Source organism: Paraburkholderia sp. EB58, from assembly GCF_050436665.1.
Taxonomy (GTDB): Bacteria; Pseudomonadota; Gammaproteobacteria; order Burkholderiales; family Burkholderiaceae; genus Paraburkholderia.
In genome coordinates, this window is the sequence record NZ_JBNDMQ010000022.1 from 1 (window position 1) to 115,343 (window position 115,343).

A 115,343-nucleotide genomic window follows, 5' to 3' on the forward strand; every position below is an offset into this window, starting at 1 on the left:
TGAAAACTGAAAACTGAAAACCGATCCCGATTGACACCGGGAGTCATATCAGCTTCGCCCCTGTGCGGGGCGGCACCTACTTTCTTTGCCGCCGCAAAGAAAGTAGGCAAAGAAAGCGGGCTTGCAACCGCCAGCCCTTAGTGAGCCATCTCGGTCTTCGGCCGGAAACGGCCCAAGACGAGACCTGCCCTCGCACCACACGCGCTAGTGACAAAGCACTCATCCGTTCCGGCGTCGCGCTGCGCGCCCCGCCGTCGGGCACAACCCCTCCTCTGCAAATTCAACTGGATTCCTAATTTTCTTTGGTTTTTAGAAGCTGACGTGGCTGCTGCTCCCCATGTAAATTTCCGGGTGGGCTATTTTCGCTCATGGCGTCTGGAAGTGCTGGCCTCCCCCCGCAAGCCCGCATTCCGAAACAAATGCCACCACGTTAGCGGGCCTTGATGTCCCAGAGCGTTGCTTTCCCTGGCAGACCCATCCGCGACGCACGGAGTGCGGAGTGGGCTGGATGATTGCCTTGTCACGAACTTGGGTGGTGCGAGAGACGATCTCGTCTCGGACCACTCCGAGTTCACACAAGTGATGGACACCTAAGCGCTAGCGGTGTGAGCCCGCTTTCTTTGCCTACTTTCTTTGCGGCGGCGCGGCGGCAAAGAAAGTAGGTGCCGCCCCGCACAGGGGCGAAGCTAATAGACCGATAAGAATGCAAGGAGAGGCCAACGCCGTAGGCAAACAACCGAAGACCACCTGACTAGACCAACAAGAAATCAAGTAAAGCCCAACGCCGTGGGCAAGCCACCAACAGCCGTCGGCCAGACAAAAAAACCTCAAACCATTCCCTTAGGCCCTGGCCCGTCCCCTAGGCCGCCGGCTGCGCGCTTCCCACCAAACCCTCATCCGATCCATATAAAGATAAACAACCGGCGTGGTATAGAGCGTAAGCATTTGACTAACAATAAGCCCACCGACAATAGCAATGCCGAGAGGCGCCCTCAACTCAGCCCCATCCCCATTCCCAAACGCCAACGGCAGCGCCCCAAGCAGAGCAGCACAGGTGGTCATCATGATCGGCCGAAACCTTAACAAACAAGCCTGATGAATCGCATCATAAGACGACAACCCCTGCCGCGAAGCCTCAATAGCAAAATCAATCATCATGATCGCGTTCTTCTTGACGATGCCAATCAAAAGAATCACCGCAATCAACGCAATGATGCTGAACTCAGTCTGAAACAGCAGCAACGCCAGCAAAGCCCCCACCCCCGCCGAAGGCAGCGTCGACAAAATCGTCAACGGATGGATATAGCTCTCATACAGTATCCCCAGCACGATATACACCGCCGCCAGTGCCGCCAGAATCAATAGAGGCATATCTGACAGCGACTGCTGGAACGCCTGCGCCGTCCCCTGGAAGCTGCCGTGAATCGTCCCCGGCATGCCAATCTCCGCCATCGTGTCGTAGATCGCCTTGGTGGCATCCGACAACGACTTGCCCGGCGGCAGATTGAACGAGATCGTCGACGCCACGAACTGGCTCTGGTGATTCACCGACAACGGCGTACTGCCCGGACCGAAGCTCGCAATCGCCGACAAGGGAATCATCGTCTCCTTCGATGTCGACACCGCCGCCCCCGACGATGCGCTCGATTTGCCGCTCGCCGCAAGCGAATTGATCGCCAGGTTGCGCGCCGAATCCGACGCGATCGCCGCCGCGCTCGATGTCGTCGTGCCGGCCGTGCCGCCGCTCGAGGCGCTCGTGCTGTTGCTATTGGCCACCGGCGCCGTCACCGTGCCGGCCGTCGCATTCGTGGTCTGCGCGCCGCTCGCGCTGCCCCCCGACGTGCTGACGTATATCTGCTTCAGCATGTCCGGGCTTTGCCAGTATTTCGGCGCAACTTCCATCACCACGTGGTACTGGTTGAGCGGGTTGTAAATCGTCGACACCTGGCGCTGGCCGAACGCGTCGTACAGCGTGTTGTCGATCTGCGCCGGTTCGATGTTCAGGCGCGCCGCGCTCGCGCGGTCAATCGTCACCATCGATTCGAGGCCACCTTGCTGCTGGTCGGAATTCACGTCGGCCAGTTCGGGCCGCGCCTGCAAGGCCTCCGTGAGTTTCGGGCCCCACGTGTACAGGTCGGCTGTCGAATCGGCCAGCAGCGTGAACTGATACTGCGCGTTCGATTGCCGGCCGCCGACACGGATGTCCTGCACGGCTTGCAGGAAGGTGCGCACGCCCGCGACGTCGGAGAGCGGTCCGCGCAATTGCTGGATCACCTGATCCGCCGATACATGTCGCCCCGGCTTCGGCTTTAACTGCACGAACATGAAGCCCGAGTTGGTCTGCCGTCCACCCGTGAAACCGACCACACCGTCCACCGCTGGGTTCTCGCCGACAATCTTCATCATCTCGGCAAACTTGCCTTTCATCGCCTGGAAGGAGGTGGACTGGTCGGCCTGGATGCCGCCGACCATGCGCCCGGTGTCCTGTTGCGGAAAGAAGCCCTTCGGGATAATCACGTACAGCCAGACATTCAGTCCGATGGTGGCGATCAGCACCAGCATGATCAGTCGCGGATGCCGCAGCGACCAGCCGAGCGTGCGTTCGTAGCCGCGCTGCATCGACTGGAAGCCCCGTTCGAGCCAGCGCGCGATGCGGCCTTCTTCTTTGCGCTCGTGCGGCTCATTGAGCAAACGCGAGCACATCATCGGCGTGAGCGTCAGCGACACCAGCAGCGACACGGCAATTGCAAGCGACAGCGTCAGCGCGAATTCGCGGAACAGGCGCCCGACAATGCCACCCATCAGCAGAATAGGCAGGAACACGGCGACCAGCGAGATGCTGATCGACACCACCGTGAAGCCAACTTCGCGTGCGCCGAGGAAGGCGGCCTTCATGCGCGGCACGCCGTCTTCGATATGCCGCGAAATGTTTTCCAGCACCACAATCGCATCGTCGACCACGAAGCCGGTGGCAATCGTCAACGCCATCAGCGACAGGTTGTCGATCGAAAAACCCATCAGATACATCGCGCCGAACGTGCCGATGATCGAGATCGGCACCGCGACGCTCGGAATCAGCGTCGCGCGCCAGTTGCGCAGGAACAGGAACACCACCATCACGACCAGCGCCACGGCAATGATCAAGGTGTGCTCGGTGTCTTTCAGTGAGGCGCGGATGGTGGTGGAGCGGTCGACCGTCGGGATCACGTCCACGTCCGCCGGCAGCGACGCCTTCAGTTGCGGCAGCATCCCCTTGACGCGGTCGACCGTGTCGATGATGTTCGCGCCCGGTTGACGGTACAGGATCACCAGCACCGAGCGCTTGCCGTTATAGAGACCGAGGTTGCGCAGGTCTTCAACCGAGTCGACCACCTCTGACACATCCGACAGGTGCACGGCCGAGCCATTGCGGTAGGCGATGATCAGGTCCTTGTACTGCGAGGCCTTGCTCGCCTGATCGTTGGTGTAGAGCTGCACATGGTTCGGTCCGAATTCGATCGAGCCTTTCGGGCTGTTCGCGTTCGCCGCGGCGAGCGCCGCGCGGACGTCTTCGAGTCCGATGCCGTAGTGGAACAGCATCTGCGGTTCCAGTTCCACGCGCACCGCAGGGTTGGCCGAACCGCTGACGTCGACCTCACCGATGCCGTCCACCTGCGAGAGCGATTGCTGCAACACGGTGGCGGCGGAGTCGTACAACTGCCCGGCCGTCAGCGTATTGGATGTCAAGGCGAGAATCAGGATCGGCGCGTCGGCCGGGTTGACCTTGTGATACGTCGGGTTGCTGCGCAGACTCGCCGGCAGGTCGGCACGGGCCGCGTTGATGGCGGCCTGCACGTCGCGCGCGGCACCGTCGATATCGCGGTTCAGGCCGAACTGCAACGTGATGCGTGTCGAGCCTACCGAGCTCTGCGAGGTCATCTCGCTGACGTCGGCGATCGAGCCCAGATGCCGTTCGAGCGGGCTCGCCACGCTGGTTGCCACCGTCTCCGGGCTCGCGCCCGGCAGCGTGGCCTGCACCGAGATGGTCGGGAAGTCGACCTGCGGCAGCGGCGCGACCGGCAGCTTCGTGAAGGCGAACACGCCGGACAGCGCAATGCCGACGGCCAGCAGGGTCGTGGCGACGGGCCGGGCAATAAACGGACGCGACAGATTCATCGGTCAGTTCCCCGCGTCGGTGGCGGGCGGCGGGGCGTTGTGGCCCCCCTCATCATGATGAAACCGAGCCCTCACGCGCCGCGCCAGCGAGTCGAACGCGAGGTAGATCACCGGCGTGGTGAACAGCGTCAGCAACTGGCTCACGACGAGGCCACCCGCAATTGCAATGCCGAGCGGCCGGCGCAGTTCCGAACCGGCGCCAGTGCCGAGCATCAGCGGCAGGGCGCCGAGCAGGGCCGCCATGGTGGTCATCAGGATTGGCCGGAAGCGCAGCAGACACGCCTGATAAATCGCCTCGCGCGGCGGCTTGCCCTGTTCGCGTTCGGCTTCGAGCGCGAAGTCGATCATCATAATGGCGTTCTTCTTCACGATACCGATCAGGAGCACGATGCCGATGATGCCGATGATATCGAGGTCATGCCCGGTGATCAGCAGCGCGAGCAATGCGCCGACGCCGGCCGAGGGCAGCGTCGAGAGAATCGTGATCGGGTGGATAAAGCTCTCATACAGTACGCCGAGCACGATATACATCGTGACGATCGCGGCGAGGATCAGGAACAGTTCGTTCGCCAGCGACGCCTGGAAGGCGAGCGCGGCGCCCTGGAAGCGCGTCTGGAACGAGGCCGGCAGGCCGATGTCCTTTTCTGCCTGATTGATCGCCTTGACTGCCGCGCCGAGCGACGAACCGGGTGCCAGGTTGAACGACACCGTAGTGGCCGGGAACTGGCTCAGGTGCGTCACCAGCAACGGCGCAGGCTGCTCGACGAACTTCGCAATCGACGACAGCGGCACCTGGCCGCCCGTCGACGTGGAGGAGGGCAGGTAGATCCCATTCAACGACTCGGTGTAGTGCTGGACTTGCGGCTGCGCTTCGAGAATCACGCGGTACTGATTCGACTGCGTGAAGATGGTCGAGACGATGCGCTGGCCGAAGGCGTCATATAGCGCGTTGTCGACGGTAGCCGGCGTGATGCCGTAGCGCGACGCGCTGGCGCGGTCGATTTCCACATAGACCGACTGGCCATTCTCCTGCAGGTCGGTGGCCACGTCGGCCAGTTCCGGCGCCTGCTTGAGCCGCTCGACCAGCTTCGGCACCCAGGTCGCGAACTCGGTGATGTTCGGATCGGTCAGCATGAACTGATACTGCGTCGGGCTGACCGTCGCGTCGATCGTCAGATCCTGCACCGGTTGCATATACAGCGACGCGCCCGGAATGTGCGCCACGTCCTTTTGCAACTGGCGGATCACGTCGCTTGCGGTATTGCTGCGGTCGTCGCGCGGCTTCAGGTTGATCAGCATCCGGCCGCTGTTCAGCGTGATGTTGTTGCCGTCCACGCCGATGAACGACGTCAGGCTTTCCACATCCGGATTCTTCAGGATCTGCGCGGCCAGTTCCTGTTGGCGCTCGGCCATCGATTCGTACGAAACCGACTGCGGCGCCTGCGTGATCGCCTGGATCACGCCGGTATCCTGCACTGGGAAGAAGCCCTTCGGAATGAACACGTACAGCACGCCGGTCAGTACCAGTGTGAGCACGGCGACAAACAGCGTCGAGCGTTGGCGGTCCAGCACCCATGTCAGCGCGACGGCGTAGCGGGCGATGATGTAATCGATGAACGCGTGCGCTTTCGTTTCGAAGCGGTGCGCTTCCTTCGGCGGCGTGTGGCGCAGCAGTTTCGCGCACATCATCGGCACGAGCGTGAGCGACACGACTGCCGAAATCACGATGGTGACGGCCAGCGTGATCGCGAATTCGTGGAACAGGCGTCCTACCACGTCGCCCATGAACAGCAGCGGAATCAGCACCGCGATCAACGATACCGTCAACGAGATGATCGTAAAGCCGATCTGTTTCGAGCCCTTGAGCGCCGCTTCGAGCGCCGTCTCGCCCTCTTCGACATAGCGCGCGATGTTCTCGATCATCACGATGGCATCGTCGACCACGAAGCCGGTGGCGATGGTGAGCGCCATCAGCGAAAGATTATCGAGCGAGAAGCCGCACAGATACATGACGGCCAACGTGCCGATCAGCGAGAGCGGCACCGACAGGCTTGGGATGATGGTGGCGTAGACGTTGGCTAGGAACAGGTACATCACCAGCACCACCAGCACCACCGACATCAGCAGTTCGAACTGCACGTCGCGCACGGAGGCGCGGATCGTGGTGGTCCGGTCGGTGACGATCTGGACGTTCAGCGCGGCGGGCAGCGAGGCCTGCAGTTGCGGCAGCAGCGCCTTGATGCTGTCGACCACCTGGATCACGTTCGCGCCCGGCTGGCGCTGCACGTTCAGGATGATGGCCGGTGTCGAATCGACCCACGCGCCGAGCTTGGTGTTCTCCGCGCCCTGCACGATCGTGGCGACGTCTGTCAGCATCACTGGCCGGCCGCTTTTATAGGCGATAACCGCGCTCTTATAGGCGTTGGCATCGGTCAACTGATCGTTCGCGTTGATCGTGTAGGCGCGTGTCGGCCCGTCGAAATTGCCCTTCGGCGTATTGACGTTGAGGTTCGAAATGGTGGTGCGCAGGTCGTCCAGATTCAGACCATACGCTGCCAGCGCGCGCGGATTGGCCTGAATCCGCACGGCAGGGCGCTGACCACCCGACAGGCTCACCAGACCCACACCGGCCACCTGCGAAATCTTCTGCGCGAGACGCGTATCGGCCAGATCCTGCACCTGCGTCAACGGCATGGTCTGCGAGGTGAGGGCGAGCGTGATGATCGGCGCGTCGGCCGGGTTGACCTTGGCGTAGATCGGCGGCGCCGGCAGGTCCGACGGCAGCAGGTTGCCCGCGGCGTTGATGGCGGCCTGGACTTCCTGCTCGGCAATGTCGAGAGGCAGGTCGAGGCTGAACTGCAGCGTGATGATCGACGAGCCCGCCGAGCTTTGCGACGACATCTGGTTCAACGACGGCATTTGCCCGAACTGACGCTCGAGCGGCGCGGTGACGGACGAGGTCATCACGTCCGGGCTCGCGCCCGGATAGAAGGTCTGGACCTGGATGGTCGGGTAGTCGACTTCCGGCAACGCCGAGAGCGGCAGGAAGCGTAGCGCGACGAGCCCGACCAGCATGATCGCCGCCATTAGAAGGGCGGTGCCGACCGGGCGCAGAATAAAGGCGCGGGATGGATTCATGCGGGTTCAGTCAGCCTTTATTCCGAAGCTTGCGCCGCGTGTTTGTGATGATGTCCATGCGCGCCCGACGCGCCCCACGCACCCGATGTGCCGTGCGCGCCGGAAGCACCGCGTACCCCCGATGCGCCGCGCGGACGGTCAGCCGGAATGGTGATCTTCGCGCCTTCCTTCAGGCGGTCGGAGCCGTCGATCACGACCCGCTCGCCCGGCTGCAGTCCCGAGGCGATGCTGGTGCGTTCGCCGTCCACGGGGCCGATCTTGACCGGCCGCACGGTGACCGTGCGGTCGTCCTTGACGACATATACGAACTGGCCCATCGAGCCGTTCAGCACAGCGGACGTCGGTACGATCACGGCGTCGTGAATCGTGTCCACGAGCAGCCGCGCATTGACGAACTGATTGGGGAACAGCAGGTTGTCTTCGTTATTGAACATGGCGCGCAGCTTGAGCGTGCCGGTGGTGGTATCGATCTGGTTGTCCAGCGTCTCGAGCGTGCCGCCTGCGAGCGAGGTGGTGTTGCTGCGGTCGTAGGCCGTCACCGACAGCTTCGCGCCCGTTTGCACCTGCTTCATGATCTGCGGCAGGCTGTCTTCGGAGACGGTGAAGATCACGCTGATCGGCTGCAATTGCGTGATCACGACAATCCCGTTGGTCAGGCTGGGCGTGACGTAGTTGCCAGGATCGACCTGGCGCAGGCCCACGCGGCCCGACACGGGCGCCGTGATGCGCGCGTAGATCAGATCGAGTTTGTAGGTGTCGATGTTGGCCTGATCCGACTTCACGGTGCCAATGTATTGCTGGACCAGCGACGCCTGCGTGTCGACCTGCTGGCTCGCGATCGAATCCTGCGCGAGCAGCGTCTGATAGCGCTTCAGGTCGAGACGTGCGGTTTGCAGCAGCGCCTGGTCGCGCGCCAGCGCGCCCTCGGCGTTTTCAAGCGAGATCTGATACGGGCGCGGGTCGATCTGCGCGAGCAGGTCGCCCTTCTTCACCATCTGGCCCTCCTGGAACGCCACCGTCTGCAGCGTGCCGCTCAACTGCGTCTGCACGGTGACGGTGGCGAGCGGCGTGACCGTACCGAGCGCGGTCAGCACGACCGGCATATCACCTTGCGTTGCGGTGGCGACGTGCACCGGCTGAGGCTGGTTGCCGAACGCGGAGGGACCGCCGCGGCCGTGCCGGCCGCCGCCCTCGCTCTGTGCGCTCGAGCCGCCTGACGGGCCGCCCCACGGATGCCAGCGCCACACCACGATGCCCGCCACGACGAGCGCGGCGACGAGCAGTCCGATGGTACGTCCCCGATGCCGTTTGCCACCGCTCCTCATCTGGCTGGTCCCGGCAGCGGACGGCCGGTGCGCCGGGGCTTGTGTGCGTGAAGTTTCCGAATGCTGTTGTTGTTCGTCCATCGGTTCGATCAGGTGGCTGGCTTGAAGTTACGCAGACGTGCGGGATGCAACGCAGATGTTCAGGGCGTGGCGACGCGAGACACGGGAAAAAGTCTTAATGCAAAGCGGTTGCGTGACAGTCATGCGGACTGTGACGCTCGCCGTATCCGATCTACCTGGCATTGTCTTGCGATGCAGGTCGGATATAGCAAGCTAGACGAAAGCATGATCCTACGTCCCTGGCTTCGTTACCGTCCAGTGGCGTATTTTTCGGTTGGTTACGCGCGTTACACCACCGCGTGGACCGTTGCATGCGGCGCATCGCCGCAACGATCCATCTGTTCGCGTTGAATGCGTGATCGAGCCGGTCAGGTGTCCAGCCGCCGGCCCGGCGTGCCGCCGATTTCGAGGGCGATCCTGGAGATGCATTCGAGCAGCAGGGGCGCCGCGCGCGTCATCAGCCAGTCGCGCGGACACTGGTGCGCCGAGCCACCGCAATTGACCGCGTAGCGCTCGCCGGAGGGTCCGATAAAACCAGCCGCGATCGCATTCAGCCCGTCGTGCCATTCGCCGGTTGCGATCGCGAAACCATGGGCGGCGGTTTCCCGCAGCGCCTGCTCGAGGCGGTCGCCGACAAGCCCCCACTCGTCGCCTTCGGCAGCCTGTAACCCAAGCAGAAGTTTCTGGCGCTCAGGTTCTGCCAATACAGCCAGATAGGCACGGCCCACGGCGGTGCGGCTCAGATTCATCCGCGAACCCACATCGAGCCGCGACACGAGGACGGCGGAGCGCGGCTTGATCGCGTCGATGACTACCATGTCAAGCCGATCGCGCACGGCCAGATGCACAGACAGCGACGTGTGTTCGGCAAGTTCGATCAGGAAAGGCCGTGAGCGGGCGCGAATATCGAAGTTGCGCAGAAAGCCGTTACTCAACTCCAGAACCGACGAGGTGAGCACGAAACGTTCGCTATCCGGCAGGCGAAACAGGAATCCGGCGCTGACGAGCGTGGCGGTGATCCGCGAAACGGTCGGCTTGGGAATGCCGGTGAGCTCAGTTAGTTCGCGATTGCTGAGTGGCGAGTCCGCTGCCGCGATACAGCGCAGCACGGTCAGACCGCGCGCGAGTGCCGTGACTTCGTCTCCCGAGCCATCTTTTTCCTTAACGGGGTCGGTACCGCGAGGGAGCATGGTTTCGTGCGTCATCTCATTATTGTGAAACTTCGTTTCAATTTCCATATTTGTACTGTTGCGCCGAACCGAAGACGGCAGGGCCGAACTTGCACCATAATGACGCACGCCGACCCTATTTCATAAGACAATTCATTGTAATAGAAGGACATGGCCAGGAAACCCGGCCTCATTAGATTTTGCTTGACTTAGTCAGCATAACCGTAAAAAATGGAATCACATTTCGAAAGGAAGGCTTGCGTATGAATGGCGCGCGTAGCCTTAGCCTCGCCCGACATGCTGCACAGCCCGGGCCAGCAAGGCGCCACCGGCAATTAACGCACGGCGCCATCAGGCGACACTTTCGAATCCCCTCTCTCAGGTTCTAGCACGGCCCTCGGAATGGCTAGAACTTTTTAAGGCGTCACGGTCACGTGGCGCCTTTTTTTTCGTCCACGAACTAGATAATGGCGTAGGGGAATAGGGGAGGCGCGGCGGGGTTTCTACTGCAGTATCTCTTTATTTAATGCGTAATGAATCGAATCGAATCGCGTTGCACGATCTCGAGCAAAAAAAAACCGCTCCGACAAGACAAGTGTGAGAAGGGGAATCGGAGCGGCCCTGACAAAACGAAAGGTTTTTACACCTGCGTGCTAGAACTTATACGTCGCTCCCACCTGCACGAAGCGTCCGATGTACGAGTACAGCGACTGGTCATAACCGGTCTGATCGAGTTCGCTGTCGGCAAAGAGCGGATCGAACGGAGGCGTGCGGTTGAAGATGTTGTCGATGCCGCCGTAGATCGTCCAGTGCTTGAAGCCTGTGTACGTCATCATGAGGTTGAACTCGCTATACGACCCGACTTTGTCCGACGGCGTGGAATTCAGAGCTTGATCAGCGGAAGCCAGTGCCTGCGCGTACGGGCCGACGAATTGCCAGCTCAGCGCGGCATTGAACTGGTGATAAGCCCAGTTCAGCGTGGTATTGCCTTTCCAGCGCGGGAAGCTGCCGCCGAACGGCTGTGAGAGCGTGAAATTATTGCCCGCGGCGTTGATCTTGCCGTTCGGCGTATCGAGGTTGTAGTCATTGACGTAAGCCCAGTCCGCAGACAACGTGAATGTGCCGAGCTTCGTTGGCAACGACTGGCGGAAGGTGGCTTCGAAACCGTTCGTATCCAGCGAACCGAGGTTCTCGTACGGGAAATCCTCGAAGAGGATCTGGCCGTTAGCCGGGTTCGTGACCACCTGGCTTGGATTCAGCGCCTCGCCGATGACGTTGTCGATATGGATTTTGTACCAGTCGAGGCCGACATCGGTTGTACGGGTTGGCGACAACTGGAAACCGATATCGTAGTTCTTGGTCCGTTCGGGCTGCAGGTTCGGATTGCCCTGCGTGATCGTCGTGACCGTGCCGTTCGGCAGATCCTGAATCCCCAACGTTTGCGAAGTGCTGTCCTCCACGAAGGTCGGCGCACGGAAGCCGCGCGTGTACGACGTGAACATCGTCAGCGCCTGCACCGGCTGATAGCGCAGCGCGAAGCGCGGCGAGAACGCGCCGCCGAAATCGCTGTAGTGATCGTAGCGTCCCGACTGGCTGAACGTGAGGTTGCGAATGATCGGCACGTCGACCTGATAGTAGACGGCGGCCACATTGCGCTGGCCGTTGACGGCCTCCAGATTCGGGTTGACCACCTGGCCGGTCAGGAACTCGCTGCCCTGGTTGAGGAACTCGCTCTCATGCAGGAACTGTGCGCCAAAGCCGAGGCCCACATCACCCGTGGGCAGATGGAACAGGTTCGGCGTCGAGAGTGTTGCATCGACGGTATCGAGCTTCGAGATGCCCTCGTTGGTCGCGTTCTGGTACAGCCCGTTCAATCCGTTCGGCGTCGAGGCAGGGTTGGCGAAGTTGAAGACCCCGTTCTGGAAGATGTTGTTCAGTGCGTTGACGTTCAACTGGTTCGAGTACGTGTTGTCGACCGTGCTTTGCGAATGACTGACCGACGTCGCCCAGTCCCAGTCGCCGTAGGGCAGCGTGAACGATCCTTTGACGCCGGTGGACGCGCGCCAGTAGTTGGCGTCGGTCCTTTCGGCCACGGTGTTGGGGAATGCATAGGTTAGCGGTGTCGCGGCGCCCGTCGTGTTGAACTGGTTGCTCACCGGGACGACGTTATTGAACGGAGTGAATATCCCTCCCGGGCCTAATACCAGCGTCGGCGTTTGCGGGCTGCCCACGATGTTGCCATCGAGGCCAAGGTTGTACGTGGTCTCGTTGTGGCTTTCCCACAGGTCGGCGAAAGCGGTGGTCGTATCGTCGATCTTGAAGTCCGCATGGACCTTCGCGCTCAGGCGTTGTGTTTGCGGCTCGATCGAAGTGCTATTTGCGGTGTTGAACGCGCACACCGTGCCGGGGCCTCCCGAGAAGGCGCCGAGAAAATTGCTTGCCGCGGGGTGCACCGAGCCGCCGAACGGACAATTGCTCAATGCCTGCGGACCATTAGGCGTATTCCAGAACGACGGTGCGAGCAGCGACAGACCGCCCGGCATGCCGGTGAAATCCTGCGCTGAGGTTGAATCGCGATCGGCGAGCGTGGAGCCGGCGTCCTGATAGACGCTGGCCGCCGCCGTGATGTTGAAGCGGTCGGAGTTCAGATCGCCGAAACCGCCGAGCACGCTGAACTTGGTTGTGCCGTTACCCGCACCGTTGCTGACCGAACTGCCGTAACTGCCGTCGAGCTGCAGGCCCTGATAATCGTGCTTCGTGATGATATTGACCACGCCCGCAACAGCGTCGGAGCCGTATTGCGACACAGCACCGGTCTTCACAATCTCGACCCGGTCGATGACGTTGAGCGGCAGCGTGTTCAGGTCGAAGAAGTTGTCCACGCTATTCGAGAAGAACGCGAACGGCGCGACGCGCTGTCCGTCGATCAGCACCAGCGTATATTTCTCGCTCAGACCTCGCAGCGCGAGACCCGCAGCGCCCGGCGCAAAGTTGCCGGTTTGTCCTTCGCTCCAGCTATTCGCCGAATTGGCGGTGGTAGAGCGCAGGTAGTCGGCGACGCTGTTCGCGCCGCTGTCCTGGATGTCCTTCTGGCTGACGGTCTGCACCTGGTTGTAGCCGACCTTGTCCGAGCTGCGGATTAGCGAGCCAGTCACCTGGAACGTCTGCAGTTGCTTGACCGTGGTCGCTGTGGCGGTTTTGCCAGTTGTGGCCGCTTTGCCCGTTGTGCCTGCTGTGCCACTTTGGGCCGCGCCTGTAGCCGGGGCGGGAGACTCCGCGCCACCCGTGGCTTCGGCAGGGGGCGTCGTCCCCGTTGTAGCCGGCTGGCTTTGTGCGAGCGCCGGTACGGCGAGCGCGGCTGACAATGCAAGTTCGGCCCAGATTATTCTCTTGATCGCAACCGCCAAAACTCTTTGCTTCATCTTTCCCCCATACTTATTAGTAAGGCCACACCTGTTGTGCGTAGAGCAGTCTTATGAACCGCTCCAGCTCGATTTACGACAACCCGCGTTAAGACCAGGCAATCCACCTTTCCCGATTGCGTTGCGCGGCGGTTCTTATCCCGTTGGGCACTATCTGTATTGCGCCTCGTTCCATTCACGACGTCGAACTCATCCGTGCTCCTCATGACCTCATAATTCTTAGGTATCCTTAACAAAATAATTACGTTTACTTTTCGATTTGCATGTCGTTGCTTATTGCGCCACGTCGTCGCCTTTACTTGCTGACAAGATCTTGCAAGACGCTTGCCATCCGAGTCTTAAGAAACGATGACCGCACAATGCCGTATTCAAAAAAATTTGACAGGATTAAATTTTTTTAGACGAATGGAATAACCCGACACCATGATTCGTTACTCAATCATGTCGAATTGCGGGTGCAACAAGTCGTTAGCACAACGGGTAAAGCGCGAAGGAAATTATTACTATTTCCGCGGCTTGGAGCGGGACGGGAAGGTTGCGCGACTTGCGGTGAAGTTGGAGCCGGTCGACTCTCAAAAGGGTGCGGGCGCGGTTAAGTGCCCAGCCGCCAGGAAGCCCAGATCCTAACGAAACGTAAGAAATAGCTTCCTATGGATTAGCGCGACACGAGCGATACGGTTGCAATTCCAAGCACCGTCATGATCAGCGAAGTCGATACGTGGATGGCAATTTCACCTGCGGCCCAGCCGAGACGGCCTTCCTGCAAGCGCTGCACGACTTCGGCAGAGAAGGTGGAAAACGTGGACAGGCCACCCATCAGACCGGTAATGACGAACAGTCGCCATTCAGGCGCGAGCTCCGGCAAGCGGGCAAAAAACGCCACGGCGACCCCGATCACGTAACCAGCGATTATGTTGGCGGCAAGGGTGCCAAGCGGCAGGGCGGGGAACACCCCGTTCAGACGGATACCGAGAAACCAGCGGAACAGTGAACCCAATGCACCGCCAATACCCACTGCAAGAATAGATAAATACATGGAAGGACGCCTGGCCAGGTCGCAAGGTCGACAAACCGGGGTGAGCGCAGATACGTTGTGTCCGCAATCATCCGGGCATGCAGGCATCATCAGCCCTACACGGGCGGTTAAAGGAGAATGCCATCTCCAACGGGCGATTTTATCATCGACGCAGCATGCGGGGACAGGTGGGGTGGCGCCGAGGGTGCGGGGCCGGCCAATGCGGCACGCATGGGGCGTGTCGACGCACCGGGCGCGGAGTGAGCGATACCATGCCGCCGGGCAGCTCGCCACGCTGACAGCCTTTGTCATCGAGGGCAAACGCCGACATAATGTACTGTCCCCTGCGCGGCCTGCCGGGCTCCTGAACTCCTTCGCGTACGCATGAGACTGACAACCAAAGGGCTGTTGCTGATCGCGATTCCTGCCGTGTTTGAGCTCGCTCTCCTTTCGGGGCTGGTCAAGGCACAGGTGGATGCCGCGCAGGCTGAGCGCTGGGCGACCCACAGCGAGGATGTGCTGCGCCAGACCACGGCGATTCTGGAGCCGGTGCTGCTCGACTCGGTGCGTCTGCGCGGCGCAGTGCTCAGCAACGACGCCGACGTCACGACGCCCGTGGCGCTGTGGATGGACATCGACCGGCGCATCGACCAGTTGGCCGATCTGGTGGCCGACAACCCTGTGCAGGTGGAACGCGCGGTGCAGATCCGCCAATCCGTGCAGGCGTACCGGCAATGGTCGGACCGCGTGCAGGACCTGTTGCATTCCGGGCGCCGGCGCGACGTCATCGAACGGTTCAGCGAGCTGGCGAGTACCGACGTGCTCGACCGTTTCCGTGCCCAGATCGCGGCATTCCAGAACGAGGAGCGACTCCTCGACACGCAACGTTCCACCGAGGCCGAGGCTGCGCGCGAGCGGCAGCAGATTCTGGTGGTGGCCGCCGTGCTGGGTTCGCTACTGTTTGTCGCGCTGGCCGTGTGGCTTTTTACGCGCGGCGTGCGTGGGCGGCTGGCGCTGCTCTCCGACAACGCCGTACGGCTCGCCAGCAATGAACCGCTCGCGCCGATCGACCGCGGCTCCGATGAAATCGCCCGGCTCGATCAGACGCTGCACGAGACGAGCCGCCGCCTGCTCGAGGCGGAGCGCATCCAGGCTCGTTTCCAGTCCGATCTCGCGCGCCGCGCGAATGAATTGGCGGCCATCAACGAGACGCTGCGTCAGCAGACCCAGGAAAACGAGATGTTCATCTACAGCGTGTCGCACGATCTGCGCGCGCCGCTCGTCAACCTGCAGGGATTCTCGAAGGAACTGATTCATGCTTGCGACGACCTGCGCGCAGCGGTCCGGCAGTCGTCGCTCACGGCGGCACGGCGGCAACATATCGAGCAACTGGTCGACGAGGATATCGGCGAGGCGTTGCATTATCTGCAAACCGCGGTGCTGCGCGCGTCGCACATCATCGACGCGCTGTTGCGGCTCTCGCGCGTCGGCCGCGTCGAGTACCGCCGCCAGCAGGTGCATGTGCGCGACATCGTCCAGCGTGTGATCGATGCGATGCAGGTGTCGATCCGGGCGCGCCGGGCACGCGTGGTCGTCCACGATCTGCCGTCGGTGTGGGGCGATCCGACTGCGCTCGAGCAGGTGTTCGCGAATCTGGTGGGCAATGCGATCAACTATCTCGATGCGTCGCGCGACGGGCGTGTCGAAATCGGTACGACGCCGGCGCCGCCCGGCGTTCAATCGTTACGCATCTTCTATGTGAAAGACAACGGGCTCGGCGTTCCGGCTATCGCCATTCCGCGTCTCTTCAGCGCGTTTCAGCGCTTACACGGCAACGTCGCAACGGGCGAGGGGATCGGGTTGGCGCTGGTGCGCCGCGTGGTGGAGCGGCATGGTGGCCGCGTCTGGGCGGAGTCGACCGAAGGGGTCGGCACGACGTTCTATTTCTCGCTGCCGGAAGCGGAGCTTCGTGCGTCGCACGAAGAGCCCGAGATGCTGGCGCTGGGTGCGCCAGGCCTTAGTACGCGGTGAAGAGCCGGCGCGGCTTCAGCAGTTTGCTGGCGCGAATCGACCAGTAGCAGCCGAATGCGACCAGGATGGCCGCACCCACAATAACCGTGTGCGGCGCGGGCCGCATACCAAGCAGGCCGTCCAGCGCGAACAGGCCGCGTACCAGAATCAGCAATGCAGCCCACAGTGAGAAGGCAGCCTGCACGAGCAGGCGGGTGCCGGTGAAGCGGCGCGCGCGGTTTTCAAGTGACCAGCGGGCCGGTGCGCGGCTGCAAAAGAAAGCGATCGCCATGAGTGTGATCGCGAGAATGACGATCCAGTCTGTCAGTTCCATCGAAAGGTGCTCCAAAGTCAACCGTCGACTATAGGAAAGCCGTTCTCTAAGAACTATCGGACTAGTCTCAAATGCAGTAGGGCATGAGATGGGACAGGAAAATGCGCGCAAACGCGCCTGCGTTGACGCGTTTTCTGGTGCGTGGATGCTGGAAGAAAGACGATGCGTCGGGCGCCTGCGCGGCGACCCGACGTGTGAGGCAAGCTCAGAGCTCGATACGCGTGCCGAGCACCACGAGGAATTGCCGCAGCCATTCAGGATGCGCCGGCCAGGCGGGCGCGGTGACGAAGTTGGCATCGGTAATGGCCGCGTCCACCGGAATGTCGGCATACTCGCCGCCCGCGAGCTTCACTTCCGGCGCGCAGGCAGGATACGCGGAAATTCGCTTGCCGCGGATCACGTCGGCAGCGGCCAGCAGTTGGGCCGCATGGCAGATTGCGGCGATCGGCTTACGCTGTTCCGCGAACTGGCGCACGATATCGATCACCTTCTGGTTCAGGCGCAGATATTCGGGCGCGCGGCCGCCGGCAATCGCCAGCGCGTCGTATTGGCCGGGGTCGACGTCGTCGAAGGTCGCGTTCAGGGTGAACTGGTGGCCGGGCTTTTCCGTGTAGGTCTGGTCACCTTCGAAATCGTGAATGGCCGTCTTGATGCGCTCGCCGGCTGACTTGCCGGGGCACACCGCGTCGACCACATGGCCGACGGCCTGCAGTGCCTGAAAGGGCACCATTGTTTCGTAATCCTCGGCGAAATCGCCGGTCAGGAACAGAATCTTCTTTGCTGCCATCGTATGCCTCCTGTTGAACTGCGGAACACGTCGAACGTTCAGCGAGTCTACTCCAACGCGTTTGACAGTAGAGCGACGAACGACTCGTCAAGCGCCGGCGTCTGTATCTGCGCGCGTTTGCGCTGCATGCGGTGTCGCCTGCCGAGGTGTCTGCGTGCCTGAAGTGCAGGCTGGGCAGCGCCAGGGCGTATCATGGCCTTGTTTACGTATGCGGAAGCCGCTTGCCGCGGCTCAGATTCCATAATGACTTCATTCAACCACCGTCCTCTCGTCCGCCGCCTTGTCTTCGCCGGGATCCTGCTTGGCGCGCTGGCCGCGTGCCAGAAAAATGACGCCTCGGCAGGCCAGCTTGCCGGCAAGATGGATGATGCCGCGCAACAAGCGGGGCAGTCGCTCAACCAGGCTGCGAGCTACGTCGGCCAGCAGGTCGACACAGCGAAGCAGAACATCGAATCGGCGTCTTCTACGCCGACCATCACCGTCGATCCGTCTGCGCTCGCATCGGGCGCGCAAGCCAATCTGCAGAGCGCTGCCAGCGCGACCAGCGCGGAGCTCGACAAGGCGGCGTCGCTGACCGGCGCCGGCCTGCAAACAGCGGGGCGCAAGCTGCAGCAATGGTCGGATACGACGGCGGCTTCGTCCGCATCCGCTGCGTCGAGCCAGAGCGATAGCGACAGCAGCGACGCACAAAAGCAGATGGACAAATGACGCCGAGGGTTCGTGCGGCAGCTGTGCAACTGGGGTGCGTCAAACCGCGTGCAATGACGCAGGTTTGACAGCGCGATTAAATGTAATTACTATGGTTACACATTGTTGTCGCCGGGCAGGTGCGTTTTGAATACGAGTAGCCGGTTTGCCTTTGCGGTTCATGTTCTGGCGTTGTTGTCGCTGCAAGAAGGCGTGCCGCTTTCGTCGGACATGATCGCAGGCAGCGTGAATACCAATCCCGCACTGATCCGCCGTCTCCTGACGATGCTGGCGGACGCAGGCCTTACCACGTCGCAACTCGGCGCGGGCGGTGGCGCGCTGCTAGCGCGGCCGGCTGAGCAGATCACGCTACTGGAGGTGTACCGCGCCGTCGACGATGCGCAGCTATTCGCGCTGCATCGCGAGGAGCCGAATCCGGCGTGCATGGTGGGGCGCAATATTCAGGTTGTGCTGCGCGGCATCATTAGTGAGGCGCAGCAGGCCATGGAGGCGTCGCTCGCAGGCCGCACGCTTGCAGATGCCACCGGTGAGCTGGTCAAGGCCGAACGCCAGCGCGAACGCAAGCGTCGCCAGGCAGGATAGGGTGGCGATGATCATGCAGCCGGTGTACGCTGCTTCAATCGGAGAGCCGCTGGGGATGAAGAAACAGAAGCCGTGAGAGCAGGTATAAACAGAACAGGTAAGCAGACAAGCAGGTATCAAGAGGTACAAACAGTTGCAAAGAGGTACGAAGAGGACGAGCGGGGGCTGAGCCCCTCTTTTTTCGACGTTATATGTAATCAACATAGTTACATATAAGCTAATCACAGGAGCATTCGGAAATGAGCAAGGTATTGAAGATCGCGCTATTTGGTGCAACGGGCATGATAGGTTCGCGGATTGCAGTGGAGGCGGCGCGTCGCGGCCATCAGGTAACGGCGCTGGCGCGCAATCCCGAGCGCGTGCCGACGGACGTCGCCAATCTGAAGGCAGCGCAGGCCGATCTGCTCGACGCCACCAGCGTCGCCGCAGCCGTGCGCGGACATGACGTGGTGGCGAGCGCCTACGCGCCGCCGCGCGAAGACGCAGGTATTGTCGTGACGGCGACCCGCACGCTGGTGGAAGGTGTGCGTGCGGCGGGCCTGAAGCGCCTGGTGGTGGTGGGTGGTGCGGGCTCGCTGGAAGTGGCACCGGGCACGCAACTGGTCGACTCAGAAGGCTTTCCGGACGCTTATAAGGCGGTGGCGCTGGCACACCGCGACGCTTTCACGTTTTACCGCACGCTGAGCGATCTCGACTGGACCGTCTTTGCACCCGCTGCAGTGATCGCCCCGGGCGAGCGCACGGGCGTGTTTCGTACGGGCGCCGATACGCTGCTGGCCGACGTCAGCGGCAACAGCCACATTTCCGTGGAAGACTATGCTGTCGCGTTTGTCGACGAACTGGAGCAGGGCCGTTTCATCCGTGAGATCGCGACGGCCGCGTACTGATCGGGGCGGATCGACGTGGATTGGCCCGCTGCAGGGCGCAGCGGGTCGTCACATCCCACCAGGACGCGCAAGTGTCCTAACATTCCGTTACGCATGTACACGCGCCGAGGCGGCAAGTGCGGCTACACTTGGCGTCTCCCGTTTTTGCTACGGATTGCCATGAAGTCACGCCAAAAGCGGTGTGAGTCTGGGGCTGCGCCGTCTACCGGCGGGCCACCGGCGTTTCGTACTGCCTTACATTTTCCCCGTCATCTGGATTCTGACCCCCGTCATAGCCATGCTGTGCGCGCGCGGCCGTGGGGGCTTGCCTGGCCGCTGTGCGTATGGCTGATCGTGCTGGCGTGCTTCGCATCGGTACCGAGGCTCGCCCATGCGGCCGGCCCGGTGGTGGCCGGCCCGGCGACACCGGTGATCCCGGCGTTGCAGAGTCTGATCAACAGCGCGACGGTAACGCCCGCGTCCGATGCCGCATCGGCCGCCGAAGCGGCATCCGCGCCGTCGCCGGCGAGCCAGGCGGAACTCGCCCACTCGCTCGACAGCGTGATCTCGACGCTCGATAACGATCGCCAGCGTACGGCGCTCGTCGCCCAGCTCAAGAAACTGCGCGACGTGAGCCGCACTGTCGCGCCGGCGCCGCCTGCGCAGCCGAGCCCCGGTTTGCTGGGCGCAATCGCGTCGGGGATCGCTTCGTTCGAGTCCGGCATGCATCAGGGCCGCACGCCGCTGCGTTATTGGGCCGGGCGCTTCAATGCAGCCGGCAACGAGCTCTTCACGATTGTCACGAGTCAGGGGCCTGAGAGTCTCGGCAAGATCCTGCTCGACATGGCAGCGATGCTGGCCGGCTGGGGCCTATGCGCGTGGGCCTTGATCTACGTGCAACGCCGGCTGCACGCACGTTACCGCGTGGTGTTCGAACTCAAACCGAATCCGTCCAGCGGTGAACTGCTGATCTTCACGCTGCGGCGGGCCGGCCCGTGGATCATCGCGTTTCTGGCTGCGCTGGTGTTCGCGCGGGCCATGCCCGACTCGCTCGGCCGCACGCTCGGGATGGTGGTGGCCTATGCGATCGTCGCCGGTGCGGTGTTTTCCGCGATCTGTCTCATCATGTTTTCGCTGTTCGGCTCGGGCCACCGGCGCGTGGCGGTGCGCGTGCTGCTCGAGCATGCGCGCCGACTGCTGTTTGCGATTGGCGTGTGCGCCGCGCTGGGCGATGCCGCGGTGAACTACGATGTCGAGCATCAACTCGGTCCAAATCTGGCCGAGCTAATATCGACGGTAGCGAACATGGTGGCCGCCGTCCTGACTGCCTATTTCGCGCTGGCGTTTCGCCGGCCCATCGCGCACCTGATCCGCAATCGGGCCTACGAGCCGCGGCACCAGCATAAGGCCGCAACCGATGCCTTCGAGGTGCTCGCCTCGCTCTGGCATGTGCCGGTGCTTCTGCTGGCAAGCGCTTCGGTGATTGCCACGATCGGCGGTTCGGGTTCGAACGAGAACGTGCTGCAGATCTCAGTGGTGACCGCGCTCTTCCTGGTGCTGGCATTCTTCCTGTCGGCCATCGTGCTGCGCGTGACGCGGCCGCGCGATATCCGCAGGCACCGCCGCTCGCCTTATCTGAGGAGACTGCTGCAATTCGTGGGAACGCTGGTGACGCTGTTCATCTGGCTCGGCTTTTTCGAGCTGGCGGCGCGACTGTGGGGCGTGTCGCTCGCGAGCGTGATCGAGGAAAACGTCGCGGCGCGTGGCATCGCGCATGCGATCATGGCGATTCTCACCACCTGGTTCATCGCCTGGCTGCTGTGGATTCTGGTCGATACGGCGATCAAAGAGGCGCTCACCCCTAGTGGTGCACGCAGCAAATCGCGCAACGCAAGCACGCGCGCCCGCACCATGTTGCCGCTCGTGCGCAATGCGCTGTTCGTGACGCTTGTGACGATTGCGGGCATCGTGACCGCGGCGAACCTCGGCATCAATGTGACGCCGCTGCTCGCCGGTGCGGGGGTGATCGGTCTTGCAATCGGCTTCGGTGCACAGTCGCTCGTCACCGACCTGATCACGGGCCTGTTCATCATCATCGAGGACACCATCTCGGTGGGCGACTGGATCGACGTCGACGGTGGCCATGCGGGCACGGTCGAGCATCTGTCGATCCGTACCGTGCGGCTGCGTGACGGGCAGGGCGCGATCCACGCCATTCCGTTTTCGCAGATCAAGATCGTGAAGAACCTGTCGCGCGATTTTGCTTACGCAGTATTCGAAGTGCGCATGGGCTTTTCCGCGGACGTCGATCAGGTGACCCAACTGATTCGCGAGGTGGGTGCCGATCTGATGGCCGATTTCCGCTACCGGCGTGAAATGCTGGGCCCGATCGAGGTGTGGGGACTCGACCGCTTCGATCCGAACTGGATGGTCGTGAAAGGGCAGATCAAGACGCGGCCGCTGCAGCAGTGGAGCGTGGCGCGAGCCTTTAACCTGCGATTGAAGCGCAAGATGGACGAAGCCGGTATTGAGATTCCGGTGCCGCAAATGCGGATATTCACGTCGTCAAAGGATAACGAGGGGCAACCGCTGCCGGATGATGAAGTGCCGGTGCATGCGCATGCCCCTGAGCAAGGTCACGTGCCGCATGGCGGGGCGGGAGGCGCACGTCCGGCCGGTTTGTCCGTGGCCCGCGACGTTTCTCACGAGCCGCGTCCGGCGCCGCCATCAACTGGACCCGCGCCGGTTGCGCCGCAGATTCCCACTGCCGGCGAAGCAGGCAAAAGCTAGGCGCGCGTCTGCCGTCTCAGGCGACGGCCGCTTCCGCGACAGATTGTGCGTGATCGGCGACCTTAAGCAGATCGTTCACGTGGGTGGCGATCTGTGTACCTTCGACACCGTAGATATGGAGCGAGACGGCCGGCGCGTCGCTCGCGTTGCCAAGCTGATGGATGCCGCTGCGGCCGGCGCGCACGAACGACACGGCGCCGCTTGCGCGCGGATGGGACCGCGTCTCGATCGCAAGTTGCTGCGCCTCGTTCCAGTCATACACCGTTTCCGACAAGGTGCCGTCCAGCACCGCATAGCCGCACCATGTCCGATGAGCATGCACGGGGCTCGCCTGGCCCGGCATCCAGACCAGCGCGGCGATGGCATAGCGGCCGTGTGGATCGGCGGCGAGCAGATGGCGCCGGTACGACTCGGTCGACCCCTCACGTTGCGCCGGCGCGAGCAGCGCCGGATCAGCGGCCGCTTCGGCAAGCGCCGTCCTGACGCCGAGTGCGAAGGCCGCGCGTTGCGACGGGGCGATGGCACCGGCGGATTGCTCGAAGGCGGCATCCAGCGCGTCGCACAGGCGCGCGAGCGACTGGCTGGTGCGCTTCGGTGTGGCGGCTGTGGCTGGCGCTGACGTACCCGAGGCCCGTGGGGCCTCATTCGGCATCGAAAAATGCGGGTGCGGGGTCGTGGAGCGGTCGACGGCAGACAGGGAAATATCGTGGCTCATGATGGCGGCGCAGGCGCTTGGATTCGGTTATTGGACAGGAATATTTATACCGGTTTGCGCGGAGAAAGAGTTTTCATATAATTCCCCTCAGTCACGTAAAAGTAGAATAATTTTCTATCTGGGGGTGCTCATGGGAATGGATATCATCGATCGGAAGCTGCTGGAGCTGCTTCAGGAAGACGCGACCATGCCGATCGCAGAGTTGGCGCAGCGTGTGAACCTCTCACAGACGCCGTGCTGGAAGCGGCTGCAGCGGCTCAAGGAAACGGGTGTGATCCGCGCCCAGGTGGCGCTGTGCGACCCGCGCAAGCTCGGCGTGGGCACGACCGTGTTCGTCGCGGTGCGGACCAATCAGCACACGGAAACGTGGGCGGCCACGTTCACGCGTGCCGTGCAGGACATTCCCGAGGTGGTGGAGGTTTATCGGATGAGCGGCGAGACCGATTATCTGCTGCGCGTAGTCGTCTCGGATATCGACGACTACGATCGGGTCTACAAACTATTGATCGCTGCTGTGCCGCTTTATGACGTGAGCTCGAGCTTTGCGATGGAGCAGATTAAATATTCGACGGCGTTGCCGGTGCGGGCGTCGGCGGTGGCGGAAGGGCGGTGAGTTGCCGACGAAATTGCGGAGCGGTGCCGCCCTAAAGCGCGCACACTAGCGTCAATGATTAATTCGGAGGTTTGGATGAGTACTTTCGACAAACTTGACGCGGTGCTGGATGCGTATGACCAACATCTGGCGGCTATTGCCAGAGCGGCACAAACCAGGGAGTCAGAAGATAACCAGTTTCTCGCGGATTTTTCAAAATTTTGCAGCGGAACAGCTCAGCCGGTGCTTGAGCGTATCGGAAAACATCTGAAAGATCGTGGTCACGATTTTCAGGTCAAGACCGATGACAAGCCGGGGATCATCTTGAATATTTACCTGTCCGGCGCGAGCCGCTTCGATTCGCGTGGCGCAGGCATCTCGAATCCGCAGTTCTCGATTCGCTGCAATGTCGCGGGACGCAAAGTGGAATTTTCCGGGGTCGTGGTGACAGGTAATCTGGTCGGGAATAACAGTCGCGGCACGTATGGACTCGGTGATGCGACGGCCGACCTGGTGCATGAGAAAGCAACCGAATGTATTGCGGAGTCTTTTAAGCGCTAATGACCCGTTGCTCTGCCGTGTGCATCACCAGCGGGACGTGGGGCCGCGTGCTCGCCGTCTGAAGTTCGGACACCGGATACGCCTGAACAGGGCCGGCTGCTCGCACCTGGTCCCCGGGTTGCCACGCCAGGCGGGGACCAAGCACGGTCCGCGGATCAATGGCACTATTGTCGCCACCCTGCTAGATTTCTACTCAGCCGAATCGTTGATCGGGAGAGATCGATGGCCGACAGACCGACTTCCAGCACGTCCACATTCCGTTCGCTGGTCCTGATTGCAGTCGTCGTGGTCGCGCTGGTCGCGGCCTTTGCCTTTACGGCCGGCTGGCTCTCGCCGGGCCGTCTGACGCCGGCAAAGATCGTCAACGCTCTGGCGCCGCCGGGCGGCCCGGCTCTCGGCTTCCGGCGCAATCACGCCAAGGGCATCTGCTTTACCGGCAGCTTCGAATCGAATGGCGCGGCTGCGGCCCTGTCCAAGGCGCCGATGTTCGCGGCGGGCTCCTATCCCGTCACGGGACGTTTCAATCTCGCTACAGCGGACCCCAAAGCGCCGGACGCCACGGTTCGGGTCCGAGGTCTCGGCCTGCGCATCGTCGCGCCGGATGGGAGCGAATGGCGCTCGGCGATGATCGACGCTCCCATCTTCGCGGTCTCCACGCCGCAGGCCTTCTACGCTCTGCTTAAGGCCGCGGCCGACAAGAGCGATCCGGACGCCATGAAGAATTTTATTGCCGCGCATCCAGAATTCGGGGCGTTTGCGGCGTGGGCCGGCAGTGCGCCGTGGACGGCCTCGTTCGCGCAGGAGCAGTACAACAGCCTCAACAGCTTCATCTTCACCAATGCCGAGGGACAGGATCAGGCCGTGCGCTGGTCCTTCGTGCCCGCCGCGCAGCCCGAGGCCGTCACCCCCGACCAGTTGAAGGCGCGTGGCGACGACTTCCTCGACGCGGATATCACGCAGCGCGTGCAAAGCGGGCCGCAAAAATGGACGCTGGTCGTCACGGTTGCCAATCCCGGTGACCCGACCGCCGACCCCACCAAAGCGTGGCCGGCGGATCGACGCAAAGTGGAGGCGGGCACGCTGGTGGTCAACGCCATCGAACCCGAGGTTGACGGGCCGTGTCGCGATCTCAACTTCGATCCCACTGTCTTGCCGCCCGGCATGCAAGTCTCGGACGATCCGTTTCCCGCCGCGCGCTCAGCCGCCTATTCCGTCTCGTTCAACCGACGGACCGCTGAGGATAAGGACTATCCGCACCATCCGGCGGGAGGAGCTACGCAATGACCCCGACCCACGATCGCTTTACACCGCTGCAGCGCGCGCTTCACTGGCTGATGGCGATTTGCATTCTGGCGATGCTGTTCATCGGTGTCGGGATGGTGTCCACCGTGCGCCCGGATTATCTTTCGCTGGTGTCCATCCACAAGCCGCTGGGTATCGTGATACTCGTGCTGGCGCTGATTCGCCTCGTGGTCAGGCTGACGCGCGGCGCGCCGCCGCTGCCGGCGTCGATGCCGGAGCCGATGAAACTCGCCGCTCACCTGTCGCATCTGGCGTTCTATCTACTGATGATTGGGCTTCCGCTGATCGGATGGGGCATGCTGTCGGCTGCGGACTATCCGGTTGTGGTGTTCGGGATAAATTTGCCGCACATCCTGCCGCATAGCAACGGTTTGCACACGCTGCTGTGGAACGCGCATAGGGCGCTCGCGCTGTGTTTCTTTGCGCTGATCGTGGTCCATCTGGCGGCGGCACTTTTGCACGCGCTAGTCAGGCGTGACGGTGTCTTCCAGGCGATGGCGCCCTGGCGGTGAAGGGGTAAGACGGACGCGTCTCACGCGGTCAAACGAATCGCACCGAGCAGCCGCCGATGTCGTCAATGGAAACATTGAGGCTGTCGCCGGCTGCGACGGGAACCATTGCCGCCAGCGATCCAGACAGCACCACTTCACCTGCCTTCAATGGCTCGTTCAGTTCGCCTAACGTAAGAATCGGACCACTCCAGCAATTGCTGGCTTGTCGTGCCTACGCCACCGCAGGCAATCACTACGATACGCTGTGCGTCCGGGAAATACTCGGGAACCCGCGCGAGCGCCGCCACCGATGCACCGCATGCCGGCTCGGTCAGAAGGCGATGCTCTTCGAGCAGGGTCACGCTGCCTTGAATCGCTTCAGCGTCGGTCACGAGGCAGTTCCGGATCGGATGTTCCTTAGCGAGCGTCACGATGCGTGCGGCTACCTTGTTGGCGCCAAGCGATGTGGCCACGGACTGGATTTTTGCCAGAGCGACCGGCTCGCCAGCCTTGAGCGCCTCATTGTAGGAGGCGGCGCCGTCGGTCTCGACTGCCAACACCGGGATATCGCTCCAGCCGACCCGTCGCAGTCCTTCAACGACGCCTGCAAGCAGGCCGCCACCGCCGACTGAGCAAACTAGCAGGTCAGGGCGCGCGGTTTGGCGGGCGATCTCGTCAACCATCGTCGCGTGGCCTTCCCACAACAGGGGATCGTCGAACGCGGGGAGGTACGCGTCGCCATCCCTCAGAATCGAAAGCGCATAGCCGTTGGATTCAGCGAACGACGCCCCGTGAACCACGACCTCCGCTTCTTCGCCATGAATGAGGGCACGGGCTCGCTCAGATGTCGTCTGCGGCACGACGACCGTCACCGGAGTGCCGAGCTCCCGGCCCGCGTAGGCCACCGCGTACCCCGCGTTACCGCCTGATGCGGTGACGAAGCGCCGCGCACCGCGACGCTTATGTTCTTCGCAGGCGAAGCCAACGCCTCGCAGCTTGAATGAACCACTCGGTTGCAGCCCTTCGAGCTTCAGAAGAACGGTTCTGCCCGTCTTGAGTGAGAGCGCGCGGGATTTGATTAACGGTGTTTCGATATGCAGTGTCATAAGAAGAGTTCATCTGTAACGTTGTTAGCCAAGCTGGATAACGGTAGGCGAATTGTGTCATTTCGTATTCCTCAATGCATATTTCTCGTCGTAGTCCAGCTTCATCAAAGTCCAGTTGACGTGGGTCGCCGTGCGTTGGAAATGGACGACTCGTCCAGCGTGACAATCGGGGAAAGACAACTCACTTCCGACATGACGCCACGTTAAAGGACGTACGCCCGTCCCGCTTGTAAAAAATTGAGGTTTTGCGCGGGTGGGATTCAAGCGTCGGCGGGCGCCCGGCGCGGATGCGATGCCGCGCATGTACTAGCTGCTGCCTGCGATCTGGAATGTCAATACTTCGACGGGGATACACCAAAGGCTTGCCGGAACGCCCGATTGAAGTGGCTCTGATCGTAGAAGCCGACTTCCTGAGCCACCTGTGTCAGAGAGCGGCCGGTGTGACTGAGCAAGGAGCAGGCTCGCTCCAGCCTCAGCCGTACGATCCAGGCGTGTGGAGTCATGCCGACCGTTTGCTTGAAAAGCTTGAGGAAATGGAAGCGTTCAAGGTTGCAAAGGGCGGCAAGCTCCTCGAGGGTGATTTTTTCGGCCAGATGGACATCGCAATACTCTTTGACTCGTTGCCACTGTACGGGTGTAAGTGTGCCTTTGACAAACTGCGGCTTGACCATGCGCGCCTGTGCAAACAGGCGGCCAAGTAATGTCAGCCATCCGGACTGTATTTCCATGGACTCGGATCCCGGCGGAGTGGTCCGCAGTGCATCGTGCAACCGGGACAGATGACCGGAAAGCGACGAGTCCTGGAGTACCGCCCCACCGAGTGCGGGGAAACGATCCTGCCCCGAGATTTCCTCCTCGAGTCCGTTCAGTAGTTGAGGTGAGAGGCGAAACGTTTTGAGTGTGTAAGACTCATTCCCGGCGCTATTGCCGTCATGCACCTCACCGGGCGGCATCAACTGGATGCTGCCCGGCGTGAGTAGCAGCGTTTCGCCATGGAATCCCTGTCGCTGAACACCCTCGGTCACCAGCGCGATATGGTAGTCCAGATGGTAGTGACGTTCGAAACGGAACTCAGAAAAGCGCGCCTCGCTCAGCACGAGACCGGGGATCTCCTTGCTGCGTTTGTACTCGACGCGATCCTTCATCAGGGCCTCCTGCAGGGCTTTGCCTGCGCCTTGGAGCGAACTGCCGCCCCGAGGCGCAACTCGACGCGTTCGCGGGCCACTAGTGTGATCCATCGCATCGAAATGCGCTTGTAAAAAATTGAGCATAGAAACACCAGCCGCCCCTTGGCTCCGCTTCTATCTAGTCCCACCAGACGAAGACACGGCATCAATTGGGCATAACAGGCATTACCGCGCCGAATCGGTACGGGGTACATGAGGTATCTTTGCTTCGTCGTACAGCCGGTAGACAAGCTCAAGCATCTCGTGAATGTCCCGCGACTCGTCGAGCGCGCGCATGCTCATGATGATCGGTGATACCAGAGTGGGGTCGTCCAGCTCCTTGTAGCTCACATCGTCTCGCTTCATGCCGTACACACTGCTCGGAACGACAGAAATTCCTTCCCCCGCTGCTACGAGACCGAGTGCAATCTGCAGTTCGCGTACCTCATATATCCGGCGTGGCTTGAGAGCGCGGTCCTGGAAAGCCGCAAGCACCTGGTCCGCATAACTGGGTCTCGGCGCCTTCGGGAAAATTATCAGCGTCTCGTTAACCAGGTCGGCAAGAGCGAGGACCGGCTTGACGAGGGAAAGTGGATGGCCCTCTGGGAGTGCAACGATCATCTTCTCCTCGCGAAGAATCACCCGGCGGATGCTCGCGTCCTCGAGTCGTATACGGCCAAACCCGATATCAATCCGACCATCTTTCAACGCCCTGATCTGGTCCATTGTCGACATCTCGTGGAGGCTGAGTTCGACTGTGGTGTTCTCATCGCGGAAGCGCCGGATGATTTTGGGCAGCATGCCGTACAACGTCGAACCCACAAAACCGACAGAGAGGCTGCGCTCGATGTTGCCCACGCGCCTCGTCATGGATTCGAGTTCGGCCGTCTGAGCCAGCAACTGCACGGCATGGGAATAGAAGAACTTGCCCGTCTCCGTCAGCTTCAACGGGCGCGAGTTGCGCTCGAATAGCTGTACGCCGAGCGTCTCTTCCAGTTGTTGTATCTGGCGACTCAGAGGCGGCTGGGCCATATGCAGTCGCTGCGCCGCGCGCGTGAAATTGCGTTCCTCGGCTACCGCTACGAAATAGCGAAGATGCCGCAGTTCCATTTCGATACCTCCAGGATATAGCCCAATACCAAATCAGTGTTGGACGGGGCTTTCCAGCGTCCATTATTCTGCTTTCACACACTGTTTCAGCACTCGATTATACCTTTCAGGCATATCCGGGCTGGCGTTAGATCGAGGGTTAACCCCCACGGAAAACAGAGAGACTAGGAGCAGACATGAGCATCAAGGTGTTCGACAAAGCCCAGCAGCTGGATGAATTGCTGCATACCGCTGTTCAGGACGACAAAGAGAGCGGTGTATTCCGTTGCCGCCGCGACATCTTCACCAACGCCGATCTGTTCGAGCTCGAGATGAAACACATCTTCGAGAGCAATTGGGTGTACCTGGCGCACGAAAGCCAGATTCCCAACAACAACGACTACTACACCACGTGGATTGGCCGCCAGCCCGTGGTTGTCACCCGCGACAAGAGCGGTGAATTGCACGCGGTCATCAACGCCTGCGCGCACAAGGGTGCGATGCTGTGCAGACGAAAGCACGGTAATAAAGGCAGCTTCACCTGTCCGTTCCACGGCTGGAGTTTTTCCAATACCGGCAAGCTGCTGAAAGTGAAGGATGCGAAGACCACTGAATATCCGGTGCAATTCAATACCAGCGGGTCGCATGATCTGAAAAAAGTCGCGCGTTTTCAGAGCTATCGCGGCTTCCTGTTCGGCAGCCTCAACGCAGACGTGCTGCCTCTCGAGGATTACCTCGGCGAGACCCGCGTCATCATCGACCAGATCGTCGACCAGGCCCCAGACGGACTGGAAGTGTTGCGCGGCAGCTCCTCATACATCTACGACGGCAACTGGAAGATGCAGATGGAGAACGGCTGCGACGGCTACCACGTCAGCACCGTGCACTGGAACTACGCCGCGACGATGGATCGGCGCAAGGTCGATGGCACCAAGGCGTTGGATGCGAATGGCTGGAGCAAGTCGGTAGCCGGCGTTTACGGGTTCGAACACGGTCACATCCTGCTGTGGACCAACACGATGAACCCGGAAGTGCGACCGGTCTATCAGTACCGCGAAGAACTAGAAGCACGCGTCGGCGAAGCAAAGGCGAAATTCATCGTCAACCAGACTCGAAACCTGTGCCTGTATCCGAACGTGTTCCTGATGGATCAGTTCAGTACCCAGATTCGCGTGGTACGGCCGCTCGCCGTAGACAAGACCGAAGTCACCATCTTCTGCTTTGCTCCAAAGGGCGAGAGCGCAGCCGAACGCGCCACGCGTATTCGCCAGTACGAGGATTTCTTCAACGTTACGGGAATGGGCACCGCAGATGACCTTGAAGAGTTCCGCGCGTGCCAGGCTGGCTATGCGGGTACCACGGCGTTGTGGAACGACCTGTCGCGCGGGGCGCCGTTGTGGGTCGATGGGCCGGACGAGAATGCGAAGAGCATGGGTCTCAAGCCGCTGATTTCGGGCGAGCGTAGCGAAGACGAGGGCCTCTTTGTGTGTCAGCACGAATACTGGGTGCAAGTCATGCGCGACGCGCTGAAGAAGGAACAAGAGGAGGCGCTGGCATGAGCTTTGACTACCCGAAAATCTGCGCCACGCTGTACCGCGAAGCGCGTCTGCTCGACGACCGTCAATGGGACGAATGGTTGGCCTGCTATGCGGAGGACGTCACCTACTGGATGCCGGCGTGGGATGACGACGACCAACTGACCGATGACCACGAGAGCCAGATCTCGCTAATGTATTACCCGGACCGTGGTGGCCTGGAAGACCGTGTGTTCCGCATCAAGACCGAGCGCAGTGGTGCTTCGATGCCTGAACCGCGTACTAGCCACAACGTGACGAATGTGGAAGTGCTGGCCGAACGCGGCAATGAAGTCGACGTGCGCTACAACTTCAACACGCTCAATCACCGCTACAAAACCACCGACTATTTCTTCGGCACGATGTTCGTCACCTTGCGAAAGGTCAATGATGACCTGCTGATTTCCAGCAAGAGAATCGTGCTGAAAAACGACTATATCCGCCAGGTGCTCGACGTTTATCACGTTTGATTGGCGTGTCAGGAAGAGATTGGAAGTGAAGGAGACAACATGTCCGGCTACAACATTGCACTGAATTTTGAGGACGGCGTGACCCGTTTCGTCGAATGCAAGGCAGGCGAAAAGGTGCTCGATGCTGCCTTTCGCGCCAGGATTAACCTGCCTATGGATTGCTCCGATGGCGTGTGCGGCACCTGCAAGTGTCGCGCCGAAAGTGGCAGCTACGATCTGGGCGACGACTATATCGAAGACGCTCTGAGCGACGACGAGAAGAAGAGCGGTCTCGTCCTTACCTGCCAGATGGTGCCGCAAGGTGACTGTGTGATTGCCGTGCCGGCATCTTCCAGTGCGTGCAAGACCGAGCAGAGCAGGTTTGCGGCGACGGTATCGAAGGTCGAACAGCACAACGATGCAGCCGTCGTGCTCGAACTCGACGTGGATGCAACGGCACCGGTATTCCTGCCGGGTCAGTACGTCAACATTGACGTTCCCGGCAGCGCGCAGCATCGTTCGTATTCCTTTTCGTCGGCGCCGCGTAATTCAAGAATCAGTTTTCTGATCAAGAAGATTCCTGGTGGGGTGATGAGCACGTGGCTCGAGTCTGCACAGCCTGGCAACAAGGTGGAACTGACCGGGCCACTGGGTAGTTTCTATCTGCGTGCCGTGGAGCGGCCGTTGCTGTTCCTCGCTGGCGGTACGGGTCTCGCGCCGTTTCTGTCGATGCTGGAGGTGCTGGCGCTTGCTCATCCGCAGCAGAAGGTCCACCTGATTTATGGCGTGACCCGGGACCTGGACCTCGTGCAGGTCGAGGCAATCGATGTGTACACGGCGAAGTTGCCGAGTTTCAGCTACGACACAGTCGTAGCCGATGCGGATTCGACGCATCCCCGCAAGGGTTGGGTGACGCAGCACATCGCGGCCGAGGCGTTGAACGATGGCGATGTAGACGTGTACCTGTGCGGGCCGCCACCGATGGTCGATGCAGTGCGTAAGTACTTCGACGACAACGGCGTGAAACCCAACAGCTTCCACTACGAGAAGTTCACCCCTAACGCAGCACCGAGGACCACATGAGCACGCAACGATTTGCTGGCAAGGTCATGGTCGTCACCGGGGCAGCGCAGGGCATTGGTCGCGCGGTAGCGCTTCGTGCGGCCGTCGAAGGCGCCAAGGTGCTGTTCGTGGACCGCGCCGATTTCGTCTCCGAAGTTGCTACCGAAGCGAAAGGCACGGAAGCAGTTGGCTTTGTTGCCGACCTCGAAACGTATGAAGGCGCGGCGTCGGCGATGGCTTTTGCAGTGCGACAGTTTGGCGGCATCGATATTCTGGTCAACGGTGTCGGTGGCGCGATTCGCATGCGTCCGTTCGCCGAGTTCGAACCTGCACAGATCGACGCGGAAATTCGCCGGTCGCTCATGCCCACGCTGTACGCGTGCCATTCGGTGCTACCGCACCTGCTTAAGCGCGGCAGCGGAACCATTGTCAATATTTCATCGAATGCCACGCGCGGTATCCGCCGGGTACCGTATTCCGCAGCCAAGGGCGGTGTCAACGCGATGACGCAGTCACTGGCGATGGAATACGCAGAGCACAATATCCGCGTGGTCGCCACCGCACCCGGCGGGACCGACGCACCTCCCAGACGCGTCCCTCGTAATACGGCCGGCGACAGCGAGCAGGAAAAAGTCTGGATGGGCGATGCGGTGAAGCAGGTCACCGAATCAACCTTTTTCAAGCGCTACGGCAGCATCGACGAACAGGTCGCTCCCATTCTGTTCCTCGCATCGGACGAGGCCAGCTATATCACCGGCACGGTGCTGCCAGTTGCCGGTGGCGACACAGGCTGAAGGTGTGCATGCGGTTATCTGTCGGGCAGGCGGGTGTTAACTGGCGAGGAACGCGCTATACCGCTCCATATCGACATTCCCACCACTAACGATCACGCCGACCCGCTTACCCTTCAACTGATCCTTCATCTCACGCGCAGCAGCAAAGCCAAGACAACCTGTAGGCTCGACAACTATTTTCATCCGCTCTGCGAAGAACCGCATGCAGGCCACCAATTGCTCATCAGTGGCGGTGAGAATATCGGTAACGTCCCGTTTAATAATCGGAAACGTATATTGCCCCAAATGCTGAGTCTGGGCGCCATCCGCAATCGTCTTCGGTGTCTCGATGTGCACGATTGAGCCGGATCGGAACGATTGCTGTCCGTCGTTGCCGGCTTCCGGCTCCGCGCCATAGATCTTGCAGTCCGGTGCAAGTTCGCGCGCCGCGAGCGCCGATCCGGACAGCAATCCACCACCGCCGAGACAAACGAACAATGCGTCCAGTGCCCCGACTTCTTCGATCAGTTCCTTGGCGGCGGTGCCCTGGCCTGCGATGACATCCGGATGGTCGTATGGCGGAATCAGCGTCATGCCGTGTTTATCGGCTAGGTTACGGCCGATCTCTTCGCGATCTTCCGTATAACGGTCGTAGGTGACCACGTTTCCACCATAGCCTTTGGTTGCTGCGACTTTCGCGGCCGGCGCATCCAGCGGCATGATAATAGTCGCCGGAATGCCAAGCAGTTTCGCCGATAGCGCGATCGCCTGAGCGTGATTGCCCGAGGAAAACGCAACCACGCCGGCAGCGCGCTGGCGCGCGTCGAATTTCGACAACGCGTTCATCGCACCACGAAACTTGAATGCACCCATTCGCTGGAAGTTTTCGCACTTGAAGAAAACTTCCGCGCCCATCGCTTCGTTGGCTGTGCGCGAAGTCAGAACGGGAGTGCGGTTCGCCTTGCCCGCGATTCGCTCTGCGGCGGCGGCAACGTCCACGTAGGTCGGAAGATTCAGCATGATTTGTCCATCTATAGTTCGGTGCGTCGGAAGACGCGTTGATCCGGGCCTATCACCAAGGCCATGAAAGGGCGGTGCCAAGATTTGCCTGGCAGGCGCGATCAAACAGCATGCGGGCCACCGTCAGATCCTGCAGAGCGAGACCTGTCATGTCGAAAACGGTGATGTCATCGCGCCCGCGCTTGAATTGCACATGGTCTGTCAGCAGATCGCCGAGTTCCATGCACGGTGTATCCGGTGCCCACTGCATCTCGCCGATCTGACTCGCTTGCGTGCGATCGTCGACGAAAAGGCGAACGCGTTGCAGCAGACCGTCGGGAAGCTCACGTTTTCCTTTGGTATCGGCACCCACGCAATTCAGGTGCGTGCCTGGTTGCACCGCCTCCAGATCGAATAACGCTGCGGCCCCTGGCGTGGCGGTGATCACCACGTCGCTTTCCGCAACTGAAGCGTTGCGATCACGCGCCAGCGCGGTGTCACAACGGGCGGAGAAGAGCGCCTCAAAAGCCGGATCCGGCTGACTGGTCGCGGTCACATAGCGTACTTTCTCCAGCGTTGGCATGAGCCGGAGAGCGAAACTCAACTGCACTCTGGCTTGCACGCCCGTACCGAACACACAAACGTTCGAACTATCAGGACGCGCAAGCTGCTGCAGCCCCAAACCGCCTGCAGCGCCTGTGCGCATGGTTGTGACTGCATTGCCGTCGACGATGCAGACGGGGCGGCCGGTCGCGGGGTCGATCAAAACGATGGTGGCCTGGTGAGGCTCGCCGCCGAGTCCTCGATTTCCAGGCCAGAACCCGGCGGCCTTAAAGCCAAGCAGGTTTTGAGTCGGCACGTCGCCCGACTTGATGCCGAATATGCCACCCGTGGCGAGCGACTCCCGAACCACCGGGAAAACACGTCCTTCCCGGTGGCTGTGTAGAACGAATGCTTCGCGTACCGCCTCGAGCACATCGTCAGGAAGCAGGAGAGACTCGACGACGTCTTTGTCGAGCAGTACTAAACGCGCATCATTTGGCATCGTTGTACACCGTGGCTCGTGATACGCCCAAATGAAGCGCGACGATTTCCATCGCACGCCGCACTTCCATGCTGCCTGACTCCCGCAGCTCGCTCATCAGCGCGCGCCGCTCGGCCGCCTTCAACGCTCGCGGCGTGGTCGCCAGCCGAGCGGCGAACTGGTCGATCCGCTGCCTGATGCCATCCGCTCCCGGTGGGTCGAGAGACTCTTTCACGCCAGCGGTTTCATCGGTACTGACGAACTGGCCGATCATGTTTTGCAAGCCGCCGAAAAGCGTGAGATCGACGTTGATGCAGAGGGCTGCCACATAGCGTCCTTCCGAGTCCTTGATGCCGATGGACGTGCTTTTTACCTGCCGTCCGTCAGCGAACTGATTTGCGTAGTTTGCGATGACTTGCGGATACGTCTCGTCCGCCATTCGTGCGAGACCCAGTTCGGTGGCGGGGTCGCCTTCTTCCCGGCCGGACAGGTTGTTGTGGATCGCGACGATCGCCTGGTCAGCCTGCAGCAAGTCGTGAACGACTACCTCGCAGAATGGCGCAAAGGTTTCTCCCAACCCTTTTGCCACCTGCTTCAGTTGTTCGACCAGGAGTTGCTGCTCTTTGGATGGATTGCGCATCTGGACAGAATATATATTGTTGGACGGTTTGTCAAATAGCCCGCCTCGCGCCAGGGGCGTTACGTGAATGGCTTGACCAGCTCCTCAGATGAGCCTGCAGATCTCTGCGCTGCCGTCCTTCGTTGGTTTGTGCGGGAAAGGGGGACGCGCCGCGGTCCGCATTCCGTTACGGCCCGTGCGACATCAACTCCAAGGTCGCTACAATTGACGAACCTACGCAGTTAGACAGTTCGTCTTGTACCGAATGGGAGCACTTGATGTTCAAACCTGTAAGGCTTTTGGTTGCGGCAGTCGCGGTTGCGTTGTCTGGTTTTGCTACGGCGGCGCAGCAGCCGGCGCCGAATTACCTGCCTGCGTCGGCCGCCGCGACGTTCGAGAACGCACCGTCGATCGTCGAGGGTGCTTCGGGCAAAAGCGTCAAATCGACAATCTACGTTTTTATGGACCCGAACTGCATCTTCTGTCATTACGCGTGGAAAGCATTGCAACCGTACGAGGCTGCAGGGCTGCAGGTGCATTGGATTCCAATGGGCTTCCTGAAACCGGATTCGCCGGGCAAGGCCGCCGCGTTGCTAGAGGCGCAGGATGGCCCGGCATTGATGCGTGAACTCGAAACGAAATTCTCCGAGAAGGACGAATCGGGTGGCATTAAGCCGTTGGCAAGTGTGCCGTCTGCGACGCAAACGAAGCTGAACGGCAATATCAAGGTGTTTCAGGATCTCGGTTTCGATGGCACGCCGACGATCATTTACATGACGAGCGGCGGCCGGTGGGCCGATGTCAGCGGCTTGCCGCCTTTGAGTTCATTGCCTGGCATGCTGAATCTGCCGGCACAGCCGATTACGGATCCGTCCTTGCAGCGGTTCCGCTAAATGCCCTCTACGGCGTAGCCGATAGTTTGCCCAGGTTCCCGGCTGCCGTTTGGGCAAGCCGCGGACCTAGACCGGCTCCAACTGCCCGGATTCCCGGCTGGCCATCATCGTGATCCATTGCTCAAATGCCTGGACGGCGTCATCGCCGGCGCGATCGGCGTTGATCACCAGCGTATAGTCTGCGGCGCGCCAGCTTGGTGCTGCAATCGGGCACACCAGGCGGCCTGCGGCGAGCTCGCGCCCGATCATCGGCAACGATGCGAGCGTCACACCCAGGCCCTCCACGGCGGCGGCAAGCTGGAGATACGCGTGATCGAACTCAAGGTGACGCGCAGGCCGCAAATGGGGTGCGCGGGCCTCGCGCAGCCAGTGCGACCAGGCTGTGCGCGTACTGGTGGAATGCAACAGGGTGTGATGGCGCAGATCGGCCACGTCCTGTATCGGGTGTGTCCGCAGCAGCGCGGGGCTACAAGCGGGCAGGCGCACGTCGGCCATCAGCGCGCGCGACACGAGGGCGGTGCCTTGTTCGTGCCCCGAGCGCACTCCAATGTCGAAGGCGTCGCCGATGTAGCGCAATTTGCGCGATGTGGTCGATATCCGCACGTCGATGTCGGGGTAACGCGCGTGAAAGTCGGCCAGACGCGGCAGCAGCCAGCACAACGCGAAACTGGCCAGCACGTTCACGCGCACGATGCCTGATACGCGGCGCGTGACTTCATCGTGACGCAACCGTGCCGCCGCGGAGGTGAGGCGCTCGAAGGCGCTGTTCACATCGTTGAGCAAGGCTGCGCCTTCATCAGTGAGCGCGACGCTGCGCGCTCGGCGCTCGAACAGCGGCACGCCAAACCAGTCTTCCAGCAGCCTGATCTGTTTGCCGACGGCCCAATGGGTGACGTGCAAATCGGCCGCGGCGGCGGCAAAACTGCCATGCCTTGCGACCGCTTCAAAATTGCGCAGCGCGTTCAGTGGCGGCAGCTTCTCCCGGTCCTTTTCGGTGCTTCTGTCTTCATCCATGGCGTGACTTTTTTTCTCGGATGACCCGATATTACGTCAATTGAAGCGCGCTGTATCCGGTCATAGAATTGCCATCAAAGGATGTTCGAAAGCGCCACGGCGCCACGCCATTCCGGCCCGCGCCTCGTCCATAGCAAGAGGAGATTTATGCGCCTCACTCCATTTTCCTTGCCGCCCGCGCAGCAAGCCGATCAGGCTAGCCAGCCGGCTTCGCCGTCACGTTCCCGCGTGCTGTGGCTCTCCTGCGTCGCGCATGCGCTGCACGATGGCTACACGGACATGATCTACGTGATGCTGCCGGTGTGGCAGACGGACTTCGGTCTGGGCTATGGCGCTCTCGCCATCCTGCGCGGCATCTATGCGGGCACGATGGCCACGCTGCAAATGCCCGCCGGGCGCCTCGCAAATCGATTGGGCAGCCGCGCCACGCTGGCGCTGGGTACATTGCTGGCCGCGTTGGGTTATGCGGTGGCGGGGATATCAGGCAGTCTGCTGGGCCTGTGTGTGGCATTGGCAATCTCGGGCAGCGGTTCGAGCACGCAACATCCGCTTGCCTCGGGCGCGGTGACGCGTGTCTACGGTCGCAATTCCAGGGGGCCATTGAGCATCTACAATTTTTCCGGCGACCTGGGCAAATCCGCGCTCCCGGCTGCCATTTCGATTCTGGTGACGTTGATGCCGTGGCGTCACACCTTGTGGATGGTGTCCGCCTTGGGTTGCGTGGTGGCCGCAGCGATTGCACTATTTCTCCCGTCTGTGCCGCGCAACGTACCCATGACAGAAGAGCCGTCCGGCCAGCGTCGCGGCACTGCGGGTAAGGGATTTTCGGTGTTGTTCATGATAGGTGTGCTCGATACCGGCGTACGCGTAGGGCTACTGACTTTCCTGCCGTTCCTGCTCAAGGCAAAAGGCGTTTCGCCATCGATGCTTGGAACGGCGCTGGCACTGGTCTTTATGGGTGGCGCCGCCGGCAAGTTCGCCTGCGGATGGCTGGGCGCACGCATGGGGGTTATAGGTACGGTGCTGGTCACCGAGGGTGGCACGGCAGCCGGCATCATCGCTGTGATGTTTTGCCCGCTGGCGTTCACCATGGTGCTGCTGCCGCTGCTCGGCGTGATGCTCAACGGCACATCGTCCGTGCTGTATGGGACTGTGCCGGAACTGGCGCCCATCGACGGTACCGAGCGGGCATTCGCGCTGTTTTATACCGGCACGATCGCATCGGGCGCGATCGCGCCGGTCATCTATGGCTTTCTCGGCGACCGGATCGGGATACACGGCGCGACGTTCGCCGCGGCTCTGACCGCCTTGGCCATTTTTCCGTTGGCAATGGCACTGCGCTCGCGGCTGACGACAGACGCGTGAAACGTTGCAACAGGCCTGCGCAGTGCTTGAAACCACCTCCACGCGTGGCTGCATCGCGCCAGGCAGCGCGGTTTGTTAATCGGGCGGAGTCCGGCCCATCGACTGCATCGGCCGCCAACGCCTGACTATCATCATACGATCTAAATTTTCGGCGTAAAATGCCGCTGCCGCCGCGCTGTGCCGGCGCAAAGCCCTCACGTCAGCAATGCACGTCGATCTTATTACCCTTTATTTCCTTGCAATCGGAACCCTTCTCGCCAGCGCCGGGATGACGCTATGGGAGCGTCGAGCCCATCCGAAGCGCAGCAAGGAATTGAGGATACTGGCAGCCGGATACGCCACGCTTGCAATCGGCTGTGCGGCCGCGCCGTTCCGTCACGACCTGCCCGGTGCGACAGGTTCTGCCTTAAGCAATCTCATCATCGTCACCGGCTATCTGGTAGTTCTGCACGGTGTCGCATCGCTGAGCGGCCGGCAATACCGTGCAGCCTCGATCGGCATCCTCCTCGTCCTGGCGCTGACGTGGGCGGTTGGGGGTGGACGGTGGCAGGAAGCCTTGTGGGCCTATGTGAGTGCGATTCCAATCGCGGTGGTTTGCGGCATGACGTCTCGCGAGCTATTGCGAAGCGACAGGCTGAAATCGTTGCGATCGCGGCACATCGTTGTGATGGTGTCGGGCGCCCATGCGCTGCTTTACGCCGCCAGAGCATTCATCTTGCCTTGGCTGGCGGCATTGTTTGGGCAAGACGTGCTGTCGGTCGCCGGAAAAATCACGATTTACGAGGGCGTCCTGTATTCGGTCGTTTTGCCAATGACCTTGCTGATGCTCATCCGCGAGGAGGCGCATCGGCAGCTTTTACAGGAATCGCAAACGGATTATCTGACCGGTCTTGGCAACCGCAGATGGTTCTTCGAAGAAGGCACACGCGTCATCCACGACGGCGGAGTTTCTCAGCCAGTTTCACTTCTTGCCTTAGACCTCGATCACTTCAAGGCGATCAACGATCGATACGGTCACGAGACGGGGGACAAGGTCCTGAAGGCATTTGCGGAAATTGCGCGGAGTGTGGTGGGACCCGAGGCGATGCTCGCCCGCATTGGCGGAGAAGAGTTTGCTGCCCTGTTGCCTGGCCATGACAGCGTCCGTGCCAAAGAGGTGGGCGAGCTCGTTGTTAGACGTTTCGCCGAGACGATCTCCCACAGGGTGAACGGCGTCGAGATACGGGCCACGGTCAGCATTGGCCTCGCGCAGTCTAAAAGCGAAACGCCCACGCTTGCCGACCTGTTGGCAGCCGCCGACCAGGCTTTATACAGCGCGAAGTCGCTTGGCGGTAATCGGCTCGAATTGGCGCGGACCGGTGCACACCAGCGGGCAGCCAATGATGCAGTTGCCAATCGCCGCGGAAGCGCTGTTTGAGTCGACTACGAAAATCCCGCGTTCCCGAACGCGGCGCGTAACGCTGCCGCGATCAGGTTTTCGAGGAGCGCTCTGCCACGGCAGGGCGATTGCTGATCTCAGTCGGCTCGCGCCAGTTCGGCTCGAGCCCCATGAACTTGTCGAAGAACGCAATTGCAAGCCCGGGCTCCTCGATCATGTTTTCACGAAACGATTGCCATACGGCCGGTTGTGAGAGTGCGTCGGAAGGTTGAATTTCAACGGCGCACTGTTCGTGCACCGTCGCTTTAAGCGTGCCGATGCAAAAGTAGGTCAGCACGTAACCAGTGGGCCACCAGTCGGCGATATTGCCGGGTGACGGACGCAACTGTGTCGACGCGTCTTTCTTCACGTGAATGGCTTTCTCACGCAGTAGGTCACGCAACAGCACGCCGAAAACAAACTGAAAGTAATCGGGTGCATTCTGGTGCCGGTAATCCGCGTTGCGCTCGACGACTTCGATCCAGGCGAAAAACGCGGTAGTGAATTGACGGTCGTCGATTTCGATCTGCAGCGCGTGGCGTTCACCGTATTCGTCGCAGCACTGTTGCAGCAACTGCCGGCATAGCGTGAGCTTGCGTACACGCTTCCATGTCGGCAGTTGCTGGACTTCGAGGCTACAGATCGGTTGGCCCATCGCACTACTCCTCGCAGGCATGCAGCGGCGGTATCAGCAAAGATGCGTGATGACGTATTCGAGTTCCTGGCTCAACGCATGCTGCGGCTCCGGGCCCTTGAGTGCCTGTCTGAACGCCGCCTCGCGGGCGCCCACCACGTCCGAGAAAAACCGCACGGCCGCGTCGGGGTCGCCAGGAATGCCGGAAGGGCAGGTGTCTTTCGCGAGCGATGTGAGCGACAGCACGAGGAACACGTACGCGTTGGGTTCGGTGACGAGCCACCACGGCGCGTTGGCATCGGGCAGGGTCTCGAAGCGGGTGCTGCGGATCGGCTGCATGTCGATCAGCGACAACGCGAGTTGCGCGCAGGCAAGGCATAGCGCGCTGCGTGAGGCCGTCGCGCTAGCGGCTTGCGGCGCCGACGACGCGGCGCCCATCTGCTCGAGCGTCGCGCAGATGCGGTGCTCGAAAATCAGCACATCGGCCGCGCCGCTTTGCATGATCATCCGCTTGGCCGCTGCGTAGTACGCCATCGAAAATTTGCGCAGAGTCTTCGCGGGACCGCGAGAAAGTTCGAGGTAAGCGGTGAGCGGCTGCAGCGGGACCGGCGACTTCCAGTGATCTTGCAAGGTCGGTACAGCATGACCCGCAAATGACTCGGCAGTTTCGATCAGGTCGTCAGCGAGATGAGCGACCGATTCCAGTGACAGGTAGGAGGGGAGCTTGAGCGGTGTTGCGGAAGTCGAGCGAGGCGCGAGGGGGCGGTCGCTGCGGATCGGTCCTGGCACATTGCGCGCCGCGTAACGCAGTTGACGCGCGCAATCTCGCAGCGCCAGCCCGAGCTGACTAATGTCGCGGCTTAGATGCTGCGGCAAGTGCGATTTTGACTCCATGAGCGTCTCAATGTTGCAACATTTGAAGTTAAGATAGCACAAGTGTTCAGCGGTCTGATCGACTTTTTTTGATGATAGGAGCCGGGGTTGCAGAAAGCGAGTGTTGTCACGGAAAGCGTCGAAAGCGACGAACAGAATCCCGCGCGGCGCCTGCGTTTGCGGGCCGCGTGGATGTATTTCGTCGAGGAAATGACCCAGAACGAAATCGCCCTGAAACTGGGGGTCGGACGCGTGACTGTCGTACGTCTGCTGGCGGCTGCCCGTGAACGCAACGAGGTGAAAATCACCATCGGCGATCGTCTGGCTGAGTGCGTCGAGGCTGAACGTCTGCTCGAAAACCGCTTCGGTGTCGAGGAGGCGATCGTCGTGCCGCTGTCGGCGCGCGGCGCTGACGCCACCGGGCCGGTCGCCGCGGCGACCGGCGCCTATGTGTCGTCGCTGGTGCGCGCCAACATGCGGATTGGCGTGGGCTGGGGACGCACCCTCGTCAGCTCGCTCGCCTTCATGAGCGAGCGCAACGTCGAGAATCTGTCGGTGGTGTCGCTGCTCGGCGGCATCATGAAAGCGCGCAAGTTCAATCCAGCCGAGTTCGCCTGGCGTTTTGCCTCGCTGTTCCAGGCGGATTGCTATCTTATGACCGCGCCGCTGGTGGTGGATAGCGCGGCCACGCGTCAGACGTTGATCGAGCGCTGTGGCCTCGGGGATATTTTCGAGCTCGCGAAGTCGCTCGATGCGGTAGTACTCGGCGCCGCCGGCATGGGGGCGGATGCGACGGCGCACCTGTCGAAATTCATTTCGAACGCCGACCGCGCGTCTCTGGTGAAGGCTGGCGCGGTGGGCGACGTGCTGTTCAATTTCTTCGACGCCGGCGGCAAGCTCGTCGATCACCCGATCAATGAACGCGTGATGTCAGTGCCGCTCGATATCATCAAGAAAGTGCCGGTGCGCGTGATGGCCGCTGGCGGAGCCAACAAGGTGCAGGCGCTGGCCGGCGCGTTGGAGATGGTGAAGCCGACCGTCCTCATTACGGATGAGTACACCGCAAAAGATGTACTCAAACTCGCGGGTCCGGGCTGAGCGGTGCATTGCCGAAAGCCTTGCAACGGGGCGTAACGCGAACACGCTGCGCGCACAGTTTGAGCAGTGCCTGACACTGCCTGAAGGCCCCCGTACAGGCGTTTGAGCTTTTCTCCTTTCCTTGGCGCTCGCCGCCGCGACATGCCGCCCGGCCGACATCGCGCCGTCGGCGAGCGATACGCCTTCCTGACCTGATTTGTCCGCCGCCCGCCCCGCGAGCGAGCGCGCTCCCCGCGTGCTGATTCGTTGTCCTGTGAATCCTTCCGGCCAGATAAACCCTTTCAGGTGCGCCTTGGCTCGCCCGCCGCGCGCTTTGCATAGGGGTAAATCCCAAGCCCAAAACGCGCTTTGGGCAAAACTCGACCTTGTACCTGGAGTGAACAAAGTGCTATTGTGAAATACAAAAGTGCTATTCGATGTCGGAGCGGACGAGCGCCCGCCGCACGCCTGCCAATACCTCTTCGCGCGCTTTCGCGCAGCATTTCAGGAGCTATGCCCATGCATAACATCACTCCCAGCGGCCTCGCGGCCGACCTCGAAAAGCGTGCCGCATCCGGCCGTCCGATTCGCATTGGTCTGATTGGCAGCGGCGAGATGGGCACGGATATCGTGACGCAGGTGCGGCAGATGCACGGTCTGGAAATCGGCGCGATTGCCGATCTGCGCCCCGAGGCTGCGCGCGCCGCGGTGCGGGTCGCGAACGGCGCCGACACCGGTTACCGGATGGCCGACACGCGCAGTGCCGTCGAACAGGCAATCGAAGCCGGCGAAATCGCGATTACGCAGGATGTCGACGCGGTCTGCACGAGCGACCTGATCGACGTGGTGATCGACGCGACCGGCAAGCCCGCGGTCGGCGCTCAGATTGGCTTACTCGCCATGGAGCACGGCAAGCACCTCGTTATGATGAACGTGGAGGCGGACGTGACGATCGGCGCTTATCTGCGGCGCGAAGCAGAGCGCCTGGGCGTGGTGTATTCGCTAGGCGCCGGCGACGAGCCGAGCTCGACTATCGAGCTGATCCAGTTCGTCAGCGCACTCGGCTATCCGATCGTCGCAGCGGGAAAAGGCAAAAACAATCCGCTCAATATCGACGCGACGCCCGATCTCTATCAGGACGAAGCGCATCAACGAAACATGAACCCGCGCATGCTGGTGGAGTTCGTCGACGGTTCGAAGACCGCCGTCGAGATGGCGGCAATTGGCAATGCAACCGGCCTCACGCCGGACGTGCCCGGCATGCACGGCCCATCGGCGACCCTCGACGAATTGCACAAGGTGCTGTGCCCGGTGGCCGACGGCGGCATCCTGTCGCGCAAGGGCGTGGTCGATTACACGATCGGCAAGGGCGTCGCGCCCGGGGTGTTCGTCGTTGCGGAACTGGCGCATCCGCGTTTGCGCGAACGCATGGAGGACCTGAAGCTCGGCAAGGGTCCGTACTACACGTTCTATCGTCCGTATCACCTCACCAGCCTCGAAGTGCCGCTCACGTGCGCGCGTTCAGTGCTTTATCGCCGTGCCGATATGGAGCCGTTGCCAGTGCCGGTGGTCGAGGTGTGCGCCGTCGCCAAGAAAAACCTGCAGCCAGGCGAGCGGCTCGACGCGATTGGCGAATACACCTATCGGGCGTGGGCCATGACCGTAGGCGACGCGCGCGCGCAGCATGCCGTGCCGTGCGGGTTGATCGAAAACGGCCGCGTCACCCAGCCGATTCGCCGCGGCGAACTGCTGACCTACCGCAACTGCGCCGTGGACAGCGACTCGCCGATCGTCGCCTTGCGCCGTTTGCAGGACGAGATGGTGTACGGCAAGCCGCTTGCCGTCGCGTAATGAACGGGTGGACGGGCTCATCAAGGAGGATGGACATGCAGGAGATCATGGAAGCATTGCCCACGAGGCCGGCCACGGTACTGCGCGGGGTATTGTTCCGGCACGATCCAGCGACGCTGCGCGAAGCCTTGCGCAAGATGATTCTCGTGCGGCGTTTCGAGGAGAGCGCCGAGCAGGCGTACATGCGTGGGCTGATCCACGGCACCATGCACCTTTCCATCGGCCAGGAGGCGAGTGCGATCGGCGCAACGCTGCCGCTCACTGATGACGACTACATCACCTCCACGCATCGCGGCCACGGCCATTGCATCGGCAAAGGCGCGGACCCCAAGCGCATGTTCGCGGAGTTTTTCGGCAAGGAGACAGGCTATTGCCGCGGACGCGGCGGCTCGATGCACATTGCCGACGTGAGCCGCGGCAACCTGGGCGCGAACGGCATCGTGGGCGGAGGCATGCCGATTGCGGTCGGCGCGGCGCTCTCGGTGAAGCGGCAGCATAAGGACAGCGTGGTGATGTGCTTCTTCGGCGACGGCGCCAACAATGAGGGCGCTTTCCACGAGTCGCTGAACTTCGCTTCAATCTGGAAACTGCCGGTGATCTTCGTGTGCGAGAACAACCGCTACGGGATGTCGATGTCGGTGGAGCGCTCCACCGCGGTATCGCACATCGCGCAGCGCGCCCTCGCGTATGACATGCCGGGCGTGACCGTCGACGGCAACAGCTTCACCGAGGTGCTGAACGCCGCCGAAGAGGCTGTTGCCCATGCGCGCAAGGGCGACGGGCCCACGCTGCTCGAGTGCGAGACGTACCGCCTGCGCGGCCACTCGAAGAGCGACCGCAACCGATACCGCACGCGCGAGGAAATCGACGGGTGGACTGCGCGCGACCCGATCGTGCGTTTCGAGAACGAATTGCTGCAGTGCGGCTTGCTCGATGCCGCAAGTATCGCCACGCTGCGGGAAGAAGTCGAAGCGGAGATCGAGGCCGGTCTCGAGTTTGCGCAGAACAGTCCGTCGCCGCAGCGCGCCGAACTGACCCGGTACGTGTACGCATCGACCAGCGGGAGCGAGCAATGACGGCGGACGTGCTTGAAAACGTGCAGGCGGCGCAGCAGGATCAAACGCAAGCCCAGACGCACGATGAAGTGCGCGAACTGACTTACGCGCAGGCGATTCAGGAAGCGATGGCCATTGCGATGGAGCGCGATGAACGCGTATTCCTGATGGGCGAGGATATCGGCGTCTACGGCGGCGCATTTCAGGTCACGGGCGACCTGTACCAGCGCTTTGGAGCTGAACGGGTGATGGACACGCCTATTTCGGAACTCGGCGGCGCGGGCGTGGCAGTGGGCGCGGCGATGACCGGCTCGCGGCCGATCTACGAATTCCAGTTCTCCGACTTCGCCACGCTGGCGATGGAGCAGATCGTCAACCAGGCCGCCAAGATGCGCTTCATGCTCGGCGGCGAAGCGTCGGTGCCGGTCGTGATGCGCTTTCCGGCAGGCTCGGGAACAGGCGCGGCCGCGCAGCACAGCCAGAGTCTCGAAGCGTGGTTTGCCCATGTGCCGGGGCTGAAGGTGGTTCAGCCGAGCACGCCGCATGACGCGAAGGGCCTGTTGCTGGCCGCGCTGGAAGACCCGGACCCGGTGCTGATCTTCGAGCACAAGCTGCTGTACAAGAGCAAGGGGCCCGTGCCGGAGGGTTACTACACCGTGCCGATCGGCAAGGCGGCTGTGCGCCGCGCGGGCCGCGACGTCACGATCGTGGCCACCTCGATCATGGCGATCCGCTCGCTGGAAGCCGCAACCCTGCTCGAACAGGAAGGTGTGGATGCCGAAGTGATCGACCTGCGCAGCATCCGGCCGATCGACCGCGAGGCGATCATCGCCAGCATTCGCAAGACCTCGCGGCTGATCTGCGTCTACGAGGGCGTGCAGCAACTCGGCATTGGCGCGGAGATCGCCGCCATCGCATGCGAAAGCGAGGCCTTCGATTATCTCGACGCGCCGGTGATTCGCCTGGGCGGCGCTGACTGTCCGTTGCCGTACAACCCCGAGCTGGAAAAAGCGGCGGTCCCGCAGGTCGACGACATCGTCGCGGCGGCGCGGCGCATCGTCGGCGGGAGGGGCTGATATGCCGACCGAGGTCATTCTGCCGCGCGTCGACATGGACATGACCGAAGGCATGATCGCTACCTGGCATGTCAACGAAGGCGACGAGGTACGCGAAGGAATGCTGATCTTCGAAATCGAGACCAGCAAGGCGACGATGGAAATCGACGCGCCGGCAAGCGGCATCATCCGACAGATCAGCGCGCCGGTAGGAAAGACGGTACCGGTTGGCAGGGCGGTCGCATGGATCTACGCAGCGGGTGAAGCGCTTTGCGATCGTGGCGAAGCTGGCTTGACCTTGCCAGAGGGCGCGGCGACGGCGGAGGCGGAGGCGACGCAGGAGGAGGCGACACAAGCGCGCGCCATGGAGGCGTATCAGCTTGAATCGCTGTCCGACCCGCACGCGAATGCGACTGCGGACGCTCCAGCGAACGGGCAGCAACCGTTACGGGCAACCCCGGCTGCCCGGCGCCTTGCCCGTGAACGCGGGCTACGGCTAGTGGACATACCCGGCTCCGGACCGCATGGACGCGTTGCTGCGCAGGACGTACTGCGGGCGGTTTTGCCGGCGGATGGTCCCGGCGAGGCGCGCCGCGATGCGCCGCTCGCGCGCCTCTACAGCATCACGTTACGCAAGGGCAGCGGCGACCCGCTGGTGCTGTTGCACGGGTTCGCGGCGGAATCCAATAGCTGGCGGCCGTTCTCACAGGCCGTGGCACGCATGAGCGGTCCCGAAGCGGGTATGCTGGCCGTGGACTTGCCCGCGCATGGCAAATCGCCGGCAGAGGCGGCGGGCTCGCTGGAACAGATGGTCGCGGCGCTCGAGGACACGTTGCTCGAGGCGGGCATCACACGGTGTCATCTGGTGGGGCATTCGTTTGGTGGCGCGTTGGCACTGGCGACCACGGCAAAGGCGTCGCGCCTGGAAGTGCGCTCGCTGGCGCTGCTTGCCCCAGCGGGTCTCGGTCCTGAGATCAACGGCCCATTCCTGCGTGGCGTCACCGAGGCGACCTGTCGCACGAGTCTCGCCCCATGGCTCAAGCAGTTGTTTGCCGATCCGGCGCGGATGGACGAAAGTTTCGTCGCCACTGCCGCGCAGCAGTTGGAGCGCCCAGAAGTTCGCGAGCGCCTCGCGGCGGTGGCGGACACTTTCTTTCCGGACGGCACGCAAGTGCTGGATCTAAGGCATCTATTCGATGATCTGAGGTTGCCTGTGCGCGTGCTTTGGGGGCAGCAGGACCGGATACTTCCGGTTAGGCATACAGACGGGCTGCCCGGTCATGTCGCTGTGCATCGGTTCGCTGGCGTGGGGCATTTGCCGCATGTCGAAGCGCAGGCGGAGGTGGCTTGGTTGGTGGTGCAAAATATCGCGGCTGCGACGGCAGGGGACACGCGCGCGCTTGCCGCGTTACGATGATGCTGCAAGCGGCCTTTCCAACATTGTCATCAAGCGCTTGATGAGAGAGTGGCGGGGCAATGACTGGCGTTTTCCCCGATGAATTTAAAAATGAACAATTGTATTATGCGAAGTGCAAGATGTTCATGCGCGTACATTAAAGAGGTTAGATTCAGATAGCCCAATCCAGATGTAGCTTTGCATGGGACCGGAGTAAGCGCTGAAGCGCTAACTCCGGTCGACAGGAGACGATGATGGACTTTGTGCGCGGTGCCTTACTCGCCCTGGCGGTATTCTGGGCGTTGCAACTGGTCGGCTCATGGTTTCAGATGCGCCGCTATACGTACGCGGTCCGCGATGCCGCAAAACGTTGGCAAAGCGGCTTTCTCGGCGTCGGCTCCTGCAAGGTCAAGCTTGGACGAGGCGCGGTTGCCATCGTCGTTCTGTCTTCTGATCTGCGTGTCTGCCAGTTCCTCAGCATGTCCGGCCTCACGGTCTTCACGCGGTTTCATCCACACGAAAGTTTTACGGGCCTCTCGGCCAGCGAGTTTAGCGCGCGCCTGAAGGCCTCGAAGTTGCGCCGCAGCATTGCGCAGGCTGCCACCGACGCACTCGAGCGCGCCCAACGCGCCGCCGAAGTGCCCACCTGATTCCCTTCTACGCATTTGAGCAAGCAAGCTGTTCTTTCCGGTTCCGCCGGGTCACGCTGAGTCACGCCTTGCGGAGCTTTTCGCGATCGTTTCGGTTCATCTGGGAGATTCGCCATGTTCATCCTTGATTCGCTCACGCATGTCGCTGAAGGGTTCATCGGCATCTTCAATGCCGGCGGTAAAACGTTTGTGGGCTTCGTCGTGGGTATCCTGCCCACGCTGATCGTGCTGTTGACCGCGGTGTACACACTCATCGCATTGATCGGCGAGCAGCGGGTGCAAGGTCTCGCGCGCTTTTTCTCGAAGAACGTCATCACACGCTACACGCTATTGCCGCTGCTTGCGATGTTCTTCCTGACCAATCCGATGGCCTACACGTTTGGTGTGTTTCTCGAAGAGAAGCACAAGCCCGCGTTTTACGATTCCGCTGTTTCGCTGTGCCACCCGATTACCGGTCTCTTTCCACATTGCAACCCAGGTGAGTTGTTTGTCTGGCTCGGGGTCGCGGCCGGTCTCACCAAGCTGGCGGAAACCCACGCTCTGTCGTTTTCCATTCCGAAGCTCGCGCTGTTCTACCTGATCGTCGGTCTCTTCGTGAATCTGCTGAAAGGCATTCTCACCGAGGCGTTGACCCGGATTCTGGCTCGCCGGGAAAACATCGAACTGTGATGCACTGCCGTCGCTGGCAATCCAACATCGAGACTGAGGAGACATGACATGGATACGAGAGCATACAGAACGGTGAAGGTCGAGCGCGGACCCAATGGATGGGGTGGCCCGCTCCTGATTCATCCCACACCGGAGCGCAACAAGATCGTTGCCGTGACGGGCGGCAACATACCTGAACTGGCCAGGCTTCTCGCCGAAATGACGGGCGGCGTGCTGGTCGACGGGTTCCGCACTCCGCCACCGGAGTCCGAGATGGCGGCAGTGGTGATCGACTGTGGCGGCACGGCGCGCTGCGGTGTGTATCCGCGCAAGAAGATTCCGACCATCAATCTGACTTCGGTCGGTCAATCGGGTCCGCTGGCCCAATTCATTACCGAGGATACCTATGTATCCGGCGTGACTCCGGAGAACCTGACTGCGGTCGAAGATGATGCGGTGGGCGCCGTGGGTGCACGTGCTGCGGCTTCGCCCGCCGCCACGTCGCCGTTTGCCGCGCCGGCTGGCATCGTCGGAGCCGCAACGCGCGAAGCCGAGCACTCGCGCGGCCTGATCGGCTTCATCACCTCGATCGGACGCGGCATGGGTGGTGTCGTCAATGTGCTGTTCAACAGCGGCCGCAAGGCGATCGATACCGTGATCCGCAATGTGCTGCCGTTCATGGCCTTCGTGACCATGCTGATCGGTATCATCAACTCGACCGGCATCGGCACGGGTCTCGCGCATCTGCTCTCACCGCTCGCCGGCAACATCGTTGGCCTGATCGTGTTGTCCGCGATCTGCGGCTTGCCGTTCCTGTCGCCGGTGCTTGGCCCGGGTGCGGTGATTGCCCAGGTGATCGGTGCGGCGATCATCGGACCGGCCATCGGCAACGGTACGATCCCGCCGCAGATGGCGCTGCCGGCGCTGTTCGCGTATGACACCCAGGTGGGCTGCGACTTCGTGCCGGTCGGGATGGCGCTCGGCGAAGCCAAGCCGGAGACGATCCGGATCGGCGTGCCCGCGGTCCTGATCAGCCGGCAGATCATGGGGCCCATTTCGGTCCTGATCGCCTGGGCGGCAAGCTTTGCACTCTAATTGGTGAGACGGAATGGCTATGCACTACTACAAGACGGTGATTTCGGAGGTCGGTCCCGAAGTGCGGGACCTGCTGGAAGGCGGCGTGCTGATTCTTTATGCCGATGGTGCGCCGCCTGAACTGGCCGAGGTGTCCGTGCTGCATCGCGCCGAACAGGCGCATGCCGAGGCGCCTCGTGCGGGTTCGCAGTTGCGCATCGGCGAAGTCAGTGCGTTGGTCACCGCGGTCGGGCCGACGGCGTGGAACAAGGTTCACGAGATGGGCCACGTCGTGATCAATTTCAACGGTTCGAACACGGCTGAGCGGCCCGGCGAGATCTGCACGCAACCCGTCGATACGGACGCGTTGCTCGCCTGTATCCGCAGCGGCACGGTGATCGAAATCGTGGAGCTTTGATCAGGTGGGCCGTCACGTACCGACCCGGTCAGTCAGGTTGCAGTGGTGAGGTCTGTTGATGGTGCAGTTTGTTGAACGCTTTACATGAGAAGGTCCTGCGATGTTAGAAACTGCAATCGTCGTGAAGGTGAACGAAGGACTGCATGCGCGGCCCGCCACGCAGTTCGCCAAGCTCGCGAAAGAGTTTTCCTGTTCGCTGCAGATCGTTCGCGGTGCGACGTGCGCCGACGCCAAAAGTGCCGTAAAGCTCATGCTGTTAGGCGTCAAGCAGGACGATCAGATCGTGCTGCGAGCCGACGGCTCGGACGAAAGCGATGCGGTGCGTCGGCTGCTGCAATTTCTGTCGGAGCCTGGCGCCGGCGTGTCGCTTGCGGGGCATGACGCAAACGACCGGCTGGTTGAAAAAGCTCAGGCAGTTGAGGCGGTGGACAACGCCGGCTTGGCTCAACCGCAGGACCTGGATGCGAATGGAACCGCCGTAACCGTGGCGTCCGTGCGAGGGGTGGCGGCGAGCGAAGGTCTGGCATACGGCGAGGCGTTCGTGTATTTGCCCGAGGAATTGCGTGCCACGCGGCAGTTTATCGAGCCGGACGAAGTGGAAGCGGAGTTGGCCCGTTTCGGCGTGGCGTTCCGCGAAGCGATCGCTGCGCTCGATGCGCAGTTCGAGACCATGGGCCAGCACGACGATATCGTCGAGGCATTGACGGACGTCGCGCAAAGCGACGAGTTTTCCGGCGCCGTCAAGGACCGCATCACATCGGGTTGGGATGCGGTCGCGGCGACGCTGCAGGTGGGCGAAGATCTCTCCGCTGCTTTCCTCGCAATGGAAGACGAATATTTGCGCAGCCGGGCCGACGATATTCGCGGCATCGCGCGCCAGGTGGCGCTAAAGCTGCTCGGGCGCGACGACGTGAGCCTTGCGTCACTGAGCCAGCCTTGCATCGTGCTGGCCGCGGATCTGAGCGCCCTCGATTTCGCGCGCGCGTGCGTGGCCAACATCGTGGGTCTGGTCTGCATCAAGGGTAGCGCGACCTCGCATCTCGCGATCATGGCGCGCGCGCACGGCATCCCCGCGGTGCTGGGCTTGCCGGTGACGGAAGATCGTTTGCGCGAAGCCACGACCGTCGCGCTCGATGGTGCACAAGGGCAGGTATGGTTCGATCCCTCGTCCGAATTGAAGGCGGACTTTGCGACGCGAATCGCGCAGGACCGGCGTCGGCACGCCGCACTGAGCGTGTATCGCGACGTGGCCCCCGTCACGCGCGACGGCCGGCACATTGAGATCGCCGCGAACCTCGGTTCACTGACGGAGATCGACGCGGCACTCGAAGCCGGTGCGATGGGCGTGGGCCTGTTCCGCACGGAACTGCTGTTCATGGACCGCCGCACTTTGCCCGACGAGGATGAGCAGTACAACGTCTACAGCCGGCTCGCGCAGGCGTTTCATCCGCGCACGGTGGTGATCCGCACGCTCGATGTGGGGGGCGACAAACCGGTGCCCGGCATTGTTTTTCCGCAGGAGGACAATCCGTTCCTCGGCTGGCGCGGTGTGCGCATGTGCCTCGACCGTCCCGACGTGTTCAAGCCGCAATTGCGCGCGTTGCTGCGTGCGGCGGCGGTGGGCAATGTGCACGTGATGTTGCCTATGGTGGATGATCTCGACGAGATTCGCCGGGTGAAGGCGCTGCTTGCAACCTGCGCGCAGGAGCTGAATCAGGAAGGCGCCGCTTACGCGATGCCGAAACTGGGCATCATGGTCGAGACGCCTGCCGCAGCGCTCACCGCTGATCTGCTGGCGCCCGAAGTGGACTTCTTTTCGATTGGCACGAACGATCTGACGCAGTATGTGATGGCCGTCGACCGCGTCAATCCGAATCTGGCGGCGCTCTACAGAACGGATCATCCGGCGGTGCTGCGCGCCATCGGCATGGTCTGCGAGGCGGCGAAGAAGGCGAATATCAGCGTGGCGGTATGTGGTGAAGCGGCGGCGCGGCCGGCGATGATTCCAGTGCTGATCGGCTTGGGTGTCAATGAGTTGAGTATGAGTCCGTCGTCCGTGTTGAGGGCAAAGAAGATTGTGAGCGAGTTGTAGGGCGCGAGCGTCCTTCTGCCCATTGAACAGTCTGACAGCGGCGCGGTGACCACCGGATTGCGCCGTATTCTGGGTATGCAAGCCACGTGCAAGCCGGGTGGGCGTAGAATGCCAGCCTTCCTGGACATAACCCGAGAGTCGATCCGTCTCATGAACGAACCGCGCAAGAAGAACCCGACGTTTGGCGTTGCCGTGTTTATTGTGATCGCGGTGTTGCTGGTGATTGCTACGCTCCTCTATAACGCGATCACCGAGAAGCGCGAGTTCGACCGCGACAATGCTGCGCCGCCGAATGTTGCTTCGGCAGCTGCCGCAACCGCGGGCGCCGCCGCGGGTGCGAGCGGCAGCGCGCACTGATCCTCTGAGCGCAGCGTAGCGCAGGGCGCCCCTCAGCGCCTGCGTGCCACGCCGTTCTAAGGCTGTTCCACTTTGTGTCGCCGCCTTATTCGTCGGGCAGGCGAATAACGCTGGCGTCCTTGCGGATCTGATTGGCGGCAGCGAGCATCTGTTTGCATTGATGCGCGAGCAGCTTCAGTTCATGCACGGCGTCCGCCGAATAGTCGGCCGATTTCTCGGCTTCGACCACCATCGCATCGAGTTCGCGCGAGAGCTGTTTCGTCAGTTCGGCCTGATCGGCCGGCACTGCGGTACCGGCCTCCGCCTCGGTAAGATTGTCCCGAACCACACTAAGCACGCGTTGCAACGGTTGCAGCGAAACGCTTTCCTGCTGTTGTGCCGAAGTGCGCAACAGGGGTGCGGCTGCCGTGATCTGCGAGGCCAGTACGTGACTGCGTACCAGCAGGTCGTTGAGCTCGGGGACAAACTTCTGCGCGGCCTTGGGCTCCAGCATCATGCGCTGGAATGCCTGGCCCAGGTTGGCGAACGCCACATGCACGTTCTTGCGGGCGAGCCGGTAGCGATAGTCTCGCTCGAGCGCGACGGCTGCGGCCGTTGCGGCTGGAGTGGTGGCTGCTCCGACCGTGGTGGTTCCAACTGCGGCAGCCCCAACTGCGGCGCCCGAAGCGGTCGCGGTGGTTTTGGCGCCTGCGTCGCCCGCTGACTCGGCGGACTTAGTGTTGGCATTAGCGTTGACATTGGCGTTCGCGCTAGCACCCGCACCCGCCGTCGCGAGCGCAGCCGCACCGAAGTTCGCGCCACCAAAACCCGCCGCACCGAAACTTCCCGCGGGATTGGCCATCGCGGCAGCCGGCGCGCGCGCACCCGCCTCGGTCACGACGGCAGTGGCAACCTCGACCGGCCTGCCGCTCCACCACCAGCTTGCTTCCAGATACTGCCGGGTAGCGGCAATCATGCTGTTGACGAGCTTGCCCATCAACCGGTATTCCCAGTACGGGAACAAATGGCTGGCGGCAATGGCGATCGCGCAGCCGACCACCGTATCGATAGCGCGCTCGCCGATGATGCGCATGCTGCCCGGTGCGAGCAGGTGAAACATCAGCAGCACATACGCCGAGGTAAACACCACGCTCGCCGTGTAGTTGAACAGTAGCAGGCTGTAACTCATGACCATCGAGGCGAACATCACGACGAGCAGGATGTGGGGTTCCTTGACGAACACCATCAGCGCGATGCTGGCCGTGCAGCCGATCAGCGTGCCGATAATCCGCTGCCCGTTGCGTTGCTTGGTCAGCGAATAGCCCGGCTTCAGGATGATGACGGTGGTCATCACGATCCAGTACGCGTTGGTGAGCGGCAACAGCCGCCCGAGCCAGAAGCCGACGGCAACCGCAATCGTCACGCGCAACGCATGCCGGAAGCTCGGCGAGGCCATCGTCAGGTTCGAGAAAATCTGCCCGAACGGCACGCGCCGGCTCGACACGAAGCGCGATAGCGCCTGATCCAGACGCAGTTCGGTTTCCGTGGTGCGCGCCTCGCTGGAGAGGCTCTTGCGCATCTTGTCGATCAGCCGGGTCGCGCTCCAGATGCGCCTGAACGTAGCCGACACTGCCGAATACGCTTCCGGGTTCTTCGCCGGCATATCGTGCTTGCGCATCAGCTCGATTTCGAATTCGATGGCGCGCAGTTCGGCTTTCACATTGACGCGGCTGCGGGGCGGCTGGTTCTGCAGTACGGCGAGGCCGATCTCTTCGAGGTCCGCTGCGGCCTTGCGGATCAGGTCGCGATAGAAGGTGAGCATGTCCGAGCCGCCGAAGGTGTTGCGCACCATCGGGTAATCGGTATGCGCGCCGACGAACAGCTCATGCAGGTCGACCGTGTTGATGAACAGGTTAAATAGCATCGCGCGGCGCGGTTCGAGCTTGCCGCTCTTGAGCTTGGGCAGGTTGCGCAGCACGATGTCGCGCGCCGCCTCCTGACGCTCGACCGCGGCGATCTGCTTGGCGACCAGGTTGCGGTAGCACTCGTCGAGGTCGTTATCGAGATCGTAAAAGTCGGACCGCGCGAGCAGATAGTCTGCGCAGGCAAACACGCTTTCGGCGAGCGCCTGCTGTTCGATGCGGTGCATCTGCCAGCGGCTCACCAAAGTCGACCAGTACGTGTACCAGAGCCCGCCTGCGAGTATCCATGCCGCATTGACGAGCGCCTGCATGGGCGTGAAGTGCTCTTCAAGCGTCACGATCATCATGAAGAGCGTCGCGAAGCTGATCTGCGGCCAACGGTTGCCGTACACCACGATCAACGACAGCACGAAGGTCAGCGGTACCACAGTGCACCAGAGCGCCACCGGATTGACGGTGGCGATGCCAGTTGCAAGCGCTGACAGGAAGCCGATCACGCTGCACGCCAGCATTTCGTTGTGCTTGTACTTGAGGGGGCCCGGCATGTCGACCACACACGCGCCGAGCGCGCCGGTCGCGATGGTGAAGCCCAGCTCCTGCTGGTGGAACAGGAGCAGGCAAATGACGGCCGGTAGCGATACGCCGACTGCGATCCGCAGGCCGCCATAAAAGTACTGGCTATATAAGAATTTTTTGATTTCGACCGAATAACGCATCGACTGCCTGGAGGTTTCGTACCACGACAATAATGAGACTGCAGGGAAGCCCCAAACCGAGGATGAGTCTAACTGATTTTAGGGCCCATCTGACCTCGTCCGTTCGGCCAGGTTATGTCGTGTCGATGCCCTTGTTATGCTGTCGCTCGATGGGGATGGTGGCCGGGAGTGGCGCGCAACGCCCGGTGGCTCAGCCGAGTATGCCGTCTGTCTGCGTGTGGCTGCCGGAGCGGTTGCGCAAGGTTTTGCGATACCACAACGTCCATACCAGCAGCCCGCCATAGATGCCGTAGCCGATGAACGGCGAGACCACCAGGAACCGCTCAATCGGCCAGGTCCACGCCATCCAGGAGCGCAGGGCGGTTTCGCTGGTGAGGCCCACGCCCCAGACCGCGGTCATCATGCGCATCGAGGTGGCAAAAGCCGGGCGTTCGTCCCAGAGTGCGTTGACGCGTTCGGCGCCGCCCGCCATTTCGCGCGCGACCGTGGCGCGGGCCAGATAGAAGATGAGCGGACGGCGCATCGGCAGCGACAGCAGGAACGCCACGCCAACCGCGCCTGACACCAGCGACTCGCGCAGCAATAACATGCGCGGGCTGCCGCCCAGCGCCATTGCGCCGATCGACAGGACAATGCCGAGCAGCACGATCAGGCTGAGCGCGTCAACGCGCCGGAACCGCGCGAGCTCGACGAGACTCCAGACCACCGGCGGCACGGCCGAGGCGATCAGGCCGCCGGTCTCGCCCCAGTGCGGCATGGCGAGCCGGTATGCCAGCCACGGCAGCAACAGGTTGACCGCCAGTTCGAGCAGGAAAGCGGGGCGCAGTTTCATGCTAATTTACGTTGTAAGCGATACGTGCGAGTATCGATGAGGCATCGGCAGGCGGCAACCGTTGTTGTGCATCGGGCGCAGCTTGCCGATAGCGGAGTATTTGCCTGACCCGGCCGATGCGCTGGTGCTGTGTACACTTGCGGTTCGTCGTTCCATACCATGCCATGACATCCCGTTACCCGATCCCGCCCAATGAAATCGAACTGACCGCAGTACGCGCACAAGGGGCGGGCGGCCAGAACGTCAACAAGGTCTCGAGCGCGATTCATCTGCGTTTCGATGTGCGTGCGTCGTCGCTGCCCGACGTTCTGAAAATGAGGCTGCTCGCGCTGTCAGACCGGCGGCTAAGCCGTGACGGTGTGGTCATCATCAAGGCGCAGGAGCATCGCACCCAGGAAATGAATCGCGCGTCGGCGCTGGCCCGCCTGGACGAACTGATTCAGAGCGTCAGCGTGACGCGCACGCCGCGTGTCACCACGCGGCCAACGCGGGCGTCGAACCGGCGCCGGCTTGACACCAAGGCGAGGCGCGGTGAGATCAAGTCGGGACGCTCGCGCGTGGACGATTGACGCGGCTGCGGCTCAACGCTTGCTTGCGCCGGGCGTCGCCGGCGCGCCCGGGATGAAGTCGACGCAAAGTATTGTGGTCTTGCCGCCGTGCTCGAGCGTGACAGCAGCGGTGTAACAGTCCTGGCCGTCGATCAGAGAGTAGTGCGGCCCCATCATCGCGACCCGGCCCGGTGCTGCCAGGGCGTGCTTGAAGTAGGCCCGGCGCGACCAGTTGCTGCGGGTGGTCGCGAGCAACGGCGCGAGCCGCTGTGGAGGCGGCGGCACGGCTGGGGCGCTGATGGAAGGCAGTGTTTGCTCGCCCTGCGCATCCGTGACGAACACGCGGCGCGCTTCGGGAATGTGAAAGACGTGGCGCGCAGCCTCGGTAAGATCGCCGCTCGTGGAGAAACTGCCGGCAGCGGCCAGCACCGCTTCGGCGAATCCCTCGAAGCCGAGTTGTTTGTGGCGGGCGTGCTTGCGTTCGAATTCGGCGAACTTGCGCCACATCGAGTCGATCAACGCCGGCACGCGCGCGCACGCCGCCTGCACGGATCCCTTCGGCTGGCCCAGCCAGAAACCCTGCACGAAGTCCACGTCGGCCTGCATCAGGATCATCAGTTCGTCGTCGGTCTCCACCCCTTCGGCCAGCACCAGCGTTCCCGACTGATGCAGCATGGCAATCAGATGGCCGATCAGCGACTCGTCGCCCTGGCGTTTGCCTGCGCGTGCCACCAGCGAACGGTCGAGTTTGACGATGTCAGGGCGGAAGCGCCACACCCGGTCGAAGTTCGAGAAGCCGGTGCCGAAGTCGTCGATGGCAATCAGGAAGTCGCGCGGTTGCGAGGCGGCCAGCATGCTGGCGACGGCCGACTCATCGTCCGCCGGTTGCTCGAGCACCTCGATCACGATGCGTTCCTGGGCCAGTCCGAAATGGGCAGACAGTTCGTCGATAAAGGCGCGTTGTGGCCAGCCGGTTTCGAACACCTGCGGCCGCGTATTGAGGAACAGCCAGCCGACCTCGACGTTCTGTTCCATGAAGTTGGCCACATGCAGGCAACGTGCGATCCGGTCCAGCTCGCGCGCTTCGCTGGCTGAGCGTGTGCCGGAAAACAGGACGTCGGGCGTCACGGGCAGACCGACTGGATCGAACGCGCGCAACAGCGCTTCATAACCGACGATGCGTTGATGCGTAATCGACAGCACCGGCTGAAATACGCTGTGCAGCGTGAGCGCTCGCCATGTTGCGGTCCAGCCGGCTTCTTCGCGCACCAGATGGGGCAGAAGACCGCTAAGCGTCAGTTCTTCGACTGTGGGCATGATGGCGTGGCCTCAGGCGTGCGGTGCGCAATGATGTCCCGCACCGCACACGCACGTGGCCGTGGCCGTGGCGCTGGAGGGGCGAGGACGCTGCCCGAAGAGACGGAGATGAATACCAGCACGCTGGCCCCCCGACTGATTGGTCGAAAAACAGTCTAGCAGTTCGAACCTGGTGTGAATGTACGGGTTATCACACACGCGCAAAGCCCGTCGGTACATAGGATTGGAGCTAGCACGCGGGACCGGAGAATGGCCGCCGAAGTCCAGCCGGACGCCAATTGCGGAGGAAGTTTGTTGCCTCCCGGAGCCGGGCGTTTCTGCAGACGTTTACCGTAACCGCTGGCCGAGGCAGGCCGCGAGCAGATTTGCTGCGCTGCGGATTGGGTCGAACATTCGGAAATTCGCGTCGTGTCGAAGATCGCGTGAGCTTGCCTCACGTGTGACGGGTCATGCTGGCACACGGACAGCGGCTTGACGGCCGCGTGCCCGTTGCCGGATCTGTGACGCTTAGTGCGTCGACTGCGGGACGTCGAGGATGAGGATGATGGTCCAGTCCGCATCGCCGTCGTGGTGATACTGGCGTTCCGCGACAATAAACGGCTGTTGCTTGCCGTCCGGGCCGAGAAACAGCACGTCGCCCTCCATCGGCAGACATTCAACCGGCGGCAGCGCAAGGTATGCTTCCTGACCGCCGCGCGGCATCAGTTTTTCGATTTTGCGGGATGCTGCTTCGGTCCATTCGATGTCAAGCTGGATGTTGCTCATTCTGTCCTCCGCACCAAGGTGCGCACGGGTTGGGGGTGGTTCTTCGGTGCGCGACTTTAGCATACCGTCAGTGCGCCCCGGACGACAAAAAGCCGAAGCCCGTAATGCCGGCTTCGGCTTTTTTACTTTCGCGATGCGGCCGCGAATGGTGCCGCTAATCGAACAACGCGCGTCCAATGCGCGCGTCCAAGCGCGATTACTCGCTGGCCGCTTCAGGCTTGGCCGCTTTCATGTGGTGCGGCGCCTTCTTGTGGTGCTTGGCCGGCATGGCCGGCTGGCTTTCCATTGCTTGCTGCTTGGCTTGCAAGTCTTGCGCACGCTGCTCGACGTCGGCGGCCTTGGCCGGATCGGTGCTCATCATGACGCCGTTGTCGGTCTGTGCATATGCTGCGCCCGTCAGGGCCGAGAGGGAAACCAGGATCGCCAGGGACACTTTCTTCATCGTTACCTCCGTAGAGTGGTTGTGGCCGAGTAATGCTGTCCGATCTAAGGGACCAGACCATTCTAGCGAGCAATATCCGCTCCAACAGAAGCTTTGCAACATTTTTGACAGATAGTTACATTTAGTTACGTTTGTGCTGTTGCATTAGGCGGCTCATGGCCGCCGTAACGGGTGTTATTGCCGCGTGGCGAATGGAAACCCGGTCGTATCGGAAGAAGCTGCGATGTGGGAAGCGATGTGCTTGCCGTCGCAAGTGAGTTATCCATCGGTAACCGGGTAAAAAATAAATCTGCATAACTGATTAATTGCCCGGGGGCGGCGGCCTTCCTTTTGAAAGCGGACCCACCGGGAAGCGACAGATTTGATGGCACTCAAAACCATCCAAGCAAGCGGTACACATGAAACTGCGCGATGCCGATCAGTTCATGCAGCGCGGTGTCCGCATCCACGAGATTGTCATAGCGCGGAAGCACTCCAACGCGCACCTGCCGCGTGTTCGAGATAACCGGGTGGGGCGTGAGCCCAAAACGGTGGAAGTCGAGCAGGGCGCGTGGCATCTGATACGCGGACGTGACGAGGATCAGCGAGTCGTACCGCTCGCCTTGCAAAAGCGCAGCCACGTTGCGGGCATTTTCGTAAGTCGTGCGGCTGCGGTTTTCCAGCACGATATCCGAACGCGGCACCTGCCTTTGCAGCAGATACGGCAGGTAGTTATCCGCTTCAGAGGTTGCGTGGTGCTGCGGATTGCCGCCACTGACGACGACGTCGCAGCGTGCGCCGGTTCGTTTGCATGCCGAATAGATATCGGCACTCGTGGCGATTCGTACCATGGCGTCGTGCCTGGGCACCAGCTTGTGGCTGTCGTCGTATTCGGTGCCGCCGCCCAGCATGACGATCACGGTGCGCGTGGCGTACGTCGGCGGTGCAACGGATTGCATGCCCCACTGAGCCCAGGCGAGTAGCGGCTCGCTCAGCCAGCCTGCCGCGAGCAGCCAGAACAGGGTCACGCCGGCGAGCGCGAGCGGGACGCGTGCTCGCCGCCTTAGCACGATTGCTGCAAAAAAAAGCGCCAATAAAGTGAATAGAATCAATTTAAATGGGGTAACGTATGGTTTCTGGGGACATTCACGCCTGCCGCAATCGCGCCACCTCGGTCGCATCGCGGGTACGTGAAGAGAACGCTACCACGCGGTTCGAACGGGGACCCCGGAAACACGAAATTACAGGTGGCGCCTGGCGGTAGACAGTAGCATCGCCCTTGCGATGAGTCTGGCCGCCATGGGTGGGTGCTACGCGCGTCACTGGTGGCGCGGTGATGTGCTGCGCAAAGATGTGTCATGGCTGCACTTTAAGAAAGAAGTGAGATGACCACGTATTCCAACGAAGCAGTTCTTGAGGCGCTGCGGCGGGCGCAATACCGCCAGGTGCCCTGGGCCCGGCGTCCGGGAGTATTCGAATATCTTCGCGCGCTCGGCTTGATGGAGACGGTTCGGCAACGGACCGTGGCGCCCGCGCCGGGTTTTCATGCGCCGGTTGATATAGCCGTGCTGACCGATCGGGGCCGGGCCGAGTTTGCCCGCCTCGAACGCTACGAGCGTTCGCTCGACTGGACCGCGCGCAAGATGCACGACTACGTCGCCGCGGAACACCGAACGGCCGATCTGGAAGTCCGTCCGTAGCGGGCAAATCCGGCAGAAGATCGAGGCGCCGGCATGCCGGCGGGCCATGCCCGCGGTCCGCCGTCGTCGCCGGTAATCGCCGAAAACCGCACGCAGTCTGCCGCCAAAAAAAAGCCCGTATCGCAAGGATACGGGCGTACCGGAATTACTACTGCCACGCTGTGCTGATGGCATTGGTGAGACTGGTTGGAGCCTCGGTGGTTCCCGTGGCTTTGGGCAAGCTTCACATGGCTATTCATTTCCTCGCCACGCCGTGGTATCCCACACGCCTTGAACTCTCCGCTCACCCTTAGCGACGGCGTGGCGCGTCCTCGCGCGGCTGGTCCGGCCGTGCGCGTACATTGCTTGCGATGTCGCCGCGCAAATCGCCGCGTGGCGCGGGCGGCGTGAACTCACGAGGGTGTTCGCCCTGTTGCAATGTCTCCACCCTGGCGGGCCGGTCGGGCCGCCAGTTCCAGCCCGTGGGCCTTTGCTGTGCGAAAGTAGGTGCGGCGATCAGTGAAACGACAATGCCGCACAGAAGCAGGGACATTGGTTTCATGCTGGGCTCCGTTCAAACCTGATTCATCAGATTTGTGTGCATACTCGTACGGTATGCCCAAGAGCGAAAGCGCGCTGTAAGTAATCGTAAATGGATGTTTCACTCGGTGTCGGCGAGCCGGCGGCCGGACGTCCGGCGCGGCGCTGGCGGGCAGCGTACCGTGCACGTGGGTGGACCCTGGCAGGCGCGCTTTCGATAGCGCGGCCCAAGCCGTGTTCGGTCTGCCGGATCGCTGGCCGCTGGATACGCACCGGGCGCCCAGAGGCGCCCGGTGGCAGCACAGCAGTATCAGGCCATCTTGACCGGCGCGCGCCACGATTCCGGATTGGTCCAGAATGCGCCGCGCAGGCGGTCGCGGCTCGGCGGTGCAGGCGGCTTGGCAGCCGTTGCGCCAATCCGGCCGCGCAGCGAGATTTCCCGGCCGCTCGTGCCGAGTCGCTTAACTATTTCGGCGAGCGTACCATCGGCTTGCCACTCGTCGAAACGGCGGCGGCAAGTCGGCGGCGAGGGGTAGCGGCCGGGAAGCTTGGACCAGCCTTCTCCCGTCGATAGTACCCAAAGAACCGCATTGACAACCGCGCGCGCTTCCACGCGTGGCCGACCGCGGCGTTCGCTCCGTGCAGGCTCCGCACAGAACAACGCCTCGACCAGCGCCCACTCGTTGTCTCTCAAATCGTCGAACAGCATCATGTCTCACCTCAGCGAAGCTAACTCCGGTGCGCTGCCCCGCGCCGCGCACTCTCCATGCACTCAATCGCGAGTGCCAGGCGGGGTCGGGCTTGCCACGGTTCTGGTTGTGCAGTCAGGTCCATGGCGCCGACCCAGTGCGCATCCAAATGCACGAAGCGTGCCACCTCTTTAAAAATTTCCTCGAAGTCCCGTAACGTCGGGCCAGCGCGGGCGTTAGTCAGGGGCGTATAAGAATCCAAAAAAGCCGTCCCGCAAATCGGGACAATCACCAATCTTGTGCAATCAGGCCCGCGCAACGTGCGTTTGCGCCTTATTGCTGCATCGCAGCGAAACGATCGCGGCGGTGTGTGGCGCTTAAAGAAACAATACAATGCTCATGAAAGGCCACCATTGATGAGACACCGAGATGAATGTCACACTGCGTCAGCTAAGGGTTTTCATTGAGGTCGCGCGCTTGCAGAGCTTTAGCCGCGCCGGCGACGAGATCGGACTGACGCAGTCCGCGGTAAGCCGGTGCGTGCGGGAACTGGAGGGGGAAATCGGCCTGAAGCTTATCGACCGGACCACCCGCGAGGTGCAGTTGACCGATGTGGGCGGCAATCTGGTTTCGAGCGTGTCGCGTCTCCTGACCGATCTCGACGATGCGTTGCGCGAGATCCGCGAGATCGGCGAGCAGCGGCGCGGGCGGGTGGTGGTGGCGGCGAGCCCGACGATCGCCTGCCGGCTGATGCCCAAAGTGGTTGCGGCGTGCGGCCAGCAGTTTCCGTTTATCACAATGGGATTGCGCGACGACGTGCAAAGCGATGTGGTCCGCAAGGTCAAATCGGGCGAGGTCGATTTCGGCGTCATCATCGGCCCGTTTTCCGCCGACGATCTGCTGAGCGAGCCATTGATGACGGACTCGTTCTGCGTGGTGTCGCGCAGTGATCATCCGCTGGCGGGCAAGACGCGGGTGGCGTGGACGGATCTCGAGGGGCAGCGGCTCGTGATGCTCGATTACGCGTCGGGCAGCCGGCCCATCATCGACGCGGTCATGAACGAGCACGGCGTGAGCGCCACTGTGGTGCAGGAGTTGGGGCATTCGGCGACGGTGTTCGGGCTGGTGGAGGCGGGCGTGGGCGTGAGCGTGCTGCCATGGCTCGCCTTGCCGTTGCCGGCGGATACCTCGCTGGTGGCGCGGCCGCTGGTACCGCGCGCGGAGCGCACGGTCGAACTGGTGCGACGGCGCGACCGGTCGCTCTCGCCGGCAGCGGAGGCGGTGTGGGGCTTGATCCGGCAACTCCCAGCGCGGGCGGAGGATCTGCGCTAGAGACCGCGCAAGCGTGCGAGCCAGGAGGCGAGGCAGCGACCGGGGTTGCCGGTTACGCGTCCTGAAAATGCACGGCACGCTAAACTGTCGCTCTGCCTGAGATTCCGTCCCTACAACCTCACGACCTGAACCGACTCCCCTGGATGCCTTGATGAGCGAATCCGATCTGCCCACGCCTCTCTTACCGAACGCACGCGATGCCGTTCGTGCGCTGCGACCATCCCAGATTCGCGAAGTGGCGAACGCCGGTTTCGGTGTCGAGGACGTGCTGCCGTTCTGGTTCGGCGAGTCGGACCGCGTGACCCCGGAATTCATCCGTACCGCCGCAAGCGAGGCGCTGGCACAGGGCGCCACCTTCTATACGCACAATCTCGGCATTGCCCCGCTGCGTGCGGCACTCGCCGGCTACGTGACGAGCCTGCACGGCGCGACCTCGGCCGACCACATCGCGGTCACGAGCGCCGGGGTGAACGCGTTGATGCTGGCCGCGCAACTGGTCGTAGGCGCCGGCGATCGCGTGGTTGCCGTCACGCCGCTCTGGCCGAATCTGGTCGAAATCCCGAAGATTCTCGGCGCGCACGTCGAAACCGTCGCGCTCAGTTACGGTGCACAAGGCTGGACGCTGGACCTCGAGCGTCTGTTGAGCGCGCTCACGCCGGACACCAGGCTGCTGATGATCAACTCGCCGAACAACCCGACCGGTTGGGTGATGAGCGCCGATCAGCAGCGCGTCGTGCTCGAGCATTGCCGCCGTCACGGCATCTGGATCGTCGCCGACGAGGTCTACGAGCGCCTTTACTATGCCGACGGTGCTGCTCGGACCGCGCCGTCCTTTCTCGATCTGGCCGGGCGCGACGAGCGGGTGATCTGCGTCAATTCGTTCTCGAAGGCGTGGCTGATGACCGGCTGGCGGCTCGGCTGGATCGTTGCCCCGGCGGGATTGATGGACGATCTGGGTAAGCTGGTCGAATACAACACCTCGTGTGCGCCGGCGTTCGTGCAGCAGGCGGGCATCGTCGCCGTGCAGCAGGGCGAATCGTTTACCCAGCAACTGGTGGCCGACCTGAAGACCTCGCGCGATCACCTGGTGCGGGCGTTGTCCGCGCTGCGGGGTGTCGACGTGAAGGCGCCGCCCGGTTCGATGTACCTGTTCTTTTCGCTGCCCGGTGCGGCGCACAGTCTCGCCTTGTGCAAGGCGCTGGTGCGCGAGGTCGGGCTCGGCGTCGCGCCGGGCAGCGCGTTTGGTCCGGAAGGCGAGGGGTTTGTGCGCTGGTGCTATGCCTGCGACACGGCCCGGCTCGATGCGGGCGTCGCGCGGCTTCAGACGTTCCTTGGCCGGCATGCCGCAGGCTGAATCCGCTGGGTGCGCCCTCTGGCAGACCGGCCAGCCGGCCTTTGTTTTGTGCGGGTTTTGGACCCGTCGGCCTTTAAAGAGCGAAAAGGGATGAAAAGCGGGAATCGTCGGGATTTCGTCTTTACGCACTGAATGTTTTTGCGTAATATGGCGTTCAGTCACGCGATTCCTTTCAGGAATATCGCTGCTCCGTCCGGCTGGGTATGGCTCGATTGCCTGTTTCGCCTCCCCCCGGTGCGTGCTCCCATCAATATGACCGATCAGAATCGGGCGAGCGCGTCTTCAGTTCCAAATCGTCTGTTTGATCCGGTTCTTTGACCACAGGGTCTGACCTAGCTGCATGAATACCCAAGAGGCGAAGATCGTCCTCGAGACTGCCTTGATCTGTGCGCAGGAGCCTTTAAAGCTCGGTGATCTGCGCAAGCTCTTTGCCGACGGTGTGTCGGCAGATACGGTTCGCACGTTGCTCGAAGACCTGAAGCGGGATTGGTCTGGACGGGGTGTGGAATTGGTCGGGCTGGCGTCGGGCTGGCGTTTTCAAAGTAAGCCTGCGATGCGTTCGTATCTGGATCGTCTGCATCCCGAGAAACCGCCGAAATATTCGCGCGCCGTTCTCGAGACGCTGGCGATTATTGCGTATCGGCAGCCTGTCACGCGCGGCGATATCGAAGAGATTCGCGGTGTGACCGTGAACACGCAGGTTGTGAAGCAACTCGAGGATAGGGGCTGGATCGAAGTGATCGGCCATCGCGATGTGCCGGGCCGTCCCGCACTGTATGCGACCACCCGGCAGTTTCTCGACGACCTCGGCCTGAAGGCGCTCGACGAATTGCCGCCGTTGGACGATCCGTCGGCGCAGTTGAACGCCGATCTGCTCGGCCAGCATGCGATCGAGTTTCCGGACGCTGTTGCGCAGGGCGATGGCGATGAGGCGGACGCCGCGATTGATGCCGTAGCGAGCCATGCAGATACCGGGGTAGCTGAAGAAACGGTGGGAGAAGTGGCAGCCGAAGCCTCTGGCGACGTCGCGGCAGCAGACCGTGCAGATGCACCAGTGGCAGTCGAGCAGCCCGTTGCAGCGGCTTTGAACAGTGCCCACGACGCCGATGAGCCAACGTTCGTCGAGCCTGTTGACGTCCCCGCAGGTCATGCGGAAGAAACAGAGGCACCGGCGGGAACGGAAATAGCTGGCGTGGCAGATGAGGCCAATGACACCGCCGGCGAAGCCCACGCCGAACCGCAAGCTGATGTAGAGCCGCAAGCCGACGCCGCTGCAAGCACGGCAAGCACCACCGGCGCCGCTCATGCTGCACAAGATCAGGACCCGGTCTCCCAGGCCGGTCCCGCAATACCCGCGCACGATTCGGGCGTACTCCGCAGTACGGAGTACGCCGTCGAGTCGAACCCGACACGTGTGGCGCACAGCGATCCTGAAGATCGCCGCGATGCCGCACAGGACGCGGGCGTACTGACCGACGACGAAAACGAGTCGCGCAGCGCCTGACGTAACGAACTTTGCCGCGCCCGCAATGGGCGCGCGCGACCTGACATTTTGAGGTTGTTTTGACTGATACCCACGATACCGATTCGTCCGAATCCGAGCACGCCGTGCAATCCGCGCGTGCCGGCGAAACGCGTACTTCGCAAGCGCCGGCTGGCGAGACTGATCGCCCGGCGCACGCTGAAGGCGCGGAGGGCGAAGAACGTCCGCGCCGCGGACTGCGCCGCGGGCCGCGTAGCCTGATCGCACGTCGTCGCGCGGGGGCGAAGAACAAGGGCGCCGAAGGTTCGCCCGAGCCGGTCGTGACGGAAGCGCCGCCGGACGGCGAAGTGGTGGCGCAGGTGCGCATGCCGCGCAAGGAACCGGGCTCGAAGGGCCAAGGTCCGCGTCGCAATGCAGGCGCTAAGCGCGAAGGCGCGGCGCACCGGGAGGGCGGCCCGCGTGAAGGCGCTCCCCGCGAAGGCGGTCAGCCGCGTGAAGGTGGCCGGCCGCGTCAGAACCGCCGCGGCGATGCGCCGGTCGTGGCAGCACCGGCAACGGATGCCAGCCAGGACGATCTGTTCTCGTACGTGACCTCGCCAGCGTTCGACGCGGACAACAGCACCACCGGTGGCGTGCGCGCCCCGATGCTGCGTCGTGGCAAGCCGGCTGCACCCAAGCGCGTGCTGTCGCCGGATGACGACGCACCCAAGCTGCACAAGGTGCTCGCCGAAGCGGGCATGGGCTCGCGCCGCGACATGGAAGAGCTGATCATCGCGGGCCGCGTCTCGGTCAACGGCGAGCCGGCCCATATCGGCCAGCGCATCATGCCGACCGACCAGGTCCGCATCAATGGCAAGCCGGTCAAACGCAAGCTGCAGAACAAGCCGCCGCGCGTGCTGCTGTATCACAAACCGACCGGCGAAATCGTCAGCCACGCGGATCCGGAAGGCCGTCCGTCGGTCTTCGACAAGCTGCCGCCGATGAAAACCGCCAAGTGGCTCGCGGTCGGCCGTCTTGACTTCAACACCGAAGGCCTGCTTATGCTGACCACCTCGGGCGACCTTGCGAACCGCTTCATGCACCCGCGTTACAGCGTCGAGCGCGAGTACGCGGTGCGTGTGGTCGGTGAGCTGGCCGAAGGGATGCGTCAGAAGCTGTTGCACGGCGTCGAGCTCGAAGACGGTCCGGCGAATTTCCTGCGCATCCGCGATGGCGGCGGCGAGGGCACGAACCACTGGTATCACGTTGCACTGGCCGAAGGCCGCAACCGCGAAGTGCGCCGCATGTTCGAGGCAGCCGGCCTGATGGTGAGCCGCCTGATCCGTACCCGTCATGGTCCGATCTCCCTGCCTAAGGGCTTGAAGCGTGGTCGTTGGGAAGAGCTTGAGGACAATCAGGTGCGCAGCCTGATGGCGTCGGTCGGCCTGAAGGCCACCAGCGAAGAGAAGGGCGGTCGCAGCGCGGCCCCCGAGCGCAAGCAGCCGGATCCGATGCAGACGTCGATGGGCTTCATCAATCGCGAACCGGTGCTGATGTCGCACGGCCGTTTCGACCAGCAACCGCCGCGTGGCGGCGGCGGTCAGCGGCGCGGCGCGGCGGGCGGCGGTTTTGGCGGCGGCACGGGGGGGGCAGGCTTTGGCGGCGGCTACGGCCGTGGCGCCGGTCGCGGCGCCAGCACGGGTTTTACCGGCCCGATGAGCAGCGGCAGCGGTGCGAACACGCCGCGCGGCGGCGGCGGACGTGATGTCGACGGCAATCGTGCGCCGTCGGGCAGCGGCAATCGCGCACCGGGCGGCGCTGGCAAGCGCGCCGGCGCGGCGGGTGGCAATCCCGGCAACGGTGGTGGCCGCGGGCCGGGCGCCGGTAATCGCGGCGGTGGTCCGAACCGTTCGGGCGGCGGCAATCCGAACGCCGGTGCGAATCGCGGCGGCGCTCCACGTGGTCGCTCGCGCGGCCGCTAGGCGGTGACTGGCGAGCGCGCACGGCGCCGCCAGCTTCAGACTCAACCGGCATGGATGAACGCGTGCCATGCACGCGAAGAAAAAAGTGCCGGATAAGGGGGTGGTCCTACCGCGATCGAACCCCCTGAGTCGGACCGGACAGCTTGCAGAAGACGCGTCGCGCCTCCATTTCCACAAAAGATTGCAGTGAAATCAAGCGGAAATGCGGGTTTCACGCGCGCTGCCGGTTTGCGTTTGTCCCGAAAAATGGCTACAATCGCAGAGTCGCTGGGCGTGCGGCTTTTCATGTGCGGCTCAGATGCGACCACCGGCAATAAGATGATGGGCGTTTCGCCCATTTTTTTTTGCCGCTTCGTTTGTGGTTCGGCATCTCGGGTAGCAGGAACGTGCGCCGGCTTGGCGCGCGGCCCGCAGGTTGTTTGCAGGTAAAACCGGCAGGCTTGCCGCGCGAACATCTTAGAGGGCACTGTGCAACTGACGGAACTGATTGAAACCACGGTCGTGGGTCTCGGCTACGAGCTCGTCGACCTTGAGCGCACCGGGCGCGGCATGCTGTGTATCTACATCGACCAGCCGGCCGGCATCGCAATCGAAGATTGCGAGAAGGTCACGCGTCAGCTCCAGCACGTTCTGACGGTCGAAAATATCGATTACGAGCGGCTTGAAGTGTCGTCGCCGGGTCTCGACCGTCCGCTGAAAAAACTGGCGGATTTCGAACGCTTCGCAGGCAGCGAAGTGGCAATTACATTGAAAAAGCCATTGGACGGACGGAAATCGTACCGGGGCATCCTGCATGCTCCGCAAGGCGAAACGATCGGTCTGGAATTTGAAGGGAAGGAAGGCGCCGCGATGCTCGATTTCACGCTCGCGGACATCGATAAAGCACGCCTCGTTCCGAAAGTTGACTTTAGGAGCCGCAAACAATGAGTCGCGAAGTGTTGATGCTGGTGGATGCGCTGGCACGCGAGAAGAACGTCGACAAAGACGTGGTATTTGCCGCGCTTGAAGCGGCTCTCGCTTCGGCCTCCAAGAAACTCTTCGAAGAAGATGCGGACATCCGCGTCCATATCGACCGTGAAAGCGGCGAACACGAAACGTTCCGCCGCTGGCGTGTGGTGCCGGACGAAGCCGGTCTGCAAGAGCCGGATCAGGAAATCCTGCTGTTCGAAGCACGTGAGCAAAAGGCTGACGCGCAGCTCGACGACTACATCGAAGAACCGGTGCCGTCGATCGAATTCGGCCGTATCGGCGCGCAGGCCGCCAAGCAAGTGATCCTGCAGAAGGTGCGCGACGCCGAACGCGAGCAGATCCTGAACGACTTCCTGGAGCGCGGCGAGAACATCATGACCGGCACGGTCAAGCGCCTCGACAAGGGGAATTTCATCGTCGAGTCGGGCCGTGTCGAAGCGCTCTTGCGCCGTGACCAGCTGATTCCGAAGGAAAACCTGCGCGTGGGCGACCGCGTGCGCGCTTACATCGCCAAGGTCGATCGCACCGCTCGCGGTCCGCAGATCGAACTTTCGCGTACGGCGCCTGAATTCCTGATGAAGCTGTTCGAGATGGAAGTGCCTGAAATTGAGCAAGGTCTGCTCGAAATCAAGGCAGCGGCGCGTGATCCGGGCGTGCGCGCCAAGATCGGCGTGATCGCATACGACAAGCGCATCGATCCGATCGGCACCTGCGTCGGCATTCGCGGTTCCCGCGTGCAGGCGGTGCGCAACGAGCTCGGTGGCGAAAACGTCGACATCGTGCTATGGTCAGAGGATCCCGCCCAGTTTGTGATCGGCGCGCTCGCGCCGGCAGCCGTGCAGTCGATCGTCGTCGATGAAGAAAAGCATTCGATGGACGTCGTCGTCGACGAAAACGAACTGGCGGTCGCAATCGGCCGCAGCGGCCAGAACGTGCGTCTTGCCAGCGAACTCACCGGCTGGCAGATCAATATCATGACGCCGGACGAATCTGCGCAAAAGCAGAATCAGGAACGCGGTGTTCTGCGTGACCTGTTCATGGCTCGTCTCGATGTCGACGAAGAAGTGGCTGACATCCTGATCGACGAAGGCTTTACGAGTCTCGAAGAGATCGCTTATGTGCCGCTCAACGAGATGCTCGAGATCGAAGCGTTCGACGAAGACACCGTTCACGAACTGCGTAATCGCTCACGCGATGCGTTGTTGACGATGGCGATCGCGAACGAAGAAAAGGTCGAGAATGTCGCACTCGACCTGAAGAGCCTGGACGGCATCGACGCCGACCTGCTCGCCAGGCTGGCCGAACACCAGATTCATACGCGTGACGATCTGGCCGAGCTGGCTGTAGATGAATTGGTCGAGATGACCGCGATGGAAGAGGATGCCGCTAAGGCGTTGATCATGAAAGCACGTGAACATTGGTTCCAGTGAGAAATGACCATGGCGCACTAAATTGAAGCGGCCATCAGGCCGCATGACACGATGCTAACCGCAAGGAATCGGTCCTTGCATTAAGAGGAATGAATGGCGAGTAACAACGTAGCCCAATTTGCCGCGGAACTGAAAATGCCTGCAGGCGTGCTGCTTGAGCAGCTGCAGGCAGCAGGCGTTACCAAAGCGAGCGAAGACGACACCCTGTCCGAGACGGACAAGGCGCGTCTGCTCGACCACTTGCGCAAGTCTCACGGCTCGACTGATGCGGACAAGCGCAAGATCACGCTGACGAAACGGCATACGTCGGAGATCAAGCAATCCGACGCGACGGGTAAGGCTCGTACCATTCAGGTCGAGGTGCGCAAGAAGCGCACGTTCGTCCGCCGCGACGAAGCGGGTGGCGAAGGCGGCGATGCATCGAATCATGTGGCAGAGGCCGACACCGATACGGACGACCTGGAACTTCAGCGTCGCGAGGAAGAAGCGCGTCATGAGGCCGAGCTGCTCGAAAAGCAGGCTCAGGAGCTGAAGGCCCGTCAGGAGCAGCTCGAGCGCGAAGAGGCAGAGCGCCAGGCGCGTGAGCAGGCTGCTGAAGCCGAGCGCCGCCGTGCGGAAGAGGAAGCGGCGAAGAAGCGTGCCGCGGTCGCAGCAGAAGCTGTCGCGCAGAAGAAGGCCGAGCAGGTTGTGCAGGTTGCCCAACCCGCCGCGGCGCCGGCTGTCGCAAGCGAGCAGGACGACGAACGCGCGGCAGCAGAACGTGCCGCGCAACGCGAAGCCGCGAAGAAGGCGGAGGACGCCGCGCGTCTGGCTGCTGAAAAGACGCGCGCCGAGCAGGAAGAAGTGAGCAAGCGCCGTGCAAAGGCGGAAGCCGAAGCGGCCGCGATTCGCGAGATGATGAGCACGCCGCGCAAGGCCCAGGTCAAGGCGCCGGAACCGGCACCGGCGGCCAAGCCCGTTGAAGCCCCCAAGGCTGTGGAAGCCAAGGGCACGCTGCACAAGCCGGCCCGTCCGGAAGGCACAGCACCGGCACGTCCGGCAGCGAAGAAGCCGGCTGCGGCAGCACCGGCCGCCACAACGGCACCGTCGGCTGGCGACAAAAAGAAGCCGGGCGCCGGCAAGGGCGGCTGGCAGGACGACGCAGCGAAGCGCCGCGGCATCAAGACGCGTGGCGATACGAGCGGCGGTGTCGATCGCGGCTGGCGCGGTGGCCCGAAGGGTCGCGGCAAGCATCAGGATCAGAACACCACGTTCCAGGCTCCGACCGAACCGATCGTGCGTGAAGTGCACGTGCCGGAAACGATTACGGTTGCCGATCTTGCCCACAAGATGGCTGTGAAGGCGTCGGAAGTCATCAAGTCGATGATGAAGCTCGGCCAGATGGTTACGATCAACCAGATGCTGGATCAGGAAACGGCGATGATCATCGTCGAGGAACTGGGCCACCACGCGGTTGCGGCCAAGCTGGACGATCCGGAAGCGATGCTGGTCGAAGGTGGCGAAACCACCGACGCAGAACTGCTGCCGCGTCCGCCGGTGGTAACCGTGATGGGTCACGTCGACCACGGCAAGACGTCGTTGCTCGACTACATCCGCCGCGCCAAGGTGGCAGCGGGTGAAGCGGGCGGGATTACGCAGCACATCGGTGCGTACCACGTGGAAACGCCGCGCGGCGTGATCACGTTCCTCGACACGCCGGGTCACGAGGCCTTCACGGCCATGCGTGCTCGCGGTGCCAAGGCTACCGACATCGTGATTCTGGTGGTCGCAGCCGACGACGGTGTGATGCCGCAGACGAAGGAAGCGATCGCCCACGCGAAGGCTGGCGGCGTGCCGCTCGTCGTCGCCATCAACAAGATCGACAAGCCGGATGCGAATCTGGAGCGCGTCAAGCAGGAACTCGTCGCGGAAGGCGTCGTGCCGGAAGAGTACGGTGGCGAATCGCCGTTCGTGCCGGTGTCGGCCAAGACCGGTGCAGGCATCGACGATCTGCTCGAAAACGTGCTGCTGCAGGCCGAAGTGCTGGAACTGAAGGCACCGGTTGAAGCGCCGGCCAAGGGTCTGGTCATTGAAGCGAAGCTCGATAAGGGTAAGGGGCCGGTTGCAACGATCCTCGTCCAGTCGGGTACGCTGAACCGCGGCGACGTGGTGCTCGCAGGCAGCGCTTATGGCCGCGTGCGCGCCATGCTCGACGAAACTGGCAAGCCGACCAAGTCGGCCGGTCCGTCGATTCCGGTTGAGATTCAAGGTCTGTCGGAAGTGCCGCAGGCTGGCGAAGAGGTCATCGTCATGCCGGACGACCGCAAGGCGCGTGAAGTCGCACTGTTCCGTCAAGGCAAGTTCCGCGACGTCAAGCTGGCCAAGCAACAGGCCGCCAAGCTCGAGAACATGCTGGAACAGATGGGCGAAGGCGAAGTGCAATACCTGCCGCTTATCGTCAAGGCCGACGTGCAAGGTTCGCAGGAAGCGCTGGTGCAATCGCTGCAAAAGCTCTCCACGGACGAAGTGCGCGTGCAGATCGTGCACGGCGCGGTGGGTGGCATCAGCGAAAACGACGTCAACCTGGCAACGGCTTCGAAGGCGGTCATCATCGGCTTCAACACCCGGGCGGATGCCCAGGCGCGCAAGCTGGCGGAGTCCAACGGTATCGACATTCGCTACTACAACATCATCTATGACGCTGTGGATGAAGTGAAGGCTGCGATGTCGGGCATGCTGGCACCGGAGAAGCGCGAGGTCGTGACCGGTATGGTCGAAGTGCGTCAGGTCTTCAAGGTACCGAAGATCGGTGCAGTGGCCGGTTGTATGGTCACGGATGGCTTCGTCAAGCGCTCGTCGTCGGTGCGCGTGCTGCGCAACAACGTCGTGATTCACACGGGCGAGCTCGATTCGCTCAAGCGCTTCAAGGACGACGTCAAGGAAGTGCGTCAGGGCTTCGAGTGCGGTATGTCGATCAAGAACTTCAACGACATCGTCGAAGGCGACCAGTTCGAAGTCTTCGAAGTCACCGAAGTCGCGCGTTCGCTGTAATTCAGGCGCAACGCGGAAGGGGCGGGGCGGGCGCTTGGCGCCTCGCTCCGCCCCTTGTTTTTTTGCCTGCGCGCTTGTGCTCGTGTGAGCTTGCGGCCCCCAATGCCGCGACGCGAACCTCATTGCTATCCGCCTGAGCGGATCACGGATTCACCATGCCTAAGAAACGTACTTCTCCCAATCGCAACGTGCAGATCGCCGATCAGATCCAGCGCGATCTGTCCGAGCTGCTGCGCGAGGTCAAGGACCCGCGCATCGGCATCGTCACGATCCAGAGCGTCGAGTTGACGCCGGACTACGCGCACGCCAAGGTCTACTTCACGACGCTGACGGGCGACCCGCAGCAGACGCTGGAAGCGCTGCAGCACGCGGCCGGCCATCTCCACAATCAGCTGTTCAAGCGCTTGCATATCCACACCGTGCCGACGCTGCATTTCCACTATGACAAGACGATCGAACAGGCGGTGGAGATGTCGCGCCTGATCGACGAGGCGAACGCTTCCCGCGCGAAAGAAGACTGATCGCGCGCGGTTTTACGTATGGTTGCTGATTCTCCGTTCGCCCTCATTTTCTTGCTATGACCGCACCTCAACGGCCCCGTGTGCCGCGTCGCGTGCTCGACGGCGTGTTGCTGCTCGACAAGCCCATTGGCCTGTCGAGTAACGACGCCCTGATTCGGGCCAAGCGTCTCTATCTGGCGAAGAAGGCCGGCCATACCGGCACGCTCGACCCGCTCGCTACCGGTTTGCTGCCGCTGTGCTTCGGCGAGGCGACCAAGTTCTCGCAGGATCTGCTCGAAGCCGACAAGACCTATGAGGCCACGATGCGCCTCGGCATCCGCACGGCTACCGGCGACGCCGAAGGCGAGGCGATCGAGACGCGCGAGGTCACCTGCGACGAGCCGGCGGTCGTGGCTGCGATGGCACGCTTTCGCGGCGAGATCGTGCAGGTGCCGCCGATGTATTCGGCGCTCAAGCGCGACGGCAAGCCTTTGTACGAGTACGCGCGCGCCGGCCAGGTGGTGGAGCGGGAAGGGCGCCAGGTGACGATTCACGCACTCGATATGCTGGCCTGTGCGTTGCCCGACGTCACGTTTCGCGTAACCTGCAGCAAGGGTACGTATGTGCGCACGCTGGCTGAGGATATCGGCGAAGCGCTCGGTTGCGGCGCGCATCTGGTGGCATTGCGACGCACCGGTGTTGGCGCGCTGACGCTGGAAAACGCGGTAACGCTCGATGCGCTGTCCGACGCCGCCGAAGGCGAGCGCGATCACTGGCTGCAGCCGGTCGACGCGTTGCTGTCGACTTTTCCGTCTGTCGAGCTTGATGCCGATGCGACGCGCCGGTTTCTGCATGGCCAGCGGCTGCGTCTTGCCGACCTGACTTTGAGCGGCGAGGCAGCCAACGCCGAGCGCGTGCGAGTCTATGCGGCAGCGGGTCGATTGCTGGGGGTCGCGAAGCTGGGCGAAGGCGTGCTCGCGCCGGAGCGGCTGGTGGTGACCGCAGAGACCTGATGAACCGGCGTTAAAGGCACACGCAGACACAAAAAAGGCGGTACCGCATCAGTGCGGTACCGCCTTTTTCTTTGCTGCGAGTTTGATCTGAAGACTGGCGGCGGCCAAAAAAACACTGACTCCAGCCCCGTCAACCCGACCACTCCCTCAGTGCGCCGCCGCCGCTGCCGCACCGGCATCGCCGCCGGCACGCTCAGGCTTGGTGATCCAGATCAGCGCAATCAGCGCGACGAAAATCCCCGCCGAGATGAAGAACAGATCGTTCACCCCCAACTGCGCGGCCTGTTGCGACACCATGTTGTTGAACAGACCGTACGCTTGCGGCTGACTAAACCCGGCCGCGCCCATCTGACGAATCGACTGATCGAACGCCGGGTTGTACGGATTGGCCTGGGCGGTCAGTTGCGCGTGGTGCAGGATCGTGCGGTGATCCCAGGCGGTCTGGAAAATCGACGTGCCGATCCCGCCGCACATGATCCGCACGAAGTTCGACAGTCCCGACGCTGCCGGAATCCGGTTGCCCGGCAAACCCGACAGCGTGATCGACACGAGCGGAATGAAGAACCCGGCCATGCCGATGCCCTGGATCAGCGTGGGGACCAGCAACGAATACGTATCGACGCCGGTCGTATAGCGCGAGCGCATCCAGAAACACAGCGCGAACACCAGGAACGACGCCGTGGCGATGTAGCGCGGATCGGTACGCGGCAGGATTTTGCCGGTGATCGGCGAGAGCAGCACCGCGAAAAAGCCGACCGGCGCCATCACGAGGCCGGCGTTGGTCGCGGTATAGCCCAGATCGGTCTGCAGCCATAGCGGCAACAAGACGAGATTGCCGAAGTAGAGCCCGTAGCCGATCGAAAGCGCCACCGTGCCGCCGGTGAAATTTCGCCTGCTGAAGAGCGACAGGTCGACCACCGGGTGCTCCGCGGTCAGCTCCCAGACGATAAAAAACGCGAGTGCAATCACCGCGGTCAACGCGAGCACCACGACTGTGGTCGACGCGAACCAGTCGAGGTCCTTCCCCTTGTCGAGCATCACCTGCAACGAGCCCACCCAGATGATTAGCAGCGCAAGTCCCACGCCGTCGATCGGCGCCTTGCGGACCACCGAATCGCGCTTGCGGAAGATCGCCCACGTGGCGATCGCGGCGACCGCGCCGACTGGGATGTTGACGTAGAAAATCCACGGCCACGAGATGTTGTCCGAGATCCAGCCGCCCAGGATCGGTCCGGCCACCGGCGCAATCAGCGTGGTCATGGCCCACATCGAGAGCGCCATGGGCGCCTTCGCGCGTGGATAGCTGGCGAGCAACAGGGTTTGCGACAGCGGGATCATAGGGCCGGCCACGGCGCCTTGCAGCACGCGCGAGGCGAGCAGGAAGGGCAGCGTCGGAGCCAGGCCGCACATCCACGACGAGATCACGAACAGGATGATCGACGCCATGAACAGGCGCACCTGGCCGATACGCTCGGTGAGCCAGCCGGTCAGCGGCACGGAGATCGCGTTCGCCACCGCGAACGAGGTGATCACCCATGTACCCTGGTCGGACGAGACGCCGAGATCCCCGGAGATCGACGGGATCGACACGTTCGCAATCGAGGTGTCGAGCACGTTCATGAAAACGGCGAGCGACACCGCGATGGTGCCGATCACCAGTTGCGCCCCCTCTAAAGGCGGATGAGGGATTGGCGCTTGAGCCTGAGCCATGTATTAGAAACCTTGTTTAAACGTGGCGCGGCTTACATTGCCTTGGCTGGTGCCTTCGTATCACGGGCGGCGACCGACTTTTGTGCGCCGCCGTTCGGGCCGGCGTTTTCGGCAATCACGCGGGCGATTTCGGCGTCGGCCTCGTCACCGTACTTGTCGAACACATTGGTCTGATAAACCGTGTTCTGTGCGTCACCCAGCTGGCCGCCGTTTTCGTCCTTGATGCTGACGTCGACGTTCATCGACAGGCCGATCCGCAGCGGATGCTTTTCGAGCTCTTGCGGGTCAAGCTGGATTCGCACCGGCAGACGCTGCACAACCTTGATCCAGTTGCCCGTCGCGTTCTGCGCCGGCAGCAGCGAGAAGGCCGAGCCCGTGCCGGCCGAGAAACCGACCACCTTGCCGTGGAACACGACCGATGAACCGTACACGTCGGCGGTCAGTTCAACCGGCTGGCCGATGCGCATGTGCTTCAGTTGCACTTCCTTGAAGTTGGCGTCGACCCACACGCCGTTCAGCGGCACGATCGCCATCAGCGGATTGCCCGGCGAGACGCGCTGGCCAACCTGTACCGAGCGCTTCGCGACGTAGCCGGTGACCGGCGCCGGCAGCGTGTTACGGGCGTTCGCGAGATAGGCGTCGCGGACTTTGGCGGCAGCGGCTTCCACGTTCGGGTGATCGGCAATCGTGGTGTTGGCCGTGAGGGCGCGGTTCGAGGCGAGTTGCTGTTTGGCGGCGTCGAGGGCGGCCTGCGCGCTCTTCACGGCATCACGGGCGTGCGAGATCTCTTCCTGCGACACGGCGCCGGTCTGGGCGATCGTCATGCGGCGGCGCAGGTCATCCTGAGCGCGCGACAGATCGGCCTCGCGCACTTCAACTTGCGCCTGATACTGGTTGTCGTCGGCGAACAGGCCGCGCACCTGGCGCACCACCTGGCCGAGATTCGCTTCGGACTGTTGCAGCGCGACGCGCGCGTCAGCCGGGTCCAGCACGACGACCGGGTCGCCCGCCTTGACGGTCTGGGTGTCGTCGGCATTGACCGCGATGACCGTGCCGGTCACTTGCGGCGTGATCTGCACCACGTTGCCGTTCACATACGCGTCGTCAGTCGACTCGTGGAAGCGCGCAACCAGGAAGTAGTACAGCCCGTAGGCGATCGCGGCAATCAGGATCACGATGACGAGCAACGTCATCATGCGCTTGCGTTTGCCGGAGTTCGCCGTTTGCGCGCTGGCGGCAGGTTGCTGGGGGGTGCTCATTGATATGCTCCGTATTCTCTCAATCTGCGTCGTTTATTCGGGTGGGCACTCGGATTCAGTTCGCTGCAGCCTGGGCCGCGGGTGCGGCTGACGCTGTGGCCGGTGCCTCGGCCGCGCCATCGTTGGGGGGCACGGCAAGGCCGGTCTGCGTTGCGTCGAAACCGCCGCCCAGTGCCTTGATCAGGCCAATCTGCATGTCACGGCGTCGCATTTTCAGGTTCGTCACCGTCTGTTCGGCGGCGAGGCGATTCTGGTCGGCATTCAGCACCTGCAATTGCTCCGACAGGCCCGCCTTATAGCGGATCACGGCAAGCTGATAAGCCTTGGTCGACGCGTCGAGCGCGCGCTGCGCGTCACCCGACTGCTGGTCGATCGAGCGGATCGTCGAGATTTGCGTGGCCACTTCCGACAGCGCGTTGATCAGCGTCTGGTTGTAGTTCGCCACATCGAGGTCGAAGTCGGCGTAGCGGCCTTTCAGTTGCGAGCGCAGGGCGCCGGCATCGAAGATCGGCAGGTGAACGGCCGGCCCAAATTGCATCTGGCGGCTCGCCGAAGTCAGGAATCTGCCCCAGCCGAACGCATCGAAACCGAAGCCGGCCGACAGATTGACGTCCGGGAAAAACTCCGCCTTGGCTTCCTTCACGTCGTGTATCTCGGCTTCGACCTGCCAGCGTGCGGCCACGATATCCGGGCGGCGTGATACCAGATCGGCCGGCACGTTATCCGGCAGCGTCACCGTGTTGCCGGCCGTCAGGACCGGCTTGGCGATCTGCAGCCCGCGATCGGGCCCCTTACCGAGCAAGGCGCCTAACTGGTAGCGCACGGTGGTGATCTGGCCGTCGAGGTCGGTCACGTTGGCCTGGCTCGTGGCAATGTTGCCGTTCGCGGTCTGGCGCTCGACATTGGTGTCGAGGCCGGCGACGACGCGCCCGTTGGTGATTCGCCCGATATCCTGGCGATTGGCGATTTCACGCGCGGCGATATCGCGCAGCGCGTACAACTGCGCGAGCTGGTTGTAGGTGCTGGCGACGGACGCCGCCAGCGTCACACGCGCCTGCTGCAGGTCCGCTTCAGTCGCTTTTTCCTGCGACACGGCCTGGCCCAGGCGCTGGCGGTTCTTGCCCCACAGGTCGAGATCCCACGAGGCGCTGGCCAGCACGTTGTTTTCGCTATACCAGGTGCCGCCGTAGGGCGGCGGATAGATCGAGTTGGCCGAGAACATCTCGCGGTTCCACGAGTAGCTGCCGTTGACCTTCGGATAGAGCGCCGAGCGCGAGCTTTCGATGTACGACGAAGCCTTGGCGATGCGCGCCTGCGCCTGGGCGATCGACGGGCTGCCTTCCAGCGCCTCCGCGATCAGTTGCGGCAGTTGCGGGTCGCCGAACTGGTTGGCCCAATCGAGCGACGGCCACTGGCCACCCTGCGACGGCAGGCTCTGGCCGGACTCGTACTGCGCCGGCGACGACATCTGCTTGTCGCTCTTGATACCGCTGTAGTTCGCGCACCCCGTGAGGGCAAGCGCCGCCACCGCCGCGGTGACAGCGGCCCGGCACGACAACGCGGGCGCGGACAGGGAAAGGGATTTCATCGCTCGACTCTTTTGAGTGTCAGTTGATTGTAATGATGGACGCTGCAAACAGCTTATGACGATTTGCCGTCTGAATTTATTGTCGCGTCACGGGTTATGCCCGATAGATCACAGCCGCTGTTGGTCAGCACACGGCGCAGCATGCTTTTCAGAAAGCCCACTTCTTCCGGCGTAAAACCGGCGAGCAGGTTATCGATCACGCCGTTGAAGATGGCGGGCATGCGTACCGCGATACTCTGGCCCTCGGGCGTCAACGCGAGCCGCACGACCCGGCGGTCTTCGTTGCTGCGCACCCGAGTCAGGAGGCCGCGCTTCTCCAGTCGGTCCACCAGACGGGTGACTGCGCTGGCGTCGATACCGTATTCACGGGCCAATTCCGCGGCGAGCAGGCACTTGCCGCTGGCTACCATGAACAGGATGCTAGCTTGCTGGCTGGTGATGCCGAGCTCGGCCATGGTCCGCTGCGTGACCAGGTTCGACAGCGTCGATCTCGTGCGCGAAATCAGATAGCCGACGCTTTCGCCTAGCTGATAAGCGCTGATTTCCGGCGGCGGCGTGGGGGTCTGATCCGTCATGATTCTCATGCGATTGCAATGGTTGACTAAGCAGGATTATAAAACTCCGTTAGTTGACGCGGCAAGCGTTATTGCAGCTTAGGCAAGGATCTTTACCGACTCCGGCTATTAAAAGAGACGGCGTGACTGTGGGACACTCGGGCCGGAAGGGCCGCCGCTATTGGCCATCAGGCCAGGTGATTGGTGTGAGGAATGGAGCAGGAAATCTGTCGGGCGGGAGGGGTGCCGCTGTCGGCGCGCGCGGGAGTGCATGACAGCGAGTAAGGGAATACCAGAGAACCTTAATCTGCGCGTGCTACAATATTGGGTTCCCAAAAGTGCGCTTTGGGCTTTGTTGGCTTTGTACACAATGCTGCAGCTGGCGCACTCAACTGTCTTCAGGCTCCTATGACTCGCGCCCTACGCAACATCGCCATTATTGCCCACGTCGACCACGGCAAGACTACACTCGTCGACCAGCTGCTCCGTCAGACTGCCACGTTCCGCGACAACCAGCAGGTTGTCGAGCGCGTGATGGACTCGAACGACATCGAAAAGGAACGTGGCATCACGATCCTGTCGAAGAACTGCGCGGTCGAATACGAAGGTACGCACATCAACATCGTCGACACGCCGGGCCACGCCGACTTCGGCGGCGAAGTGGAGCGCGTGCTGTCCATGGTCGACTCGGTGCTGTTGCTGGTCGACGCCGTAGAAGGTCCGATGCCGCAAACGCGCTTCGTGACCAAGAAGGCGCTGGCGCTCGGCCTGAAGCCGATCGTGGTGATCAACAAGGTTGACCGCCCGGGCGCGCGGATCGACTGGGTGATCAACCAGACCTTCGACCTGTTCGACAAGTTGGGCGCAACGGACGAGCAGCTCGACTTCCCGATCGTCTACGCGTCGGGCCTCAATGGCTATGCCGGCTTGACCCCGGACGTGCGCGAAGGCGACATGCGTCCGCTGTTCGAGGCCGTGCTGGAACACGTGCCGGTTCGCCCGGCGGATCCGGAAGCGCCGCTGCAGTTGCAAATCACCTCGCTGGATTATTCGTCATACGTCGGCCGTATCGGCGTGGGCCGCATCACGCGTGGCCGCATCAAGCCGGGCATGGCCGTGGCTGTGCGTTCGGGCCCGGATGGCGCGATCCTCAACCGCAAGATCAACCAGGTGCTGTCGTTCAAGGGTCTCGAGCGCGTCCAGGTGGACTCGGCTGAGGCAGGCGACATCGTGCTGATCAACGGTATTGAAGAAATCGGCATTGGCGTGACCATCTGCGCACCGGAAGCTCCGGAAGCGCTGCCGATGATCACGGTCGACGAGCCGACCCTGACGATGAACTTTCTCGTGAATTCGTCGCCGCTGGCTGGCCGTGAAGGCAAGTTCGTGACGAGCCGTCAGATTCGTGACCGCCTGTTCAAGGAGCTGAACCACAACGTCGCGCTGCGCGTGAAGGAAACGGGCGACGAAACCACGTTCGAAGTGGCAGGCCGCGGCGAACTGCACCTGACCATTCTCGTGGAAAACATGCGCCGTGAAGGTTACGAGCTGGCCGTGTCGCGTCCGCGCGTGGTGATGCAGGAAATCGAAGGCGTGAAGCACGAGCCGTACGAAAACCTGACCGTCGATATGGAAGACGGCCACCAGGGCGGCGTGATGGAAGAGCTGGGCCGTCGCAAGGGTGAAATGCTCGACATGGCATCGGACGGCCGTGGCCGTACGCGTCTCGAGTACCGTATTTCGGCGCGTGGCCTGATTGGTTTCCAGTCGGAATTCCTCACGCTTACGCGCGGCACGGGTCTGATGAGCCATACGTTCGACTCGTATCAGCCGGTCAAGGACGGCGCGGTCGGCGAGCGTCGCAACGGCGTGCTGATTTCGCAGGATGACGGCGCAGCGGTGGCCTACGCGCTGTGGAAGCTGCAGGATCGTGGCCGTATGTTCGTGTCGCCGGGTGAGCCGCTGTACGAAGGCATGATCATCGGTATTCACAGCCGTGACAACGACCTGGTCGTGAATCCGATCAAGGGCAAGCAGCTGACCAACGTGCGTTCGTCGGGTACCGACGAAGCGGTGCGCCTCGTCCCGCCGATCCAGATGTCGCTGGAATACGCGGTGGAATTCATCGACGACGACGAACTGGTCGAAGTTACGCCGCAATCTATCCGTCTGCGCAAGCGCTATCTGAAGGAACATGAGCGTCGTAGCGCGAGCCGTAAGGGCGCCGTGGACTAAGCCGCGCGCTTCCATCGTGCAACGCAACACAAAAGCCGCCTTCGGGCGGCTTTTGTTATTTCCGGGGCTGCAAGTCACTATTGCCAGGATGACTAAATAACACTGTTTCGTATCCTGGAAAGGTCCGCGAAAGCCCGCCAGCAAAGGCTTCCGCGGCGCTATGTCTGCTATCTGGACTATCTGTTATGTGCTATGCTTCCGCGGATGCAAGTTAAGGTCCTTCCAAGCAAGACTTGATTCGCGCAATCCGCCAAACGGTCAGGCCGTGTCGCGGAAGGTTTCGGTAACCCGCTATTTCTCGAGAAACTCGAAGAAAGGTGAGCGTAAAAATGATGAAGCAATTCCAGTCGAACTCCTATCTGTTCGGCGGCAATGCTCCGTACGTAGAAGAAATGTACGAAGCGTATCTCGATAATCCGGCGTCAGTGCCCGAGAACTGGCGCAGCTATTTCGACGCGTTGCAGAACGTTCCTGCATCGGATGGCAGCAATGCCAACGACGTGGCCCATGGCCCGATCGTCGAATCGTTTGCGCAACGGGCCAAGGCCAATGCGTTCATCCCGCGCACCGCAACCGGCGGCGACGATATCGCTACCGCGCGCAAGCAAGTCTATGTGCAGTCCCTCATCGGCGCATATCGCTTCCTCGGCTCGCAATGGGCCAATCTCGATCCCCTGAAGCGCCGCGAACGTCCCGCTATTCCCGAACTTGAACCCGCGTTCTACGACTTCACTGAAGCCGACATGGACCAGGAGTTCAGCGCGACCAACCTGTATTTCGGTTTCGAGCGCGCATCGTTGCGGGAAATCGTCAAGGCCTTGCGCGACACGTACTGCGGTACGCTCGGCGCCGAGTACATGTACATCAGCGATCCGGAACAGAAGCGCTGGTGGAAAGAGAAGCTCGAGTCGATCCGTTCGACGCCGAATTTCTCGAACGAGAAGAAAAAGCACATCCTCAATCGCCTGACGGCAGCTGAAGGCCTCGAGCGCTTCCTGCACACCAAGTACGTCGGCCAGAAGCGCTTCTCGCTGGAAGGCGGCGAAAGCTTCATCGCCTCGATGGACGAAGTCGTGCGCCACGGCGGCGCTCGCGGCGTTCAGGAAATCGTCATCGGCATGGCCCACCGTGGCCGTCTGAACGTGCTGGTCAATACGCTCGGCAAGATGCCGGCTGACCTGTTTGCCGAATTCGAAGGCAAGCACGTTGACGATCTGCCGGCTGGCGACGTCAAGTATCACAAGGGTTTCTCGTCGGACGTCTCGACCGAAGGCGGCCCGGTTCACCTGTCGCTCGCATTCAACCCGTCGCACCTTGAAATCGTCAACCCGGTGGTCGAAGGTTCGGCCAAGGCCCGTATGGACCGTCGCGGCGACGACAGCGGCTTGCAAGTGCTGCCGGTGCAGATCCACGGCGACGCGGCCTTCGCCGGCCAGGGCGTCGTGATGGAAACGCTGAACCTCGCGCAAACGCGTGGTTACGGCACGCACGGCACGCTGCACATCGTCATCAACAACCAGATCGGGTTCACCACGTCGGATCCGCGCGACTCGCGCTCGACGCTGTACTGCTCGGACGTCGTCAAGATGATCGAAGCACCGGTGCTGCACGTGAACGGTGACGATCCTGAAGCCGTGGTGCTGGCAACGCAGCTCGCTATCGATTTCCGGATGCAGTTCCACAAGGACGTCGTCGTCGACATCGTCTGCTTCCGCAAGCTGGGTCACAACGAACAGGACACGCCGGCGGTCACGCAGCCGCTGATGTACAAGACGATTGCCAAGCACCCGGGCACGCGCGCACTGTACGCTGAAAAGCTGGTGCAACAAGGCGTGATCACGGCGGCAGAAGGAGAGGAATTCGTCAAGGCCTACCGCAAGGCGATGGACGAAGGCCATCACACCGTCGATCCGGTGCTCTCGAACTACAAGAGCAAGTACGCGGTGGACTGGGTGCCGTTCCTGAACCGCAAGTGGACCGACGCAGCGGATACCGCCGTGCCGCTGGCTGAGCTGAAGCGCCTCGCTGAGCGCGTCACCACGGTCCCGGAAAACTTCAAGGTTCACCCGCTGGTCGAGCGCGTCATCAACGACCGTCGCGCTATGGGCCGCGGTGAAGCGAAGCTCGACTGGGGCATGGGCGAACACCTGGCATTCGCGTCGCTGGTCGCATCGGGCTATGCAGTGCGTCTGACGGGTCAGGACTCGGGCCGTGGCACGTTCACGCACCGTCACGCGGTGCTGCACGATCAGAACCGCGAACGCTGGAACGACGGCACCTACGTGCCGCTGCAGAACATCGCCGACGGTCAGGCGAAGTTCACGGTGATCGACTCGGTGCTGTCGGAAGAAGCAGTGCTCGGCTTCGAATACGGTTACTCGACCGCTGAACCGAACACGTTCGTCGCATGGGAAGCGCAGTTCGGCGACTTCGTGAACGGCGCGCAAGTCGTGATCGACCAGTTCATCTCGTCGGGCGAAGTGAAGTGGGGCCGCGTTTCGGGTCTCACGATGCTGCTGCCGCACGGCTACGAAGGCCAGGGTCCGGAGCACTCGTCGACCCGTATCGAACGTTTCCTGCAGCTTTGTGCAGACCACAACATGCAGGTCGTTCAGCCCACCACGCCGGCGCAGATTTTCCACCTGTTGCGCCGTCAGATGATCCGCCTGTTCAGGAAGCCGCTGATCGTCGCTACGCCGAAGTCGCTGCTGCGTCACAAGGAAGCCGTGTCGGATCTGTCCGAACTGGCGAAGGGCGCGTTCCAGCCGATCATCGGCGAAGTGGATGAAGCGATCGAAGCGAAGAAGGTCAAGCGCGTGATCGTCTGCTCGGGTCGCGTGTACTACGACATCATCGCGCATCGCCGCGAAGTCAAGGCAAACGACGTCGCGATCGTCCGTATCGAACAGCTCTATCCGTTCGCGCACAAGCAGTTCGAAGCGGAAATGAAGAAGTACGACAATGCGACCGAAGTGGTCTGGGTGCAGGACGAGCCGCAGAATCAAGGCCCGTGGTTCTACATCGAGCACCATCTGAAGGAAGGCATGAAGGAAGGGCAGAAGCTCGCATACAGCGGACGTCCGGCTTCGGCCTCGCCGGCAGTCGGGTACTACGCGAAGCATTACGAACAGCTGAAGGCGCTGATCGAAGGTGCATTCGGCCGTCTGAAGAGCTCGTCGATCGCTAAATAACTTTTTGAACCGAACCGGGAAAGCGCCGCGCGCTTTCCCGTGCCGCGTCTAACAGTTCACAAGCGGTTCGCAGACGGTTCGTTGTCACCAGATACGTATTCAGGAAAATCACAAAATGGCTATTGTAGAAGTCAAGGTCCCGCAACTTTCGGAGTCGGTTTCGGAAGCCACCATGCTGCAGTGGAAGAAGAAACCCGGCGAGGCTGTCGCGCAAGACGAGATCCTCATCGAAATCGAGACCGACAAGGTCGTGCTGGAAGTGCCGGCCCCCTCGGCTGGCGTGCTCGCGCAAGTGATCGCCAACGACGGCGACACTGTCACCGCTGATCAGGTGATCGCGAAGATCGACACGGAAGGCACGGCTGGCGCCGCTGCCGTCGAAGCAGAAGTGAAGCCGGCTCCGGTCGCGGCCCCCGCACCGGCAGCAGCGCCTGCTGCTCAAGCTGCATCCGCAACGGGTGCAAGCACGGCCGCTTCCCCGGCCGCCGCCAAGCTGATGGCGGAAAAGAACCTGGCCTCGGGCGACGTGTCCGGCTCGGGCCGCGACGGCCGCATCACCAAGGGTGACGTGCTGACCGCAGGCGCCGCTCCGGCACCGGCTGCCAAGGCTGCTCCGGCAGCGGCTCCCGCACCGAAGGCCGCCAAGCCGTCGCTGCCGGACGTGAAGGCTCCGGCGTCCGCCGAAGCGTGGCTGAAGGACCGTCCGGAACAACGCGTGCCGATGTCGCGTCTGCGCGCGCGTATCGCCGAGCGTCTGCTCGAGTCACAGCAAACCAACGCCATCCTCACGACGTTCAACGAAGTGAACATGGCTCCGGTGATGGACCTGCGCAACAAGTACAAGGACCGGTTCGAGAAGGAACATGGCGTGAAGCTCGGCTTCATGTCGTTCTTCGTCAAGGCGGCTGTTCACGCACTGAAGAAGTTCCCGCTGGTGAATGCGTCGATCGACGGTAACGACATCGTCTATCACGGCTACTTCGATATCGGTATCGCGGTCGGTTCGCCGCGTGGCCTGGTGGTGCCGATCCTGCGCAACGCAGATCAACTGAGCCTCGCCGACATTGAAAAGAAGATTGCTGAATTCGGCCAGAAGGCGAAGGACGGCAAGCTGTCGATCGAAGAAATGACGGGTGGTACGTTCTCGATCTCGAACGGCGGTGTGTTCGGCTCGATGCTGTCGACGCCGATTATCAACCCGCCGCAATCAGCGATTCTGGGCGTGCACGCCACCAAGGAACGCGCTGTGGTCGAAAACGGCCAGATCGTGATCCGCCCGATGAACTACCTGGCGCTGTCGTACGACCACCGGATCATCGACGGTCGCGAAGCGGTGCTGTCGCTGGTTGCCATGAAGGATGCGCTGGAAGACCCGGCGCGCCTGCTGCTCGACCTGTAAGCGTCGGGACGGCAGAGGCACCGGCTTGTCATTGGGCAAGCCGGCGCCATATAAGCAACACGCATCTAGCACCCTGTAGTACTGGAACGACGCGCGCCACGAAGCGTGGCCGCGCGTGTCCCGTCATCAAAAGGATTGTCATGTCCAAAGAATTTGACGTCGTCGTGATCGGTGCAGGTCCCGGCGGCTATATCGCAGCTATCCGCGCTGCGCAGCTCGGCAAATCGGTTGCCTGTATCGAGAAATGGAAGAACCCGGCCGGCGCGCTGAAGCTCGGCGGCACTTGCCTGAACGTGGGTTGCATTCCGTCGAAGGCGCTGCTCGCGTCGTCGGAAGAATTTGAAAACGCATCGCATCACCTCGCTGACCACGGCATCTCCGTGGAAAACGTGTCGGTCGATATCACGAAGATGCTGGCCCGCAAGGAAGGCATCGTCGAGAAGATGACCAAGGGTATCGAATTCCTGTTCCGCAAGAACAAGATCACGTGGCTGAAGGGCCATGGCAAGTTCACCGGCAAGACGGACGCCGGCGTGCAGATCGAAGTAAGCGGCGAAGGCGAAACGGAAACCGTCACGGCGAAGAACGTGATCATCGCCACGGGTTCGAAGGCGCGTCACCTGCCGGGCATTCCGGTCGACAACAAGATCGTCGCCGACAACGAAGGCGCGTTGAGCTTCGACTCCGTGCCGAAGAAGCTGGCCGTGATCGGCGCCGGCGTGATCGGTCTGGAACTGGGCTCCGTGTGGCGTCGTCTGGGCTCTGACGTCACGGTGCTCGAAGCGCTGCCGGAATTCCTCGGTGCGGCTGACCAGGCGCTGGCGAAGGAAGCGGCCAAGCAGTTCAAGAAGCAAGGCCTGGATATTCATGTGGGCGTGAAGGTCGGCGAAGTCACGACGACCGACAACAGCGTCACGCTGAGCTACACGGACAAGGACGGCAACGCGCAGAAGCTGGAAGCGGACCGCCTGATCGTGTCGATCGGCCGCGTGCCGAACACCGACAACCTCGGTCTCGAGGCGATCGGCCTGAAGGCGAACGAACGCGGCTTCATCGACGTGGACGACCACTGCGCAACCGCAGTGCCGAACGTCTACGCGATCGGCGACGTGGTGCGTGGCCCGATGCTCGCGCACAAGGCTGAAGACGAAGGCGTGCTGGTGGCCGAAATCATCGACGGTCAGAAGCCGCATATCGACTACAACTGCATTCCGTGGGTGATCTACACCGAGCCGGAAATCGCATGGGTCGGCAAGACGGAGCAGCAACTGAAGGCGGAAGGCCGCGAAGTCAAGATGGGCCAGTTCCCGTTCATGGCAAACGGCCGTGCACTCGGCATCAACAAGGCGGATGGTTTCGTCAAGATGATCGCCGACGCGAAGACCGACGAGCTGCTCGGCGTGCACATCATCTCGGCCAACGCATCGGACCTGATCGCGGAAGCCGTGGTGGCGATGGAATTCAAGGCTGCGTCGGAAGACATCGGCCGCATCTGCCATCCGCACCCGTCGCTGTCCGAAGTTATGCGCGAAGCGGCACTCGCCGTGGACAAGCGCGCGCTGAACATGTAATCACGCGCACGCCTGACTGATCGCAGCAGCTTAGCGTTACGACGAAGGCGGGCGGGTTCAATCCCTCCCGCCTTACCTTTTGCAGCCATAGAATGAACGTCACCGAATACTACGAAAAAGAACTGCAGACGCGGGGTTATCAATCGGACCCGGCGCAGCGCGCCGCGGTCGACCGTCTGCAGCGGTGCTACGAAGAGTGGAGCGAATACAAATCACGCCGCTCGAATGCGTTCAAAAAACTGCTTATCCATCCGGATCTGCCACGCGGCGTCTACATGTGGGGCGGGGTAGGACGCGGCAAGAGCTTCCTGATGGACAGCTTCTTTACGGTGGTGCCGCTGTATCGCAAGACGCGTCTGCATTTTCACGAGTTCATGCGCGAAGTGCATCGCGAACTGGAAGAACTGAAAGGCCAGGCTGATCCGCTCGACGAACTCGCGCGGCGCATCGCCAAGCGCTACCGGCTGATCTGTTTCGACGAATTCCACGTCTCCGATATCGCGGACGCGATGATTCTCTACCGCCTGCTCGACAAGATGTTCGAGAACGGCGTCCAGTTCGTAATGACGTCCAACTACGACCCCGACACGCTGTACCCGGACGGACTGCATCGCGACCGCATGCTGCCCGCGATCGAATTGATCAAGGCCAAGCTCGATGTGGTCAACGTGGATGCGGGGATCGACTACCGGCAACGCACGCTGGCCCAGGTCGAGGTGTATCACACGCCGCTTGGCGCCGCCTCGGACAAAGCCCTGCGCGCTGCATTCGCGAGCCTCGCCGCGGTGCCGGACGAGAGTCCGATCCTGCACATCGAAAAGCGCGAGCTAAAAGCGCTGCGCCGTGCCGACGGCGTGGTCTGGTTCGACTTTGCGACGTTGTGTGGCGGTCCGCGCTCGCAGAACGACTATCTGGAACTGGCGAGCCGCTTTCACGCGGTGGTGTTGTCGGGCGTGCCGCAGATGAGCGCGCGGATGGCCTCGGAAGCGCGGCGCTTTACATGGCTGATCGACGTGTTCTACGACCACAAGGTCAAGCTGCTGATGTCCGCGGCCGTGCCGCCTGAACTGTTGTACACCGACGGCCCGATGGCCAACGAGTTCACCCGGACGGTGTCGCGCATCGTTGAGATGCAATCGAAGGAGTATCTCGACGCGCCGCGCCGGATCGTCGATACCTCGCTGACCTGAGGGGCGGCGCTGAGGCACTGGGAGGCATCTGAGGGCTTTCTGAGCGATTCGCGAGACAGGCTCTTCCTACATTTCACTCAGAAGCGCGATCTTTTGCGATAGATCAGGGTCTGCCGGCCAATCCCCGGCGGCCCCAGTCGCATTTTCAAGATTCAGATTGGTCTTATATTCGGTCCAGGGGCAAGCCGATATCTTCTTAGTCATAGATTTTGACGAAGGAGAAGTCCATGACCCCGTACCGTGATATCAATGATGAAGAATGGCAGCGTGTTGCACCGCTGCTTCCCGAGCTGCGTCCGCGTTCCGAATTGCGTGGCCGGCCACTCGCCAACACGCGTTCCGTGCTCAACGGCGTGCTGTGGGTGATGTACAGCGGCGCCACCTGGTCCGCCATGCCGCGCAAATACCCGTCCTATCAAACCTGTCATCGCCGCTTCAAGGCGTGGCATGAGTCGGGCGTGCTCAAGCGCGTGATGGACCAGCTCTTCGGTGAAGCGAGCGCCGAGTTGTGCGGCATGATGGAAGCGCGCATGCGTATCCACGTCAGCCCGGAAGAGAAGGCTGCACGCACCGCTGCGGTACCCGTGGCGCCGTCCAAACCGGCGGTCTATGGCCCGGCGTCGTCACAGCCTCCGGTGCCCTCGGTATTCAGTCTCGCAGGGTCTTACAAGCACGCTGCATGACGAGTTCAATGAATGGATCATGCCCAACCATAAAAAACCGGCCGCACGAGAAAATCGTCGGCCGGTTTTTTTATCTGGCTGCGTTGCTTCACTATGCGTTGCTTCATTACAAGCCAGGCAGGAGCATCGCGCGCAGTGACCCACGCGCAGGCGCCTAACGCTTATTGCTGGCGAATCCAGGTCTGCGAACGCCCGAGCAGCGAAACGCCGATATACCCCCGCACCACCAGTTTCTGTCCGCCGTCTTCCAGGTGCATCTTGCACTTGTAGAGCTTGCCGTTTTCGGGGTCGAGAATTTGACCGCCGTCCCATCCGTCGTCATCCTTTTTCATGTCGTTGATGATCGTCATGCCGAGGATCAACTGATCCTTGCGCGCGTCCGTGCACGCCGTGCAGCGGCGGTCAGGCTGGTCGTTCGGGCCGAGTCCCTTGATCACCTTGCCGTCCAGCGCGCCGCTGCCGTCCTGGGTGATCTGCACGAGCGCTTTGGGCTGTCCCGTGTGGTCGTCGATGGTTTGCCACGTGCCGACCGGGCTGTCGGCCTGCGCCATCGCAGTGACGGCACTGGCGAGCAGCACGCCGGCGAGCGCGGCCTGTTTGGCGGTGCGCATCATGATGGCGCGCGTGCGTTGGGTGAATGGCGTCATTGTCTTCCTCCTTGGTAAAAGTCGGCGCGATCATGGTCGCGGCGTTATTGGCATGTCAGGCGACGCAGGGCCTCCTCATGCCGCGTTGCGTATCTCCGCTGTATTACCCGGTGTATTACCGGTAGTCAGCGCAGAATACGTGAAAGTGCGCCCTCCGTTTGATAGTGAACCCTCTACTCAAACCGGCGGCACGTGCCTGCTCAAGCGCACCCCGCCGCACCCGCCACGACGCTCAATTTAACTGATACGAAAAGGTGGCGTTGATCCGCGGGCTGCGCGAGGGGCTTTCCACCGGCGCATCGCAGACTGCCTTGGCCACCGACAGATCGAGCGTGTAGTACTTCGAGTCGGAAATCCGAAAACCGAACGCGATAGAAGAAAGCTTCGAAGGCGATGGGGTGCCCGAGTGCAGATAAACGCGCGCCACGTCGAACGACACATACGGCGTGACGCTTTGCAGATAGGTGAAGCCCGGCGTGAAGCCGCGATTGACCTCGAGCGATGCCCCCCAGCCCGAATCCCCCGACGCTTCACCCGGCTCGTAGCCTTGCGCGAAATGCTGCGCGCCAAACGAGATCTGTTCCGAGGTGGGCAGCGAGTCCGGGCTGTACTGGCCCGTCATGGCGATGGCAGTGCCGATCTTGAGCGGCCACTCGTTGGTCTGCGAGAAGCTCGCGCCGGTGCGCGTGAAGTTGAGTGAGACGGGGTTGGTTTCCACCAAGCCCGGGATGTTCGAGTCGCCGGATTTTGACGCGCCGAGAATATTAAACGCCTGTGCGACGTTGATGCTCGCCTTGCGCACCTGGCCCGTCTGCACGCTCGTGTAGTCGGCCTGCAACTGCAGCACGCGGACTTGCGAGCGCAAACCGATCTGCGCCCCGTTGATCTGGTTGTGATAGTCGTCTTCGTCGTGCGACGCGTAGGCCGACACGGTGCCGAGCACGCTCTGGCTATTGGTCAGCAGGAGCGGGTACGCGAGCGAGCCACCGAGCTTGTCGTTGATTACGGTGCGCTCCACGTACGAGGGCAGGCCGGGGTTGTCCACCGGATTGCCGCGATAGTGCGAGGCATCGATCTTCGCCACCAGGCCATCGCTGCCGATCGGCAGCGCGCCTTGAGCCGCGAGATAAGTGACGTTGTCGCGGCCTTTGGGCAGCAGCGCCGAGACGCTCAGTTGCTCGCCGAGGGAGGTCAGGCCGTTCTCGGTCGCGGTAAGCAATCCCTGGACGCCAGGCTGGTTGAAATTGACGCCGGTGCTCACGTTGACCGCCTTGTGCTCGACCTTGAGTTCGAGCGTGGTGGCACCATCGGTGTTCTGCGGCGGCGGCACATTGGCGGCAACCTTGATGCCCGGCAGAATGCCCAGCACGTTGATGTAGCGCTCAAAGGTGGAGTGCCGCAGCGGACGGTCGGCGCGGATGTGTTCGGCGATCGCGCGGATCTTGTCTTCTTCCTTGCCCGGATTGCCGGTGATCTTCACCTCCGACACATAGCCTTCCACGATCGTCACGCGTACCACGCCGTTCTCGAAGGTCTGCGCCGGCACGAAGGCGAACGACAGCGCATAGCCGCGCGCCTGATACAGCTTGGTGACGCCGTCGGCCACCTGGATCAGGTCGGCGATGGTGATGTCCTTGCCGACGAGCGGGGTGAAGCGTTGCGCGACTTCGTCGAACGGAATCGATTTGACGCCTTCGATCTGAAACTTGGCGGGCGTCAGGTGGGTCGCGAGCAATGCCTGCAGTTGCGGCGGCTGCGGTTGTACCTGGAGCGTGACGTTAGGCCCTTTGTCGGGCGCGTTGATTTGCGGTATCGAATCGAGTGGATTGCCCCCCACAGGATTGCCGCCGACTGCCGGACGCAACTGCGCCTGCACTGCGCCCGCGGCCATCGCCGCAAGCAGAAGTGTCCATCTGCTGTACCCGAGTTTCATCGGTTTTCCCTCGTATGCCGTTCTTATCGTGCGTACGCGCCGCCCGGCCAGGCGAGTCGTGAACGCTTGTGTATGGCTGCGCGCATACTGCCATGCCTGCGCGTGTTACGCCACGTGCTCCGTGCGTTGCGGAGCACGTGACTCATGCAAACTGCCTGCTCGAACTGAGATCTCTCACCACCACTCTGTCAGTTGTCCGGACTACTTATGTTGCGTCGGAAGCAGGCCGCCGAGCAGCGAGGTCACGCCGCCCGTCGCGCTGCTCGGCGAGCTTGTCGTGGAAGTGAGCGTGGTGGTGACGGTCGTGACGAGACCCGTGACCGGTGACAGTAGCGAGCCGGCGGGCGTGCCGTTAGCAGCGCTGGTGACGGAGCTCTGCGGAACGCCGCCGAGGAGGCCAGTGAGCGACGCGAGCGGCGTGCCCGCGGTGGCTGACGAGAGCGCGGACAGCGGTGTGCCGCCGAGCAGCGAGGTCACCGAGGTGAGCGGATTTCTGCCGAGCCCGAGGCTCGTCAGCGTCGCGTTCAACGGTCCGAGCGGACCGTTGGCGGCGGCGCCGGTCGGCGGCCCGCTAAGCACGACTGCGGTGGTGCTGCCGAAGAGGCTTGTAATGAGACCCGGAATCGGCGCGGCGCCGTTCGGGCCGTTCGGGTTGACGAGGCCGCCGGCGTTCGTGACCGTATTGCCGAGCGAGCCGACGAGGTTGCCGACGTCGGTGCCGAGCGGATTTTGCGTCGTGGAGGCGATCGTCGAACCGGCCGAGCCCAATGCGCCGCCGACCTGCGCGAGCACGCCTGAGACCGGTACACCGAGCCCGCTCGTGGTGCCGACCGTTTGCGTCAAGATTCCCGCGCTCTGCACGAGCGGCGTGATGGCGGTGCTGACTGGCCGCGTGATCTGTTGCACCGGCGACGAAGACAGTACGTTGCCGAGCGCCGTGCCGCCGGCGTCGAGCGCGTTCGCCGCGGTGCTGAGCGTGGCGGCGAGCGGCGTCGTGAGCGGTGACAGCGGAGCAAGGGGACCGGTGCCGAGGCCATCGACCGTCGTGCTCAGGCCCTGCACCACACCGCTCGTCGATGAGACCACCGAACCGAGGCCCGCGACCGTCGTGCCGACCGGATTCCTCGTCGAGCCGGTCTGGCCGATGCCGTTGCTGACCGAGTTGGCTAGCGCCGTCAGCGTGCCACCCGAGGCGGAAACCGTATCGCCTAGACCTTGAGTCACCTGCGGGCTCACACCGGGGAGCGTCTGCGACGAGATCGTCGTGCCGAGATCGTTGACGGTCTTGGCTGCCGTCGTCACCGTTCCGGCAGTGCCGCTCGAGCCGGTGGTCGAGGTGCTGCCGCCCGAGCCGGTGCCCGATCCACCGCCCGAGCCGATGGTGGTGGTCGTGCCACCGCTCGAGCCGCTACCGGGGTTGGACGCGGTTGGCGGCGCGGTGACGTCGTTGCCGCCACAAGCGGCGAGGAGGCACGCGACGGCGAGGGCCGTGAGCGGCATGCGCACTGACGACAGCGTCGCGCAGGCTGCATCGGGAACAAAAAAAAGTGGGGTGGACATAGGGTGCTCCTCGGTCACTTGTGAGTCTGACTGGATCGTCTCCGCGCGCCGATGCAACCGTTTCTGAGCGGCGCGGCTCAGCTCAGGCCAGGCGGGAAGCCGCGTACGCGCGGCCTCTCGTCTGCCTGGTTACTTCTTCGCAATCCCGCCGAGCAGACCGCCAACCAGTGACGTGACGGGCGACAACAGGCTGCCCGCGGCGCCGCTGCCGCTCGTCGACGACAGGCCACTCACTAGACTCGGCGCTGCGGTCGTGGTGGTGCTCCTGGTCGCGCTCGCCGTGGCGCTGCCAAGCGTGCCGGTGACCGAGGAGAGGAGACCCGTGACCGGAGCGAGCGGGCTGCCGCTACCGCCGCTTGCGCTGCTCAGGGTGCCGGTCAGGCTCGAGACGAGGCTGGTGACCGGCGCCAATGGGCTGCCGCTGCCGCTGCCGCCGCTTGCGCCGCTGAGCGTGCCCGTCAGGCTAGAGACCAGGCCGGTGACAGGCGCGAGCGGATTGCCGCTCGAGGCACCGCCTGCGGCGCCGGACAAACCGCCGAGCAGGCCGCTAAGGGGGGAGAGCGGGCCGCTACCGGTGCTGCCGCCGGCGACCGAGCTCAGGCTGCCGAGCAGGCCAGTCAACGGTGCGAGCGGGTTCGAGCTGCCGCCCGTCAGCAGGCCGCCCACCGACGTAACCGTCGTGCCGGTGCTGGTGACGACATTGCCGAGACCAGTTGTGATGGGGTTGTTGCCGGTCGAGGCGATCACGCTGCCGGCCTTGCCGAGCCCGCCGCCGACGGTCGACAGCAGGCCGCTGACAGGTGCGCCGAGGCCAGTGGCCGTGCCGACCGTTTCGGTTGTGGACGCAACCATCGAGGTGATCGGCGTGATGGCCGTGCTGAGCGTTTGTGTGACCTGCTCGATGGGACCGGTCGAGAGTGCCGTTGTCAGCGTGCTGCCGCCGTTGGTGACAGCGCCGCCAACTGTGTCGATCACGCCGCCGAGCGGCGACGTCACTGCTGAAAGCGGGGCGAGCGGGCCGCTGCCGAGGCTCGTCACGAGATTGCCCGTGCTGGTGACCGCGCCGCCGACATGGCCGACCACGCCGCCGAGGCTCGATGCCGTGGTGCCGACAGCATTGCCGCCAGTGCCGAGCTGGCCGAGACCGGCGCTGACGCCATTGCCGAGTGTGGAGACGGCTGCGCCCACGTTCTCCACGACGCCGGCGGCCGCCTGGGTGGTCGCCGCGCTGACGCCCGGAAGGGATTGCGAACCGATCACTGAGCCGATGCCCGAGACGGTCGAGCCGACGTTGCTGACGATATTGCCTGCGTTGCCGGCCACGGTGCCGAGTGCGTTCGCTTGCGGCGTGGTGGTGCTCGAGCCTCCGCCCGTGGTGTTGCCTGAACCTGATCCGTCCGATCCGCCGGAGCTCGCGCCCGTGGTCGAACCACCACCGCCCGCTGTCGTCAGTGCACCCCCGTCGCTGCCGCTACCGCTCGTCCCCGTCCCCTGACTCAACGATCCCGAGCCGCCGCAAGCGCTCAATGACAGCATGGCTACCACCGTTGCCGCGATTAATGTTGCCCGTACCGTGAGGTTAGTCGTTTGAATGTTCATGTCGCCTCGAATCGCATGTGTTGTTGGATAGTGCTGCGTGCCTATCTCTGCAACACCCGTGCCATTTCGACTGTTGAATACGCAACCATTTTTGTTCGAACGGCTGCGAGCGCGGTGTGGTGTGGATCTGCGGGTGATTGATGGAGTGTTTATCGAACCGGAATCATGCGTAGAAGGCTGCCGTTGGAAACGGTTTCGCCGCAGGCGTAACGTAACGAACCGGACTGGGCGTTACGGTGGGGTGCGTAACGTGAGAGGGGCGCTGATTGAAACGATCGGTTGAAACGGATAATTAGTGGAGCGAATCTAACCTATGGTTAGTCCTATGTGCTGCGACGCACGAACTGCCGTTAATCTAACTAGACAGTTGGCTCCAAACAAAATAGCACCCGCGCAACAGCGGACAATTGCTTAAATACGATTGATACGCTATAAAAGCCGGGAGCATCGAAGATTGACGTGGGAGGTGCGATATCGAACAGACGGAAAAATTGAGTTAGTTGTTTTAAATCCGGCTGCGATGAACATGGTGTGGCAGTGCAAAAGACCCGTGTCGATGAACGAGAGAATCATCGATCACGGCACTGACTACACCGTCATCTCGAGCAGCGTGCATACAATCGAAATACAGCAGTTCCGAGGGCGAAAATGAAAAAGTTCACTACAAAATTCCTGAGAGATAACAAAGGCGTCACGGCGATCGAGTATGGCTTGATTGCTGGTTTGATCGCGGTCGCTATTGCGACTAGCGTGAGCGGAGTCACGACACAGCTAAACAGTGTGTTTAACTCGATTGCTTCGACGCTCAAGCCGTCGTAATTCCTGCCGAAGGTTGACGGCGGCCGCTCCTGTCAGCGCACGCAGCACAACGGAGTCTTTTGACGTCCGTTAGTGCTGCTTGTCTGTTGAGGGCAACGGCCGACCAGGCACGGATGCGGACTGCATGGCAGTCCGCATCGGATTGTCTTGCCCGTCGAGACCGACATGAATCTGCCAATTGGCCATTCTCTATTCGTCGCCTGGGCTGTGGTTGTCGCCGTGTGCGATTGCCGCAACCGACGCGTGTCGAATACGCTCGTCGTTGCCGGATTGGCAGCGGCATTCGCGTGCGCCGGGTTGGCACGCGGCCCATTCGGTATTTCCGTCACGCAGGCAGCACTGGGTGCGGTAGTCGGCCTTTGTGCGTTGCTGCCGTTCTTCGCGCTGGGCGTGATGGGAGCCGCCGACGTCAAGGTGTTCGCTGTGCTCGGCGCATGGTGTGGCATGCATGCGTTGCTCGGCCTGTGGGTTGCTGCGAGTCTGGCGGCAGGCCTGCACGCGGTCTGGCTGCTGCTTGCCACCCGCACCCGGCTGGCCGCCATCGGACGTCCCGGTGCGCCGACCTTTCAGCTGGGACCCAAGCGCTCTACACCGTACGCGGCCTGCCTGACTGTGCCTGCTATCGCGTGGATCGGATTGCATGCTTTCGCTGTGGGTGTTAAATGAACCGGACTGCTTATCAATCGGCTCCGCGCTCACTTACCCGAGGTAGGTTACCTCGCCGGCTGCGCGAGCGCGGCACCGCGGCGGTGGAATTCGCGATGATTTTTCCGCTGTATTTCATGATTCTCTACGCGATCGTTACCTTCAGCGTGATCTACGTCGCGCAGCAGAACCTGACCCTCGCGGCTGAGGAGGGCGCGCGCGCTGCGCTGAACTATCAGACGGCAACCAGCACCGCCAACGCGCTTGCTGCGCGCGCCGCCGCCGCATGCACCGCGGCAAGCAACATGGTCACTTCGTTGATCAGTAGCGCGAACTGTGCATCGAGTTGGACAACGTGCAGCTACGACGCCACGATGGATTGCGTGAAGGTGACGCTGACGTACAACTATGCGAGCAGTCCGCTCGTGCCGAACATACCGCTGGTCAACTTCGCGTTGCCGGCCTCACTGGTGAGCAGCGCGATGGTGCAACTCAACCCGGAAAACATACTGTGATGTCCGCATTCGTTTCTCGCTTTCCGGTTGCGCACGATTCCCCCGAGTGGGTTCTTTGCCGGTCCACGTCCAAACAAACGGGCGACTCATCATGCCGAATCTGACCCGCATCCTTGCAGGCGTCCTGATCGCGCTCGCGTTGCTGTTCGGCATTTTTGCATGGACGCTCTCGCGTCGGCCTGCGCCGCACGCCGTCGTGCCGGTGGCGCAAGCCACGTTCCCCGTCGTGGTGGCTGCGCGCGCGCTGCCCGCCGGCAAACCGATCACCGTCGACGCGCTGCGCGTGCAATCGTTGCCGATCAATCCGAACGGAGCGTTCGGTGATCCGTCGCTGCTGGCCGGACGTGTGCCAACCTCGGATATCGGTGCGGATTCGCCGGTGCTCGAAGGCCAACTGTCCTCGGGAATTGCGGAGCGGATCGAACCGGGTCAGCGCGCCGTCGCGGTACGCGTCGATGAAAGCAATGCTGTCGGCAACCGGCTGCGGCCGGGCAATCTCGTCGATGTGTTCTTCACGCTAAAACGCGACGGCAACCTGGGCAACGGCGCCGAAGTCGAGCGGACCCAGGCGCGGCTCCTGATGTCGAGGATTCGTGTGCTGGCTTTTGGTAACGCTACGCCAGAGGCCGATAGCCCGGGCGACGCCAACGGCATGGTGCGGACCGCCGTGCTCGCCGTACCGGTTGCCGATGTCGACAAACTGACTCTCGCGGAAACTTCAGGGCGCCTCGTATTTGCGCTGCGTAATCCGAAGGATGACGAAGTAGTCGATCCGGCTGCCTTTGCGCCACCGGCGGGGGTGTTGAAGATCGCTGCCAATGCGCCTGCTGGCGACGCTGCACAGGATTTGACACGCGCTGCGGCCGGCGTGGCGCTCGATCAACTGTCCGGCAGCGCAGGCAACACGGGCGGGCATCCGCAGCCGGCGCCACGCATTGCCAGATCCACCACGCGGGTCGCTGGTGCGACGAACGACGGTATTGAAGTGATACGGGGTGGGCGCGCCGAGACGGTCGCCCGATAGCAGTTTCAGGGAACGGGCGGGCGGTCGAGCCCATAAGAATATGAAAAAACGGATTTTTGCTTGCGGGATGGCGGCGTGGCTGTGCGTGGCCTCGCTTGCCGTGTCGCCGGCTAGCGATGCGGCCGATGCGCCGCAGGCTGTCGATATCACGGTGGGCTCGCAGCAGTCGCTGGCGCTCGGCCATACCCTGCAGCGGATCGCAATTGGGGACCCGACGGTGGCGGACGTGCTGATCATCAGGGGCGACAAGCGAGGCGGCGTCCTGTTGATCGGCAAGTCGCCGGGCACCACCAATCTGATGCTGTGGGAGCGCAATCCCAACACGCCGATGTCCTACACGGTCAACGTGACGACCACGGCATCGGGCGCGCTGCTGGGGCCGGGCACGCCGGCGGTGAAGACGGCGGGCGATACGGCGCTGATCTCCGGATCGGCCGCGACGATGGAACAGCACCAGCGGGCCGTGGCGGTCGCGCAGGTCGAAGCGCGCGCTCACGCTGCTGCGCTCGGAAGTGGCCTGGATAGCGGCGCAGGCGGCAAGGGTGGCAGCGGTGGCGGCAAGGGCGGCGCATCCGCGACGGGCGCTGCGGGCGACGCCGACGCGAATGTGGTCGACGCTTCGACCGTGGCGACCCGTTCGGTTGTGCAGGTCGACGTGCGGGTGGTCGAGTTCAGCCGCTCGGTACTAAAGCAGATCGGGCTGAATATCCTCAAGCAGAACAACGGTTTCACATTCGGCTCGTTTGCCCCTTCGTCGCTGACGTCGGCGAACTTCGGATCGTCGCCGTCATTCAACTCGACTTTGCCGATCGCGTCGGCCTTCAATCTGGTGTTCAACTCGGTCACGCACGGTATCGGTGCCGACCTGAGCCTGATGGAGAGCAACAACATGGCGCGAGTGCTCGCGGAGCCGACACTGGTGGCCTTGTCGGGCCAGAGCGCGAGTTTTCTGGCAGGCGGCGAGATCCCGGTGCCGGTCCCGCAAGCGCTCGGTACGGTGTCGATCGAATACAAGCCGTATGGCGTCGGTCTGATGTTGACGCCGACCGTATTGAGTCCCGAGCGGATCGCGCTGAAGGTGGCACCTGAAGCGAGCGAACTGGACTTCACGAATGCAATCACGATCAACGGCGTTACAGTGCCGGCCCTTACGACGCGGCGTGCCGATACCACCGTCGAACTGGGCGACGGCGAGAGCTTTCTGATTGGCGGCCTGATCGACCGCGAAACGATTTCGAATGTGTCGAAAGTGCCGCTGCTCGGCGATCTGCCGATCATCGGTGCCTTCTTCAAGCAGGTGAGCTATTCGCAGAACGACAAGGAACTGGTCATCATCGTGACCCCGCATCTGGTTTCGCCGATTGCCAAGGGCGCCGCCTTGCCTTCGACACCCGGCGAGCAGTCTGAACAGCGCGACGGTGCGGTGTGGCGTTCGGTACTGGGCGGCATAGCGTCGCCGGACGCGGCGCCGGGGTTCTCGAAGTGAACGTGGTTCGCAACAACGCGCGGCCGATGTCGCGCCGCATGGCAAACCGGAAGGGCGGGCAGGACCGTGCATCGGCGCAGGTCAACCGTAGCAGTGCGCAGTACGATTCGGCGGCCCCGAAGTTTCGGCCGTAAAAGGATGTCCAACATGAACGCGAGAACGCATTCATTGACTGAACGGGTGATCACCGATTATTTCGTGTTCGCGTCGCTTGCCGACGAGCACGTCCAATGGCTGGCCAATACGCTGGTGGCAGCAGGCGTGATCGAACAGGTGACGCTCGACCCATCGATGCTGACTCAGCGCATCGCGGCGCTCAATCCGTCGCTGGTGTTGGTCGATTTTTCCGGCGGTCGCGCCGCGGCGGCGAGTGCCGCCACGAGTGCGGCACGGGCTGCTTATCCGGGCCTGCAGATTGTCGCGGTGGGTTCGCTCTCCGAGCCTGAAAGTGCACTCGCTGCGCTACGCGTCGGCGTGCGCGATTTCATCGATCTATCGGCGCCGGCGGAAGACGCGCTGCGTATCACTCGTCAGGTCATCGACAACCTGGTCGAGCCGGTCAGCCGGCACGGTCGTGTGACCGTGCTGCTAGGCGCGCGTGTAGGTATGGGCGCGAGCACGCTGGCCGCTAACCTGTCGGCCTTGTTGCACCGGCGCGATGCGCCGCAGGGGCGGCAGACCGCGCTGTTCGACCTCGGCTTGCCGGCCGGCGACGGCTCGCTGCTGCTCAACACGCGTAGCGAATTCAACTTCGTCGAAGCCGTGCGCAATCTGCGCCGCTTCGACCAGACCTTCGTCCACACCGCGCTGTCGCATCATCCGAGCGGTTTGGCGCTCACTTCGCTGCCGCCGAATCTGGCCGACATGCGCGAGGTGTCGTACTCCAGTTCGATCAGCCTGTTCAACCGCCTGCGCGCATTCTTCGACCAGCAGATCGTCGACCTTGGCGGCTTCAGCAACAGCGAGTTCATCGCGCATGTCGTGCAGGCCGCGGACGAAACGTGGCTGCTGTGCGATCAGGGTGTGGCTTCGATCGTCTCGGCGGTCGGCGTGCTCGATGCCTTGCGCGAAGAGGGCGTGGACGTGAGTCAGGTCCGCCTGCTCGTCAACAGGTTCGATCCGGATCTGGGCCTCACGGCAGCACAGATCGCGCAACGACTCGATATCCCGTTGCTCGGCACGCTGCCTGAGCGGCGCGTGCCGCTCGGACAGGCGGTCAATCAGGGGCAGTTGCTGATCGACGCGTCCGCCCGCGACCCCTACGTGCGAGCGCTCGAACCACTTGTCGAGCGGCTCGGCGGAGCGACTCGACAAGCGGGGCAGGCGCGTGGCAAGTCCACGCTCGGTGCGCTCAAGCGCTTCATTCCAACCTCCAACAAGCGGTCATAGACGATGGCTAAAGACATCGAATTTGCCGACGATGCGCCTTCGTTTGCGCATAGCCAGCAGTTTCAGGACATCAAGAACGCGGCGCACGAACATCTGCTCACGCGCATCGAGGAACTCGGCGCCGAGTTCGGCCGCTGGTCGCGCAATGCGATCAACCAGTTCGTCGACCTGGAAATGGACAGCTTCGTGCGGCTGCGCCGGATTCCAATCAACGAGAGCGAGGTGCGGCTGATTGCCGAAGCGCTGACCAAGGAACTGGCGGGCTTCGGTCCGATCGAGGATCTGCTCAATGACGGGGCAGTCGAGGACATCCTGATCAACGGCTACAACGACGTCTACGTATCGCGCCACGGCATTCTGACGAAGATCCCCGTGCGCTTTGCCGATAACGCGCATCTGCTGCGCATCGTGCGGCGCATTCTCGCGCCGATCGGCCGACGCCTCGACGAATCGAATCCAATGGTCGACGCGCGCCTGCCGAATGGTGGACGCGTCAACGTGGTGATCGAGCCGCTCTCGATCGACGGGCCGATCGTCTCGATCCGTAAATTCCGCAAGGACCCGATGCGTCCTGAGGATCTGCTCGGCAACGGCACCTACAACGCGGAAATCGGCGCCCTGCTGGAAGCGGCGGTGGCCGCGCGCTGCAACGTGCTGGTGTCAGGCGGCACGAGCTCGGGCAAAACCTCGCTGCTCAATGCGCTCGCGTTTCATATTCCCGAGCCGGAGCGCGTCGTGACGATCGAGGATACGGCGGAGCTGTCGCTGAACCATCCGCATGTCGTGCGACTGGAAAGCCGGCCGGGCGGGTTCGACGGCGCGGGCGTCGTGTCGATCCGCGATCTGCTGCGCAATACGCTGCGGATGCGTCCTGACCGCATCATCGTCGGCGAAGTGCGCGGCGGCGAGGTGCTGGAAATGCTGCAGGCGATGAACACGGGCCACGACGGGTCGATGGGTACGGTGCACGCCAGTTCGCCGCGCGAGTGCCTCTACCGGCTCGAAATGCTAGCGGGCTTCGCGGGTTTTCAGGGTACCGAATCGAGCCTGCGCCGGCAGATCGCCAACGCCATCGACTTCATCGTGCAGATCGGCCGCCTGTCGAATGGACGCCGGCGCATTCTGTCCATCACCGAAGTGACGGGTCTATCCGACAACATCATTGCGACCCAGGAGCTGTATCGCTACGAGCCCCTGGTTGCTCAGGATGGCGAAGAGATCGACCAGTGGGTGTCACTTGGCATTCATCCGCACTCGCCGAAGCTCTCGCGCTTCAGGCAGGCGCTCGGTGGCGCGCCGGAGCAAACCGGCCGGTTCGGTGGTTTTGGCGGAGGTGGGTTTGGCGGGGGCTTCAATGTTTAGCGCCACGCTGCTCTTTGTTGCGCTCGCGCTGCTGTGTGCGGCCGGCGCGCTGCTGTTATGGCAGCGCGGGGCGCAACGCGAGGAGCGGGCGAGTACGGAGCGCTTTATTGACAGCCGGATGGCGCCGACGGTGCCAGGGGGCGCCAACCCAGGGCGTGCCGCGCCGCTGCGGCAAGCAGCAACAGCCTATGGCGGTATGGCGCCGCACGCTCCTGATGCTGGCGCGGGTTCGCGCGTGCAATGGGCCTACCTGAAAGCGCGCGTGGGCTTTGCGCTCGACAATACGATGAGTCGTGCCGGCATTTCGAACGCCGGCACATCGGCACTCATCATGATGGCCGCCACGTTTGCAGTGTGTTTCTGGGCGGCTCGCGAGGGCGGTGCGCTGGCCGCGGCCGTGACGCTGCTCGCTTGCCTGTGTTTCGTTTTCTTCCTGGTGTCGACGCGAACGCAGAAGCGCCGCCAGTTGATCGTGCGGCAATTGCCGTCGTTTCTGGACGGCATCGTGCGGCTGATCACGTTGGGTAACAGCGTACCGGCAGCGTTCCAAGGCGCGATGCAGACCACCGATACCCCGTTGCGTGACTGCCTCGATCACGTCTCGCGGATGCTGCGTACCGGTGTCGAGATCGACCGCGCGCTCTCGCAAGCGGCGGTGCTATACGGCGCCCGCGAACTCGAACTCGTCGGTGCGGTGTTGCGCCTGTCGGTGAAGTACGGTGGCCGCGCGGATGTGATGCTCGATCGCATGGCCTCGTTCATGCGCGATCTCGAGCAGGCTGAGCGCGAGCTGTCGGCGATGTCCGCGGAGACGCGCCTGTCGGCGTGGATTCTGGCGCTGCTGCCGGTTGGCATCGGTGGTTTTCTGATCCTGACCAATCCGCGCTACTTCGGCGCAATGTGGTTTGACCCAAGCGGACGTCAGCTCGTGTACGTCGCCTTCGGCCTGCAGCTGATAGGCGCCTGGTTGCTCTACCGCCTGACGCGGCTACGGGGGGCATGATGCAAGCCGATCGCGTTGCTGCCCTCGCGCTGGGACTCGCCGCCTTCGCGTTGCTGTTGCTCGCCGGGGTGCTGCTGGCGCGACTCGCTACGGCGCGGCGCAGCGAGCGCACCTTGGCCCATGCACTCGATCAACGCGCGCAGCAAAGTGCTGCGCTCGCTGCCGCGAGCGCTGGCGCGCGTGGTGCGGACGCGGTGTCGAGCGCGGCTGCCAATGCAAAGAAGAGCAGCCCGGCCTCGGGCATGAAAGTCCTTGTGGAGCGTTTCGCGCACACCGGCATTCGCTGGCTAGATACGCCATTCGGGCGGCAACTGGTCGCTGATGAAGACCGGCGCCTGCTTGAACAATGTGGCTTCGTCGATACGCGCGCCCGTGGACTTTTCCTCATCGCGCGGATCGGCTTCGCGACGGTCTTGCCGTTGCTCGCGGGCATATTTGCAGACGGCCATGTCGAGGGCAAGCGGTACGCCGCCCTGGCGATCTGCGCGTTGATTGTCGGCTTCATGGTGCCGAAATTTTTTATCCAGCGGCGAGCGGCCATGCGCCGGCGCGGTGTGATCGAAGAACTGCCGATGCTGGTGGACCTGTTGCGTTTGCTGCAAGGCGTGGGCCTGTCGCTCGATCAGAGCCTGCAGGTGATGGTCGGAGACTTCCGTGGTGTGCTGCCGGTGCTGTCGAGCGAACTGGAAATCGCCCAGCGCCAGTTCGCGGCGGGCCGCACCCGCGAGCAGTCGCTGCAGCGGCTGGCCTCGAGCTATGGCAACGAAGACATGCGTGCGATCGTGCGCTTGCTGGTGCAGGTGGACCGGCACGGCGGTGCGGTGCAGGAACCGCTGAAGCAGTTCGGCGACCGCTTGCGCGAAGCGCGACGCTCGATGCTGCGCGAGCGGGTCGGGCGTCTCGCGGTGAAGATGACGGGCGTGATGATCCTGACGCTGCTGCCGGCGCTCCTGATCGTGACCGCCGGTCCCGGCGTACTTGCGGTGACGCATTCGCTCAGTTCAATGAGACGGTAGGCAAAGGCCATGACGTACGACGTAACATTGGATCGCTCCGCTTCTGCGTCGCAGGCAGGGGCCGCCGTGCGGACGGCGCGCAGGGTGCGGGTAGTCCGGCACACGACTGCCGTGCTGGCGCTCGCGCTGCTCGGCGCCTGCGCATCGAAGGAGTCGGGATACGGCGTGGGACCGCAGGCCGAACGCGCGGCCGAGATTCAGCAGGCAGGCCGTGACCCTGCACCCGACGCACCGGACGTGTATCTCGACCTGATCAGACGGATGCAGTCAGAGGGGCTTTACTACGCCTCGCTTGCGCACATCGACGCCTTCGAGAAGCAGTACGGCGTGAAGTCCGACACGATCCTGATGCGCGCCGACGCACTGCGCATGACCGATCAGCCGCAAGCGGCCGCGGATGCATACACGAAATTGCTGCAAACGCCGCTTGCAAGCCGCGGCTATCGCGGGCTTGGATTGATCGCCGGCGCCGCGGGCGATTTTACGCAGGCTACCCAGCAACTACTGGAAGCGGCGCGGCTGGCGCCGACCGACGCGCTGACCCTTTCGGATCTCGGTTACGCGCGTTTGTGTGAGGGCGACGTGAACGGTGCGCGCGTGCCGCTCATGAAAGCAGCGGAACTCGACCGCAGCAATCCGAAAATCATCAGCAACGTCGCGTTGTATCTGCTGGCTGACGGCGATAACAAGCGGGCGTCGGCGCTGATGGACCAACAGAAGTTCGCGCCGGATGTGCGCGCGGCGATCCGCCGTGACGCGGCCAAGGTCGCCGCGGCGGAAAGGGCGCAGCAAAGCGTCGCGCAAGCACAGCAGGATGCACGTATCGCGCCGGTCGCGAGCGCGCAGGCTCCCGGGCCTGCGCCGCGCCTGTTGCAGCGGTTCTCACAATAACAGGTGGCAAAAGGGGGCGAGCATGACGAACCAAAACATGAATCGAGGCTGGGGACGTGTCGCCGGGTTCGCGTTGACACTCGCGGCGGTTGCAGTGGCCGGCGGCGCGAACGTGGCCCATGCGCAGGATAACGCTGCTCATCAGCAGGCTGTACCAAACAGCGAAATCGACCACGCGACGAGCCAATGGATCGGCCTTCAACGGAGCAACGTGATGGCTGCACCCGCGCAGCCGATGCTAGGCGAGGAAGCCAGTCTCGCGTACAAGCGCTACCTGGAGTCGTTCAATTCGAAAATTCCGGATTTCTACGGCTCCGCGATGGGGCAGGCCGGCAGTGGCATTTCACAGGGCGGCGCGCTGCAGCAGAACTGATATGTCGGCCTCCGAACCATACCCCTTCGTGATTCTGCGCCTCGCGCGCCGGCGCCGCACAGGCCACGTGTCCGTGCGCCGGCAGCGCGGCGTAACCGCCATTCTGGCGGCGGTTTGCATTGGTATGGCGATTGCGGCGCTGGGGGTGATCGACATTGGCAACTACTATTTCGCGCGCCGCGAGTTGCAGCGTACCGCCGATCTGGCGGCGTCGGCCGCTGCGCAGACCATTAGCAACGGCGGCGACTGCACGTCGGCCACCACCTCGGCACAGAACAATGCTGTGAACGGCAACGGACTGTCGAACAGTAGCGCGACCGTGACGGTGGTATGCGGGCGCTGGGACCCGACGGTCAATGCAGGGCAGTCCTATTTCGCGACCACCGGTACGCCGATGAATGCGGCGCAGGTCACAGTCAGCGAGATCGTGCCTTACTTTTTTGTCGGCCCGGCGCGCGAGATCCAGGCGGTTGCCACGGCTGAGGCCACCAACATCCGCTCGTTCTCGCTGACTTCAGCGGTGGCGAGCCTGTCGGGAGGGCTCCTGAATGGGCTGTTGAACGGCTTGCTGCCCGGGGCCAACCTGAATCTCAGCGTGGCGTCGTATCAAGGATTGGCCACGACCCAGATCAAGCTGGGCGATCTGGCTACCGCGCTCGGTGTCGGTTCGATGAGCCAGTTGCTCGGTACACAGGTTTCCCTCTCGAAACTGGTGACGGCGATGATCACGGCCGCGGGCAAGAGTACGACGTTGGGTGCGACCGCGATTACGGATCTGGGCACGATCGAAGCGGCGATCCCGGGCGGCTTGAACGTCGCGCTCGGTAATAGCGCAACCACCAACGGTTTGCTGGCGGTGGCGCTGGACGATCCACAAGCGGCGGTCAACGCAACCGTGAATGTGCTCGATACCCTGCTGGCGGCGGCCGAGATCGCCAACGGCACGTCCGCCATCAATCTCGGTACGGCACTCAATCTGGGTGCGTTAGCCAATGTCACGGCGCAGGCGAAAATTATCCAGCCGCCGGTTATTGCGGTGGGCGAAGCAGGACAGAACGCGGATGGCACGTGGCGCACCAGTGCGCATTCCGCCGAAGTGCAGGTCTATCTGAACGTCAATCTGCTGAACTTGAGTGTGGGTTTGCCGGGTGTTCCCAGCCTGGTCAGCATCGACGCATTGAACCTGCCGATCTATATCGAGGCGGGATACGGCACCGCCTATGTGCAAAGCACTGAGTGCACGACGCAACACGCCAGCAGCCAAAGCACAATCGTCGCGACGACCGGCATCGCGAACCTCTGTATTGGCGGGGACGCGTCCAAAAACTTTACGAATACGATCACGGCGACGTCCTGCAATATGCCGGCAAAACTCACAACCGTGAATGCTTTGGGCATGTCGGTTATCAAGGTGTCGGTCGGCAGTTCGTCGCCGGCTTCCGGGTTGAATCTCAACCTGCAGGCGGCTTCGACGCCACTTGTGTTCAACGGCGTGCCGAACAGTAGCGATGCGTATCAGTCCACCAATACCAATGGTGTTGGTGCGGCAACCGCCGGCTTGCTGACGCAACTGGCCGCCGGCATGTCGAGCTCGATCTATGCGACTGTCGGGCACGCTAATGTCAGCGTCGCGGCCGCGCCATTGCTCACCGCGATTGTCGGATTGCTTAGCCCCATCCTGACTTCCCTCGACGCACTGCTCGTACCGTTATTGCAACTGCTGGGTGTCCAGATCGGCGTAAGCACGGTCCACGACCTCGGACTCGCCTGCGGTCAGGCCCAACTGGTTTACTGATTCTTCGCCAATGAGAACCACCGCCAAAATCGACGAACTCGATATCTACGTTTGGGAAGGCAAGGCCGACATCGTCGACCGGGTCGCACGCTGCATGGCGAGCTTCGACGTCGAGGTGATCCGCGCAGACGACATCGCGATTTCGCCTGAGCGCAGCGCGTTGCGGCCGTCGCTTGCCATCATCAGCGTCTCCGTGATCGACAGCGGCGCGCTGATCCTGCGCGACTGGCAAGCCGCGCACGGCATGCCGGTGGTGTGGGTCGGCGCCGCACCGCGCGATCACGATCCCGCCATGTATCCGTCCGAGTACTCCCATATCCTGCCGCTCGACTTCACCTGCGCCGAGCTGCGCGGAATGGTCACCAAGCTGGTGTTGCAGTTGCGCGCGCACACGGCGCAGACGCTCGAGTCGAGCGCGCTGGTGGCCAATTCGGAATGCATGCAGGCGTTACTGCACGAAGTCGACACGTTTGCCGACTGCGACACCAGCGTGCTGGTGCATGGCGAGACGGGCGTCGGTAAGGAGCGCATCGCCCAGTTGCTGCACGAAAAGCACCGCCGTTACGGTCAGGGCCCATTCGTACCGGTGAACTGCGGCGCGATTCCGGATGGCCTCTTCGAGTCGCTCTTCTTCGGACATTCGAAAGGCTCGTTCACCGGCGCAGTGGTTGCTCACAAAGGCTATTTCGAGCAGGCCGACGGCGGCACGCTGTTCCTCGACGAAATCGGCGACCTGCCGCTCTACCAACAGGTCAAACTGCTGCGCGTGCTTGAGGACAGCGCGGTCACGCGGATCGGCTCGGCTACGCCCGTCAAGCTCGACTTCCGGCTGGTGGCCGCCACCAACAAGCACCTGCCGCAACTGGTCAAGGACGGCACTTTCCGCGCCGACCTTTACTACCGGCTTGCAGTGATCGAGCTGAAAATCCCCTCGCTCGAAGAGCGCGGCGCGGTCGACAAGATCGCCATCTTCAAAGCCTTCATCGCTTCGGTGGTGAGTCCGGATAAGCTCGCGACGTTGCCCGACATCCCGTACTGGCTGGCTGACGCCGTCGCCGACACCTATTTCCCCGGCAATGTGCGCGAGCTGCGCAACCTCGCCGAGCGGATCGGCGTAACGGTGCGCCAGATCGGCACGTGGGATGCGGTGCGGCTGCAACGGCTGCTGGCGCTCGCGCGCAGCAATCAGCCGGTGCCCGTCGAGAGCGCGGCAGAAGTGCTGGTCGATCGCAGTAAATGGGACATGGCCGAGCGCAGCCGCGTGATCGCGGCGCTCGACGCAAACGGTTGGCGCAGGCAGGATACTGCCGGTACGCTAGGCATCAGCCGAAAGGTGTTGTGGGAGAAAATGCGCAAGTACCAAATTTTCGACGAGGAACCCGAAGTTCGCGAAAGTGAGTAATAATGAGACAAGATGTAACAAAACAAAAACTGTTCAAGCAGGAATTACATGGACCACAAGTCGAAACTTCGACAGATTGCCCTGGGCGCTCTGGTTGCGCTGGGGACCGTGCAGAGCGTTTATGCGCAAGCTTTGACGGATAACGGGGCAAGCGCCCCGGTCGTTTCCCAACCGGCCACGACGACAGCATTGCCGGCCACGACGCAGGACCAGCCGGGACAATCAACGGCGCTCACGCCGGACGAGGCGAAGCAATCCGCCGCCGGCAACGTGGCAGAACTGCAGCAGATGATCCGGGGTTCGGATCTGCGGGAGTTACGCACGACGTACAACGGCAGCTACGGCGCGAGCATGCTGTTCTACCCGAAGGAAATGACCTACTACGTCGCGCTGTTCCAGCAGAAGACCTTCTGGCGGGTCATCAAGACCGAGGACGACACGCGCGCTGAACTGATCTACAAGGACTTCGTCCGTCAGACTCTGCAGTTGTCGGACATTGAGATTCGCCGCACCCGGTTAGAGGCGCAAAAGGCCTTCACGGACCGCATGATCGCACTGTCCCAGGACCGCGCGAACCGCCTGCAGGCCGACCTCGATGTGGCGCACCAGCAACAGAACATCGTCAACAGCCAGCAGCAGCAGACGCGCGCGGAAGCCACTGCGCTCGCGCAGCAGAAGACTGCCGCTCAGGCCCAGTTGCGCGAAGCACAGCGTCAGGTGCAGGAACTGCAGCGTCAGCTGGATAGCGGTCTGCCGACTACAGCGCACTGAGCACGCGCCGCTAGCACTGCTGGCGGTCGAAAACATGACCTCGCCCGGTTCGCCGCGCGAGGTTTTGTTGTTTCCGGTACCGCACAATGCGCGCCTCGTTCGCTTGATGAATGAGGGAGGGGCGTTGGATGGCCAAGGGCGAGTGGCGAGTGGCCGGCGGCGAATTACGGACGGGCAAGAGGGCTTCGGCTACTCCGTCCTGAGCGACTCGTCTTCGGTTCGCGCGGAGGTACGGCGCGAGATGCTCTCCCAGGCCGCCACTACGATCATCACGGCCGTGGTGAGGCCTCCTGTCATCAGCAGGTCGGTGTGAAACGCGAACGGCACGACGAGTGCGAGGAGCGCAAGCCCGACCCAGTGCGACAGCGGAAACCGGCCATAGACGACGCGCTTGTAAAGGCCGTTACCCGCCACGTAAATAGCCGGACCGCCGAGCAGCAGCCAGGCGGTCGGCCAGTCGATGCGTTCGGGCGGATGCAGGATCACGAGATCGTCGGCGGCTGCCGAGACGATCACGCCGGCAATCAGGATCACGTGCACGTAGTGGAAATACGCCGCCATCAGGCCGGGCTCGCTTGAGCGTTCGATGGCGCGGCTGCCGGCGCTGCTGCTGGTATCGAAGTAGACCCACCACATGGCAACGCTGCCGGCAAAACACACCAGGAATGCGATGATCGACGGCGCGGTCCATGCGCTCAGATCCGACAGTGTGCCGCCCGTCACCAGCACCGATTCTCCGAGCGCGAGAATCACGAACGCCTGACAGCGCTCGGCGATATGGCCGCCTTCGGTGGTGCGCCAGTCGGCGGCGCTCGAACGGCCGAAGAGCGGCAGCGGGAAGCCGAACATCGGCGAAATGTACTCGCACAGCACTGCCGCGCTCCAGCAGGCAAAGCGCGGCAGTCCGTCCAGCAGGCCGCCCGCGATCCACGCGATGCCCGAAATCACCAGCCATCCGCAGATGCGCCGGAAGTTCGCAGTGAGTGCATGGTGGCGGCCGAGAAAAGCCAGAACCACGAGACTGCGGCCCACCTGGATCGCCACGTAACTGATCGCAAAGACGAGGCCGCGCTCGCCGTAGGCAAGCGGCAGGCTCGCGGCCATCACCATGCCGACCAGCATCACCGCAAACAGCAGCAGACGGACCTGGATGCGCTCGGGATTGAACCAGTTCGTCACCCAGCAGGTGTATTGCCAGCCGAGCCAGACCGCGAACCAGAGCACCAGCGTTTCCAGCGCGCCGAATGCGCTCAGGTTATGCACCAGCCGATGCGAGAGTTGCGTGACCGCAAACGCGTAGATCAGGTCGAAGAACAGTTCGACGTTGGTGACCCGGGCTTCGTGGCCGTCGCGTTCGCGCAGGAAGCGCGCAGAGGTGGGAGTGTGCGGGCGGGCGGTGTCGCTGGGCATGCTGTCGTTCCTTCTGGCGGGAGCGGGCAGGGTCCGGCGCGCTGCGTGGGTCTTGCAGCGCCGCGCGCGGGCTTTGGCGCCTGGGGCGCGGTGCGATGTAGCGCGCCGTTCAGGTAGTGTGCCTAGGGGCGCTTGTTTTGTTTGGCAGGCGTCTGCGGTGCCGGGACGGGATGCGGCCGTTCGGTTGGATCGACGGCGATCGGGTCGCTGGCGGGGAAGGTCTCGTCGAGTGCCTCGTCGAGGCGGTCTTCGCCCGTTTCAGCGGGAGGCGGTGCGCTGGGCTTCGGCTTGGACATGTCGTTCTCCGCATAGGGTATCGAGCAGTCAGGATAGCGCAATCCTGCCGCCGACGACCACTTGGCCGTTCGGCCAAACGTCGGAATGGCGCGGGTCGCCGGTCGGGCGACCGGTGTCTGCGCGTGAGCCTCCCGCTTGCAGGGAGCGTGTCCGCTCAACGGTGTTAAATGTTTCCTTCACAACGCTCACGTGCCGCCGCCCGCTCGATGCGTGGCGATGCTCATGCCGCGCGAGGCCACATGACGCCACAGAAATCCTTGAAATTGACGGGGATTGGCTCGTCTTGGGTGTGTCGCGGGACAACGGCCCGCATCGGCCGCATCGGGGCGGCAAAGAGACGAGGTGGCGCAGCTATGGAATCGAACAGGTCGCGGCAGGCGCAACGCTTTAGTGCGTCACACGTCGTGGAGGCGGAACTGGAGCATCTGGATTGGGCCACGCGGCAACCGATGGTCCGCATGTTCAATGGCGGCTACTGGCGGCGCCGCGTGCTGGCGATCAAAGCGGCCTACGAGCTGACCCACCAGCAGGGCATGCGCATCGAGCAGATCTTGCAGCGGCTGGGCGAGCTGGTGGAGTAGCCCGCCTGCGCCACCGGCTTATTCGTTGCCGTTGTTGTTGCCGCCGCCATGACCGTCGCCACTGCCAGTTCCGAACAGCCGCCGGCGGCGCGTAACGACCACCGGACCGTCTGACGGCGGGCGCTCGGAGGAGGGCGTACGCTCGGCAGGCGGCTGGCCGCCATACGACTCGCGCGGTTCACGCGGCTCGCGATGCTCACGCGGTTCGCGCGAACCATGCGGGCCCCGCGTGGTGTGTTCGCCGTGCGACGGCCGTCCGGCGCGCGGCGCTGGCCGTGTGCCGGTGTCGAGCTGGATGGTGGAGATGGCGCGCTTGTAGATGCCTTGCAAGCCGACCGGCGTGCGCAGCATCACCAGATACTGATCGAACGACTCGATGCATCCTGTCAGGCGAATGCCATTGACAAGATAGATCTCGACGCGCTTTCGTTCTTTGCGCGCTGCGTTCATGAAGTCGTTTTGCGGATGCGATTCTGCGGATGCCATGGACAAGTCAGGTAAGAAGGACAGTTGCTCGCCGCGATTCTACCCTTTTCGGGGCAAAGCGCGCGGGGTAAGCGATCTGGGTCCACTATAACGGCTTGCGCGCCCGGAAGCATCTGATAACTGGTCATCGTAACGTTGAGTTACGAATCTGGCTAGGAAACTGGCCGAGGAACACTGGCCGGATGGCACCGGCGACAGCGTTATCTGTAACCGCGCGGAATAAAACGCCTCCTGCCCACGTTAAGTCTCTATAGCGGCGCACATTTCGTGCGCTGCAATTCGGCTTTGCCCCGTCCGGGCAGCCCCATGCTGGACGAACCCGGACACGCCGGCTACGGCGCCTTGCTGCGCACGCTATGCGGCAATACGACACGCCGGCAAGGCCGGGCCCAAACTGGAGACAGTATATGAAGCCTTTCCGTATCGTTTCGACTGCGTGCGTGCTCGTGGCGCTCGCGCTGGCATCGCTCGCCGTCACGGGCTGTGCCACGCCCGGCGACTCGGGTTCGTCCTCTAGCAGCAGCACCGGCGGTTATTGAGCACCCGCGCGTAACGTTCGCCGCGTGAAGTTCGAAGCGGAAGTGATTTCATGGCTCCCGCAGTTGCGCCGCTATGCGCGCGCACTGACGGGCGATTCCGCGTGGGCGGACGATCTGGTGCAGGACACCGCCGAGCGCGCCCTGGCGCGCTGGGCGGCATTTCGTCCAAACAGCAATTTGCGGGCATG

At 62.5% G+C, this 115,343-nt stretch carries 98 protein-coding genes, 1 pseudogene and 1 riboswitch (1 of these 100 running past the window's edge); of the genes and pseudogenes, 61 read left to right on the forward strand and 38 right to left on the reverse strand.

Translation table 11 applies throughout. The annotated features are described in order from the left end of the window. Positions 1-840: 840 nt before the first annotated feature. From P3T40_RS27655 to crcB, 6 genes are all read right to left on the reverse strand, one after another. Complete coding sequence (locus tag P3T40_RS27655; protein ID WP_429270896.1) at positions 841-4,155, reverse strand: efflux RND transporter permease subunit; 3,315 nt, start codon at positions 4,153-4,155, stop codon at positions 841-843. 3 nt (positions 4,156-4,158) lie between these two features. Beyond that, on the reverse strand, positions 4,159-7,293 hold the full coding sequence (locus tag P3T40_RS27660; RefSeq protein WP_429270897.1) for an MdtB/MuxB family multidrug efflux RND transporter permease subunit: 3,135 nt from the start codon (positions 7,291-7,293) through the stop codon (positions 4,159-4,161). A 17-nt stretch (positions 7,294-7,310) separates the two neighbouring features. After that, positions 7,311-8,699 (reverse strand): MdtA/MuxA family multidrug efflux RND transporter periplasmic adaptor subunit, encoded by a 1,389-nt coding sequence (locus P3T40_RS27665; protein ID WP_429270898.1) that lies wholly within the window; start codon positions 8,697-8,699, stop codon positions 7,311-7,313. 347 nt (positions 8,700-9,046) lie between these two features. Further along, positions 9,047-9,883 (reverse strand): IclR family transcriptional regulator, encoded by an 837-nt coding sequence (locus P3T40_RS27670; protein ID WP_429270899.1) that lies wholly within the window; start codon positions 9,881-9,883, stop codon positions 9,047-9,049. A 617-nt stretch (positions 9,884-10,500) separates the two neighbouring features. Beyond that, positions 10,501-13,269 (reverse strand): TonB-dependent receptor, encoded by a 2,769-nt coding sequence (locus P3T40_RS27675; RefSeq protein ID WP_429270900.1) that lies wholly within the window; start codon positions 13,267-13,269, stop codon positions 10,501-10,503. A 655-nt stretch (positions 13,270-13,924) separates the two neighbouring features. Then, positions 13,925-14,305, reverse strand: coding sequence for a fluoride efflux transporter CrcB (gene crcB / locus P3T40_RS27680; RefSeq protein WP_429270901.1), 381 nt, complete (start codon positions 14,303-14,305; stop codon positions 13,925-13,927). A 73-nt stretch (positions 14,306-14,378) separates the two neighbouring features. Next, positions 14,379-14,442: riboswitch (Fluoride riboswitch) on the reverse strand. Between the two features lie 226 nt (positions 14,443-14,668). On the opposite strand from crcB, the gene P3T40_RS27685 reads away from it, so the two are divergent. Further along, positions 14,669-16,315 (forward strand): sensor histidine kinase, encoded by a 1,647-nt coding sequence (locus P3T40_RS27685; protein ID WP_429270902.1) that lies wholly within the window; start codon positions 14,669-14,671, stop codon positions 16,313-16,315. Here P3T40_RS27685 and P3T40_RS27690 read toward each other — a convergent pair. After that, positions 16,302-16,628: a hypothetical protein gene (locus P3T40_RS27690; RefSeq protein ID WP_429270903.1), complete on the reverse strand. Its 327-nt coding sequence runs from the start codon at positions 16,626-16,628 to the stop codon at positions 16,302-16,304. The two genes, P3T40_RS27685 and P3T40_RS27690, sit on opposite strands and share 14 nt — an antisense overlap. 205 nt (positions 16,629-16,833) lie before the next feature. Beyond that, positions 16,834-17,415 carry a DJ-1/PfpI family protein gene (locus tag P3T40_RS27695; RefSeq protein WP_429270904.1) on the reverse strand — a complete coding sequence of 194 codons (582 nt, stop codon included), beginning with the start codon at positions 17,413-17,415 and terminating at the stop codon, positions 16,834-16,836. A gap of 243 nt (positions 17,416-17,658) precedes the next feature. Between P3T40_RS27695 and P3T40_RS27700 the strand changes: the two genes are divergently transcribed. From P3T40_RS27700 to P3T40_RS27715, 4 genes are all read left to right on the forward strand, one after another. Beyond that, the gene (locus P3T40_RS27700; RefSeq protein WP_429270905.1) at positions 17,659-18,123 is read left to right on the forward strand and encodes a hypothetical protein; all 465 of its coding nucleotides are present in this window, start codon (positions 17,659-17,661) and stop codon (positions 18,121-18,123) included. Positions 18,124-18,249: 126 nt separating this feature from the next. Next, positions 18,250-18,705, forward strand: coding sequence for an Rrf2 family transcriptional regulator (locus P3T40_RS27705; RefSeq protein ID WP_429270906.1), 456 nt, complete (start codon positions 18,250-18,252; stop codon positions 18,703-18,705). 239 nt (positions 18,706-18,944) lie between these two features. After that, positions 18,945-19,592: an NAD(P)-dependent oxidoreductase gene (locus P3T40_RS27710; protein ID WP_429270907.1), complete on the forward strand. Its 648-nt coding sequence runs from the start codon at positions 18,945-18,947 to the stop codon at positions 19,590-19,592. A gap of 159 nt (positions 19,593-19,751) precedes the next feature. After that, positions 19,752-22,361 (forward strand): mechanosensitive ion channel family protein, encoded by a 2,610-nt coding sequence (locus tag P3T40_RS27715; protein WP_429270908.1) that lies wholly within the window; start codon positions 19,752-19,754, stop codon positions 22,359-22,361. 16 nt (positions 22,362-22,377) lie between these two features. Here the strand turns inward: P3T40_RS27715 and P3T40_RS27720 are convergent, their stop codons facing one another. After that, on the reverse strand, positions 22,378-23,076 hold the full coding sequence (locus P3T40_RS27720) for a cysteine dioxygenase (RefSeq protein ID WP_429270909.1): 699 nt from the start codon (positions 23,074-23,076) through the stop codon (positions 22,378-22,380). A gap of 130 nt (positions 23,077-23,206) precedes the next feature. On the opposite strand from P3T40_RS27720, the gene P3T40_RS27725 reads away from it, so the two are divergent. From P3T40_RS27725 to P3T40_RS27740, 4 genes are all read left to right on the forward strand, one after another. Continuing rightward, positions 23,207-23,689, forward strand: coding sequence for an Lrp/AsnC family transcriptional regulator (locus P3T40_RS27725; protein WP_429270910.1), 483 nt, complete (start codon positions 23,207-23,209; stop codon positions 23,687-23,689). A 75-nt stretch (positions 23,690-23,764) separates the two neighbouring features. Next, entirely contained in the window at positions 23,765-24,229 is a 465-nt protein-coding gene (locus tag P3T40_RS27730; RefSeq protein ID WP_429270911.1) for a hypothetical protein, read from the forward strand. Positions 24,230-24,451: 222 nt separating this feature from the next. Further along, positions 24,452-25,513 (forward strand): catalase family peroxidase, encoded by a 1,062-nt coding sequence (locus P3T40_RS27735; RefSeq protein ID WP_429270912.1) that lies wholly within the window; start codon positions 24,452-24,454, stop codon positions 25,511-25,513. Continuing rightward, positions 25,510-26,043 carry a cytochrome b gene (locus P3T40_RS27740; RefSeq protein ID WP_429270913.1) on the forward strand — a complete coding sequence of 178 codons (534 nt, stop codon included), beginning with the start codon at positions 25,510-25,512 and terminating at the stop codon, positions 26,041-26,043. Before P3T40_RS27735 ends, P3T40_RS27740 begins: the two co-directional genes overlap by 4 nt. 28 nt (positions 26,044-26,071) lie before the next feature. Here P3T40_RS27740 and P3T40_RS27745 read toward each other — a convergent pair. From P3T40_RS27745 to P3T40_RS27760, 4 genes and pseudogenes are all read right to left on the reverse strand, one after another. Continuing rightward, positions 26,072-26,215, reverse strand: a pseudogene (locus P3T40_RS27745) (2-oxopent-4-enoate hydratase); the annotation flags it as partial. Continuing rightward, positions 26,178-27,128, reverse strand: a complete 951-nt coding sequence (locus P3T40_RS27750) for a pyridoxal-phosphate dependent enzyme (RefSeq protein ID WP_429270914.1) — start codon at positions 27,126-27,128, stop codon at positions 26,178-26,180. The pseudogene P3T40_RS27745 and the gene P3T40_RS27750, both read right to left, overlap by 38 nt. A 332-nt stretch (positions 27,129-27,460) precedes the next feature. Then, positions 27,461-28,273, reverse strand: a complete 813-nt coding sequence (locus P3T40_RS27755; protein ID WP_429270915.1) for an AraC family transcriptional regulator — start codon at positions 28,271-28,273, stop codon at positions 27,461-27,463. A 207-nt stretch (positions 28,274-28,480) separates the two neighbouring features. Next, complete coding sequence (locus P3T40_RS27760; RefSeq protein WP_429270916.1) at positions 28,481-29,404, reverse strand: LysR family transcriptional regulator; 924 nt, start codon at positions 29,402-29,404, stop codon at positions 28,481-28,483. A gap of 176 nt (positions 29,405-29,580) precedes the next feature. On the opposite strand from P3T40_RS27760, the gene P3T40_RS27765 reads away from it, so the two are divergent. The 4 genes from P3T40_RS27765 to benD are packed head-to-tail and all read left to right on the forward strand — an operon-like array spanning position 29,581 to position 33,262. Continuing rightward, positions 29,581-30,942, forward strand: a complete 1,362-nt coding sequence (locus P3T40_RS27765) for a Rieske 2Fe-2S domain-containing protein (RefSeq protein WP_429270917.1) — start codon at positions 29,581-29,583, stop codon at positions 30,940-30,942. Further along, positions 30,939-31,427 carry a benzoate 1,2-dioxygenase small subunit gene (gene benB / locus P3T40_RS27770; protein ID WP_429270918.1) on the forward strand — a complete coding sequence of 163 codons (489 nt, stop codon included), beginning with the start codon at positions 30,939-30,941 and terminating at the stop codon, positions 31,425-31,427. Before P3T40_RS27765 ends, benB begins: the two co-directional genes overlap by 4 nt. A gap of 39 nt (positions 31,428-31,466) precedes the next feature. Next, positions 31,467-32,489, forward strand: coding sequence for a benzoate 1,2-dioxygenase electron transfer component BenC (benC, locus tag P3T40_RS27775; RefSeq protein WP_429270919.1), 1,023 nt, complete (start codon positions 31,467-31,469; stop codon positions 32,487-32,489). After that, positions 32,486-33,262 carry a benzoate diol dehydrogenase BenD gene (gene benD / locus P3T40_RS27780; RefSeq protein WP_429270920.1) on the forward strand — a complete coding sequence of 259 codons (777 nt, stop codon included), beginning with the start codon at positions 32,486-32,488 and terminating at the stop codon, positions 33,260-33,262. Before benC ends, benD begins: the two co-directional genes overlap by 4 nt. A gap of 36 nt (positions 33,263-33,298) precedes the next feature. On the opposite strand, the gene P3T40_RS27785 is transcribed toward benD, so the two are convergent. From P3T40_RS27785 to P3T40_RS27795, 3 genes are read right to left on the reverse strand one after another with little or no spacing between them, the layout of a single operon-like run. Continuing rightward, positions 33,299-34,261 carry a threo-3-hydroxy-L-aspartate ammonia-lyase gene (locus P3T40_RS27785; RefSeq protein WP_429270921.1) on the reverse strand — a complete coding sequence of 321 codons (963 nt, stop codon included), beginning with the start codon at positions 34,259-34,261 and terminating at the stop codon, positions 33,299-33,301. A 52-nt stretch (positions 34,262-34,313) separates the two neighbouring features. Continuing rightward, complete coding sequence (locus P3T40_RS27790; protein ID WP_429270922.1) at positions 34,314-35,285, reverse strand: ornithine cyclodeaminase family protein; 972 nt, start codon at positions 35,283-35,285, stop codon at positions 34,314-34,316. Further along, complete coding sequence (locus P3T40_RS27795; protein WP_429270923.1) at positions 35,275-35,904, reverse strand: helix-turn-helix transcriptional regulator; 630 nt, start codon at positions 35,902-35,904, stop codon at positions 35,275-35,277. Before P3T40_RS27795 ends, P3T40_RS27790 begins: the two co-directional genes overlap by 11 nt. Positions 35,905-36,161: 257 nt before the next feature. On the opposite strand from P3T40_RS27795, the gene P3T40_RS27800 reads away from it, so the two are divergent. Continuing rightward, complete coding sequence (locus tag P3T40_RS27800; RefSeq protein ID WP_429270924.1) at positions 36,162-36,776, forward strand: thioredoxin fold domain-containing protein; 615 nt, start codon at positions 36,162-36,164, stop codon at positions 36,774-36,776. 66 nt (positions 36,777-36,842) lie between these two features. Here P3T40_RS27800 and gcvA read toward each other — a convergent pair whose 3' ends face one another. After that, positions 36,843-37,790 (reverse strand): transcriptional regulator GcvA, encoded by a 948-nt coding sequence (gene gcvA / locus P3T40_RS27805; RefSeq protein ID WP_429270925.1) that lies wholly within the window; start codon positions 37,788-37,790, stop codon positions 36,843-36,845. Between the two features lie 147 nt (positions 37,791-37,937). Here gcvA and P3T40_RS27810 point away from each other — a divergent pair, with 147 nt between their 5' ends. Both P3T40_RS27810 and P3T40_RS27815 read left to right on the forward strand, forming a co-directional pair. Beyond that, the gene (locus tag P3T40_RS27810; protein ID WP_429270926.1) at positions 37,938-39,155 is read left to right on the forward strand and encodes an MFS transporter; all 1,218 of its coding nucleotides are present in this window, start codon (positions 37,938-37,940) and stop codon (positions 39,153-39,155) included. Positions 39,156-39,360: 205 nt separating this feature from the next. Then, entirely contained in the window at positions 39,361-40,572 is a 1,212-nt protein-coding gene (locus P3T40_RS27815) for a diguanylate cyclase domain-containing protein (RefSeq protein ID WP_429270927.1), read from the forward strand. Between the two features lie 52 nt (positions 40,573-40,624). Here the strand turns inward: P3T40_RS27815 and P3T40_RS27820 are convergent, their stop codons facing one another. Continuing rightward, complete coding sequence (locus P3T40_RS27820) at positions 40,625-41,227, reverse strand: hypothetical protein (RefSeq protein WP_429270928.1); 603 nt, start codon at positions 41,225-41,227, stop codon at positions 40,625-40,627. A 33-nt stretch (positions 41,228-41,260) separates the two neighbouring features. Further along, positions 41,261-42,100 carry a hypothetical protein gene (locus tag P3T40_RS27825; protein ID WP_429270929.1) on the reverse strand — a complete coding sequence of 280 codons (840 nt, stop codon included), beginning with the start codon at positions 42,098-42,100 and terminating at the stop codon, positions 41,261-41,263. Between the two features lie 87 nt (positions 42,101-42,187). On the opposite strand from P3T40_RS27825, the gene P3T40_RS27830 reads away from it, so the two are divergent. From P3T40_RS27830 to P3T40_RS27880, 11 genes are all read left to right on the forward strand, one after another. Then, positions 42,188-43,177 carry a sugar-binding transcriptional regulator gene (locus P3T40_RS27830; protein ID WP_429270930.1) on the forward strand — a complete coding sequence of 330 codons (990 nt, stop codon included), beginning with the start codon at positions 42,188-42,190 and terminating at the stop codon, positions 43,175-43,177. Positions 43,178-43,675: 498 nt separating this feature from the next. Continuing rightward, on the forward strand, positions 43,676-45,007 hold the full coding sequence (locus P3T40_RS27835; protein WP_429270931.1) for an NAD(P)H-dependent oxidoreductase: 1,332 nt from the start codon (positions 43,676-43,678) through the stop codon (positions 45,005-45,007). A gap of 35 nt (positions 45,008-45,042) precedes the next feature. Further along, complete coding sequence (locus tag P3T40_RS27840; protein WP_429270932.1) at positions 45,043-46,083, forward strand: thiamine pyrophosphate-dependent dehydrogenase E1 component subunit alpha; 1,041 nt, start codon at positions 45,043-45,045, stop codon at positions 46,081-46,083. After that, positions 46,080-47,138 carry an alpha-ketoacid dehydrogenase subunit beta gene (locus P3T40_RS27845; RefSeq protein WP_429270933.1) on the forward strand — a complete coding sequence of 353 codons (1,059 nt, stop codon included), beginning with the start codon at positions 46,080-46,082 and terminating at the stop codon, positions 47,136-47,138. The genes P3T40_RS27840 and P3T40_RS27845 overlap by 4 nt, the downstream gene beginning before the upstream one ends. Position 47,139: 1 nt before the next feature. Beyond that, on the forward strand, positions 47,140-48,534 hold the full coding sequence (locus P3T40_RS27850) for an acetoin dehydrogenase dihydrolipoyllysine-residue acetyltransferase subunit (protein ID WP_429270934.1): 1,395 nt from the start codon (positions 47,140-47,142) through the stop codon (positions 48,532-48,534). A gap of 233 nt (positions 48,535-48,767) precedes the next feature. Continuing rightward, the gene (locus tag P3T40_RS27855; RefSeq protein WP_429270935.1) at positions 48,768-49,163 is read left to right on the forward strand and encodes a transcriptional regulator GutM; all 396 of its coding nucleotides are present in this window, start codon (positions 48,768-48,770) and stop codon (positions 49,161-49,163) included. 114 nt (positions 49,164-49,277) lie between these two features. Then, the gene (srlA, locus tag P3T40_RS27860; protein WP_429270936.1) at positions 49,278-49,832 is read left to right on the forward strand and encodes a PTS glucitol/sorbitol transporter subunit IIC; all 555 of its coding nucleotides are present in this window, start codon (positions 49,278-49,280) and stop codon (positions 49,830-49,832) included. Between the two features lie 48 nt (positions 49,833-49,880). After that, entirely contained in the window at positions 49,881-50,906 is a 1,026-nt protein-coding gene (srlE, locus tag P3T40_RS27865; RefSeq protein WP_429270937.1) for a PTS glucitol/sorbitol transporter subunit IIB, read from the forward strand. Positions 50,907-50,919: 13 nt separating this feature from the next. Further along, on the forward strand, positions 50,920-51,303 hold the full coding sequence (locus P3T40_RS27870; protein WP_429270938.1) for a PTS glucitol/sorbitol transporter subunit IIA: 384 nt from the start codon (positions 50,920-50,922) through the stop codon (positions 51,301-51,303). A 100-nt stretch (positions 51,304-51,403) separates the two neighbouring features. Further along, positions 51,404-53,395, forward strand: coding sequence for a phosphoenolpyruvate--protein phosphotransferase (ptsP, locus tag P3T40_RS27875; RefSeq protein ID WP_429270939.1), 1,992 nt, complete (start codon positions 51,404-51,406; stop codon positions 53,393-53,395). A gap of 150 nt (positions 53,396-53,545) precedes the next feature. Then, positions 53,546-53,752 (forward strand): hypothetical protein, encoded by a 207-nt coding sequence (locus tag P3T40_RS27880; RefSeq protein WP_429270940.1) that lies wholly within the window; start codon positions 53,546-53,548, stop codon positions 53,750-53,752. An 85-nt stretch (positions 53,753-53,837) separates the two neighbouring features. Here the strand turns inward: P3T40_RS27880 and P3T40_RS27885 are convergent, their stop codons facing one another. Beyond that, a complete protein-coding gene (locus tag P3T40_RS27885) occupies positions 53,838-56,369 on the reverse strand; it encodes an FUSC family protein (protein ID WP_429270941.1) in 2,532 nt (843 codons plus the stop codon). A gap of 190 nt (positions 56,370-56,559) precedes the next feature. Beyond that, positions 56,560-57,201: a VC0807 family protein gene (locus tag P3T40_RS27890; RefSeq protein ID WP_429270942.1), complete on the reverse strand. Its 642-nt coding sequence runs from the start codon at positions 57,199-57,201 to the stop codon at positions 56,560-56,562. A 164-nt stretch (positions 57,202-57,365) separates the two neighbouring features. On the opposite strand from P3T40_RS27890, the gene arfB reads away from it, so the two are divergent. Then, the gene (gene arfB / locus P3T40_RS27895) at positions 57,366-57,770 is read left to right on the forward strand and encodes an alternative ribosome rescue aminoacyl-tRNA hydrolase ArfB (RefSeq protein WP_429270943.1); all 405 of its coding nucleotides are present in this window, start codon (positions 57,366-57,368) and stop codon (positions 57,768-57,770) included. 12 nt (positions 57,771-57,782) lie between these two features. Here the strand turns inward: arfB and P3T40_RS27900 are convergent, their stop codons facing one another. The 4 genes from P3T40_RS27900 to P3T40_RS27915 form a co-directional block, all read right to left on the reverse strand. Beyond that, positions 57,783-59,066 (reverse strand): sensor domain-containing phosphodiesterase, encoded by a 1,284-nt coding sequence (locus P3T40_RS27900; protein ID WP_429270944.1) that lies wholly within the window; start codon positions 59,064-59,066, stop codon positions 57,783-57,785. A 507-nt stretch (positions 59,067-59,573) separates the two neighbouring features. Further along, a complete protein-coding gene (locus P3T40_RS27905; RefSeq protein ID WP_074264996.1) occupies positions 59,574-59,831 on the reverse strand; it encodes a DNA-binding protein in 258 nt (85 codons plus the stop codon). A gap of 196 nt (positions 59,832-60,027) precedes the next feature. Beyond that, on the reverse strand, positions 60,028-60,273 hold the full coding sequence (locus P3T40_RS27910) for a hypothetical protein (protein ID WP_429270945.1): 246 nt from the start codon (positions 60,271-60,273) through the stop codon (positions 60,028-60,030). Between the two features lie 371 nt (positions 60,274-60,644). Next, entirely contained in the window at positions 60,645-61,364 is a 720-nt protein-coding gene (locus P3T40_RS27915; protein WP_429270946.1) for a YdcF family protein, read from the reverse strand. A gap of 273 nt (positions 61,365-61,637) precedes the next feature. Between P3T40_RS27915 and P3T40_RS27920 the strand changes: the two genes are divergently transcribed. Beyond that, positions 61,638-61,952 (forward strand): hypothetical protein, encoded by a 315-nt coding sequence (locus P3T40_RS27920; RefSeq protein WP_429270947.1) that lies wholly within the window; start codon positions 61,638-61,640, stop codon positions 61,950-61,952. 289 nt (positions 61,953-62,241) lie between these two features. On the opposite strand, the gene P3T40_RS27925 is transcribed toward P3T40_RS27920, so the two are convergent. After that, positions 62,242-62,493: a hypothetical protein gene (locus P3T40_RS27925; protein ID WP_429270948.1), complete on the reverse strand. Its 252-nt coding sequence runs from the start codon at positions 62,491-62,493 to the stop codon at positions 62,242-62,244. 288 nt (positions 62,494-62,781) lie between these two features. Then, positions 62,782-63,183 carry a transposase gene (locus P3T40_RS27930; protein ID WP_006052969.1) on the reverse strand — a complete coding sequence of 134 codons (402 nt, stop codon included), beginning with the start codon at positions 63,181-63,183 and terminating at the stop codon, positions 62,782-62,784. Positions 63,184-63,589: 406 nt separating this feature from the next. On the opposite strand from P3T40_RS27930, the gene P3T40_RS27935 reads away from it, so the two are divergent. The 9 genes from P3T40_RS27935 to truB all read left to right on the forward strand — a co-directional run bounded on the left by P3T40_RS27935 (position 63,590) and on the right by truB (position 76,232). Further along, positions 63,590-64,492: a LysR substrate-binding domain-containing protein gene (locus tag P3T40_RS27935; protein ID WP_429270949.1), complete on the forward strand. Its 903-nt coding sequence runs from the start codon at positions 63,590-63,592 to the stop codon at positions 64,490-64,492. Between the two features lie 151 nt (positions 64,493-64,643). After that, positions 64,644-65,846 (forward strand): pyridoxal phosphate-dependent aminotransferase, encoded by a 1,203-nt coding sequence (locus tag P3T40_RS27940; protein WP_429270950.1) that lies wholly within the window; start codon positions 64,644-64,646, stop codon positions 65,844-65,846. 340 nt (positions 65,847-66,186) lie between these two features. Next, positions 66,187-67,350, forward strand: coding sequence for an SMC-Scp complex subunit ScpB (scpB, locus tag P3T40_RS27945; RefSeq protein ID WP_429270951.1), 1,164 nt, complete (start codon positions 66,187-66,189; stop codon positions 67,348-67,350). A 59-nt stretch (positions 67,351-67,409) separates the two neighbouring features. Then, positions 67,410-69,290: a 23S rRNA pseudouridine(2605) synthase RluB gene (gene rluB, locus P3T40_RS27950; RefSeq protein WP_429270952.1), complete on the forward strand. Its 1,881-nt coding sequence runs from the start codon at positions 67,410-67,412 to the stop codon at positions 69,288-69,290. Positions 69,291-69,758: 468 nt separating this feature from the next. Beyond that, positions 69,759-70,217 carry a ribosome maturation factor RimP gene (rimP, locus tag P3T40_RS27955; protein WP_144154063.1) on the forward strand — a complete coding sequence of 153 codons (459 nt, stop codon included), beginning with the start codon at positions 69,759-69,761 and terminating at the stop codon, positions 70,215-70,217. Then, positions 70,214-71,689: a transcription termination factor NusA gene (gene nusA / locus P3T40_RS27960; RefSeq protein ID WP_429270953.1), complete on the forward strand. Its 1,476-nt coding sequence runs from the start codon at positions 70,214-70,216 to the stop codon at positions 71,687-71,689. The genes rimP and nusA overlap by 4 nt, the downstream gene beginning before the upstream one ends. Positions 71,690-71,782: 93 nt before the next feature. Continuing rightward, positions 71,783-74,719 (forward strand): translation initiation factor IF-2, encoded by a 2,937-nt coding sequence (infB, locus tag P3T40_RS27965; RefSeq protein WP_429270954.1) that lies wholly within the window; start codon positions 71,783-71,785, stop codon positions 74,717-74,719. Positions 74,720-74,874: 155 nt separating this feature from the next. Further along, on the forward strand, positions 74,875-75,240 hold the full coding sequence (rbfA, locus tag P3T40_RS27970; RefSeq protein WP_429270955.1) for a 30S ribosome-binding factor RbfA: 366 nt from the start codon (positions 74,875-74,877) through the stop codon (positions 75,238-75,240). Positions 75,241-75,296: 56 nt separating this feature from the next. Next, the gene (gene truB / locus P3T40_RS27975) at positions 75,297-76,232 is read left to right on the forward strand and encodes a tRNA pseudouridine(55) synthase TruB (RefSeq protein WP_429270956.1); all 936 of its coding nucleotides are present in this window, start codon (positions 75,297-75,299) and stop codon (positions 76,230-76,232) included. Positions 76,233-76,379: 147 nt separating this feature from the next. Here truB and P3T40_RS27980 read toward each other — a convergent pair whose 3' ends face one another. The 4 genes from P3T40_RS27980 to P3T40_RS27995 are packed head-to-tail and all read right to left on the reverse strand — an operon-like array spanning position 76,380 to position 81,364. After that, positions 76,380-77,942, reverse strand: coding sequence for a DHA2 family efflux MFS transporter permease subunit (locus P3T40_RS27980; protein ID WP_429270957.1), 1,563 nt, complete (start codon positions 77,940-77,942; stop codon positions 76,380-76,382). 32 nt (positions 77,943-77,974) lie between these two features. Then, positions 77,975-79,201 carry an EmrA/EmrK family multidrug efflux transporter periplasmic adaptor subunit gene (locus P3T40_RS27985; protein WP_429270958.1) on the reverse strand — a complete coding sequence of 409 codons (1,227 nt, stop codon included), beginning with the start codon at positions 79,199-79,201 and terminating at the stop codon, positions 77,975-77,977. A 55-nt stretch (positions 79,202-79,256) separates the two neighbouring features. Continuing rightward, on the reverse strand, positions 79,257-80,789 hold the full coding sequence (locus P3T40_RS27990) for an efflux transporter outer membrane subunit (RefSeq protein WP_429270959.1): 1,533 nt from the start codon (positions 80,787-80,789) through the stop codon (positions 79,257-79,259). Between the two features lie 53 nt (positions 80,790-80,842). Next, positions 80,843-81,364: a MarR family winged helix-turn-helix transcriptional regulator gene (locus P3T40_RS27995; RefSeq protein ID WP_429270960.1), complete on the reverse strand. Its 522-nt coding sequence runs from the start codon at positions 81,362-81,364 to the stop codon at positions 80,843-80,845. Between the two features lie 387 nt (positions 81,365-81,751). On the opposite strand from P3T40_RS27995, the gene typA reads away from it, so the two are divergent. From typA to P3T40_RS28025, 6 genes are all read left to right on the forward strand, one after another. Continuing rightward, the gene (typA, locus tag P3T40_RS28000; RefSeq protein ID WP_429270961.1) at positions 81,752-83,578 is read left to right on the forward strand and encodes a translational GTPase TypA; all 1,827 of its coding nucleotides are present in this window, start codon (positions 81,752-81,754) and stop codon (positions 83,576-83,578) included. Positions 83,579-83,907: 329 nt separating this feature from the next. Then, positions 83,908-86,769, forward strand: a complete 2,862-nt coding sequence (locus P3T40_RS28005) for a 2-oxoglutarate dehydrogenase E1 component (protein WP_429270962.1) — start codon at positions 83,908-83,910, stop codon at positions 86,767-86,769. A 115-nt stretch (positions 86,770-86,884) separates the two neighbouring features. Further along, positions 86,885-88,168, forward strand: a complete 1,284-nt coding sequence (gene odhB / locus P3T40_RS28010) for a 2-oxoglutarate dehydrogenase complex dihydrolipoyllysine-residue succinyltransferase (RefSeq protein WP_429270963.1) — start codon at positions 86,885-86,887, stop codon at positions 88,166-88,168. Between the two features lie 140 nt (positions 88,169-88,308). Beyond that, a complete protein-coding gene (gene lpdA / locus P3T40_RS28015) occupies positions 88,309-89,739 on the forward strand; it encodes a dihydrolipoyl dehydrogenase (protein ID WP_429270964.1) in 1,431 nt (476 codons plus the stop codon). Positions 89,740-89,831: 92 nt separating this feature from the next. Beyond that, positions 89,832-90,929 (forward strand): cell division protein ZapE, encoded by a 1,098-nt coding sequence (gene zapE / locus P3T40_RS28020; protein WP_429270965.1) that lies wholly within the window; start codon positions 89,832-89,834, stop codon positions 90,927-90,929. A gap of 227 nt (positions 90,930-91,156) precedes the next feature. After that, positions 91,157-91,612, forward strand: coding sequence for a transposase (locus P3T40_RS28025; protein WP_429270966.1), 456 nt, complete (start codon positions 91,157-91,159; stop codon positions 91,610-91,612). 161 nt (positions 91,613-91,773) lie between these two features. Here P3T40_RS28025 and P3T40_RS28030 read toward each other — a convergent pair whose 3' ends face one another. From P3T40_RS28030 to P3T40_RS28045, 4 genes are all read right to left on the reverse strand, one after another. Continuing rightward, positions 91,774-92,259 (reverse strand): DUF2147 domain-containing protein, encoded by a 486-nt coding sequence (locus tag P3T40_RS28030; RefSeq protein ID WP_429270967.1) that lies wholly within the window; start codon positions 92,257-92,259, stop codon positions 91,774-91,776. A gap of 232 nt (positions 92,260-92,491) precedes the next feature. Next, complete coding sequence (locus P3T40_RS28035) at positions 92,492-94,192, reverse strand: ShlB/FhaC/HecB family hemolysin secretion/activation protein (RefSeq protein WP_429270968.1); 1,701 nt, start codon at positions 94,190-94,192, stop codon at positions 92,492-92,494. Between the two features lie 201 nt (positions 94,193-94,393). Continuing rightward, the gene (locus tag P3T40_RS28040; RefSeq protein ID WP_429270969.1) at positions 94,394-95,752 is read right to left on the reverse strand and encodes a collagen-like triple helix repeat-containing protein; all 1,359 of its coding nucleotides are present in this window, start codon (positions 95,750-95,752) and stop codon (positions 94,394-94,396) included. 129 nt (positions 95,753-95,881) lie between these two features. After that, positions 95,882-97,351, reverse strand: a complete 1,470-nt coding sequence (locus tag P3T40_RS28045) for a collagen-like triple helix repeat-containing protein (RefSeq protein WP_429270970.1) — start codon at positions 97,349-97,351, stop codon at positions 95,882-95,884. A gap of 648 nt (positions 97,352-97,999) precedes the next feature. On the opposite strand from P3T40_RS28045, the gene P3T40_RS28050 reads away from it, so the two are divergent. The 14 genes from P3T40_RS28050 to P3T40_RS28115 all read left to right on the forward strand — a co-directional run bounded on the left by P3T40_RS28050 (position 98,000) and on the right by P3T40_RS28115 (position 111,842). Next, positions 98,000-98,170: a Flp family type IVb pilin gene (locus P3T40_RS28050; protein ID WP_429270971.1), complete on the forward strand. Its 171-nt coding sequence runs from the start codon at positions 98,000-98,002 to the stop codon at positions 98,168-98,170. A gap of 165 nt (positions 98,171-98,335) precedes the next feature. Continuing rightward, complete coding sequence (locus P3T40_RS28055) at positions 98,336-98,836, forward strand: A24 family peptidase (protein WP_429270972.1); 501 nt, start codon at positions 98,336-98,338, stop codon at positions 98,834-98,836. Beyond that, a complete protein-coding gene (locus tag P3T40_RS28060) occupies positions 98,833-99,330 on the forward strand; it encodes a TadE/TadG family type IV pilus assembly protein (RefSeq protein WP_429270973.1) in 498 nt (165 codons plus the stop codon). The genes P3T40_RS28055 and P3T40_RS28060 overlap by 4 nt, the downstream gene beginning before the upstream one ends. 88 nt (positions 99,331-99,418) lie before the next feature. Then, positions 99,419-100,354: a Flp pilus assembly protein CpaB gene (gene cpaB, locus P3T40_RS28065; protein ID WP_429271016.1), complete on the forward strand. Its 936-nt coding sequence runs from the start codon at positions 99,419-99,421 to the stop codon at positions 100,352-100,354. Positions 100,355-100,394: 40 nt separating this feature from the next. Further along, on the forward strand, positions 100,395-101,840 hold the full coding sequence (locus P3T40_RS28070) for a type II and III secretion system protein family protein (RefSeq protein WP_429270974.1): 1,446 nt from the start codon (positions 100,395-100,397) through the stop codon (positions 101,838-101,840). Between the two features lie 147 nt (positions 101,841-101,987). After that, positions 101,988-103,229, forward strand: a complete 1,242-nt coding sequence (locus P3T40_RS28075; RefSeq protein WP_429270975.1) for a fimbrial protein — start codon at positions 101,988-101,990, stop codon at positions 103,227-103,229. Between the two features lie 3 nt (positions 103,230-103,232). Then, positions 103,233-104,591: a CpaF family protein gene (locus P3T40_RS28080; protein ID WP_429270976.1), complete on the forward strand. Its 1,359-nt coding sequence runs from the start codon at positions 103,233-103,235 to the stop codon at positions 104,589-104,591. Beyond that, positions 104,584-105,594, forward strand: a complete 1,011-nt coding sequence (locus P3T40_RS28085) for a type II secretion system F family protein (RefSeq protein ID WP_429270977.1) — start codon at positions 104,584-104,586, stop codon at positions 105,592-105,594. The genes P3T40_RS28080 and P3T40_RS28085 overlap by 8 nt, the downstream gene beginning before the upstream one ends. Continuing rightward, positions 105,594-106,610 (forward strand): type II secretion system F family protein, encoded by a 1,017-nt coding sequence (locus P3T40_RS28090; RefSeq protein WP_429270978.1) that lies wholly within the window; start codon positions 105,594-105,596, stop codon positions 106,608-106,610. Before P3T40_RS28085 ends, P3T40_RS28090 begins: the two co-directional genes overlap by 1 nt. A 9-nt stretch (positions 106,611-106,619) precedes the next feature. Beyond that, positions 106,620-107,501: a tetratricopeptide repeat protein gene (locus P3T40_RS28095; protein WP_429270979.1), complete on the forward strand. Its 882-nt coding sequence runs from the start codon at positions 106,620-106,622 to the stop codon at positions 107,499-107,501. Between the two features lie 22 nt (positions 107,502-107,523). Further along, positions 107,524-107,874 carry a DUF3613 domain-containing protein gene (locus tag P3T40_RS28100; protein ID WP_429270980.1) on the forward strand — a complete coding sequence of 117 codons (351 nt, stop codon included), beginning with the start codon at positions 107,524-107,526 and terminating at the stop codon, positions 107,872-107,874. A 1-nt stretch (position 107,875) separates the two neighbouring features. Then, positions 107,876-109,669 (forward strand): TadG family pilus assembly protein, encoded by a 1,794-nt coding sequence (locus tag P3T40_RS28105; protein WP_429270981.1) that lies wholly within the window; start codon positions 107,876-107,878, stop codon positions 109,667-109,669. A gap of 10 nt (positions 109,670-109,679) precedes the next feature. After that, on the forward strand, positions 109,680-111,071 hold the full coding sequence (locus P3T40_RS28110) for a sigma 54-interacting transcriptional regulator (RefSeq protein ID WP_429270982.1): 1,392 nt from the start codon (positions 109,680-109,682) through the stop codon (positions 111,069-111,071). A gap of 48 nt (positions 111,072-111,119) precedes the next feature. Then, a complete protein-coding gene (locus P3T40_RS28115; RefSeq protein ID WP_429270983.1) occupies positions 111,120-111,842 on the forward strand; it encodes a DUF2968 domain-containing protein in 723 nt (240 codons plus the stop codon). Positions 111,843-112,031: 189 nt separating this feature from the next. On the opposite strand, the gene P3T40_RS28120 is transcribed toward P3T40_RS28115, so the two are convergent. Continuing rightward, positions 112,032-113,252 (reverse strand): low temperature requirement protein A, encoded by a 1,221-nt coding sequence (locus P3T40_RS28120; RefSeq protein WP_429270984.1) that lies wholly within the window; start codon positions 113,250-113,252, stop codon positions 112,032-112,034. Between the two features lie 122 nt (positions 113,253-113,374). Then, on the reverse strand, positions 113,375-113,548 hold the full coding sequence (locus tag P3T40_RS28125) for a hypothetical protein (protein ID WP_429270985.1): 174 nt from the start codon (positions 113,546-113,548) through the stop codon (positions 113,375-113,377). A 354-nt stretch (positions 113,549-113,902) separates the two neighbouring features. Between P3T40_RS28125 and P3T40_RS28130 the strand changes: the two genes are divergently transcribed. Next, positions 113,903-114,130 carry a hypothetical protein gene (locus P3T40_RS28130; RefSeq protein ID WP_429270986.1) on the forward strand — a complete coding sequence of 76 codons (228 nt, stop codon included), beginning with the start codon at positions 113,903-113,905 and terminating at the stop codon, positions 114,128-114,130. A gap of 18 nt (positions 114,131-114,148) precedes the next feature. Here P3T40_RS28130 and hfq read toward each other — a convergent pair whose 3' ends face one another. Next, positions 114,149-114,616 carry an RNA chaperone Hfq gene (hfq, locus tag P3T40_RS28135; RefSeq protein ID WP_429270987.1) on the reverse strand — a complete coding sequence of 156 codons (468 nt, stop codon included), beginning with the start codon at positions 114,614-114,616 and terminating at the stop codon, positions 114,149-114,151. Positions 114,617-115,023: 407 nt separating this feature from the next. Between hfq and P3T40_RS28140 the strand changes: the two genes are divergently transcribed. After that, a complete protein-coding gene (locus P3T40_RS28140) occupies positions 115,024-115,155 on the forward strand; it encodes a hypothetical protein (protein ID WP_429270988.1) in 132 nt (43 codons plus the stop codon). A gap of 24 nt (positions 115,156-115,179) precedes the next feature. Next, positions 115,180-115,343, forward strand: the start of a protein-coding gene (locus P3T40_RS28145) for a sigma-70 family RNA polymerase sigma factor (protein ID WP_429270989.1). It continues 355 nt past the right edge of the window; 164 of the gene's 519 nt are visible here — the first part of the coding sequence; its start codon is at positions 115,180-115,182; the stop codon falls past the right edge of the window.

Bases quoted from the DNA above. Each gene is read 5' to 3' on its own strand.
- P3T40_RS27795 (WP_429270923.1), bottom strand. From the start codon at position 35,904: ATGCGCAATCCATCCAAAGAGCAGCAACTCCTGGTCGAACAACTGAAG.
- P3T40_RS27820 (WP_429270928.1), bottom strand. From the start codon at position 41,227: ATGGGCCAACCGATCTGTAGCCTCGAAGTCCAGCAACTGCCGACATGG.
- scpB (WP_429270951.1), top strand. From the start codon at position 66,187: ATGAATACCCAAGAGGCGAAGATCGTCCTCGAGACTGCCTTGATCTGT.
- P3T40_RS27940 (WP_429270950.1), top strand. From the start codon at position 64,644: ATGAGCGAATCCGATCTGCCCACGCCTCTCTTACCGAACGCACGCGAT.
- P3T40_RS27835 (WP_429270931.1), top strand. From the start codon at position 43,676: ATGCATAACATCACTCCCAGCGGCCTCGCGGCCGACCTCGAAAAGCGT.
- P3T40_RS28085 (WP_429270977.1), top strand. From the start codon at position 104,584: ATGTTTAGCGCCACGCTGCTCTTTGTTGCGCTCGCGCTGCTGTGTGCG.
- hfq (WP_429270987.1), bottom strand. From the start codon at position 114,616: ATGGCATCCGCAGAATCGCATCCGCAAAACGACTTCATGAACGCAGCG.
- srlE (WP_429270937.1), top strand. From the start codon at position 49,881: ATGGATACGAGAGCATACAGAACGGTGAAGGTCGAGCGCGGACCCAAT.
- P3T40_RS28125 (WP_429270985.1), bottom strand. From the start codon at position 113,548: ATGTCCAAGCCGAAGCCCAGCGCACCGCCTCCCGCTGAAACGGGCGAA.
- zapE (WP_429270965.1), top strand. From the start codon at position 89,832: ATGAACGTCACCGAATACTACGAAAAAGAACTGCAGACGCGGGGTTAT.
- P3T40_RS27670 (WP_429270899.1), bottom strand. From the start codon at position 9,883: ATGACGCACGAAACCATGCTCCCTCGCGGTACCGACCCCGTTAAGGAA.
- P3T40_RS28060 (WP_429270973.1), top strand. From the start codon at position 98,833: ATGAACCGGACTGCTTATCAATCGGCTCCGCGCTCACTTACCCGAGGT.
- P3T40_RS28070 (WP_429270974.1), top strand. From the start codon at position 100,395: ATGAAAAAACGGATTTTTGCTTGCGGGATGGCGGCGTGGCTGTGCGTG.
- P3T40_RS27750 (WP_429270914.1), bottom strand. From the start codon at position 27,128: ATGACACTGCATATCGAAACACCGTTAATCAAATCCCGCGCGCTCTCA.
- P3T40_RS27920 (WP_429270947.1), top strand. From the start codon at position 61,638: ATGACCACGTATTCCAACGAAGCAGTTCTTGAGGCGCTGCGGCGGGCG.
- P3T40_RS27790 (WP_429270922.1), bottom strand. From the start codon at position 35,285: ATGCCAAATGATGCGCGTTTAGTACTGCTCGACAAAGACGTCGTCGAG.
- benC (WP_429270919.1), top strand. From the start codon at position 31,467: ATGTCCGGCTACAACATTGCACTGAATTTTGAGGACGGCGTGACCCGT.
- P3T40_RS27715 (WP_429270908.1), top strand. From the start codon at position 19,752: ATGAAGTCACGCCAAAAGCGGTGTGAGTCTGGGGCTGCGCCGTCTACC.
- P3T40_RS28045 (WP_429270970.1), bottom strand. From the start codon at position 97,351: ATGAACATTCAAACGACTAACCTCACGGTACGGGCAACATTAATCGCG.
- rbfA (WP_429270955.1), top strand. From the start codon at position 74,875: ATGCCTAAGAAACGTACTTCTCCCAATCGCAACGTGCAGATCGCCGAT.
- P3T40_RS27660 (WP_429270897.1), bottom strand. From the start codon at position 7,293: ATGAATCCATCCCGCGCCTTTATTCTGCGCCCGGTCGGCACCGCCCTT.
- P3T40_RS27690 (WP_429270903.1), bottom strand. From the start codon at position 16,628: ATGGAACTGACAGACTGGATCGTCATTCTCGCGATCACACTCATGGCG.
- P3T40_RS27725 (WP_429270910.1), top strand. From the start codon at position 23,207: ATGGGAATGGATATCATCGATCGGAAGCTGCTGGAGCTGCTTCAGGAA.
- nusA (WP_429270953.1), top strand. From the start codon at position 70,214: ATGAGTCGCGAAGTGTTGATGCTGGTGGATGCGCTGGCACGCGAGAAG.
- odhB (WP_429270963.1), top strand. From the start codon at position 86,885: ATGGCTATTGTAGAAGTCAAGGTCCCGCAACTTTCGGAGTCGGTTTCG.
- P3T40_RS27700 (WP_429270905.1), top strand. From the start codon at position 17,659: ATGACTTCATTCAACCACCGTCCTCTCGTCCGCCGCCTTGTCTTCGCC.
- P3T40_RS27995 (WP_429270960.1), bottom strand. From the start codon at position 81,364: ATGACGGATCAGACCCCCACGCCGCCGCCGGAAATCAGCGCTTATCAG.
- P3T40_RS27900 (WP_429270944.1), bottom strand. From the start codon at position 59,066: ATGCCCACAGTCGAAGAACTGACGCTTAGCGGTCTTCTGCCCCATCTG.
- P3T40_RS28130 (WP_429270986.1), top strand. From the start codon at position 113,903: ATGGAATCGAACAGGTCGCGGCAGGCGCAACGCTTTAGTGCGTCACAC.
- P3T40_RS27870 (WP_429270938.1), top strand. From the start codon at position 50,920: ATGGCTATGCACTACTACAAGACGGTGATTTCGGAGGTCGGTCCCGAA.
- P3T40_RS27755 (WP_429270915.1), bottom strand. From the start codon at position 28,273: ATGAAGGATCGCGTCGAGTACAAACGCAGCAAGGAGATCCCCGGTCTC.
- P3T40_RS27730 (WP_429270911.1), top strand. From the start codon at position 23,765: ATGAGTACTTTCGACAAACTTGACGCGGTGCTGGATGCGTATGACCAA.
- P3T40_RS27665 (WP_429270898.1), bottom strand. From the start codon at position 8,699: ATGGACGAACAACAACAGCATTCGGAAACTTCACGCACACAAGCCCCG.
- P3T40_RS27720 (WP_429270909.1), bottom strand. From the start codon at position 23,076: ATGAGCCACGATATTTCCCTGTCTGCCGTCGACCGCTCCACGACCCCG.
- P3T40_RS28090 (WP_429270978.1), top strand. From the start codon at position 105,594: ATGCAAGCCGATCGCGTTGCTGCCCTCGCGCTGGGACTCGCCGCCTTC.
- crcB (WP_429270901.1), bottom strand. From the start codon at position 14,305: ATGTATTTATCTATTCTTGCAGTGGGTATTGGCGGTGCATTGGGTTCA.
- P3T40_RS27810 (WP_429270926.1), top strand. From the start codon at position 37,938: ATGCGCCTCACTCCATTTTCCTTGCCGCCCGCGCAGCAAGCCGATCAG.
- P3T40_RS27935 (WP_429270949.1), top strand. From the start codon at position 63,590: ATGAATGTCACACTGCGTCAGCTAAGGGTTTTCATTGAGGTCGCGCGC.
- infB (WP_429270954.1), top strand. From the start codon at position 71,783: ATGGCGAGTAACAACGTAGCCCAATTTGCCGCGGAACTGAAAATGCCT.
- P3T40_RS27855 (WP_429270935.1), top strand. From the start codon at position 48,768: ATGGACTTTGTGCGCGGTGCCTTACTCGCCCTGGCGGTATTCTGGGCG.
- P3T40_RS27735 (WP_429270912.1), top strand. From the start codon at position 24,452: ATGGCCGACAGACCGACTTCCAGCACGTCCACATTCCGTTCGCTGGTC.
- P3T40_RS28110 (WP_429270982.1), top strand. From the start codon at position 109,680: ATGAGAACCACCGCCAAAATCGACGAACTCGATATCTACGTTTGGGAA.
- P3T40_RS27910 (WP_429270945.1), bottom strand. From the start codon at position 60,273: ATGAAGAAAGTGTCCCTGGCGATCCTGGTTTCCCTCTCGGCCCTGACG.
- truB (WP_429270956.1), top strand. From the start codon at position 75,297: ATGACCGCACCTCAACGGCCCCGTGTGCCGCGTCGCGTGCTCGACGGC.
- P3T40_RS28075 (WP_429270975.1), top strand. From the start codon at position 101,988: ATGAACGCGAGAACGCATTCATTGACTGAACGGGTGATCACCGATTAT.
- srlA (WP_429270936.1), top strand. From the start codon at position 49,278: ATGTTCATCCTTGATTCGCTCACGCATGTCGCTGAAGGGTTCATCGGC.
- P3T40_RS27710 (WP_429270907.1), top strand. From the start codon at position 18,945: ATGAGCAAGGTATTGAAGATCGCGCTATTTGGTGCAACGGGCATGATA.
- P3T40_RS28120 (WP_429270984.1), bottom strand. From the start codon at position 113,252: ATGCCCAGCGACACCGCCCGCCCGCACACTCCCACCTCTGCGCGCTTC.
- P3T40_RS28040 (WP_429270969.1), bottom strand. From the start codon at position 95,752: ATGTCCACCCCACTTTTTTTTGTTCCCGATGCAGCCTGCGCGACGCTG.
- typA (WP_429270961.1), top strand. From the start codon at position 81,752: ATGACTCGCGCCCTACGCAACATCGCCATTATTGCCCACGTCGACCAC.
- P3T40_RS27760 (WP_429270916.1), bottom strand. From the start codon at position 29,404: ATGGAACTGCGGCATCTTCGCTATTTCGTAGCGGTAGCCGAGGAACGC.
- P3T40_RS27990 (WP_429270959.1), bottom strand. From the start codon at position 80,789: ATGAAATCCCTTTCCCTGTCCGCGCCCGCGTTGTCGTGCCGGGCCGCT.
- P3T40_RS27765 (WP_429270917.1), top strand. From the start codon at position 29,581: ATGAGCATCAAGGTGTTCGACAAAGCCCAGCAGCTGGATGAATTGCTG.
- P3T40_RS27685 (WP_429270902.1), top strand. From the start codon at position 14,669: ATGAGACTGACAACCAAAGGGCTGTTGCTGATCGCGATTCCTGCCGTG.
- arfB (WP_429270943.1), top strand. From the start codon at position 57,366: ATGACATCCCGTTACCCGATCCCGCCCAATGAAATCGAACTGACCGCA.
- P3T40_RS27800 (WP_429270924.1), top strand. From the start codon at position 36,162: ATGTTCAAACCTGTAAGGCTTTTGGTTGCGGCAGTCGCGGTTGCGTTG.
- P3T40_RS28035 (WP_429270968.1), bottom strand. From the start codon at position 94,192: ATGAAACTCGGGTACAGCAGATGGACACTTCTGCTTGCGGCGATGGCC.
- P3T40_RS27880 (WP_429270940.1), top strand. From the start codon at position 53,546: ATGAACGAACCGCGCAAGAAGAACCCGACGTTTGGCGTTGCCGTGTTT.
- P3T40_RS27840 (WP_429270932.1), top strand. From the start codon at position 45,043: ATGCAGGAGATCATGGAAGCATTGCCCACGAGGCCGGCCACGGTACTG.
- P3T40_RS28055 (WP_429270972.1), top strand. From the start codon at position 98,336: ATGAATCTGCCAATTGGCCATTCTCTATTCGTCGCCTGGGCTGTGGTT.
- P3T40_RS27785 (WP_429270921.1), bottom strand. From the start codon at position 34,261: ATGCTGAATCTTCCGACCTACGTGGACGTTGCCGCCGCCGCAGAGCGA.
- gcvA (WP_429270925.1), bottom strand. From the start codon at position 37,790: ATGGATGAAGACAGAAGCACCGAAAAGGACCGGGAGAAGCTGCCGCCA.
- P3T40_RS27985 (WP_429270958.1), bottom strand. From the start codon at position 79,201: ATGAGCACCCCCCAGCAACCTGCCGCCAGCGCGCAAACGGCGAACTCC.
- P3T40_RS28025 (WP_429270966.1), top strand. From the start codon at position 91,157: ATGACCCCGTACCGTGATATCAATGATGAAGAATGGCAGCGTGTTGCA.
- benB (WP_429270918.1), top strand. From the start codon at position 30,939: ATGAGCTTTGACTACCCGAAAATCTGCGCCACGCTGTACCGCGAAGCG.
- P3T40_RS27890 (WP_429270942.1), bottom strand. From the start codon at position 57,201: ATGAAACTGCGCCCCGCTTTCCTGCTCGAACTGGCGGTCAACCTGTTG.
- P3T40_RS27885 (WP_429270941.1), bottom strand. From the start codon at position 56,369: ATGCGTTATTCGGTCGAAATCAAAAAATTCTTATATAGCCAGTACTTT.
- P3T40_RS28005 (WP_429270962.1), top strand. From the start codon at position 83,908: ATGATGAAGCAATTCCAGTCGAACTCCTATCTGTTCGGCGGCAATGCT.
- P3T40_RS28115 (WP_429270983.1), top strand. From the start codon at position 111,120: ATGGACCACAAGTCGAAACTTCGACAGATTGCCCTGGGCGCTCTGGTT.
- P3T40_RS28100 (WP_429270980.1), top strand. From the start codon at position 107,524: ATGACGAACCAAAACATGAATCGAGGCTGGGGACGTGTCGCCGGGTTC.
- lpdA (WP_429270964.1), top strand. From the start codon at position 88,309: ATGTCCAAAGAATTTGACGTCGTCGTGATCGGTGCAGGTCCCGGCGGC.
- P3T40_RS27925 (WP_429270948.1), bottom strand. From the start codon at position 62,493: ATGAAACCAATGTCCCTGCTTCTGTGCGGCATTGTCGTTTCACTGATC.
- P3T40_RS27675 (WP_429270900.1), bottom strand. From the start codon at position 13,269: ATGAAGCAAAGAGTTTTGGCGGTTGCGATCAAGAGAATAATCTGGGCC.
- P3T40_RS27695 (WP_429270904.1), bottom strand. From the start codon at position 17,415: ATGGCAGCAAAGAAGATTCTGTTCCTGACCGGCGATTTCGCCGAGGAT.
- benD (WP_429270920.1), top strand. From the start codon at position 32,486: ATGAGCACGCAACGATTTGCTGGCAAGGTCATGGTCGTCACCGGGGCA.
- P3T40_RS27815 (WP_429270927.1), top strand. From the start codon at position 39,361: ATGCACGTCGATCTTATTACCCTTTATTTCCTTGCAATCGGAACCCTT.
- P3T40_RS28030 (WP_429270967.1), bottom strand. From the start codon at position 92,259: ATGACGCCATTCACCCAACGCACGCGCGCCATCATGATGCGCACCGCC.
- P3T40_RS27905 (WP_074264996.1), bottom strand. From the start codon at position 59,831: ATGAGCAACATCCAGCTTGACATCGAATGGACCGAAGCAGCATCCCGC.
- P3T40_RS27825 (WP_429270929.1), bottom strand. From the start codon at position 42,100: ATGGAGTCAAAATCGCACTTGCCGCAGCATCTAAGCCGCGACATTAGT.
- P3T40_RS27980 (WP_429270957.1), bottom strand. From the start codon at position 77,942: ATGGCTCAGGCTCAAGCGCCAATCCCTCATCCGCCTTTAGAGGGGGCG.
- P3T40_RS28050 (WP_429270971.1), top strand. From the start codon at position 98,000: ATGAAAAAGTTCACTACAAAATTCCTGAGAGATAACAAAGGCGTCACG.
- P3T40_RS27655 (WP_429270896.1), bottom strand. From the start codon at position 4,155: ATGAATCTGTCGCGTCCGTTTATTGCCCGGCCCGTCGCCACGACCCTG.
- ptsP (WP_429270939.1), top strand. From the start codon at position 51,404: ATGTTAGAAACTGCAATCGTCGTGAAGGTGAACGAAGGACTGCATGCG.
- P3T40_RS28080 (WP_429270976.1), top strand. From the start codon at position 103,233: ATGGCTAAAGACATCGAATTTGCCGACGATGCGCCTTCGTTTGCGCAT.
- P3T40_RS27740 (WP_429270913.1), top strand. From the start codon at position 25,510: ATGACCCCGACCCACGATCGCTTTACACCGCTGCAGCGCGCGCTTCAC.
- P3T40_RS27850 (WP_429270934.1), top strand. From the start codon at position 47,140: ATGCCGACCGAGGTCATTCTGCCGCGCGTCGACATGGACATGACCGAA.
- P3T40_RS27930 (WP_006052969.1), bottom strand. From the start codon at position 63,183: ATGATGCTGTTCGACGATTTGAGAGACAACGAGTGGGCGCTGGTCGAG.
- P3T40_RS27845 (WP_429270933.1), top strand. From the start codon at position 46,080: ATGACGGCGGACGTGCTTGAAAACGTGCAGGCGGCGCAGCAGGATCAA.
- P3T40_RS28095 (WP_429270979.1), top strand. From the start codon at position 106,620: ATGACGTACGACGTAACATTGGATCGCTCCGCTTCTGCGTCGCAGGCA.
- P3T40_RS28140 (WP_429270988.1), top strand. From the start codon at position 115,024: ATGAAGCCTTTCCGTATCGTTTCGACTGCGTGCGTGCTCGTGGCGCTC.
- P3T40_RS28105 (WP_429270981.1), top strand. From the start codon at position 107,876: ATGTCGGCCTCCGAACCATACCCCTTCGTGATTCTGCGCCTCGCGCGC.